The sequence below is a fragment of the Streptomyces sp. A2-16 genome (assembly GCF_018128905.1).
Classification (GTDB): domain Bacteria; phylum Actinomycetota; class Actinomycetes; order Streptomycetales; family Streptomycetaceae; genus Streptomyces.
In genome coordinates this window covers 9565183-9676545 of the sequence record NZ_CP063808.1, presented here as the reverse complement: position 1 = coordinate 9676545, position 111363 = coordinate 9565183, and the positions used below count along the sequence as shown (strand labels likewise).

The 111363-nt window shown below is 70.1% G+C and carries 113 protein-coding genes, 4 tRNA genes, 2 pseudogenes and 1 riboswitch (1 of these 120 only partly in view); of the genes and pseudogenes, 73 read left to right on the top strand and 46 right to left on the bottom strand.

The window, feature by feature from the left end:
* Both IOD14_RS43515 and IOD14_RS43510 read left to right on the top strand, forming a co-directional pair.
* Positions 1-872, top strand: partial view of an intradiol ring-cleavage dioxygenase gene (locus IOD14_RS43515; RefSeq protein WP_212673130.1) — the 3' portion only. The gene continues 148 nt to the left of window position 1, outside the view; the window shows 872 of its 1020 coding nt (coding positions 149-1020); the start codon falls outside the window, past its left edge; the stop codon is at positions 870-872.
* Positions 873-880: 8 nt separating this feature from the next.
* On the top strand, positions 881-1714 hold the full coding sequence (locus IOD14_RS43510) for a triphosphoribosyl-dephospho-CoA synthase (RefSeq protein WP_123990310.1): 834 nt from the start codon (positions 881-883) through the stop codon (positions 1712-1714).
* 6 nt (positions 1715-1720) lie between these two features.
* Here IOD14_RS43510 and IOD14_RS43505 read toward each other — a convergent pair whose 3' ends face one another.
* From IOD14_RS43505 to IOD14_RS43490, 4 genes are all read right to left on the bottom strand, one after another.
* Entirely contained in the window at positions 1721-3085 is a 1365-nt protein-coding gene (locus IOD14_RS43505) for an MFS transporter (RefSeq protein ID WP_249126227.1), read from the bottom strand.
* Between the two features lie 10 nt (positions 3086-3095).
* Positions 3096-4478 (bottom strand): PLP-dependent aminotransferase family protein, encoded by a 1383-nt coding sequence (locus IOD14_RS43500; RefSeq protein WP_212673129.1) that lies wholly within the window; start codon positions 4476-4478, stop codon positions 3096-3098.
* An 85-nt stretch (positions 4479-4563) separates the two neighbouring features.
* Complete coding sequence (locus IOD14_RS43495; RefSeq protein WP_212673128.1) at positions 4564-6024, bottom strand: aminopeptidase P family protein; 1461 nt, start codon at positions 6022-6024, stop codon at positions 4564-4566.
* A gap of 89 nt (positions 6025-6113) precedes the next feature.
* On the bottom strand, positions 6114-7625 hold the full coding sequence (locus IOD14_RS43490; protein WP_212673127.1) for a PP2C family protein-serine/threonine phosphatase: 1512 nt from the start codon (positions 7623-7625) through the stop codon (positions 6114-6116).
* 452 nt (positions 7626-8077) lie between these two features.
* On the opposite strand from IOD14_RS43490, the gene IOD14_RS43485 reads away from it, so the two are divergent.
* Both IOD14_RS43485 and IOD14_RS43480 read left to right on the top strand, forming a co-directional pair.
* Positions 8078-8743, top strand: a complete 666-nt coding sequence (locus tag IOD14_RS43485) for a bifunctional DNA primase/polymerase (RefSeq protein WP_123990306.1) — start codon at positions 8078-8080, stop codon at positions 8741-8743.
* A gap of 56 nt (positions 8744-8799) precedes the next feature.
* Positions 8800-9414 carry a hypothetical protein gene (locus IOD14_RS43480; RefSeq protein ID WP_123990305.1) on the top strand — a complete coding sequence of 205 codons (615 nt, stop codon included), beginning with the start codon at positions 8800-8802 and terminating at the stop codon, positions 9412-9414.
* A gap of 244 nt (positions 9415-9658) precedes the next feature.
* On the opposite strand, the gene IOD14_RS43475 is transcribed toward IOD14_RS43480, so the two are convergent.
* The 3 genes from IOD14_RS43475 to IOD14_RS43465 form a co-directional block, all read right to left on the bottom strand.
* Positions 9659-10624 carry a DUF5926 family protein gene (locus tag IOD14_RS43475; RefSeq protein ID WP_123990304.1) on the bottom strand — a complete coding sequence of 322 codons (966 nt, stop codon included), beginning with the start codon at positions 10622-10624 and terminating at the stop codon, positions 9659-9661.
* A gap of 154 nt (positions 10625-10778) precedes the next feature.
* Positions 10779-11414 carry an ATP-binding protein gene (locus IOD14_RS43470; RefSeq protein ID WP_123990303.1) on the bottom strand — a complete coding sequence of 212 codons (636 nt, stop codon included), beginning with the start codon at positions 11412-11414 and terminating at the stop codon, positions 10779-10781.
* Positions 11415-11472: 58 nt separating this feature from the next.
* Positions 11473-12300: a glycerophosphodiester phosphodiesterase gene (locus tag IOD14_RS43465; protein WP_123990302.1), complete on the bottom strand. Its 828-nt coding sequence runs from the start codon at positions 12298-12300 to the stop codon at positions 11473-11475.
* 257 nt (positions 12301-12557) lie between these two features.
* Between IOD14_RS43465 and IOD14_RS43460 the strand changes: the two genes are divergently transcribed.
* Both IOD14_RS43460 and IOD14_RS43455 read left to right on the top strand, forming a co-directional pair.
* The gene (locus tag IOD14_RS43460) at positions 12558-14069 is read left to right on the top strand and encodes a trypsin-like peptidase domain-containing protein (RefSeq protein WP_212673126.1); all 1512 of its coding nucleotides are present in this window, start codon (positions 12558-12560) and stop codon (positions 14067-14069) included.
* A gap of 58 nt (positions 14070-14127) precedes the next feature.
* Positions 14128-14212: transfer RNA gene (locus IOD14_RS43455), tRNA-Ser, on the top strand.
* 539 nt (positions 14213-14751) lie between these two features.
* On the opposite strand, the gene IOD14_RS43450 is transcribed toward IOD14_RS43455, so the two are convergent.
* The 3 genes from IOD14_RS43450 to IOD14_RS43440 all read right to left on the bottom strand — a co-directional run bounded on the left by IOD14_RS43450 (position 14752) and on the right by IOD14_RS43440 (position 16792).
* Positions 14752-15276, bottom strand: a complete 525-nt coding sequence (locus IOD14_RS43450; RefSeq protein ID WP_123990300.1) for a DinB family protein — start codon at positions 15274-15276, stop codon at positions 14752-14754.
* Positions 15277-15326: 50 nt separating this feature from the next.
* Positions 15327-15758: a hypothetical protein gene (locus tag IOD14_RS43445; protein WP_123990299.1), complete on the bottom strand. Its 432-nt coding sequence runs from the start codon at positions 15756-15758 to the stop codon at positions 15327-15329.
* Between the two features lie 161 nt (positions 15759-15919).
* The gene (locus tag IOD14_RS43440; RefSeq protein WP_123990298.1) at positions 15920-16792 is read right to left on the bottom strand and encodes a bifunctional DNA primase/polymerase; all 873 of its coding nucleotides are present in this window, start codon (positions 16790-16792) and stop codon (positions 15920-15922) included.
* A 347-nt stretch (positions 16793-17139) separates the two neighbouring features.
* Here IOD14_RS43440 and IOD14_RS43435 point away from each other — a divergent pair, with 347 nt between their 5' ends.
* From IOD14_RS43435 to IOD14_RS43410, 6 genes are all read left to right on the top strand, one after another.
* The gene (locus IOD14_RS43435; protein WP_123990297.1) at positions 17140-17454 is read left to right on the top strand and encodes a hypothetical protein; all 315 of its coding nucleotides are present in this window, start codon (positions 17140-17142) and stop codon (positions 17452-17454) included.
* A gap of 340 nt (positions 17455-17794) precedes the next feature.
* Positions 17795-18709 (top strand): bifunctional MaoC family dehydratase N-terminal/OB-fold nucleic acid binding domain-containing protein, encoded by a 915-nt coding sequence (locus IOD14_RS43430; protein ID WP_212673125.1) that lies wholly within the window; start codon positions 17795-17797, stop codon positions 18707-18709.
* The gene (locus tag IOD14_RS43425; protein ID WP_123990295.1) at positions 18706-19095 is read left to right on the top strand and encodes a MaoC family dehydratase; all 390 of its coding nucleotides are present in this window, start codon (positions 18706-18708) and stop codon (positions 19093-19095) included. Before IOD14_RS43430 ends, IOD14_RS43425 begins: the two co-directional genes overlap by 4 nt.
* A complete protein-coding gene (locus IOD14_RS43420) occupies positions 19092-20258 on the top strand; it encodes a lipid-transfer protein (protein ID WP_123990294.1) in 1167 nt (388 codons plus the stop codon). Before IOD14_RS43425 ends, IOD14_RS43420 begins: the two co-directional genes overlap by 4 nt.
* 145 nt (positions 20259-20403) lie before the next feature.
* Entirely contained in the window at positions 20404-20961 is a 558-nt protein-coding gene (locus tag IOD14_RS43415) for a SigE family RNA polymerase sigma factor (RefSeq protein WP_123990293.1), read from the top strand.
* Positions 20962-21386: 425 nt separating this feature from the next.
* Positions 21387-23066, top strand: coding sequence for a long-chain fatty acid--CoA ligase (locus tag IOD14_RS43410; protein WP_123990292.1), 1680 nt, complete (start codon positions 21387-21389; stop codon positions 23064-23066).
* Positions 23067-23193: 127 nt separating this feature from the next.
* Here IOD14_RS43410 and IOD14_RS43405 read toward each other — a convergent pair whose 3' ends face one another.
* Positions 23194-24390: an MFS transporter gene (locus IOD14_RS43405; RefSeq protein WP_212673124.1), complete on the bottom strand. Its 1197-nt coding sequence runs from the start codon at positions 24388-24390 to the stop codon at positions 23194-23196.
* A gap of 133 nt (positions 24391-24523) precedes the next feature.
* Between IOD14_RS43405 and IOD14_RS43400 the strand changes: the two genes are divergently transcribed.
* Positions 24524-25111, top strand: coding sequence for a TetR family transcriptional regulator (locus tag IOD14_RS43400; protein WP_123990290.1), 588 nt, complete (start codon positions 24524-24526; stop codon positions 25109-25111).
* A 321-nt stretch (positions 25112-25432) separates the two neighbouring features.
* Here IOD14_RS43400 and IOD14_RS43395 read toward each other — a convergent pair whose 3' ends face one another.
* Positions 25433-30010, bottom strand: coding sequence for a PAS domain-containing protein (locus IOD14_RS43395; protein ID WP_212673123.1), 4578 nt, complete (start codon positions 30008-30010; stop codon positions 25433-25435).
* 194 nt (positions 30011-30204) lie between these two features.
* A complete protein-coding gene (locus tag IOD14_RS43390; protein ID WP_123990288.1) occupies positions 30205-30633 on the bottom strand; it encodes an SSI family serine proteinase inhibitor in 429 nt (142 codons plus the stop codon).
* Between the two features lie 153 nt (positions 30634-30786).
* Here IOD14_RS43390 and IOD14_RS43385 point away from each other — a divergent pair.
* Together IOD14_RS43385 and IOD14_RS43380 are read left to right on the top strand one after the other, a co-directional pair.
* Positions 30787-30877, top strand: a tRNA-Ser gene (locus IOD14_RS43385).
* A gap of 189 nt (positions 30878-31066) precedes the next feature.
* Positions 31067-31139, top strand: a tRNA-Arg gene (locus IOD14_RS43380).
* Positions 31140-31266: 127 nt separating this feature from the next.
* Here IOD14_RS43380 and IOD14_RS43375 read toward each other — a convergent pair.
* A complete protein-coding gene (locus IOD14_RS43375) occupies positions 31267-31452 on the bottom strand; it encodes a hypothetical protein (protein WP_123990283.1) in 186 nt (61 codons plus the stop codon).
* A 167-nt stretch (positions 31453-31619) separates the two neighbouring features.
* Here IOD14_RS43375 and IOD14_RS44840 point away from each other — a divergent pair, with 167 nt between their 5' ends.
* Complete coding sequence (locus IOD14_RS44840) at positions 31620-31745, top strand: hypothetical protein (protein ID WP_280844476.1); 126 nt, start codon at positions 31620-31622, stop codon at positions 31743-31745.
* 114 nt (positions 31746-31859) lie between these two features.
* On the opposite strand, the gene IOD14_RS43370 is transcribed toward IOD14_RS44840, so the two are convergent.
* On the bottom strand, positions 31860-32360 hold the full coding sequence (locus IOD14_RS43370) for a GtrA family protein (protein ID WP_212673122.1): 501 nt from the start codon (positions 32358-32360) through the stop codon (positions 31860-31862).
* 182 nt (positions 32361-32542) lie between these two features.
* Positions 32543-33031 (bottom strand): MarR family transcriptional regulator, encoded by a 489-nt coding sequence (locus IOD14_RS43365; RefSeq protein WP_123990281.1) that lies wholly within the window; start codon positions 33029-33031, stop codon positions 32543-32545.
* An 81-nt stretch (positions 33032-33112) separates the two neighbouring features.
* Here IOD14_RS43365 and IOD14_RS43360 point away from each other — a divergent pair, with 81 nt between their 5' ends.
* The 9 genes and pseudogenes from IOD14_RS43360 (at position 33113) to IOD14_RS43320 (ending at position 44047) form a co-directional block, all read left to right on the top strand.
* Entirely contained in the window at positions 33113-33532 is a 420-nt protein-coding gene (locus IOD14_RS43360) for an HGxxPAAW family protein (RefSeq protein WP_212673121.1), read from the top strand.
* A 141-nt stretch (positions 33533-33673) separates the two neighbouring features.
* Positions 33674-34549 (top strand): DUF2797 domain-containing protein, encoded by an 876-nt coding sequence (locus tag IOD14_RS43355; protein ID WP_212673120.1) that lies wholly within the window; start codon positions 33674-33676, stop codon positions 34547-34549.
* Positions 34550-34566: 17 nt separating this feature from the next.
* Positions 34567-35053, top strand: a pseudogene (locus IOD14_RS43350) (hypothetical protein).
* Positions 35054-35435: 382 nt separating this feature from the next.
* Positions 35436-36176, top strand: coding sequence for a response regulator transcription factor (locus IOD14_RS43345; protein ID WP_037711888.1), 741 nt, complete (start codon positions 35436-35438; stop codon positions 36174-36176).
* Positions 36173-37801: a HAMP domain-containing sensor histidine kinase gene (locus tag IOD14_RS43340; RefSeq protein WP_212673119.1), complete on the top strand. Its 1629-nt coding sequence runs from the start codon at positions 36173-36175 to the stop codon at positions 37799-37801. Before IOD14_RS43345 ends, IOD14_RS43340 begins: the two co-directional genes overlap by 4 nt.
* Positions 37802-37815: 14 nt before the next feature.
* On the top strand, positions 37816-39321 hold the full coding sequence (locus IOD14_RS43335; RefSeq protein WP_212673118.1) for a bifunctional glycosyltransferase family 2/GtrA family protein: 1506 nt from the start codon (positions 37816-37818) through the stop codon (positions 39319-39321).
* Complete coding sequence (locus IOD14_RS43330; protein WP_212673117.1) at positions 39321-41534, top strand: glycosyltransferase family 39 protein; 2214 nt, start codon at positions 39321-39323, stop codon at positions 41532-41534. Before IOD14_RS43335 ends, IOD14_RS43330 begins: the two co-directional genes overlap by 1 nt.
* A 115-nt stretch (positions 41535-41649) precedes the next feature.
* Positions 41650-43131, top strand: coding sequence for an MFS transporter (locus IOD14_RS43325; protein WP_249126226.1), 1482 nt, complete (start codon positions 41650-41652; stop codon positions 43129-43131).
* 154 nt (positions 43132-43285) lie between these two features.
* Positions 43286-44047 (top strand): TetR/AcrR family transcriptional regulator, encoded by a 762-nt coding sequence (locus IOD14_RS43320; RefSeq protein WP_212673116.1) that lies wholly within the window; start codon positions 43286-43288, stop codon positions 44045-44047.
* Between the two features lie 27 nt (positions 44048-44074).
* Here IOD14_RS43320 and IOD14_RS43315 read toward each other — a convergent pair whose 3' ends face one another.
* From IOD14_RS43315 to IOD14_RS43295, 5 genes are all read right to left on the bottom strand, one after another.
* Positions 44075-44545 carry a PPOX class F420-dependent oxidoreductase gene (locus IOD14_RS43315; protein ID WP_123990272.1) on the bottom strand — a complete coding sequence of 157 codons (471 nt, stop codon included), beginning with the start codon at positions 44543-44545 and terminating at the stop codon, positions 44075-44077.
* Positions 44546-44549: 4 nt separating this feature from the next.
* On the bottom strand, positions 44550-45149 hold the full coding sequence (locus tag IOD14_RS43310; RefSeq protein ID WP_212673115.1) for a class I SAM-dependent methyltransferase: 600 nt from the start codon (positions 45147-45149) through the stop codon (positions 44550-44552).
* 35 nt (positions 45150-45184) lie between these two features.
* A complete protein-coding gene (locus IOD14_RS43305) occupies positions 45185-46006 on the bottom strand; it encodes a YceI family protein (RefSeq protein ID WP_123990271.1) in 822 nt (273 codons plus the stop codon).
* 101 nt (positions 46007-46107) lie between these two features.
* Positions 46108-48633 carry an MFS transporter gene (locus IOD14_RS43300; protein ID WP_123990270.1) on the bottom strand — a complete coding sequence of 842 codons (2526 nt, stop codon included), beginning with the start codon at positions 48631-48633 and terminating at the stop codon, positions 46108-46110.
* 13 nt (positions 48634-48646) lie between these two features.
* Entirely contained in the window at positions 48647-49210 is a 564-nt protein-coding gene (locus IOD14_RS43295; RefSeq protein ID WP_123990269.1) for a MarR family winged helix-turn-helix transcriptional regulator, read from the bottom strand.
* Between the two features lie 195 nt (positions 49211-49405).
* Here IOD14_RS43295 and IOD14_RS43290 point away from each other — a divergent pair, with 195 nt between their 5' ends.
* Entirely contained in the window at positions 49406-49612 is a 207-nt protein-coding gene (locus IOD14_RS43290) for a hypothetical protein (RefSeq protein ID WP_123990268.1), read from the top strand.
* A 606-nt stretch (positions 49613-50218) separates the two neighbouring features.
* Here the strand turns inward: IOD14_RS43290 and IOD14_RS43285 are convergent.
* From IOD14_RS43285 to IOD14_RS43250, 8 genes are all read right to left on the bottom strand, one after another.
* Entirely contained in the window at positions 50219-51112 is an 894-nt protein-coding gene (locus IOD14_RS43285) for an RNA polymerase sigma factor SigF (protein WP_123990267.1), read from the bottom strand.
* Positions 51113-51439: 327 nt separating this feature from the next.
* On the bottom strand, positions 51440-52297 hold the full coding sequence (locus IOD14_RS43280) for an RNA polymerase sigma factor SigF (RefSeq protein WP_123990266.1): 858 nt from the start codon (positions 52295-52297) through the stop codon (positions 51440-51442).
* Between the two features lie 144 nt (positions 52298-52441).
* Entirely contained in the window at positions 52442-52735 is a 294-nt protein-coding gene (locus IOD14_RS43275; protein WP_123990265.1) for a Dabb family protein, read from the bottom strand.
* Positions 52736-52747: 12 nt separating this feature from the next.
* Positions 52748-52924, bottom strand: a complete 177-nt coding sequence (locus tag IOD14_RS43270; RefSeq protein ID WP_174269173.1) for a hypothetical protein — start codon at positions 52922-52924, stop codon at positions 52748-52750.
* A gap of 106 nt (positions 52925-53030) precedes the next feature.
* Positions 53031-53115, bottom strand: a tRNA-Ser gene (locus IOD14_RS43265).
* A 45-nt stretch (positions 53116-53160) separates the two neighbouring features.
* Positions 53161-53586, bottom strand: a complete 426-nt coding sequence (gene tadA, locus IOD14_RS43260; RefSeq protein WP_249126225.1) for a tRNA adenosine(34) deaminase TadA — start codon at positions 53584-53586, stop codon at positions 53161-53163.
* Positions 53587-53645: 59 nt separating this feature from the next.
* Positions 53646-54185: a hypothetical protein gene (locus IOD14_RS43255; RefSeq protein WP_123992737.1), complete on the bottom strand. Its 540-nt coding sequence runs from the start codon at positions 54183-54185 to the stop codon at positions 53646-53648.
* Positions 54186-54528: 343 nt separating this feature from the next.
* Entirely contained in the window at positions 54529-54711 is a 183-nt protein-coding gene (locus tag IOD14_RS43250; protein ID WP_007383124.1) for a hypothetical protein, read from the bottom strand.
* A gap of 96 nt (positions 54712-54807) precedes the next feature.
* On the opposite strand from IOD14_RS43250, the gene upp reads away from it, so the two are divergent.
* Complete coding sequence (gene upp / locus IOD14_RS43245) at positions 54808-55443, top strand: uracil phosphoribosyltransferase (RefSeq protein ID WP_123990263.1); 636 nt, start codon at positions 54808-54810, stop codon at positions 55441-55443.
* Between the two features lie 362 nt (positions 55444-55805).
* On the opposite strand, the gene IOD14_RS43240 is transcribed toward upp, so the two are convergent.
* Positions 55806-56441, bottom strand: a complete 636-nt coding sequence (locus IOD14_RS43240; protein WP_249126224.1) for a LytR C-terminal domain-containing protein — start codon at positions 56439-56441, stop codon at positions 55806-55808.
* A 99-nt stretch (positions 56442-56540) separates the two neighbouring features.
* Positions 56541-56837, bottom strand: a complete 297-nt coding sequence (locus IOD14_RS43235; protein WP_003999914.1) for a type II toxin-antitoxin system VapB family antitoxin — start codon at positions 56835-56837, stop codon at positions 56541-56543.
* 170 nt (positions 56838-57007) lie between these two features.
* Between IOD14_RS43235 and IOD14_RS43230 the strand changes: the two genes are divergently transcribed.
* Positions 57008-58573 (top strand): helicase HerA-like domain-containing protein, encoded by a 1566-nt coding sequence (locus IOD14_RS43230; protein WP_212673525.1) that lies wholly within the window; start codon positions 57008-57010, stop codon positions 58571-58573.
* A gap of 189 nt (positions 58574-58762) precedes the next feature.
* On the opposite strand, the gene IOD14_RS43225 is transcribed toward IOD14_RS43230, so the two are convergent.
* From IOD14_RS43225 to IOD14_RS43210, 4 genes are all read right to left on the bottom strand, one after another.
* Positions 58763-59077, bottom strand: a complete 315-nt coding sequence (locus tag IOD14_RS43225) for a hypothetical protein (RefSeq protein ID WP_249126223.1) — start codon at positions 59075-59077, stop codon at positions 58763-58765.
* A gap of 134 nt (positions 59078-59211) precedes the next feature.
* Entirely contained in the window at positions 59212-59886 is a 675-nt protein-coding gene (locus tag IOD14_RS43220; protein ID WP_123990262.1) for an HdeD family acid-resistance protein, read from the bottom strand.
* A 208-nt stretch (positions 59887-60094) separates the two neighbouring features.
* Positions 60095-60682, bottom strand: a complete 588-nt coding sequence (locus tag IOD14_RS43215) for an HhH-GPD-type base excision DNA repair protein (RefSeq protein WP_123990261.1) — start codon at positions 60680-60682, stop codon at positions 60095-60097.
* Positions 60683-60715: 33 nt separating this feature from the next.
* Positions 60716-61453, bottom strand: coding sequence for a siderophore-interacting protein (locus IOD14_RS43210; RefSeq protein WP_212673114.1), 738 nt, complete (start codon positions 61451-61453; stop codon positions 60716-60718).
* Between the two features lie 78 nt (positions 61454-61531).
* Here IOD14_RS43210 and IOD14_RS43205 point away from each other — a divergent pair, with 78 nt between their 5' ends.
* The 5 genes from IOD14_RS43205 to IOD14_RS43185 all read left to right on the top strand — a co-directional run bounded on the left by IOD14_RS43205 (position 61532) and on the right by IOD14_RS43185 (position 67461).
* Positions 61532-63622: a penicillin acylase family protein gene (locus tag IOD14_RS43205; protein WP_212673113.1), complete on the top strand. Its 2091-nt coding sequence runs from the start codon at positions 61532-61534 to the stop codon at positions 63620-63622.
* 8 nt (positions 63623-63630) lie between these two features.
* Positions 63631-64242 (top strand): GNAT family N-acetyltransferase, encoded by a 612-nt coding sequence (locus IOD14_RS43200; protein WP_123990258.1) that lies wholly within the window; start codon positions 63631-63633, stop codon positions 64240-64242.
* Positions 64232-64699 carry a cupin domain-containing protein gene (locus IOD14_RS43195; protein WP_212673112.1) on the top strand — a complete coding sequence of 156 codons (468 nt, stop codon included), beginning with the start codon at positions 64232-64234 and terminating at the stop codon, positions 64697-64699. The genes IOD14_RS43200 and IOD14_RS43195 overlap by 11 nt, the downstream gene beginning before the upstream one ends.
* On the top strand, positions 64696-65448 hold the full coding sequence (locus IOD14_RS43190) for an SDR family NAD(P)-dependent oxidoreductase (protein WP_212673111.1): 753 nt from the start codon (positions 64696-64698) through the stop codon (positions 65446-65448). Before IOD14_RS43195 ends, IOD14_RS43190 begins: the two co-directional genes overlap by 4 nt.
* Positions 65449-65571: 123 nt before the next feature.
* Positions 65572-67461 (top strand): copper resistance protein CopC, encoded by a 1890-nt coding sequence (locus IOD14_RS43185; protein ID WP_212673110.1) that lies wholly within the window; start codon positions 65572-65574, stop codon positions 67459-67461.
* On the opposite strand, the gene IOD14_RS43180 is transcribed toward IOD14_RS43185, so the two are convergent.
* Positions 67445-68269 (bottom strand): DUF72 domain-containing protein, encoded by an 825-nt coding sequence (locus tag IOD14_RS43180; RefSeq protein WP_212673109.1) that lies wholly within the window; start codon positions 68267-68269, stop codon positions 67445-67447. The genes IOD14_RS43185 and IOD14_RS43180 overlap by 17 nt on opposite strands.
* 31 nt (positions 68270-68300) lie before the next feature.
* On the opposite strand from IOD14_RS43180, the gene IOD14_RS43175 reads away from it, so the two are divergent.
* Both IOD14_RS43175 and IOD14_RS43170 read left to right on the top strand, forming a co-directional pair.
* Positions 68301-69080 carry an SDR family oxidoreductase gene (locus IOD14_RS43175; RefSeq protein WP_123990253.1) on the top strand — a complete coding sequence of 260 codons (780 nt, stop codon included), beginning with the start codon at positions 68301-68303 and terminating at the stop codon, positions 69078-69080.
* Between the two features lie 420 nt (positions 69081-69500).
* Positions 69501-69962, top strand: coding sequence for a hypothetical protein (locus IOD14_RS43170; RefSeq protein WP_249126222.1), 462 nt, complete (start codon positions 69501-69503; stop codon positions 69960-69962).
* 111 nt (positions 69963-70073) lie between these two features.
* On the opposite strand, the gene IOD14_RS43165 is transcribed toward IOD14_RS43170, so the two are convergent.
* Positions 70074-70427, bottom strand: a complete 354-nt coding sequence (locus tag IOD14_RS43165; protein ID WP_249126221.1) for a hypothetical protein — start codon at positions 70425-70427, stop codon at positions 70074-70076.
* Positions 70428-70690: 263 nt separating this feature from the next.
* Positions 70691-70897, bottom strand: a complete 207-nt coding sequence (locus IOD14_RS43160; protein ID WP_212673108.1) for a hypothetical protein — start codon at positions 70895-70897, stop codon at positions 70691-70693.
* A 700-nt stretch (positions 70898-71597) separates the two neighbouring features.
* On the opposite strand from IOD14_RS43160, the gene IOD14_RS43155 reads away from it, so the two are divergent.
* Positions 71598-71768: a hypothetical protein gene (locus IOD14_RS43155; RefSeq protein ID WP_212673107.1), complete on the top strand. Its 171-nt coding sequence runs from the start codon at positions 71598-71600 to the stop codon at positions 71766-71768.
* Positions 71769-71940: 172 nt separating this feature from the next.
* Here IOD14_RS43155 and IOD14_RS43150 read toward each other — a convergent pair whose 3' ends face one another.
* A complete protein-coding gene (locus IOD14_RS43150) occupies positions 71941-72258 on the bottom strand; it encodes a hypothetical protein (protein WP_212673106.1) in 318 nt (105 codons plus the stop codon).
* Between the two features lie 995 nt (positions 72259-73253).
* Here IOD14_RS43150 and IOD14_RS44690 point away from each other — a divergent pair.
* The 3 genes from IOD14_RS44690 to IOD14_RS43135 all read left to right on the top strand — a co-directional run bounded on the left by IOD14_RS44690 (position 73254) and on the right by IOD14_RS43135 (position 77485).
* Complete coding sequence (locus IOD14_RS44690; protein WP_249126220.1) at positions 73254-73586, top strand: hypothetical protein; 333 nt, start codon at positions 73254-73256, stop codon at positions 73584-73586.
* 702 nt (positions 73587-74288) lie between these two features.
* On the top strand, positions 74289-75284 hold the full coding sequence (locus IOD14_RS43140) for an alpha/beta fold hydrolase (RefSeq protein WP_212673105.1): 996 nt from the start codon (positions 74289-74291) through the stop codon (positions 75282-75284).
* Positions 75281-77485 (top strand): tetratricopeptide repeat protein, encoded by a 2205-nt coding sequence (locus IOD14_RS43135; RefSeq protein ID WP_212673104.1) that lies wholly within the window; start codon positions 75281-75283, stop codon positions 77483-77485. The genes IOD14_RS43140 and IOD14_RS43135 overlap by 4 nt, the downstream gene beginning before the upstream one ends.
* Before the next feature lie 255 nt (positions 77486-77740).
* Here the strand turns inward: IOD14_RS43135 and IOD14_RS43130 are convergent.
* Positions 77741-77935: pseudogene (locus IOD14_RS43130) on the bottom strand (ATP-binding protein); the annotation flags it as partial.
* 238 nt (positions 77936-78173) lie between these two features.
* On the opposite strand from IOD14_RS43130, the gene IOD14_RS43125 reads away from it, so the two are divergent.
* The 4 genes from IOD14_RS43125 (at position 78174) to IOD14_RS43110 (ending at position 81186) form a co-directional block, all read left to right on the top strand.
* Positions 78174-78614 carry a hypothetical protein gene (locus tag IOD14_RS43125; protein ID WP_212673103.1) on the top strand — a complete coding sequence of 147 codons (441 nt, stop codon included), beginning with the start codon at positions 78174-78176 and terminating at the stop codon, positions 78612-78614.
* A 265-nt stretch (positions 78615-78879) separates the two neighbouring features.
* A complete protein-coding gene (locus tag IOD14_RS43120) occupies positions 78880-79137 on the top strand; it encodes a hypothetical protein (protein WP_212673102.1) in 258 nt (85 codons plus the stop codon).
* A 321-nt stretch (positions 79138-79458) separates the two neighbouring features.
* Positions 79459-79670: riboswitch (cyclic di-AMP (ydaO/yuaA leader) on the top strand.
* A gap of 7 nt (positions 79671-79677) precedes the next feature.
* The gene (locus tag IOD14_RS43115) at positions 79678-79917 is read left to right on the top strand and encodes a hypothetical protein (RefSeq protein WP_212673101.1); all 240 of its coding nucleotides are present in this window, start codon (positions 79678-79680) and stop codon (positions 79915-79917) included.
* A gap of 351 nt (positions 79918-80268) precedes the next feature.
* Positions 80269-81186 carry a Ku protein gene (locus tag IOD14_RS43110; RefSeq protein ID WP_212673100.1) on the top strand — a complete coding sequence of 306 codons (918 nt, stop codon included), beginning with the start codon at positions 80269-80271 and terminating at the stop codon, positions 81184-81186.
* Here IOD14_RS43110 and IOD14_RS43105 read toward each other — a convergent pair.
* On the bottom strand, positions 81183-81518 hold the full coding sequence (locus IOD14_RS43105) for a DUF6233 domain-containing protein (protein ID WP_212673099.1): 336 nt from the start codon (positions 81516-81518) through the stop codon (positions 81183-81185). The two genes, IOD14_RS43110 and IOD14_RS43105, sit on opposite strands and share 4 nt — an antisense overlap.
* Before the next feature lie 57 nt (positions 81519-81575).
* On the opposite strand from IOD14_RS43105, the gene IOD14_RS43100 reads away from it, so the two are divergent.
* The 5 genes from IOD14_RS43100 to IOD14_RS43080 all read left to right on the top strand — a co-directional run bounded on the left by IOD14_RS43100 (position 81576) and on the right by IOD14_RS43080 (position 84579).
* Positions 81576-81977 (top strand): hypothetical protein, encoded by a 402-nt coding sequence (locus tag IOD14_RS43100; protein WP_212673098.1) that lies wholly within the window; start codon positions 81576-81578, stop codon positions 81975-81977.
* Positions 81967-82170, top strand: coding sequence for a hypothetical protein (locus IOD14_RS43095; RefSeq protein WP_212673097.1), 204 nt, complete (start codon positions 81967-81969; stop codon positions 82168-82170). The genes IOD14_RS43100 and IOD14_RS43095 overlap by 11 nt, the downstream gene beginning before the upstream one ends.
* 21 nt (positions 82171-82191) lie before the next feature.
* Positions 82192-82353, top strand: a complete 162-nt coding sequence (locus IOD14_RS43090) for a hypothetical protein (protein WP_212673096.1) — start codon at positions 82192-82194, stop codon at positions 82351-82353.
* Positions 82354-82746: 393 nt separating this feature from the next.
* Positions 82747-83442 carry a hypothetical protein gene (locus tag IOD14_RS43085; RefSeq protein ID WP_212673095.1) on the top strand — a complete coding sequence of 232 codons (696 nt, stop codon included), beginning with the start codon at positions 82747-82749 and terminating at the stop codon, positions 83440-83442.
* 39 nt (positions 83443-83481) lie between these two features.
* The gene (locus IOD14_RS43080) at positions 83482-84579 is read left to right on the top strand and encodes an XRE family transcriptional regulator (protein WP_212673094.1); all 1098 of its coding nucleotides are present in this window, start codon (positions 83482-83484) and stop codon (positions 84577-84579) included.
* A gap of 116 nt (positions 84580-84695) precedes the next feature.
* Here the strand turns inward: IOD14_RS43080 and IOD14_RS43075 are convergent, their stop codons facing one another.
* Together IOD14_RS43075 and IOD14_RS43070 are read right to left on the bottom strand one after the other, a co-directional pair.
* Positions 84696-85361: a YdcF family protein gene (locus tag IOD14_RS43075; protein WP_212673093.1), complete on the bottom strand. Its 666-nt coding sequence runs from the start codon at positions 85359-85361 to the stop codon at positions 84696-84698.
* Positions 85358-86152, bottom strand: coding sequence for a GntR family transcriptional regulator (locus tag IOD14_RS43070; RefSeq protein WP_212673092.1), 795 nt, complete (start codon positions 86150-86152; stop codon positions 85358-85360). Before IOD14_RS43070 ends, IOD14_RS43075 begins: the two co-directional genes overlap by 4 nt.
* A gap of 494 nt (positions 86153-86646) precedes the next feature.
* On the opposite strand from IOD14_RS43070, the gene IOD14_RS43065 reads away from it, so the two are divergent.
* The 8 genes from IOD14_RS43065 (at position 86647) to IOD14_RS43030 (ending at position 92413) form a co-directional block, all read left to right on the top strand.
* Positions 86647-86910, top strand: a complete 264-nt coding sequence (locus tag IOD14_RS43065; RefSeq protein WP_212673091.1) for a DUF6284 family protein — start codon at positions 86647-86649, stop codon at positions 86908-86910.
* On the top strand, positions 86907-87197 hold the full coding sequence (locus IOD14_RS43060; RefSeq protein WP_249126219.1) for a DUF6303 family protein: 291 nt from the start codon (positions 86907-86909) through the stop codon (positions 87195-87197). Before IOD14_RS43065 ends, IOD14_RS43060 begins: the two co-directional genes overlap by 4 nt.
* On the top strand, positions 87194-88201 hold the full coding sequence (locus tag IOD14_RS43055) for a DUF2637 domain-containing protein (protein WP_212673090.1): 1008 nt from the start codon (positions 87194-87196) through the stop codon (positions 88199-88201). The genes IOD14_RS43060 and IOD14_RS43055 overlap by 4 nt, the downstream gene beginning before the upstream one ends.
* Entirely contained in the window at positions 88201-88584 is a 384-nt protein-coding gene (locus IOD14_RS43050; protein ID WP_212673089.1) for an RRQRL motif-containing zinc-binding protein, read from the top strand. Before IOD14_RS43055 ends, IOD14_RS43050 begins: the two co-directional genes overlap by 1 nt.
* A 31-nt stretch (positions 88585-88615) precedes the next feature.
* Positions 88616-89101 (top strand): hypothetical protein, encoded by a 486-nt coding sequence (locus tag IOD14_RS43045; RefSeq protein WP_212673088.1) that lies wholly within the window; start codon positions 88616-88618, stop codon positions 89099-89101.
* Positions 89102-89117: 16 nt separating this feature from the next.
* The gene (gene traA / locus IOD14_RS43040) at positions 89118-89726 is read left to right on the top strand and encodes a plasmid transfer protein TraA (protein WP_212673087.1); all 609 of its coding nucleotides are present in this window, start codon (positions 89118-89120) and stop codon (positions 89724-89726) included.
* A 12-nt stretch (positions 89727-89738) separates the two neighbouring features.
* On the top strand, positions 89739-91799 hold the full coding sequence (gene traB, locus IOD14_RS43035; protein ID WP_212673086.1) for a plasmid transfer protein TraB: 2061 nt from the start codon (positions 89739-89741) through the stop codon (positions 91797-91799).
* A gap of 167 nt (positions 91800-91966) precedes the next feature.
* Positions 91967-92413 (top strand): hypothetical protein, encoded by a 447-nt coding sequence (locus IOD14_RS43030; protein ID WP_212673085.1) that lies wholly within the window; start codon positions 91967-91969, stop codon positions 92411-92413.
* Between the two features lies 1 nt (position 92414).
* Here the strand turns inward: IOD14_RS43030 and IOD14_RS43025 are convergent, their stop codons facing one another.
* On the bottom strand, positions 92415-92876 hold the full coding sequence (locus tag IOD14_RS43025) for a hypothetical protein (RefSeq protein ID WP_212673084.1): 462 nt from the start codon (positions 92874-92876) through the stop codon (positions 92415-92417).
* Positions 92877-93031: 155 nt separating this feature from the next.
* Here IOD14_RS43025 and IOD14_RS43020 point away from each other — a divergent pair, with 155 nt between their 5' ends.
* The 6 genes from IOD14_RS43020 (at position 93032) to IOD14_RS42995 (ending at position 99898) form a co-directional block, all read left to right on the top strand.
* The gene (locus tag IOD14_RS43020) at positions 93032-93742 is read left to right on the top strand and encodes a DNA methylase (protein ID WP_212673083.1); all 711 of its coding nucleotides are present in this window, start codon (positions 93032-93034) and stop codon (positions 93740-93742) included.
* Positions 93739-94566: a bifunctional DNA primase/polymerase gene (locus IOD14_RS43015; protein ID WP_212673082.1), complete on the top strand. Its 828-nt coding sequence runs from the start codon at positions 93739-93741 to the stop codon at positions 94564-94566. The genes IOD14_RS43020 and IOD14_RS43015 overlap by 4 nt, the downstream gene beginning before the upstream one ends.
* A 2-nt stretch (positions 94567-94568) precedes the next feature.
* Positions 94569-96044: an ATP-binding protein gene (locus IOD14_RS43010; RefSeq protein WP_212673081.1), complete on the top strand. Its 1476-nt coding sequence runs from the start codon at positions 94569-94571 to the stop codon at positions 96042-96044.
* Positions 96045-96535: 491 nt separating this feature from the next.
* Positions 96536-96754 carry a helix-turn-helix domain-containing protein gene (locus IOD14_RS43005; protein ID WP_212673080.1) on the top strand — a complete coding sequence of 73 codons (219 nt, stop codon included), beginning with the start codon at positions 96536-96538 and terminating at the stop codon, positions 96752-96754.
* 78 nt (positions 96755-96832) lie between these two features.
* Entirely contained in the window at positions 96833-98116 is a 1284-nt protein-coding gene (locus tag IOD14_RS43000; protein WP_212673079.1) for a site-specific integrase, read from the top strand.
* 846 nt (positions 98117-98962) lie between these two features.
* Entirely contained in the window at positions 98963-99898 is a 936-nt protein-coding gene (locus tag IOD14_RS42995) for a HEPN domain-containing protein (RefSeq protein WP_212673078.1), read from the top strand.
* Positions 99899-100019: 121 nt separating this feature from the next.
* Here IOD14_RS42995 and IOD14_RS42990 read toward each other — a convergent pair whose 3' ends face one another.
* Together IOD14_RS42990 and IOD14_RS42985 are read right to left on the bottom strand one after the other, a co-directional pair.
* Positions 100020-100589 carry a GNAT family N-acetyltransferase gene (locus IOD14_RS42990; RefSeq protein WP_212673077.1) on the bottom strand — a complete coding sequence of 190 codons (570 nt, stop codon included), beginning with the start codon at positions 100587-100589 and terminating at the stop codon, positions 100020-100022.
* The gene (locus tag IOD14_RS42985) at positions 100586-101353 is read right to left on the bottom strand and encodes a GntR family transcriptional regulator (RefSeq protein ID WP_212673076.1); all 768 of its coding nucleotides are present in this window, start codon (positions 101351-101353) and stop codon (positions 100586-100588) included. Before IOD14_RS42985 ends, IOD14_RS42990 begins: the two co-directional genes overlap by 4 nt.
* A gap of 778 nt (positions 101354-102131) precedes the next feature.
* On the opposite strand from IOD14_RS42985, the gene IOD14_RS42980 reads away from it, so the two are divergent.
* The 11 genes from IOD14_RS42980 to IOD14_RS42930 all read left to right on the top strand — a co-directional run bounded on the left by IOD14_RS42980 (position 102132) and on the right by IOD14_RS42930 (position 111359).
* Positions 102132-102395 carry a DUF6284 family protein gene (locus tag IOD14_RS42980; protein ID WP_212673075.1) on the top strand — a complete coding sequence of 88 codons (264 nt, stop codon included), beginning with the start codon at positions 102132-102134 and terminating at the stop codon, positions 102393-102395.
* Positions 102392-102682: a DUF6303 family protein gene (locus IOD14_RS42975; RefSeq protein ID WP_249126218.1), complete on the top strand. Its 291-nt coding sequence runs from the start codon at positions 102392-102394 to the stop codon at positions 102680-102682. Before IOD14_RS42980 ends, IOD14_RS42975 begins: the two co-directional genes overlap by 4 nt.
* A complete protein-coding gene (locus IOD14_RS42970) occupies positions 102679-103686 on the top strand; it encodes a DUF2637 domain-containing protein (protein WP_212673520.1) in 1008 nt (335 codons plus the stop codon). Before IOD14_RS42975 ends, IOD14_RS42970 begins: the two co-directional genes overlap by 4 nt.
* A complete protein-coding gene (locus IOD14_RS42965) occupies positions 103686-104069 on the top strand; it encodes an RRQRL motif-containing zinc-binding protein (protein ID WP_212673074.1) in 384 nt (127 codons plus the stop codon). Before IOD14_RS42970 ends, IOD14_RS42965 begins: the two co-directional genes overlap by 1 nt.
* 27 nt (positions 104070-104096) lie before the next feature.
* Positions 104097-104402, top strand: coding sequence for a hypothetical protein (locus IOD14_RS42960; RefSeq protein WP_212673073.1), 306 nt, complete (start codon positions 104097-104099; stop codon positions 104400-104402).
* Between the two features lie 88 nt (positions 104403-104490).
* Positions 104491-106056, top strand: coding sequence for a hypothetical protein (locus IOD14_RS42955; protein WP_212673072.1), 1566 nt, complete (start codon positions 104491-104493; stop codon positions 106054-106056).
* A gap of 1 nt (position 106057) precedes the next feature.
* A complete protein-coding gene (locus IOD14_RS42950) occupies positions 106058-108160 on the top strand; it encodes a hypothetical protein (RefSeq protein WP_212673071.1) in 2103 nt (700 codons plus the stop codon).
* Between the two features lie 233 nt (positions 108161-108393).
* Positions 108394-108699 (top strand): hypothetical protein, encoded by a 306-nt coding sequence (locus tag IOD14_RS42945; protein WP_212673070.1) that lies wholly within the window; start codon positions 108394-108396, stop codon positions 108697-108699.
* Positions 108700-108787: 88 nt separating this feature from the next.
* Positions 108788-109696 carry a bifunctional DNA primase/polymerase gene (locus tag IOD14_RS42940; RefSeq protein ID WP_212673069.1) on the top strand — a complete coding sequence of 303 codons (909 nt, stop codon included), beginning with the start codon at positions 108788-108790 and terminating at the stop codon, positions 109694-109696.
* Positions 109693-110115, top strand: a complete 423-nt coding sequence (locus IOD14_RS42935) for a hypothetical protein (RefSeq protein ID WP_249126217.1) — start codon at positions 109693-109695, stop codon at positions 110113-110115. Before IOD14_RS42940 ends, IOD14_RS42935 begins: the two co-directional genes overlap by 4 nt.
* Entirely contained in the window at positions 110112-111359 is a 1248-nt protein-coding gene (locus IOD14_RS42930; protein WP_212673068.1) for a DUF3631 domain-containing protein, read from the top strand. The genes IOD14_RS42935 and IOD14_RS42930 overlap by 4 nt, the downstream gene beginning before the upstream one ends.
* Positions 111360-111363: the final 4 nt, after the last annotated feature.

Below are 111363 nucleotides of genomic sequence, written 5' to 3'. Positions count from 1 at the left end.
ACACCACCACGGACACCAACGGGGCGACGGCCACCGGAGCGTGCATGACGCTCATGTCGAGCGTCACCGAAGGCCCGTACTACCTCGACGGTGCCCTGGTCAGAAAGGACATCACCGAGGGCAAGAGCGGGGTCCCGCTGACGCTGCGGCTGACCGTCGTGGACGCCACCGACGGCTGCACCCCGGTCAAGGGCGCGGCCGTGGAGATCTGGCACTGCGACGCCTGGGGCTACTACTCCGGCTACACCACCGCCAACCCGGGCGGCTCCGCGCCCGCGGAGAGCGAGGACGGTTCGACCGCGAACGACGACACCTACCTGCGCGGCTACCAGATCGCGAACGCCAACGGGGTCGTGAGGTTCGAGACGATCTTCCCCGGCTGGTACACCCCGCGCACCTGCCACATCCACGTGAAGGTGCACACAGGCGGCGAGAAGGAGGACGGCACCTACGAGGGCGGCAAGGTCAACTACACCGGCCAGCTGTTCTTCGACGACACGGTCGCCGAGGAGATCTTCACGCTGGAGCCCTACTCCCGGCACTCCGGCAGCTACACCACCCTCGACGACGACATGGTCTACGACGGCGGCGGCGCGACCAGTGGCCTGCTCACTCTCAAGGCCGTGCACAAGGCAGACCCGTCCAAGGGCTACAAGGGCTCCCTGGCCCTCGCCATCGATCCGGACGCCGAGAACACGGGCGCAGGCAGCGGCGGAGGCGGCGAGGGCGGCACACCCCCGAGCGGCGCCCCGACGGGCGAGCCGCCGAGCGGCACCCCGACGGGCGAGCCCTCGAGCGGCACCCCGACGGGCGAGCCCCCGAGCGGCGCCCCGTCCGAAAGCGCCAGTCCTTCGGCCTCCGCGTCCTCGTAGGCACGGCCATGAGCAGCAGTGAGGACGAGGCGCTGGCTCTGGCCGCCGTGGACGCGCTCACCGGCCAGCTGGCCCTGGCCCCCAAGCCGGGCCTGCCCGACCCGCGCGACCTCGGCGCCCGCGCCACGCGCGCGGACCACTGTTCGCTGCGCTGGTCGGCCAAGGCTCTCGCGCCCGGCCTCGCGGCGATGGCGGCCGCGGCCCGCCGTACCGGCGAACCCACGCCGGGGCTGCGCGCGGAACTGGGCGCGATCGGCCGGTGCACCGAGCACTCGGTGCGCCTGGCCGGCGGCGGCCACCGCGGGGCCCTGTGGACCCTCGGCCTGCTGGTCGCCGCGGCCGCCCTCGACCCTGGGGCGCGGTCCAAGGACGTGGCCACCACCGCCAAGAAGATCGCCGCGCACAGCGACAAGCGGGCCCCGCGCCGGCCTTCCCGCGGCTCCTCGGTGTCGGCGAAGTACGGCGCGGCGGGCGCCCGGGGTGAGGCGCGGGCCGGATTCCCGCACGTACGGCGGGCGTTGGACGCGCTGACCGCTTCCCGCACGGCGGGCGCCGGTGAGGCGGAGGCCCGCCTGGACGCCCTGCTCACCGTGATGTCCACCCTCCAGGACACCGAACTCCTCTACACGGCGGGACCCTTGGGCCTGCGCCATGTACAGGCGGGTGCCCGCGGGGTCCTGGAGGCGGGTGGTACGACGACCGACGCGGGGCGCGAGGCCCTGCGCGCCCTCGACGCCGACCTCCACGCGCGCGCGTGGAGCCCCCGTGGCAGCGCGGGGCTGCTCGCGGGGGCTCTGTTCGTGGACTCGCTCACGGCGACGGCCGCTCCAAGGGCGCTCTGACCTCGGCTAGTTGACGAGCACGGGCGCCTCGGCATCCCTGTCCGAGGCATCCCTGTCCGAGGCGCCAGCCTCCGATGCGTCCCCCTCCGAGGCGCCCCGCTCCCGGGAACCCTTGTCCGGGGAGCCCTTTCCCACGGAGCCCTTGGAACCCTGGGAACCGTTTCCCGTCGAGCCGGGGACACGGCCGGCGGCCCGCCTGGTCGCCGGCCCCATGGCGTACGACGCCAGGAGCGTCGCCCCGCCGAGCAGCAGCCATCCCGGCGTGCCCCACTCGACCAGCAGCGTCGTCAGCACCAGCGGGCCCAGTGTCCGGGCCACCGTCACCCCGGTGCCGAAGAACCCCTGGTACTCGCCGACCCGTTCGGCCGGAGCCAGGTCGAAGGAGAGCTGCCAGGACCCCGCCGACTGCCCCATCTCGGCCACCACCTGCAGCACGGCCCCGACGACCAGCGCCCCCACGGCCACCCACGGCGAGGCCCCAGCCGACAGCGCGAACACCCCGCAGGCCGCCAGCATGACCCACCCCGACCGCCGCACCGCGCGCGTGGCCGACGCGAGCCCGGTCACTCCGCGGGCCATCCGCACCTGGAACACCATCACGGCCCCGGTGTTGAGCACGAACAGCGCGGACACCAGCCAGGTCGGAGCCGCGGTCCGCTCGGCGATCCACAGCGGGATCCCCAGGCTCAGCAGGGGCATCCGCAGCAGCAGGACGGTGTTCAGCAGCGTGATCACGGCGTACGGCCGGTCGCGCAGCACACCCGGGCCGTGACGGCTGTCCACGGGCACGCGGGGCGCCACCGACGGCAGCCGCAGCAACAGCCCCGCACACATCACGAAGCTCACCGCGTCCACCGCGAACACCCCGAGATACGCCGCCCGCGTCCCGGCGTGCAGCGCCAGTCCGCCGAGCCCCGCTCCCACGGCCAGCCCGGCGTTGAGCGTCGCCTGGAGGTGGGCCAGCAGCCCGGTCCGCTCGCCGGCGGACACCAGCCCGGCGAGCAGCGCCTGCCGGGCCGCGGCGAGCCCCGACTGCGCGGAGGCGTAGGCGCAGGCCGCCAGGACGAACGGCACGAAGTCCCGCACGACCAGGAAGGACGCCACCGCCAGCCCCGTGGCCAGCGCCAGCAGCACCGCCGTGCCGCGCGCCCCGCGCCGGTCCGCGAGCCGCCCGAGGGGCACGCCCACGACCGACCCGACCGCCCATCCGACGGTCAGCCCGAGCCCCACGCGCGCGGGGTCGAGCCCGACGACGTGCGTGAAGTAGAGCGCCGATGTCACGTAGTAGGCGCCGTCGCCGACGCTGTTGCTCAGCTGGGCGAGCGCCAGGACACGTTGCGGCCCCGCGGGCGGGACGAGTGAGTTCGTCATGAGAACGACACTAGAAGCGCGGTGGACCGCTCGGCAGACCCAATGGAGACCTCTGGGAGTGGCCCAATTCCAGCACCCGGACCAGTGCCTCCAGAGCCCCGGGATACGCCCCCTCGCGAGGCGTCCCGTACCCCACGACGAGCCCCTCACGAGGTCCCGCCGCATGCCAGTGCTCCCGCAGGGACCCCACCGCGAGACCCTCTGCCGCGGCCCGCGCCAGCACCGCCGTCTCGTCCTCGACCTCGACCAGCGCGTGCAGTCCGGCCGCGATCCCCTGGATCCGCCGGCCCGTCCCCAGCCGCTCCACGAGCCGGTCCCTGCGCCGCCGGTACCTGAGCCGGCACGCGCGCACGTGACGGTCGTACGCATGGCTGCGGATCAGTTCGGCGAGCGCCAGCTGGCCGATGGTCTCGGTGCTGTGGTCGCTGTGCAGCTTGGCGTCGGCGACGGGGGCGACGAGGTGCGGCGGCAGCACCATCCAACCGAGCCGGAGCGCGGGTCCAAGTGTCTTGGACGCCGTCCCCAGGTAGACGACCTGCCCCGGCGCCATGCCCTGGAGCGCCCCGACGGGCTGCCGGTCGTACCGGAACTCCCCGTCGTAGTCGTCCTCGACGACCAGGGCCCCACGCGCGCGTGCCCAGTCGGTCAGCGCCCGCCGCCGCGAGGGGTGCAGGGTCACACCGGTCGGGTACTGGTGGGCGGGAGTGACGACGACGGCCGCGGGCTCCCGCAGGTCGTCGACCTCGACCCCCAGTTCGTCCACCCGCACCGGCACCACCCGCCCACCCGCCCGCCGTACGACATCGCGGTGGAAGGGCAGCCCGGGGTCCTCCATGGCGACGGTCCCGCCGTCCAGGACCCGCGTGAGCAGCGCGAGCCCCTGCACGGCCCCCGAGGTGACCAGGATCCGCTCGGGCGGCGCGACCACTCCCCGGGCCCGCCCGAGGTACTCGGAGAGGGCGGTGCGCAGCTCGATCCGGCCCAGGGGATCGCCGTAGTCGTACGCGGAGACCGGCGCGGCGGCGACGGCCCGCCGTACGGCCCTGACCCAGGCGGCGGCGGGGAAGGCCCCGACGTCGGGACTGCCGGGCCGCAGGTCGAAGAGCGGCGCACGCGCGCGTGTCGCGCTTTCCGGCGACCGGGTCTCGGCCGCGGGCAGCGGAGCGACGACCGTCCCCGACCCCTGCCGAGCGGTCAGATAGCCCTCGGCGATCAGCTGGTCGTAGGCCGCCTTCACGGTCCCGCGGGACACCCCCAGCTCCTCGGCGAGCCGACGGGTGGCGGGAAGCCGGGCCCCAGGAGCCAGCCGCCCACCGCGCACGGCATCGCGCAGAGCCCTCTCGAGCCCGGCGCGACGCCCTTCGGCGGAGTCGGCGTTCAGATGCAGGTCCACCGGACCCGCCCGGGGAGCGGGGCCGTGTCACTGTGCGGCTCCGCCGCGTGGGCGCGAGGGGCCACCGCGCACCCGCAGCCGGGACTCAACTCTTGAGGCCCGCCATCCAGGCCTCGACCTCGTCGGACTGCCGGGGCAGACCGGACGACAGATTCCGGTTCCCGTCGGCCGTCACCAGGATGTCGTCCTCGATCCGCACCCCGATGCCCCGGTACTCCTCGGGCACGGTCAGATCGTCGGCCTGGAAGTACAGCCCGGGCTCGACGGTCAGCACCATCCCCGGCTCGAGGACCCCGTCCACGTACGACTCCACCCGCGCGGCAGCGCAGTCGTGGACGTCCATGCCCAGCATGTGCCCGGTGCCGTGCAGCGTCCACCGCCGCTGCAGGCCCAGCTCCAGCACCCGCTCCACGGGCCCCTCGACCAGCCCCCACTCCACGAGACGCTCCGCGAGCACCCGCTGAGCCGCGTCATGGAAGTCCCGGTACTTCGCGCCGGGCTTCACGGCCGCGATCCCGGCCTCCTGGGCGTCGTACACGGCGTCGTAGATCTGCTTCTGCAGGGCGCTGAACCGGCCGTTGACCGGCAGTGTCCGCGTCACGTCGGCCGTGTAGTAGGTGTGCGTCTCGACACCCGCGTCGAGGAGGAGCAGGTCACCGGAGCGCACGGGTCCGTCATTGCGCACCCAGTGCAGCGTGCAGGCGTGCGGCCCGGCCGCGGCGATCGTGCCGTAGCCGACGTCGTTGCCCTCCACGCGCGCGCGGAGGAAGAACGTGCCCTCGATGTAGCGCTCGGAGGTGGCCTCGGCCCGGTCGAGGACCTTCACGACGTCCTCGAAGCCGCGCACGGTCGAGTCGACGGCCTTCTGGAGCTCCCCGATCTCGAACTCGTCCTTGACGAGGCGTGCCTCGGACAGGAAGACCCGCAGCTCCTCGTCCCGCTCGGCGGTGACCTTGTCGGTCAGCGCGGCCTCGATGCCGGCGTCGTGGCCGCGCACGACCCGCACCGGACCGGTGGACTCGCGCAGCGTGTCGGCGAGCTCGCGCACGTCGGAGACGGGGACGCCGTACAGCGTCGAGGCCTCGGTCAGCGAGTGCCGCCGCCCGACCCACAGCTCGCCCTGCCCGGACAGCCAGAACTCGCCGTTCTCGCGGTCGGAGCGCGGCAGGAGGTACAGCGTGGCGGTGTGGCCGCCGGAGACGGGCTCCATGACGAGCACGCCGTCCTCGGTCTGGTTGCCCGTGAGGTAGGCGTACTCGACGGAGGCCCGGAAGGGGTACTCGGTGTCGTTGGAGCGGGTCTTCAGATTGCCCGCGGGGATCACCAGGCGCTCACCGGGGAACCGCGCCGACAGGGCGGCACGGCGGGCCGCGGTCTCGGCGGCCTGCGCGATCGGCTCCAGGTCGTGCAGCTCGGTGTCGGCCCAGCCGGACTTCATGCTCTCGGCCAGCTCGTCGGAGACGCCCGGGTACAGGCCGTTCTTCCGCTTCTTGATCGGCTCTTCGGACTCAGTCTCCGGGGTCTCCGGGGTGAGCTCTTCGGCCACGGTCATCCTCCTACGAAACGGCACTGGACCCCCACCATCGTACGGTCGTACGGAAGGGGGCCCAGGGGCCTTGGGCCTGTTACACCCTGCTACTCGAAGTGCGCGGCCAGCAACACGACGTCCTCCTCGGAGTCCGCCTCGTCAAGACCCTCCGGCAGCACCGTCCGCAGCACGTGGTCGGCGACCGCGCCGGGGTCGCCGCGCAGCGCCTTCGGCACCCCGGCGGCCGCCGCGTGCAGTCGGGCGAAGGCACGGTCGGTGGGGTCGCCGGTGCGGTGCAGCAGTCCGTCGGTGTAGAGCAGAACCGTCTCTCCGGGTTCGGCGCTCAGCTCCACGCTCGGCGCCTCCCAGCAGGCGAGCATGCCGAGCGGCGCGGACACGGAGGTCTCCACGAACTCGGTGCGCCGCTCGCCGATCAGCAGTGGCGGGCAGTGCCCGGCACCGGCCAGCGTGATCTTGCGCAGGGCGGGCTCGCAGTAGGCGAACAGGGCGGTGGCGGAGCGGGCCGGCTCGGTCAGCCGGAGCAGCAGCTCCAGGTCGGACAGGACCGCGACCGGGTCCTCGCCCTCCATCACGGCGTACGCCCGCAGCGACGCCCTGAGCCGTCCCATCGCGGCGATCGCGCTCGGGCCGCTGCCGGTCACCGAACCGACCGCGAGGCCCAGAGCCGCTTCCGGCAGGGGCAGTGCGTCGTACCAGTCGCCGCCGCCGCGCGGGCCGGTGCGGTGCCGGGCGGCGAGCCTGACGCCGGCGACGCGGGGGAGCCGGGACGGCAGCAGCTCCTCCGCCATCGTCGCCATGCACGCGCGCGTGCGCTCGACCTCGAGGAGCCGGGCCAGGTGCTCGGTGGCGTAGCGGACGTACAGGCCGACGAGGTGGCGCTGGCGTTCGGAGGGCTCGGCGGGCTCGTCGTAGAGCCATACGGCGGCGCCGAGGCGGCCGGCGTCGTCGGTGGCCAGGGGGAGCGCGTAGCAGGCCGCGTAGCCGAGGCGGGCGGCGACCTCGCGGTGACGGGGGTCGAGGCCGTCCTCGGCGAGCAGGTCGGGCTGGGCGATCTCGCCGTCGCCGCCCGGCAGTCCGTCGAGGATCCTGCCGTACGACATCGCGCTGCGCGGCACGGTCTCGATGTGCCCGAGGTCGGCGCGGGCGAGTCCGAGGCCGATGGTGGTGTCGGGGCCGAGGCGGTCGTCCGGTTCGAGGACGACCAGTCCGCGCCGGGCTCCCACCAGGGCGGCTCCGGCACGCAGGAGTTCCTGGAGGGCCTCGGACAGCGCGTCCGTGCGCGCGAGGCGTTCGGTGAGTTCGTGCAGGGTCGTCAGGTCGGAGACCCAGCCGGCGAGCCGGTCCTGGAGCAGGGCGCCGGGTGCGTTCGGCGCGGGGACCGCGGAGGTGCCCGGGGCGGCAGGCGCGGGCGCGACAGTGTGTGCGGGTGCGGGAACCGTTGAATCGATTCCAGCCACTTTCGAAGGGTGAGGGGCGTTCATGTCGTCCGGCTTTCCGACCGGTGCGTATTGCTCAAAAGCATCGCAAACCCCCATGTCATTCTGCGCCGCTAGCAGTGTCTCCACATGTACACGCACTCGTAAGGGGATGTCCAGCATTGTCCTGCTGGGATTCCTGGTGTCCGTGGGTAACCGGTGGAGGGTGGGTCGATGGGCTAAGTTGGCTCAAAACTGCCTCGGGTTACGGTGTATTGAGGTCGACTGGCCTTGCTCCACAGAGCGTCACAGCGGTCGTGATGGGTACGTACTCGGTAAGGACCAGGGGTGGTGCGCAACCACCCGGAACCTGGTGACCGACCCGGGCGTCTTAGCCACCGACGACCGAGCCCCATCCTCCCGTGGTGGAGGCGGAGAGAAATACGCGCGACGGCAAAACGCCATACTTCGCCACCCCCCGCCACGCCCTTGTTTTTGATAGACGCAGTATGGGGTTCCCCTTGTCTCGGACAAGGGTGTGATGCGCCAACAGGTACGCACAGTGAAGTGATCGACACATGGTGTGATGTGGTCCACGGTGTTGCCAGCGGTGCAACGGAAAGGAACGAGCGCTCATGCGCGAGATCCTCGGAAGGCGACGCAGGCTCCTGTCCCAGCGCAACGACGGAAGGCCTGAATTGCTCGGCGCGGCCCTGACCTTCGCGACGGAATGGCAGTGGCCCGTACTCCCGGGCGTGGCACCGGACCCGGAGGGCCGGGCCCGCTGCGGATGCCCCGACCCGGAGTGCACGGTCCCCGGCGCCCATCCGTTCGACCCGGGCCTGCTCGCGGCCACCACCGACGAGCGCATGGTGCGCTGGTGGTGGACCAACCGCCCGGCCGCACCGATCGTCCTGGCCACCGGCGGCAGCGCCCCCTGCGCGGTCAGCCTGCCGGCCCCGGCGGCCGCCCGCGCCCTGGCCACCCTCGACCGCGAGGGGATGCGCCTGGGCCCGGTGGTCGCCGCGCCGACCCGCTGGGCGATCCTCGTCAAGCCGTACTCCATGGAGCAATTGGGCGAACTGCTGTACGCCCAGGACCACGTACCCGGATCCCTCCGCTTCCACGGCGAGGGCGGCTATCTCGCCCTGCCCCCGTCCGAGACCGGTCACGGCGGCATCACCTGGGAGCGCGCTCCGCTTCCCGGCTCGGCCTCCCCGTGGGTCCCCGACGTCGAGGCCGTGGTGGACGCCGTGGTCGAGGCCCTCACTCGTACGGGTGTGAGCGCACCCGAGTTGTAGGGGTGTCCGGCGCGGGCGGAACCGGCTGCCCGCGCCGGGTCGTTATCGTCCGCTTCATGAACCTTCGTCTGCTTGCCCTGTCGGGTGTCGTGGTGTGCGCGGTCGCGCTCCCGCTGGCCGTGGCCTCCGCGGGACAGGTGGGCGACGGGGGCCGTACGGTCGTACGCGATCTCGTACGTCCGGCCACGGCGCCCTCCGCCGGGCCTTCCGCCGGGTCCGCCATGCCTCCCGCCGAGTCGTCCCCGGTACGGCCGTCCGCGGCCGATGACTACAAGGCGCCCCTCGCCGAGGCCGGGCGCTCCCCGCTGCTGCTCGGCCTGGGGCTGGCCACCGCAGCGCGCTGCGGTCCCGAACTGAGCTCCCCCGACGGCGTCGAGGCACAGACCTGTGTGCTCACTCAGGGCGAGCAGACCTGGGCGCGGACCTACTACCGCAATGCGACCGGCGCGGCGCTGGACGCCGTGCTCAGCTTCCTGGAACCCGGCGGACGCACCGTGCAGTTGCGGTGCGCGGTCGGCGCCGGGGACGAGCCGGACAGTTGTGAGACGCCCCGGGAGCGGACCCTGGGGGCGCCGGCCGACTACACGGCGGTCGCGGAGTTCGCCCGGCGGGGCAGCGGACCGCTGCTGCTGCGGGCCGGGAGCAACTCCGGTGAAATCACGGGCAGTTGACGCGCGGCCGCGTTCCGTAAAGCGTCCGGGACACAGAAAGACCCGGTTGCTGGCGACGGGGGATGCACCAGCAACCGGGCTATTGGAACCGTAACAAGAGATCCGCCGTTCGCAAATTCGACCGTGACGCTCCCTGGCTTATTCGGACACCTATTCTCCTTCTCCTGGGGGGAGTTGTGAGCGGAGCCGGTCGTTCCGTGAAGCCTCGGTGCGGCTGACCGACCGGTCAGCCGCACCGGCGTCGTCAACTCAGCGTGACCTGGCGGTTGGTGAGACCGCCGCGTGCGCGGCGCTCGTCGGCGGTCAGCGGTGCGTCCGTGGCCAGAGCGCCCGCGAGACGTTCGGCGAACTCGGCGGCCGGCTTCTCGACGTCCTCCGCGGTGACCCCGCTCGGCAGGTCCCAGACCGGCACGGTGAGGCCGTGGGCACGGAAGGAGCCGACGAGCCGGGTGCCCTCGCCGAGGCTCGACCGCCCGGCCGCGTGCAGGCGCGCGAGCGCGTCCAGAAGTTGCTCCTCGGGGTGGGGCATGACCCAGCGCAGGTGGTTCTTGTCCGGCGTCTCGCACCAGTAGGCGGCGTCGACTCCGGTCAGCCGGACCGTCGGGATCGCCGCGGCGTTGGCCCGCTCCAGGGAGGCGGTCACCTCGGGCGTGGCGTTCTCCGCGTCCGGGATCCAGAACTCGAAGCCCTCGTGCACAACTGGCTCGAACGCGCCTTCGGGATCGAGCAGATCCTGCAGGCGCGGACCGTCGGCGGGAGCGCGCCGGCCCTCGACCGGGGTGCCCGGAGCCGCCGTGAGCGCGCGCTGGAGGGTGTCGGCGAGGTCGCGGCTGATGTCGCCCGACGCGGTGTCGTTCTGCAGACCGAGCAGCACCGAGCCGTCGTCGCGGCGCAGGGCGGGCCAGGCCATGGGCAGGACCGTGGCCAGCGTGACCGACGGGACGCCCTCGGGGAGGCCGCTCTTGAGGGTCAGTTCGACCGTGGCGGCGGGGACCAGCTCGCGCAGGGCCACCCAGTCGCCCTCGCCCGCGAGGCCCTCGAAGGGGCGGTGCACCAGCTCGGTCACGGCCTGCGCGGCGGCCCGGCCGTGGCAGGCCTTGTAGCGGCGGCCGCTTCCGCACGGGCAGGGTTCGCGGGCGCCGACGACCGGGACCTCGCCATCCGTGATCTGCGGGCGCTTGGCCTTCGTCTGAGGTCGCTTCTTGGCCATCGTGGCTGTCTCCCGGTTACGGCTCGTCTCGTACGGGCGCGAGCCTAGCCGCTTGCGACTTGGCCGACGGGAGCCTGTGGACAACCACCGGCGTGTGCGTCACGAACACGCGGTCCAGGTCGCCCCGGTCCGAGCCGTCCGGGCCGAGGCCGCCTCAGTCCAGGTCGTCGTACGCGTCCGAGAAGTCCAGGTCGGGTATCGCGACCGACGGGGCCACGACTCGCTTGGCGAAGTCGTCGCGGCGGCGGCCGGCGTCCGGATCGTGCACGTCCGCGTGGACGATCACCCAGACCGTGACCTCGCCCCGGGCGTCGTCCCTGACACCCCAGTCGTCGGCCAGCGCGGTGATGATGTTCAGCCCGCGGCCGCCGTGCGCGGTGACCGAGGGCGTGGCCGGAGCCGGGCGGGTGGGCCCGCCGCCGTCCGTCACCTCGACCGTGAGTCTGCCGGCCGCGTCCACCCGCCAGGCGGCGCGGACGTCACCGTCCCCGGCCAGGGCGTCGCCCAGCGGCCGGCCGTGCTTGCACGCGTTGCTCAAGAGTTCGGAAAGAATCAGTACGGCGTCGTCGATGACCGATTCCGTCACGCCACCCCTGCGCAGTTGCACGCGCATACGGTGCCTCGCTTCCCCCACGCCCGCAGGGCCATGGGGTACGGCCATGCTCGACGACGTGGGCACCTCCTGTGCCACCACAAACGCCACCCCCGAGACCTCCTTCGCCCCACGCCACGGTGTGGATGCCCCATTGGCCTGTACCGGAAACCGGCCAATCACGTTCCGCCGACGCATTCGTAACCGTCGAACACGCACCGAACGCGCCGGGGCACACCCTGTGACGGAGGGGACGTCAGCGGCCCAGCCGGTCGAGCACCGCGCGCGGGCGGTTGGTGATGATGGCGTCGACGCCCAGCTCCACGCAGAGGTCCACGTCCTCGGGTTCGTTGACGGTCCACACGTGCACCTGGTGGCCCGCCCGCTTCAGGCGCTCGATGTAGCCGGGGTGGTTGCGCACGATCCGGATCGAGGGGCCGGCGATGCCCACTCCGGCGGGCAGCCGGCCGTCCCGCAGCCGGGGCGAGACGAACTGCAGCAAATAAACCGTCGGCAGCGTCGGCGAGGCGGCACGCACGCGATGCAGCGACCGGGCCGAGAAGCTCATGACCCTGATCGGCGACTCGGCGGCGGAGGCGGGGGCGTCCAGACCGAACCGCTTCAGCAGCACGAGGAGCCGCTCCTCGACCTGGCCGGCCCAGCGCGTCGGATGCTTGGTCTCGATGGCCATCTCCACCCGCCGCCCCGCGTCGGCGACGAGTTCGAGCAGCCGCTCCAGGGTGAGGACGGAGGTGTCCTCCCGGTCCTCGGGCCGGTACACCCAGTCCGGCTCCTCGTCGCGGGTGCGCCAGAACTCCCGGGTCCGGCGCGAACCGAAGTCCAGGGCGGCGAGATCGGCGAGCTCCAGTGCCGAGACCGCTCCGCGGCCGTTGGACGTACGGTTGACGCGTCGGTCGTGCACACACACCAGATGACCGTCGGCCGTCAGGCGTACATCACATTCGAGGGCGTCCGCACCGTCCTCGATCGCCTTCCGGTACGCGGCGAGGGTGTGCTCGGGAGCGTCTTCCGAGGCTCCGCGGTGGGCGACGACCTGAGTCAGCTGCTGTCGTGCGTGGGTCACCGCGTCATGGTGCCACCGCTCGGGGGTACGTGTGCGAACGGAGGCATATGGATTGCGCCTCATTTGTCTTGCATGGCCTATATAAAGAGCAGCCGCGGACCCACAGGCACCGCTTATGGTGCCCTGACGGCCCGTGGGAAAAGCTGACGGCATACAAAAGGACATGCACAGCTGACGCACGCCGGACACCGAGCGGCACTGGCCGAGCGTGACCGAGTGCGACCGACAACCGACAGCCGTGACCGAGGAGAGAAGCTGTGAGCACCGAGAACGAGGGCACCGCGGTACCCCCGGCGCCGTCCGCACCCCCCGTGCCGGTGGACGCTCCCGCGGCTTCGGCGCCCCAGGCCTCCGACGCGGGCGCCCCCACCACCCCGATCCCGCCGACGCCGCCGAACGCCTCCGGCGCCGCACCGGGACCTGAACTGGTGCACGCGGGACCGGCTCCGGCGTACGCCTCGGCGGAGGGCGGCGCCCAGCAGGGCGCGGGCGGCGCGCCCCAGTACCCCGGCCCGGGCCCCGAGGGCGCCTGGCCGCCCCCGCAGAACCCCGGAACCCCGTCGTACGGCGACGGGGGCGCGGGGGGTGCCGGTGGTGTCGGTGCGGGCGGTGTCTGGGGTGCGGGCTACCAGCAGCCCGCGCCGAAGCCGAAGAGCGGCCGCGGTGGTCTCGTCGCCGCGATCCTGGTGGCCGCGCTGGTCGCCGGCGGCCTCGGCGGTGGTCTCGGCTACACCCTGGCCAAGAACAACGACGACGGCTCCTCGACGACCCTCTCCGCCTCCGAGAGCGGCGGCAGCGTCAAGCGGGACGCCGGGACCGTCGCGGGCGTGGCGCAGAAGGCCCTGCCCAGCACGGTCACCATCGAGGCCGAGTCCACCAGCGGCGAGGGCGGCACCGGAACCGGGTTCGTCTTCGACACCCAGGGCCACATCGTCACCAACAACCACGTGGTGGCCGAGGCGGTCGACGGCGGCAAGCTCACCGCGACCTTCCCCAACGGCAAGAAGTACGACGCCGAGGTGGTCGGCCACGCGCAGGGCTACGACGTGGCGGTCATCAAGCTCAAGAACGCGCCGAGCGACCTCAGGCCGCTCACCCTGGGCAACTCCGACCAGGTGGCGGTCGGCGACTCCACGATCGCGATCGGCGCGCCCTTCGGCCTCTCGAACACCGTGACGACGGGCATCATCAGCGCGAAGAACCGCCCGGTCGCCTCCAGCGACGGCAGCGGCAGCAACGCCTCCTACATGAGCGCGCTGCAGACGGACGCGTCGATCAACCCCGGCAACTCGGGAGGCCCCCTCCTCGACGCGCAGGGCAATGTGATCGGCATCAACTCCGCGATCCAGTCGACCAGCGGCGGGGGCCTTGGCGGCACCAGCCAGTCCGGTTCGATCGGCCTCGGCTTCGCGATCCCGATCAACCAGGCCAAGTACGTCGCCCAGCAGCTGATCCAGACGGGCAAGCCCGTCTACGCCAAGATCGGCGCGTCCGTCTCCCTGGAGGACTCCTCGGGCGGCGCCAAGATCACCACCGAGGGCGCCGGCGGCTCCGCCCCGGTCGAGGCGGGCGGCCCCGCCGCCAAGGCCGGCCTCAAGCCCGGCGACGTCATCACCAAGCTGGACGACCACGTCATCGACTCCGGGCCCACCCTGATCGGCGAGATCTGGACCCACAAGCCCGGCGACAAGGTCAAGATCACCTACGAGCGGGACGGCCGGACCCGCACGGTCGATCTCACCCTGGGCTCCCGCACCGGCGACAGCTGACACCCGCCCGCCCCGACCCGTTACTCTGGTCCCCGCGCCACGATCACCGACGGCGCGGGGTGGGTTGCCCGAGCGGCCTAAGGGAACGGTCTTGAAAACCGTCGTGGCGCGAGTCACCGTGGGTTCAAATCCCACACCCACCGCAGGTGAACGGCCCCTGACCAGGAAAATCGGTCGGGGGTCGTTCTCATGAGCCTGTCCGTCAATCACCGTGATTCCCCGCTGATCACCGGCCGATCGGGCACGGCAGGGGCGCGACACCTCGCCGCGCTACCAGGACTCGGCCTCCAGGAACAGCATGATCACCTGTCCGAAGAACCAGATGGAGAACGCCAGACACGCAAGCCACAGCCCCCACAAGACCCAGCGGGCCTCTCGTCGTATGCGCATGAGCGAATCATCCCCCGTCGCGGTCCTGGGCCTGTCACTGGACCACCTCCTCAACCCACCACTCACCCCAGCTTCCATCCCGTCTGCCGTCGACCCACACACCGTGGAGCAGGCGTGGTTCGGGGTTCCCGAACGGGCAAGCCGGCGGTGCACTGCACCACGCATGCCCCCTGCGCGGACCGGCGGCAGCCGTCCGGCGGGGTCTTCAGCGGCTTCCCGATCGCTTTCCGAGCCGCTTCCCCGAGCCTGCGCACCGCCCCGCGTACTCCTACGCCGGCGTGACCACTCGGCGCTACGTCGACGCCCCGCGCAGCAGCCTCAGCTGGCCCGCCTCCGCCGCGTTCTTCATCAGTTCCGCGTTGGCCCAGGCCAGCATGTCCGCGACGGAGTGGGACGGGTCGTTCGGCCAGGGGAAGGGGGCGGGGGTGTCCAGGGAGTCGTCGGTGAGGTGGTCCAGCGCTGCCGTCCAGGACGTGCGCAGGGTGCGGAGCCAGGCGACGGTGGGTTCTCCGGGGCCGGGCCAGTGGACGTCGGTGCGGGCTCGGGGCGGGCGGCCCTCCACGTGGTCGAGGGTCACGCTCCACCACCAGCCGATGTGCCAGGTCAGCCAGGCGATGGTGGGCACGGGGACGGGGTCGGGTTCGGTGTCCGACCAGTCCGGGACCCAGGTGCCGTCGTCGGCCCGGTGGAGCGTCCAGCACAGGGCAGCCGGTTCCCAGAGGAAGTCCTCGGGCTCCAGACGTTCCAGGTGGTATTCGAACAGCGCCCAGGTCAGGTCGAATTGCCGGCGCAGCAGTTCGCGTCGTGGATCGGTCATCCGGCGACCCTGACACGGCCGCCCTGTCCCGGGACACGTGTTTTCCCGGTCTACAGCTCGTAGTCCCGCGCCAGTTGCTCCCAGGCGATCTCCCTCAACCCCTCCTGCGCGTCGCATCCCGACGGCACGCGCGCGTGGGGCTGGAACCAGATGATCGTGAGGTGGCTGCCGTAGAGGATGGGGTCGCGGGACGGTGTCAGGGCCGTGGAGCGGAAGACGCCGACGCAGGCCACGGCCGGAAGCATCTCGACCGGGCCGAAGGCGCCGGGGTAGTGGTCCGGGTACTCGTGCGGGGGCGGCACCAGGTGCACGGGTGCGGTCGGGTAGTCGTGTTCGGCCGATCGCAGCAGGCCTTTGATCCGCAACTCGTTGACGGGTCTGCACGGATAACCGTCCAGCATCCCGCCGTACGTCGACGTCAGGCGCAGCTCCCCGAGGTCGACCCTGCGGCCGGAGGTCAGGACGAGCCGGGACAGGGTCATGATCGGCACTCTGTGGCGCTCCCATGGTGCTGGTGTTACTGGTGATGCCGCTCTGTTCGACTCTTGTTCCAGGGCCGACGCCCCGTCTTGAGTCCTGTTCCAGGGCCGAGGCCTCGTCTCGAGTCCTGTTCCAGGGCCGACGCCTCGTCTTGAGTCCTGTTCTAGGGCCGACGCCCCGTCATCCGTGCCGCCGACGCGATCGTCGCCCGTGCCTCGCGTTCCGTGAGCCCGGTGGTGCGGGCCGCGTCCACCAGGGGTGCGACCAGCGCGGGGCCGATGCCGTTCTCGTAGGCGCGGCAGGCGGCCCAGAAGAGGCGGGTGTTGCGCTGGCCCTCGTGGGCGGCGAGGACGAACTGGACCAGGCCCTGGCCCTGGTCGCCGGCCGAGGGGTGGGTCGCGGGGTGGACGGGGCGCGGCGGCGGCAGGAGCAGGCGGAGCAGGGCCGGAGGACAGGCGGCCGGGGCGAGGTGGGCGGTGCCCGGGGCGGTCGTGTAGGTGCCGTGGTCGGTACGGGAGCCGGGGCCGACCAGATAGCCGCCGGCGCCCCTGATGTCGATGCCGGGGGCCAGGCGGCCGGCCGAGTTGGGGACGGCGGCGTCGGGCGGGCCGGTCAGCCAGAGGTGGCGGCCGCCGCTCGGGGTCAGGACGACGACCGTGTCGGGGATCGTGAAGAGGTGGCGCAGGGCCAGTTCGCGCAGGGCCGCGGAGGAGTCCGTGCCCGACTTGGTGTCCAGGTCGACGCCGATCAGATGGTGGGGCGGCAGGCCGCACGCGATGCCGTAGCCGGTGGCCCAGGGGGCCGCCGCGAAGAGCTCGCGGATGCGGACGGGGTCGGTCGAGGCGTCGTAGACCCCGTGGCCGAGCGCGCCGCACTCGCCGTGGCAGGGCGCGGCCGGGGAGCCGTTGGCGCGGTGGGGGGAGCGCAGGGCCGGGAGCTTGGTGCGGGACAGGGGTATGACGGCCAGTCCGCGTTCGGCGGCTGACAGGGCGTGTGCGAGGGCCAGCGTCGTGGCCTGCCGGTCTGTGGTGGCCATGTCTCCATGTTCGTACGCGTGTTCGAAAAAAGGAAGGGGTGGCGGGTGCGACGCGCCGAGGTCGTGGGATTGGCTGGAAAAGTGCCGGAACGCTTCCCCTGTTGTCCCCCTTGGTGATCAAGGGTCCGCCTCGCCCCGACCTGGCGCCTGAAGTCGTGAAAGGGGTTTATCGACTTGTCCTCACGCTTCAGGGGGAATAACCGCTTCCGCTCTGGTTCGCCGGGGTTTCGGTGGGCAACTCTGATCTCGCGACGTCGTGCACAGCACCCGGGCAGTCGGCCAACTGCCCACGAAAAAGCGCTACTTGACGTACTACCGGCATCAGGCCGGGTTCTGGAGGAAACACCATGGCAAGCATCCGCACCGCCCGCGTCATCGCCGCCGTCTCCGCCCTCCCGCTCGCCGCCGCACTCTTCACCGGCGTCGCGGCGGCGGACAACGGCGGCTTCGCGGACGACGGATCGAATGCGGGTGTCGCGAGCATCGTGGGCAGCGGTGTCGGGCACGACAACAACGGCAACTCGTCCACGACCCAGCAGAACGCGGTGGGCTCGGGCGCCTCGAACCAGAGCAACACCGCGCAGGTCAACGGCTCCGCGTTCACGGCCGTGAACCAGGGGAACAACAACACGTCCGTCAACTTCACACCGCTGTGGTGGTGATCCGGGAGGGCTGACCGGCCTTCGACGGGGGGCTCTTCAGGGGGGGGTGACACGTCCGCGCGGCGGTGCTTCGGCGCCGCCGCGCAGGCGTGTCTGCGGTACGGCGGCGGGCCTAGACGCCGCATCTCGGGGGTACGGCGGCGGTCTCGACGCCCCGCCTCGGCGGTACGGCGACGGCCTTGACGCCCTCACCTCGGCCGCCCGGCGACAGCCTCCGCACCCCACCTCGGCGGGACGCCGACAGCCTCCGCACCCCACCTCGGCCGCCCGGCGACAGCCTTGACACCGGACCGTATCTGACGGACAGTCAGGAAATCTTGCGGACAAGGAGGTTGCCGTCATGGCCGGCGATCCGGACGACCTGACTCCCCGTCTCAAGGCCTACGAGGGATGCCCCGCCGCCGTCTCCGCCATCGGCAGGGACCCCGTCAACCTCCCCATGATCCGGCACTGGTGCGAAGCCCTCGGTGACACCAACCCCGCCTACACCGGCCCCGACGCCATCGCGCCGCCCACCATGCTCCAGGCCTGGACGATGGGCGGTCTGGCCGGACACGCGGGCAGATCGTCGTCGTACGACGAACTCCTCGCCCTGCTCGACGAGTCGGGCTGCACCTCGGTCGTCGCCACCGACTGCGAGCAGGAGTATCTGCGGCCGCTGCGCCCCGGCGAGGAGATCACCTTCGACACCGTCGTCGAGTCGGTCTCCGGCCGCAAGACCACCAAGCTCGGCACCGGCCACTTCGTCACGACCCGTACCGACGTCCGCGTGGGCGAGGACCTCGTCGGCACCCACCGTTTCCGCATCCTCAAGTACGCGCCCGTGCAGCGGAGGAAGCCGGCTCCCGGAACCCGTCCCCGCCCCGTCGTCAACCGCGACAACGCCGGCTTCTGGGAGGGCGTCGAACAGCACAGGCTCCTCATCCAGCGCTGCACCGCCTGCGCGACCCTCCGCTTCCCCTGGCTCCCGGGCTGCGCCCGCTGCGGCGGCCCTGACTGGGACACCGTCGAGGCGAGCGGAGAGGGCACCGTCTACTCGTACGTGGTCATGCACCACCCGCCCTTCCCGGCCTTCGACCCTCCCTACGCCGTCGTGCTCGTCGAACTCGCGGAGGGCGTGCGGATGATCAGCAACGTGGTCGGGACGCCGTACGACAAGGTGCGGATCGGCATGCCGGTGCGGCTCGCCTTCGAGAGGTACGACGACGATCTCACCCTTCCGGTGTTCCGCGCCGCCGTGGAGGCCGCCGTATGAGAGCGGGCGACGAGTTGCCACCCCTGAGGATCCCGATCACCCGCACGCTGATCGTCGCGGGAGCGATCGCCTCCCGGGACTACCAGGACGTGCACCACGACCCGGAACTGGCCCGGCAGAAGGGCTCCCCGGACGTCTTCATGAACATCCTCACGACGAACGGCCTGGTGGGGCGGTACATCACCGACCACTTCGGGCCTCGGACGGTGCTGAAGAAGGTGGCCATCAGGCTGGGCGCGCCCAACTACCCGGGCGACACCATGGTGTTGACCGGGACCGTGGAGAGCGTCGAGGGCGCCACCGCGACCGTGCGGATCGTGGGGGCCAACGGCATCGGCAACCACGTGACCGGGACGGTCACCCTCTCCCTCGGGGGCGCCGAATGAGCACACGCGCGCGTGACCGGCTCGGCGGCCTGGCCGCGATCGCCGGCATCGGGGCCACGGAGTTCTCCAAGGACTCCGGCCGCAGTGAACTGCGCCTGGCCGCCGAGGCGGTCCGCGCCGCGCTCGACGACGCGGGGCTCACGCCGGCCGACGTGGACGGCATGGTCACCTTCACCATGGACACCAGCCCGGAGATCACCGTCGCCCAGGCCTGCGGGATCGGCGAACTGTCCTTCTTCTCCCGCGTCCACTACGGCGGTGGCGCGGCCTGCGCGACCGTCCAGCAGGCGGCGCTCGCGATCGCGGCGGGCGTGGCGGAGGTCGTGGTCTGCTACCGCGCCTTCAACGAACGCTCCGGCCGCCGCTTCGGCTCCGGCGTCCAGCACCGCGAACCCTCCGCCGAGGGCACCGCCCTCGGCTGGTCCCTCCCCTTCGGCCTGCTCACCCCCGCCTCCTGGGTGGCGATGGCGGCCCAGCGCTATCTGCACACCTACGGCCTCGGTCCGGAGGCCTTCGGTCATGTGGCGGTCACCGACCGCGCGTACGCGGCCACCAACCCGGCCGCCTGGTTCCACGGCCGCCCCATCACCCTCGCCGACCACGCGGCCTCCCGCTGGATCGTCGAGCCGCTCAGGCTTCTGGACTGCTGCCAGGAGACCGACGGCGGCCAGGCGATCGTCGTCACCTCGCTCGCACGCGCGCGTGCCCTCCCCCATCGGCCCGCCGTCGTCGCGGCCGCCGCCCAGGGCGCGGGCCGCGCCCAGGAGCAGATGACCAGCTTCTACCGTGACGACCTCACCGGCCTCCCCGAGATGGACGTCGTCGCCCGCCAGCTTTGGCGCACCTCCGGCCTCGGCCCCCGGGACATCGACGTGGCGATCCTGTACGACCACTTCACCCCGTTCGTCCTGATGCAGCTGGAGGAGTTCGGGTTCTGCGGGAAGGGGGAGGCGGCGGACTTCGTAAGCGAGGCCCGGCTCCCCCTCAACACCCACGGCGGCCAGCTGGGCGAGGCCTACCTCCATGGCATGAACGGCATCGCGGAAGCCGTACGACAACTGAGGGGGACGGCCGTGAACCAGGTGCCGGAGGCGGGTCGCGTCCTGGTGACAGCGGGGACGGGGGTGCCCACGTCCGGGCTGGTGCTCACCGCGGAGGGGTAGCCCCCAGGGGTGATCCCGCAGTAGACGCGCCTCTCTCGTCCACCTTCAGGAGGTGGAGCCAGCCCCACTTCTACAACCTGAGGGGGAGTTTTCTTCGGGACCTGTGGCCGATGAGCGAAGGCGGTCGCGAATCTAGCGTGGAGCCATGACCACACCCGTCTGCACCAGCGCTTCGAAGGCCGCCGTCCCGGCGACGCAGACCCTCGCGTACCCCTCGTTCGCCTCGTACGTGAAGGCCCGCCAGCCGGTGCTGCTGCGTACCGCACGGTCGCTGACCGCGAACCCGAGCGACGCGGAGGACCTGCTGCAGACCGCCCTGACCAAGACCTATGTCGCCTGGGAGCGCATCGAGGACCACCGGGCCCTCGACGGCTATGTGCGCCGCGCCCTGCTGAACACGCGCACCTCGCAGTGGCGCAAGCGCAAGGTCGACGAGTTCGCGACCGACGAGATTCCCGAGCCCGAGCCTGCGCCCGGCGACGACGACCCCGCCGAGCGGCAGGCGCTGCACGACGCGATGTGGCGGGCGATCATGAAGCTGCCGGCGCGGCAGCGGGCGATGGTCGTCCTCAGGTACTACGAGGACCTGAGCGAGGTGCAGACCGCCGAGGTGCTCGGAGTCTCCGTGGGAACCGTGAAGTCCGCGGTCTCCCGAGCCCTGGGCAAACTCCGCGAGGACCCCGAGCTGGTACTTGCCCGCTAGACCGGACCACGTGCCGGATGGACGGGGCCACCCGCCCGCCAGACCGGGCCGCGCGCCGGACAAGGCTGGCCGCTCGTCGGATGGACGAGGCCGTCGGCCGGACAACTCCGGCCGCCCACCGGGGGACCCGCTGTCCACCCGCTCGCGCGCCCCCCGGGGACCACGCGCGCCACCTCGGACACCACGTCCCCCGACAACACCGGCCAACCCTCCGCCCCACCAGGCCGGCCGCCCACAGCTCGGGCCACCCGCCCACAGCCCAGGCAACCCACCCCCAACCCCGCCGAATCCGGCCCGCCCCGTTGGAACCGATCGCGGTTGCCGTCCGTTGTGAGCACAACGTGACGTGATCGATCGCCCGGCTCTAGTGACATACCGCGCGGTATGTGCGCAGAATCGGCGCATCCCTTACTACCGCGTAGGCAATGTCGCCCCGGGAGGACGCCGTGCTGAGCACCATGCAGGACGTACCGCTGCTGATCTCAAGGATCCTGACCCATGGGTCGTCGATCCACGGCACCTCACAGGTGACCACCTGGACCGGCGAGCCGGAGCCGCACCGCCGTTCCTTCGCCGAGATCGGCGCCCGCGCCGCCCAGTTGGCGCATGCCCTGCGCGAGGACCTCCAGGTCGCCGGGGACGAGCGGGTGGCGACCCTGATGTGGAACAACGCCGAGCATGTCGAGGCGTACTTCGCGATCCCGTCCATGGGCGCGGTGCTGCACACCCTCAACCTCCGCCTTCCGGCCGACCAGCTGGCCTTCATCGTGGGCCACGCGGCCGACCGGGTCGTCATCGCCAACGGCTCGCTGCTCCCCCTGCTCGCGCCACTGCTCCCGCACCTCAAGACGGTCGAGCACGTGGTGGTCTCGGGCCCCGGAGACCGCACGCTCCTCGACGGCTCCCACGCGCGCGTGCACGAGTACGAGGACCTGATCGCCGGCAAGCCCACCACCTACGACTGGCCCGAGCTGGACGAGCGCCAGGCCGCCTCCATGTGCTACACCTCCGGCACCACGGGCGACCCCAAGGGCGTGGTCTACAGCCACCGTTCGATCTATCTGCACTCCATGCAGGTCAACATGGCCCAGTCGATGGGCCTGACCGACCAGGACACCTCGCTCGTGGTCGTCCCTCAGTTCCACGTCAACGCCTGGGGCCTGCCGCACGCCACCTTCATGACCGGCGTCAACATGCTGATGCCGGACCGCTTCCTGCAGCCCGCGCCCCTCGCCGAGATGATCGAGCGCGAGAAGCCGACCCACGCGGCCGCGGTCCCCACCATCTGGCAGGGCCTGCTCGGCGAGCTCACCGCCAAGCCCCGTGACGTCTCCTCCCTCACCCAGGTCACCATCGGCGGCTCGGCCTGTCCGCCCTCCCTGATGGAGGCCTTCGACGCGCTCGGCATGCGGGTCTGCCACGCCTGGGGCATGACGGAGACCTCGCCGCTCGGCACCATCGCGCGCCCGCCGGCCCATGTGGTCGGCACGCCCGAGGAGTTCGCCTACCGCCTCACCCAGGGCCGTTTCCCGAGCGGCGTCGAGGCCCGCCTCACCGGCCCCGGCGGCGAGCGCCTGCCCTGGGACGGCGAGTCCGCGGGCGAGCTGGAGGTCCGCGGCCCCTGGATCGCCGGCGCCTACTACAACGGCCCGGACGCCGAACCGCTGCGCCCCGCCGACAAGTTCAGCGAGGACGGCTGGCTGAAGACGGGTGACGTCGGCACCATCTCCGCCGACGGCTTCCTCACCCTCACCGACCGGGCCAAGGACGTCATCAAGTCCGGCGGCGAGTGGATCTCCTCGGTCGAGCTGGAGAACGCCCTGATGTCCCACCCGGACGTCACCGAGGCCGCCGTCGTCGCCGTCCCGGACGACAAGTGGGGCGAGCGCCCCCTCGCCACGGTCGTCCTCAAGGAGGGCTCCACCGCCGACTTCGAGTCCCTGCGCGCCTTCCTTGCGAGCGACGTCTGCAAGATCGCCAAGTGGCAGCTCCCGGAGCGCTGGTCGATCATCGAGTCGGTCCCGAAGACGAGCGTCGGCAAGTTCGACAAGAAGGTGCTCCGCAAGAAGTACGCGGAGGGGGACCTGGACGTCACCAAGCTCTGAGCACAGCTCCGAGAGACCTGACGGATACGACGGTCAGGGCGCCCCGGGCGCAACCCGGGGGCCCTGACCGCCGTACGGCAGAAACCTCGCCGTACGGCAGAAACCTCACCGTGGAGCGGCGGCAGCCTCACCGCCGTACCGAAGTGGCGATCCACCCCAGGCCCAGCCAGACCCCCGCCACCGCGCACACCCCGCCCCAGCCCCACCAGCCGAAGGCCGACCCGGCGAGCGCGGACGCGGTCGCTCCGCCCGCGAACCCGGCCACGACGTACGCCGTGTTGGCGGTGGCCGGGGTCGAGGTCGTCGTCAGAGCGACGGTCTGGTTGGCGACGTGGGAGGCGACCAGGGCCGCGTGCACGGCGATCGCCGCGACGAACAGCGCCCACAGGACGTGCCCCCCGAGCCAGAACAGCGGCACGGACAGCGCGGCCAGCAGATACGCCGACCGTACGACCCTGACGGCGCCGAAGCGGTCCACGAACCCGCCCGCCAGGGGCGCCACGACGCTCGCGGCCAGTCCGAAGAGGCCGAACAGCCCGGCGGTCGCGGTCGACAGGCCGTAGGACGAGCCGGTCAGCAGCAGGGCCAGCGAGGTCCACAGCGCGCTCCAGGCGCCGTACATCCCCGCCTGCCGCACGCATGCGCGCCACAGGTCGGGCGAGCGGCGCACGACCGACGGCAGCGTGGTGAGGCCGGCGAAGAGCGGGCCGGAGCGGTGGCGTGGCTCCCTGGGCAGGGCGTAGGCCGTGGCCAGTCCGAGGACGGCTGTCAGGACGGCCGCGCCCACGAACACCACCCGCCAGCCGAAGGCCTGTCCGATCAGCCCGCCGAGCACCCGGGCCGCGACGATGCCGGTGAACAGGCCCGCGATGACGGCCGCGACATGGCGGGCCCGTCGGTCGGCGGGCGCGCGCTGGGCGACCAGCGGCACCAGCAGCTGGGGCACGACGGTGGCCGCGGAGGCGACCAGGACGGCGGCCGCGAGGGCGGTGGTGCCGGTGGCGAGCGCGGCGGCGGTCAGGGCCGCGGTGGTGACGAGCGAGAGGGCGGCGACCAGGCGGCGCCGGTTCACGCTGTCGCCGAGCGGGGCGAAGACGAGCAGGCCGAAGGCGTAGCCGAACTGCGCGACGGAGGCGACCCAGGCCACCGCGGAGGGGGTCGAGCCGTAGTCGCGGGCGATGAGGGGGAGCAGCGGGGCCGCGAGGTAGATGTTGGCGGCCGTGACGGCGGTGCAGACGGCGATGAGGACGAGGAGCAGCGAACCCGCGCGCCGGGCGGGGGCCTCGGTGGACCGTCCTGCGGTGGTGACGGTTGCTGTCGGCATGAGCGGAGGACTCCTTCGAGTCAGCTCTAACAACTAACTGGTTGGTTGGAACAGTCCAACAGTGTGGGGAGCTCGTGGATTCCCTGTCAACCAAATAGTTGGTTACTTGTCTCGCGGGCCCTACCCTGGCCCCATGGCAGCAGCAAGGGACCCCGAGGCGACCAGGGCCCGGATCTTCGAGGCGGCGGTCGCCGAGTTCGCCCGCCACGGCATCGCCGGCGCCCGCATCGACCGCATCGCGACCGAGGCCAAGGCCAACAAGCAGTTGATCTACGCCTACTTCGGCAACAAGGCGGAGCTGTTCACCAAGGTCCTGGGCAAGGCCATGCTCGATCTCGCGGTCGCCGTCCCGGTCGACCCGGACGACATCGAGAACTGGATCGACCGTCTCATGGACTACCACGAGGCCCACCCCGAGGTGCTGCGGCTGCTCTTCTGGGAGGGCCTGGAGTACGGCGCGACCGCCGAGCTGCCGGACGAGGCCGAACGCCAGGAGCACTACCGCCACAAGGTCGCGACGCTCCGGGACGGTCAGGAGCGGGGTGTCGTCACCGACGCGATCCCGCCCCGCGACCTGCTGTTCCTGCTGATCGCGGTGGCCAACTGGGCGGCGGTGGTCCCGCAGATGAAGCGGATCCTGGTAGGCGGCGAGCCCGCGGACCGCGACCGGCTCCGGGCGTCTGTACGGGAGGCGGCGAGACGGCTGGTGGCGCCTCGGTAGCGGCGCGGGGCGCATCGATGTGCGGCTCCGCCGAGCGGGCGCGATCAGCCACTGCGGACCGGCGGGTGCGACCGGCCGTCATGACCGGCGGGCGCGATCGGTCGCTACGGGCCCGTGGGTGCGACGAGCGGTCATGGACCCGCGGACGTGACCGGTCGCTGCGGACCGGCGGGTGCGGCCAGTGGTCATGACCGGCGGGCGCGATCGGTCGCTACGGGCCCGTGGGTGCGACGAGCGGTCATGGACCCGCGGACGTGACCGGTCGCTGCGGACCGGCGGACGCGACCAGCCACCACGGACCCGTGGACGGCGCCAGCGCCTCTAGTTCGTTCCGATCCGGGCCAGCAGATCCACGATCCGTGCCTGGACCTCCGCGCTCGTCGACCGTTCGGCCAGGAACAGCACCGTCTCCCCGGACGCCAGCCGGGGCAGATCCGCCTGATCCACGGCCGCCGTGTACACCACCAACGGCGTCCGGTTGAGCTGCCCGTTCGCCCGCAGCCAGTCCACGATCCCGGCCCTGCGACGGTGCACCTGCATGAGGTCCATCACGACGAGGTTGGGCCTGAGCTGCCCCGCCAACGTCACCGCGTCCGCGTCACTCGCCGCACGAGCGACCTGCATCCCGCGCCGCTCCAGCGTCGCCGTCAGCGCCAGCGCGATCTCCGCGTGCTCCTCGATCAGCAGCACGCGCGGCGGATGCTGCTCGCTGTCCCGCGGCGCCAGCGCCTTCAGCAGTACGGCGGGATCGGCGCCGTACGCCGCCTCCCGCGAGGCCTGCCCGAGCCCGGCCGTCACCATGATCGGCACCTCGGACGCCACCGCCGCCTGCCGGAGCGACTGGAGCGCGGTCCGGGTGATCGGCCCGGTCAGCGGGTCCACGAACAGCGCGGCCGGGAACGCCGCGATCTGCGCGTCGACCTCCTCGCGCGACTGCACGATGACGGGCCGGTACCCACGGTCGCTGAGCGCCTGCTGCGTCGTCACGTCCGGCGCGGGCCACACCAGCAGCCGCCGCGGGTTGTCCAGCGGCTCCGGGGGCAACTCGTCGTCCATCGGCTGCGGTCGGGGAGTGTCCGGGATCTCGACGGCCCCACCGGGACCGTCCAGCGGCTCGGGCCCCTCGGCGGCGTTCTCGTCCGGAGCTCCTATGGCGTACGACCGCCCGGCCGCCTCGGTGGCGTGCGCGAGCCGCGACTGCCCGGCCAGCGAGGGCTGCGGTGCCGGAGGTGCTTGCGGCGCCTGCGATGCCTGGGGTGCCTGCGCCGCTGCCGTCACGGGCTGCTCGGCCGTCGGATGCGGCCGTGCCCCCTGCTCCGGGGTCGCGGCGGCAGCGGGGTCGGGCCGGGTGCCGAGCTTGCGCCGCCGCCCCGAACCACCGTTCTGCTGCGGAGGAGGCGTGGCCGTCCCCGGCTGCTGCACCTGGGCCGCCTGCCGCGTGAACGGAACCCCCTGACCGAGGGTCCGCACGCTGATCGCCCGACCCTGCGTGGAATTCGGGTCGACGGCCATGGCGGGGGCCTCGGCGGGCAGCGGCTGCGCGGGCGTGCCGGGCGGCGGAGTCGGCTGACCGGCCCCGGGCGCCTGGGCGGGCGGTGACGCGGGCGCGGGCTGGTTCGGGGGTACGGCGGTGGCGGCGCCGTTCGCCGGTACGGGGGTGCCGGTGCCGGGGGTGTCGTGCGAGCTGGGCCACGGCTGGGAAGCCGGTGCCGGTGCCTGGTTCTGCGGCTGGGGTGCCTCGGCCGGGAGGGGCAGGCCGGGGGCGAGACCGGGCTGGGCCGCCTGGAGAGGCGACGCCGGGGCGGGCGCGGTCTGCGGGATCAGGCCGGCCGGTCCGGTCGCGTTCTGCACGGCGACACCCGGGAACTGGCCCGGCGGCACCGCGCCGGGGACCTGCTGCGCAGGAGCCGCGGGAACTCCCACCGGCACCGGCTGACCGGCTGCCTGGACGGGCTGTCCCGGCTGTCCCGGCTGTCCGGGCTGTCCGGGCTGTCCGGGCTGAGCGGCCTGGGCGGGAACGCCTTGCGCGGGCGTGCCGGCCGTCGCCTCCGCGGGCTGGGCCACGGCGCGCCGACGGCGGCCCGTCGGGGCGTTGGTCGGGTGCGGCTGCGGCGGGGTGTGGTCGTCGGCCTGGTCGTGCGGCACGGCGTCGTGCCGACCGTCGTCACCGTGACCGTCGGCGGGGAGGGGCTGACCGGGGACGGGAGCCTGGACGAGGCCGTTGGCGGGAACGGGGGTGGGGGCGGGAGCGGGCGTCGGCATGGGGGCCTGGGCCTGACCGGGTACCTGTGCCTGACCCGGTGCCTGAATCTGGCCGGGCATCTGGCCCTGGCCGGGCATCTGCACCTGTGCCGGGAGCTGTCCTTGCCCGGGTACCTGCGCCTGCCCGGGCACCTGCATCTGCCCGGGGAGGGGCTGCTGACCCGGGACCTGACCCGGGATCTGCCCCGGCACCGGCGCCTGCCCTTGGGGCTGCAGCCGGGGCTGGTTCTGGGCCTGCACCGCTGCCTGTGCCGCTGCCGCAGCCGCTCCCCCTGGCACTCCCGCCGGGTCCGTGCCGTCGGCCGGTCGGTCCGCGTCCGCGGGCGGGAGGGCGAACACCGAGCGGGGAGCCGCCTCCTGTGCCGCAGCACGCTCCGACGCGGCCGCGAGGGCGCGCCGTCGCCGCCCGTCCTGCTGCGGGGAGCCGTCGCCCGAGCCCGGCCCGGCGATCTCGAGCTGCCCCTGCGGCCGGCCCGGTTCGGCGGAGCCGCCCGCAGGCAACGCCGCCGGCAGCGCGTGCTGTTCGCCGCCGTCACGCCGGGCCCGGCGCCCGGCCGGAACGGGCACGCCCTGCGGCGGTACGGTCCCGCCGAGGCCGTTGTTCACGGCCGCGGACCCGGCGCCGTGCTCGCCGGCCATCACCACGGCACCTTCGGACACACCGGCTTCGGCACCTTCGGCGGGCCGTCCACGGCGCCGCCCCGTACCGCCGGAGCCGTCCCCGTCGTCGCCGGAGGCCTGCGCCGGTACGGACACGGGCTGTTCCTGCTCGGCCGCCGCCCGCCGCCTGCGCCGTCCGGTGGGCGGCACGGACTCGTCGGTCCCGGCGGCCGGGACGTCGGCGTCCAGGAAGGAGTCGGTGGAGGACCGCCGGGCCCGCCGCCGCCCGCCGCCCTCGGCAGGGGCGGTCTCCGCGGGGACGGTCTGCGCAGGGGCGGCCTCCAGCGCGGCCGGACCGGGAGGCGCGACGGCCCCCGCCCCACCGCCGATGGGCACTTCGAGGACATAAGCGCTGCCGCTCATGCCCGGCACTTCGTGGGTCTGGAGCACACCGCCGTGGGCGCGCACGATCCCGCGCACGATCGGTTCGTGCACCGGGTCTCCCCCGGCGTACGGCCCGCGCACCTCGATCCGTACGCCCTCGCCGCGCTGCGCGGCCGCCACCACGACCGTGTTGTCCATGTAACCGCCCGCGGACACGGGGGAGTTCCCGGTCGCGTCGACCCCGGCCACGTCCGCGATGAGATGAGCCAGCGCGGTCGCGAGGCGCTGGGCGTCCACCTCGGCCTCGATGGGCGGCGCGTGCACGGCGAACTGGACGCGCCCCGGCCCGATGAGCTCCACCGCGCCGTCCACACCGGCGGCGACGACCGCGTCGAGCATGACGTTCGTACGGACGATGTCGTCGGCGCCGGCGTCGAGGCGCTGGTAGCCGAGGACGTTGTCGATGAGGTGGGTGATGCGGGAGTAGCCGGCCGAGAGGTGGTGCAGGACCTGGTTGGCCTCGGGCCACAGCTGTCCGGCGTCGTCGGCAGCGAGCGCGGACAGCTCGCGGCGCAGTTCGTCGAGGGGCCCGCGCAGGGAACGCCCGAGCAGGGTCAGGAGCTGGTCGTGCCGCCCGGCGAGAGCCTCGAAGCGGTCCTTCTCGCGCTCCCCGAGCGCGGCGTACCGCTCCTCGCCTGCGGCGATCTCCTCGTCGTGCTGCTCCTGGAGCTCCTCCAGCTCGGTGATGTGCTTCTGGCGCAGCGCGGTGAGTTCGGAGGCGTGCTCCTCCTCGAGCCGCTCCAGTTCCTCCGCGTGGGCCTTCTCGGCGGCGGACTTCTCGTCGGCGAGGGCGTCGTAGGGCCGCCGGTCGGTGAAGGTGAGCACGGCGCCGACGAGCTGGTCGCCATCGCGCACGGGCGCGGTCGTCAGGTCGACCGGGACCTTCTCGCCCTTCTTGGACCACAGCACCTGTCCGCGCACCCGGTGCTTGCGCCCGGAGCGCAGGGTGTCGGCGAGCGGGGACTCCTCGTACGGGAAGGGGGTGCCGTCGGCGCGTGAGTGCAGCATGAGGTCGTGGAGCTCGCGGCCACCGAGGTCACTGGCCCGGTAACCCAGTATCTGGGCGGCGGCCGGATTGACGAGCACGATCCGCCCGTCGGTGTCGGTGCCCACGACCCCCTCGGCCGCGGCCCGCAGGATCATCTCGGTCTGCCGCTGCGAACGGGCCAGCTCGGCCTCGGTGTCCACGGTCCCGGTCAGATCGCGTACGACGAGCATGAGCAGCTCGTCGCCGCTGTAGCCGTAACCGTCGTAGGCCTGCTGACCGTTCTCCAGGTTGGCGCTGGTGACCTCGACGGGGAACTCGCTGCCGTCGGTCCTGCGCGCCACCATCCGGGTCGGCTTGGTCCGCCCGCGCGGGTCCATGTGGTCGGGCCGCCGCATCGAGCCGGGGATGAGCCGCGAGTCGAAGTGCGGCAGCAGATCGAGCAGCCCCCGCCCCACCAGAGCCGTCCCCGGGGCCTCGAACGCCTCCAGCGCGATGGTGTTGGCGTTGACGACGGTCCCGTTGGCGTTGACCAGCACCAACGCGTCAGGAAGCGCGTCGAGTATGGCTGCGAGGCGAGCAGCGCCTCGGGATGGCCTGCTGCTCACGAGACGCTTCCTCCCTGTTACCGCACCTTGCCGACCGTTCGGGCCATCTTGCCAAGGGGCCCGCGACGTGTCACGCGAGGGAGTCTAAGCGCAGCCGTTGTGCGGGGGTGCCGGATGAGAGGGAGGTCGCACGACGAAGTGAAGTAGAACGTGTGACCGCTTCTTCGGCGCTGGACGTCCGTGCCTGTGCGGAGCTAGACGTCCATGCCTGGCAGGAGCGGCACGAACCGGTCCCAGCGCGCGGTCTCGCACCCGTTGCTCCGGTCGAACCGCGCGTCCACCGGTCGCCCGGCCCAGGTTCCCGTGACATGGGCGGTGGCGGGACCGCCGTAGAGCATCGTGCAGAGGCTGCCCTCGGGGACGGGAGCGAAGGTGTCGCGCCCCCACCGGGTGATCCGGTCCAGGCCGGCGCACGCGCCCCCGGGGTCGGGGTGGGTACCGCGCGCGGGGTGACAGTCGACCTCGAAGGTCCCGTCGGCCCCGCCGCCCGCGTCCCGGACGGTGACCGTGAGGTGGTCGCCGGTCCCGGTGTACGCCGACGCGGGGACGGGGGCCAGGGCGGCGAGGAAGAGGGGGAGGGGGCTCAACCGTGCGAGCCGGCCGAGCCGGGTGACGTATGACATGCCCTGACTAACGGCGGACGGCGCCGTACGTTGCGCGGAAGCACTTTGCTCTGCGCCCCGCCTGCCTAGTACCGTGGGAACCGATTGGTGGCACGACCTTCGACTGTGTCATCATCTGCACGCACCACTCGCGCTCGCGCGGGCGGCTGTGCTGGAGGCGTCGCCTAGTCCGGTCTATGGCGCCGCACTGCTAATGCGGTTTGGGACTTAAATCCCATCGAGGGTTCAAATCCCTCCGCCTCCGCGCAAGATCACCGAAGCCCCGGTCCAGTGGACCGGGGCTTCGTCGTTCAAGCAGTCGCCCTGAGAGGCGTTTCCGCAGCTCACAAGGGGTACGGCAAACGGATTTCACATGCGACCGGCAGTCATGTAATGTTCTTCCTGTCGCCGCGAGCGGCCCGGAAGGGCAAGGAACGGCGAGAAAACAGAACAAGCACTCGTAGCTTAACGGATAGAGCATCTGACTACGGATCAGAAGGTTGCAGGTTCGAATCCTGCCGAGTGCACAGCAGATCAAAGCCCCCTCGGGATCATCCCGGAGGGGGCTTTGGCGTGGTGTTGTTCGGAGGTGCGAGAGGCCCCGGAGTCTGGTCTCTGGGCCTCTGGTCGTGCGGGTGGTGGCGTGGCGTTCGCTCATGTGGTGCTCGTGGCCAGGCTGTGGAAGGCCTGGGTGGTGCGGGGGTGGGCGAGTTCGTCGAGGAGGTGGCGCCAGTCGGGGTCGGCCGTGGCGGGGTGGGCCAGGTCCCAGGCGGTGAGGAGCGGGGCCAGTTCGCTCTCGGGGGACGTCGTGACCGGCGGGGAGGACAGCAGCTGGCTCATCGGAGTTCCTTCCGGAGGAGGCGGTGAACTCGGGAGCCGCGCCCGGTGGTCCGGCTCCGATGGCTTCTACGATGCCGCCGATCCCGGGACCGCGACATGGAGCCGGCCGCCCGATCCGGGGTGGGGCCAGCTGTACCCACGGGGGGCTGCCAGCACCCGTCGCCGTGTTGTCGTACCCCTCTGCGGTCCCGACCGGCGCGCGCGAACTGGTCGAGCGGGTGGACGAGGAGGACCGGGCGGAGGGCCACCTGGGAGGGGTGGCTGGGTCGGGTCTCGACGACCATCTGCCGTGATCCGGACGGGCGGGCGGGTGCTGGTGCATCGGCGGCCGGAAGGGATGTTCCGGGGCCCGTGAACTTGCTCAGGAGCTGGGGGTGTTCGAGGCGCCGTGTCTCGTCTTCACCCCGTCAGCAGGCCGTGCTCACCGCGCCCAGGTGCAGTGCCGGCCGGGGTACGGCGACCACGTGTCCCGCCGGGTGCCGGTTCTTGCGGGTGCCCGCGAAGACGTACAGGCGCAGGACCAGGAAGCGGCCGATGCCGGCCAGGGCGGACGCGGTGAGGTAGACCGCCTGTTCCGTGAGCATCCCGGGCGCCGACTGGAGGGTGTGGAGGAGGAACATCGCGGCGCAGGTGACGGCGTACGCGGCGGCCGCCGAGCCGGAGGACTGCAGGTGCCGGCGCCAGCCGGGGCGGCGGCCGGTGCCGAAGGTGAACAGGGCGTGGAGCTCGGTGCACAGGAGTGTGGAGGCCACGGTGATCACCGCGTTCGCCATCGCCCACGGCATGGTCATCGCCACCAGCGGTACGGCGAAGCTGGAGAGGACGCCGATCCCGCCGCCGCAGACGACGAAGCGGATGAAGGAGGAGAGGGGGCCGGGGGTGACCGGGGCGGTGGTCTGCGGCTCCATGGTGTGTCCTCCGGCTCGGCCCGGCGCTGCTCGGCGCCGGCTGTCGATCTGTCTGATCCCGGGTGGATCAGCCGCGATCAACGATGCCGTTGCGGGCTCGCCGAAACGATGGAGTGTGCTCCCGAACCGGAGGTAGGGCTGGCTGTACCCCCGGGGTGGGGCGGCCCCGCCACCTGGCCCCGCTACTCGCCCTCCGCGTCCTTCGCCCGCAGCTCCTCGATATAGGCGAGTGCGAGGTTCGTCGAGCGGTTGAACCAGTCGTGGAGTACGGCGATCTCGTCGGCGGAGTAGCTCGCGAAGACGGCGTCGAGGCGGTCGTAGTACGGCTGGTAGAGGGCGACGACCTTGGCCACCGCGTCGGGGAGCGCGGCGACCCGGACGCGGCGGCGGTCGTTCGGGTCGGGGACGCGGGTGACGTAGCCGCCGCGTTCGAGGCGGTTGAGGATGCCGGTGACCGCGCCGGTCGTGACATGGGCGTGCTCGGCGAGGTCGCCCGCGGTGAGGAGGTCCTCGCCGGCCTTCAGGACGCAGGCGAAGCTCAGCAGGTCGGTGACGTTCAGGCCCAGCCGTTGGGCCATTTCCTGCTGGCCGAGGTGGGCCGTGGCGATGAAGAAGTCCATCGCCTCCAGTGCCTGGGCCGCGGTGGCGTCGGGGCGGGGCTCGGCGTGCATCGGATTCCTGATTCCCTTAGCGTGTGAGAGGTTTCTGCGGTAAATTTCTTAGGAGGTGAGAGAACGGCTCTAGGAGGATCTGTGAGCGCACATCAGTATGACGAGGGGCACACGATCGCGGGCTGGACCGGAGTCGCCATCGCCACCGTGGGGACCTCCGTGCTGGGGGTGGGGGTGTGCGCGGTGTCCGGAGCGCTGATCGCCGGCGGACTCGCGATCACCGTGGTGAGTGCCCTCGTCACCTGGGCGCTGCACCTGTCCGGCTGGGGCAAGCCGCCGGGACGCAGGCCGCGCGCGGAGTGGGGGATGCGGGTGCGGGACACGAGCGCCCGCGCAGGCCATCCCGGGTGCGTGGGCTGCCGGATGGCAGGGCGGGGAGGGGTGCGCGCCACGGTGGTCGAGGCGAGGGGCGCGGCAGCGACAACGGCAGTGGCAGCGACAACGGCAGCGACAGCGGCAGTGGCAGCGGCGGAATCGGTTCCTGTGGAGCCGGTGCACTGATCGAGCTCCATGAAGCCGGTGGGCTGCGCGGGATACGGCACCCCCGCGACGGCAGCCCGGCCCGCTGAACCGGCCCCGGCGAACCACCCCCGCCTCCTCAGGTGACCCCGTTGTCAGTGGTGCCCCCTACTCTCGTGAGGGATGGCACAGGCATGGAAGTGCTCGGGGCTGCGATGGTCGGCGGACGGTCCCGTGCTGAGTTGGGACGGTGGGCAGCGCACTGTGCTGACCTGGGGGAAGCGCGTGGCCTTCGGGGTCGCGGAGGGGGGTGTGCGGACATGTGTGGGAGCACGCGGGCATGCGTGTGCGGCGCGGGCCGCGGTGTCGGGGCGGAGCACGGGAGCGCGGTGCGAGGAGTGCGCGCGGCTGGACCGGGCGCACTCCGTGGCCGCCGACACCCTCGCGGACGACCCCCGTCCGTACCGGGTATATCTGGCGTGGTTCGGCCCCGGCATGGTCAAGGTCGGCATCACGGCGCATGAGCGGGGCTCCGCGCGCCTGCTGGAGCAGGGCGCTGTCAGCTTCAGCTGGCTCGGCACCGGTCCGCTCATGGCCGCGCGGCGCACCGAGGAACTGCTGCGGGCGGCGCTCTCGGTACCGGATCGCATTCCGTACGCCGACAAGCGGGCCGTCCGGTCCGCCCTCCCGGAATCGGTCGCGGAGCGGGCCGCCGAGCTCGCCGAACTGCACGCGCGGGCGGTGGCGTTGGTCGGCTGGCCGGACTCCCTGGAGCGTGCCCCGTACCAACCGGTCGACCATGTCGAGGTCTTCGGGCTCGCCGGACTGCCCAGCCCTGTCGGTGAGGTGAGCGAGCTCGTCGTGGGCGGGGCGGTGGGTGGACGGCTGCGCGCGGCCGCCGGGCCCGATCTGCACCTGGAGACGGACGGCGGGGGAGTCGTCGTACTGGACACCCGGCTGATGACGGGGTGGGGGCTGGTCCCGGTCGAAGGGGCGCAGAACACCGTGCCGATGAGAGAGTTCAAGGAGAGGGCGGGGGTCCAGGACGGATTGTTCTGACGAGGGGGAGTGCCGGGATGGACGTCACCGTGCAGTGGATACGCACGTCATGGACGAAGCGGTCCCGTGGCGGCGAGGCCGCGACGAGGAGGAACGCGGCTCCGGTTCGTGCTGCCGGCGTCCGCGGTGGGGCGGGACGGGGAGCCGTTCGTGCACGCCGTGCGGATGGACGAGCAGGACGACTTCGTACCGCACGGGCACCAGGGCGACACCCTCAAAGGTGTCGACGTGCAACTCCGTGAGGCGGACGGGCGGTTGCGGGTCCTGCCCAGGGTGGGGCCGATGTTCGGGGTGCCGCCCCGGCCGCGGCGGCGACCGGGCGTGCGGCTCGAGGCCGGGCAGTGGGTGCGGTGGCGGCTCAACTACCGGTTCAGCAGTGCCGCCGGGGTGCGGGACTGGTCGTACTGGCTGGACACCTTCAACATCGCCTACGGCCCGGTCGGCACCGAGGTGTTCCTCGGGGCGCCGACGGTCCATGTGGACGAGCAGGGACCGGTCCGATAGCGGCCGCCGCCCGGGGACTGCGGGCAGCAGGCGGCCGCCTGCTGGTGCGGGCGTGGGCGCCGGGTGGGGCACCCCCGCCCCGGTCCCTCGACCAGAGGCTCTCGGAGGGCCCGGGTACAGGTTCGGGAGGCGAGCCGCCCGCTCCTCCCCTCGCCCCTCGCCCGAAGGAGCCCCCAAGTTCCCCTCGCCCCTCGCCCGAAGGAGCCCCCTCAAGTCCCGCGAGGAAGGCCCCAACCCTCCCCCAAGTCCTGCGAGAATCACCCCCGCCCCCCCCCCCGCAAGCGCATTCCCAGGCGTTCCCTGAGAGCCGCCTGTGTGTTTCTCAGGAAAATCACAGATTGCCGAAAGGGTGTTCTCAGGGGGCCCCGACATCGTGTTCACCATGACCACGACCTCGCCCCAGGGGCGCACCGAACTGCTGAGGCCGGACGGGAGCCCCGTCCGAGTGCTTGTGGTGGACGACGAGCTGTCGATCACCGAACTGCTGTCCATGGCCCTGCGCTACGAGGGCTGGCAGATCCGCAGCGCGGGAGACGGCACGGGTGCCGTCCAGACCGCCCGGGAGTTCCGGCCCGACGCCGTCGTCCTGGACATGATGCTCCCGGACATGGACGGCCTCACCGTCCTGGGGCGGCTGCGGCGCGAACTGCCGGACGTGCCCGTGCTGTTCCTGACGGCCAAGGACGCCGTGGAGGACCGGATCGCCGGTCTCACCGCCGGTGGTGACGACTACGTCACCAAGCCGTTCAGCCTCGAAGAGGTCGTGGCCCGGCTGCGCGGTCTCATCCGCCGTTCCGGCGCGGCCGACCGCCGCTCCGACTCCGTGCTGGTCGTCGGTGACCTCACCCTCGACGAGGACAGCCACGAGGTCTCGCGGGCCGGGGAGAACATCCACCTCACCGCGACCGAGTTCGAGCTCCTGCGGTTCCTGATGCGCAATCCCCGGCGGGTGCTCAGCAAGGCGCAGATCCTCGACCGCGTGTGGTCGTACGACTTCGGCGGCCAGGCCAATGTCGTCGAGCTCTACATCTCCTATCTGCGCCGGAAGATCGACGCGGGACGGGAGCCGATGATCCACACCCGGCGCGGCGCCGGTTACCTGATCAAGCCCGCCGCCTCATGAGCGGGCGACGACGGCCGCGGGCGCAGAAGCGGGCAGGGCGAGCAGGAAAGCCGCGCACGCTGCGGACGCGGCTCGTCGTCGCGTCGGTGGTGCTGATCGCCGTGGTCTGTTCGGTGATCGGCACGGTGACCACGCTGGCGTTGCGGTCCCATCTGTACGAGCAGCTGAGCGGCAAGCTGAACGAGGCCGCGTCACGGGCGGCGCCGCGCTTCCTGCCCGGGCAGCTCGTCAACGGCGACAAGGACAAGGACAAGAACAACCCCGGCGGACAGGGCAACCGGCAGGACACCCCCGCCAAGTTCGTCACCGGCCCGGGGCCGGACGGCACCATCGCGGCCAAGGTGGAGAAGGGCGAGATCACCGACGCCCAGCGCGGGGTGAAGTCCGATCAGAACTTCGAGCTGTCCGCCAAGAAGCTCACGACCGCCCAGATCAAGGTGCTCAACGCGGTCCCCAAGGACAACAAGCAGCACAAGGTCGAACTCCCCGGCATCGGCGACTACCTCGTCCGGTACACCACCAACGACACGTCCGCCTACTACGTCGCCGTCCCCACCAAGGACGTCGACGCCACCATCGACACTCTGATCCTCGTGGAGATCAGCGTCACCGCCGCGGGCCTCGGCGCCGCCGTCATCGCCGGCTATGTCCTCGTAGGACTCGCCACCCGTCCTCTCCGCAAGGTCGCCAACACCGCGACCCGGGTCTCCGAACTGCCTCTGCACACCGGTGAGGTCAATCTGAGCGAGCGCGTGCCCGAGTCGGAGTGCGATCCGCACACCGAGGTCGGGCAGGTCGGCTCCGCGCTCAACCGCATGCTGGACCACGTCCACGGCGCCCTGCACGCACGCCAGCAGAGCGAGATGCGGGTGCGCCAGTTCGTGGCCGACGCCAGTCATGAGCTCAGGACACCGCTCGCCTCCATCCGCGGGTACGCCGAGCTGACCAGACGCGGCAGGGAAGAGGTCGGCCCCGACACCCGGCACGCTCTCGGCCGCATCGAGTCCGAGGCGGGCCGGATGACACTGCTCGTGGAGGACCTGCTGCTGCTCGCGCGCCTGGACGCCGGGCGGCCGCTGCAGTTCGAGCAGACCGACCTCATCCCGCTCGTCGTGGACACCATCAGCGACGCCCGCGCGGCCGGCATGGACCACAACTGGCGCCTCGACCTGCCCGACGAACCCGCTCCCGTCTCCGGTGACGCGGCCCGCCTCCAGCAGGTGCTCATCAACCTGCTCGGCAACGCCCGCAAACACACCCCGCCGGGTACGACGGTCACCGCGCGCGTGCAGCGCCGCGGGCCGTGGATGTGCGTGGACGTCGAGGACAATGGCCAGGGCATCCCGCCCGACCTGCTCCCGCACGTCTTCGAACGGTTCGCGCGCGGCGACTCCGCGCGTTCCCGGGCCACCGGATCCACCGGTCTCGGCCTCGCCATCGTGCAGGCCGTCGCGACCGCGCACGGCGGCGCGGTGACCGTGGACAGCGTTCCGGGGCGGACCGTGTTCACCATGCACCTGCCCGCGGTCGGTCCCGTGGCCCCTCGACCGGCGCCCGAAACGGACTGGCAATCGCACTCACAGGCACAGCACAGCGCCGCCATATGGGTGCAACAGGGGGCTTGACCAGAGTCGTTCACATGCGAACCGACTCTTCTCCCGGCACCCTGCCGGCGCGGGAGCACCTCCCGGCCGGCGACGCCGGTACGCCTGTCCTGGACGTAGTGATCCCCGTCTACAACGAGGAGAAGGACCTCCAGCCGTGTGTGCTGAGACTGCACGAGCACCTCGAGCGCACGTTCCCGTACGCGTTCCGCATCACCATCGCGGACAACGCGTCGACGGACACCACTCCCCTGGTGTCGCGGCGGCTGGAGGCGGAGATCCCGGAGGTCAGGGCCTTCCGGCTGGAGCAGAAGGGCCGCGGCCGGGCGCTGCGGACCGTCTGGTCCGCCTCGGACGCCCCGGTCCTCGCCTACATGGACGTGGACCTGTCCACCGACCTCAACGCCCTGCTGCCGCTGGTGGCCCCGCTGATCTCGGGCCACTCCGACCTGGCGATCGGCTCCCGGCTCGCCCGCAGCTCCCGGGTGGTGCGCGGCCCGAAGCGCGAGTTCATCAGCCGCGCCTACAACCTGATCCTGCGCGGCTCGCTCCAGGCCCGCTTCTCCGACGCGCAGTGCGGCTTCAAGGCCATCCGGCGTGATGTGGCGCAGGTCCTGCTGCCGCTCGTCGAGGACACCGGCTGGTTCTTCGACACCGAGATGCTGGTCATCGCCGAGCGCGCGGGACTGCGTATCCACGAAGTGCCCGTCGACTGGGTCGACGACCCGGACTCCACCGTCCACATCGTGAAGACGGCGACCGAGGACCTCAAGGGCGTGTGGCGGGTGGGCAAGGCCCTGGCGGGCGGGTCGCTGCCGCTGGACCGGATCACCCGGCCGTTCGGCGACGACCCGCGCGACCGCGAGATCCAGGACGTGCCGAAGGGGCTGGCCCGCCAGCTCGTCGGGTTCTGTGTCGTCGGCGGTCTGTCGACCCTCTTCTACCTGCTCCTCTACAGCGTCTTCCGGCAGTTCGGCGGCTCCCAGACCGCCAACGCGCTGGCCCTGCTGGTCTCGGCGGTCGCCAACACCGCCGCCAACCGGCGCCTGACCTTCGGGGTGCGCGGGCGGGGCGGCGCCGTCCGGCACCAGGCGCAGGGCCTGGTCGTCTTCGGTATCGGCCTCGCGCTGACCAGCGGCTCGCTCGCCGCGCTCAACGCGGCCAGCAGCGACCCCGCGCACTCCACCGAACTGGCGGTGCTGATCGCCGCCAACCTCGCGGCGACCGTGCTGCGCTTCCTGCTCTTCCGGGCCTGGGTCTTCCCCGACCGCGGTGACGACCAGCCCCGGTCCACCGTCGTCGCCGCCCACACCCCCGCCCAGCCCCCCGCCCACACCCTCACCGCACAGCCGCAGTCGTACGGTCCGCTGCCCCAGCGCCCGACGGCACACCCGTACGCGACGACGCCGTACACCCCGCAATCCCCGTACGACACGACCGAGTTCCGCGCCGGTGAAGTCGCGGAGCAGCGCTCCTGGAGGGACGCGACCGTGCAGTTGCAGCCGGTGCGCCCGACCGACACCGACCCGAGGAACTCCTGATGACCACGCAGACCGACCATCCGACCCAGCAGGGTTCCGGGTGGGGTCCGGCGGCGACGGCCCCCGAGGCGCCGGTCGTTCCCCCGGCCCCCGACTCCGGTGAACCCCAGCAGCCCTTCGCGCGCAGACTGTGGCGCGGCCGTCCCGAGGACCCGCGCTGGGCTCGCCCGGCCTTCCTCGCCCTGCTCGCCGCGACCCTCCTGCTCTATCTGTACAACCTGAGTTCCTCCGGCTACGCCAACTCCTTCTACTCGGCGGCGGTCCAGGCCGGCAGCCAGTCCTGGAAGGCGTTCTTCTTCGGCTCGCTGGACGCGGGCAACGCGATCACCGTCGACAAGCCCCCGGCCTCGCTGTGGCCGATGGAGCTGTCGGTGCGGATCTTCGGCCTCAACTCCTGGGCGATCCTGGCCCCCGAGGTCCTCATGGGCGTCGGCACGGTCGCCGTCGTCTACGCCTCCGTGCGTCGCCGGTTCAGCGCGGTGGCCGGTCTGGTCGCGGGCGCCGTGCTCGCGCTCACCCCGGTCGCGGCGCTGATGTTCCGGTTCAACAACCCCGACGCCATGCTGGCGCTGCTGATGGCGGTCGCCTGCTACTTCGTGGTCCGCGCCCTGGAGGACGGCCGTACGAAGTGGCTGCTGTGGGCCGGTGCCGCGATCGGTTTCGCGTTCCTCGCCAAGACCCTGCAGGCCTTCCTGATCCTGCCGCCGCTGGCGATCGTCCACGCCGTCTGCGCGCCGGTCCCCGTCAAGAAGCGGATCGGTCAACTGGCCGCGGCCACCGCCGCGTTGGTCGTCTCGGGCGGCTGGTGGGTCGCGATCGTCGAGCTGTGGCCCGCCTCCTCGCGCCCCTACATCGGCGGCTCCCAGAACAACTCCTTCCTTGAACTGACCTTCGGCTACAACGGCTTCGGCCGCCTCAACGGCGACGAGACCGGTTCGGTCGGCGGCGGTGGCGGCGGAGGCGGCACCGGGCAGTGGGGCGAGACCGGCTGGGACCGGATGTTCAACTCCGAGATCGGCGGCCAGATCTCCTGGCTGCTGCCGGCCGCGCTGATCCTCCTCGTCGCCGGTCTGGTGGCGACCCGCAGGCTCGGTCGCACCTCGGTGACGCGCGGTTCGTTCCTGGTCTGGGGCGGCTCGCTGCTGATGACCATGGTCGTCTTCAGCTACATGGCGGGCATCTTCCACCAGTACTACACGGTGGCCCTCGCCCCCTACATGGCGGCCGTGATCGGCATGGGCGCGGGCGTCCTGTGGGAGAAGCGCGCCGAACTGTGGGCGTCGATCGCCCTGGCGGCCTCGGTCGTGGCGGCGGTGGCCTGGAGCTACATCCTGCTCAACCGCACCTCCGACTACCTTCCCTGGCTGAAGTACCTGGTCCTGATCGGCGGCCTGGTCGCCGCGCTCGGCCTGATCTTCGCGGGCCGCGTCAGCCGGCAACTCGCTCTCGCCGCGGCCTCCCTGGGCCTGGTGACCGCTCTGGCCGGTCCGACGGCGTACACCGTCAGCACCCTCCAGGAGGGTCACACCGGTTCCATCGTGACCGCGGGTCCGGCGGGCGCGTCCATGATGGGCGGCGGTCCGGGCGGGGGCGGCGGCGGTGGCCGGGGCGGCTTCGGCGGCACCATGCCCGGTCAGCAGGGCCAGAACCAGCAGAACGGCAATGGCGGCACGGGCGGCTTCCCCGGCGGAGGGATGCCCGGGCAGAACCAGCAGAACGGCAACGGCAACACCCAGAACCAGCAGGGCGGCAACGGCACCACCCAGAGTCCGCAGGGCGGCCCCGGCGGTCAGACGGGCGACGGCGGCGGAATGGGCGGCATGGGCGGCGGTGGTGTCGGCGGTCTGCTGAACGGCGCGAGCGTCACCTCCGAGGCCAAGAAGCTGCTGGAGACCGACTCGTCGAAGTACACCTGGGTCGCGGCGGCCATCGGCGCCCAGAACGCGGCGAGCTACCAGCTCTCCACCGGCGACCCGGTGATGGCGATCGGCGGCTTCAACGGCACCGACCCGTCCCCGACGCCGGCCGAGTTCAAGGAGTACGTGGCCGACGGCAGGATCCACTACTTCATCGCCGGCGGTTCCGGCGGCGGCATGGGCGGCAGCAGCAGCGGTACGTCCTCGCAGATCACCTCGTGGGTCGAGGCCAACTTCAAGAAGGTCACGGTCGGTTCGGCCACCTTCTACGACCTCACCCAGAAGGCGAGCGGCTGACGCAGGGCCGGAAGAAGCGAGAGGGGCGGTGACCGTTCGGGTCGCCGCCCCTCTCGCCGTCCACGGCGGGAAACCTTCTTGTACGGTGTATGGGAACTGTTCTACGGTGTACAACATGACCGCTCCCGCCCCCGCCGCCGTCTCCCAGGGCCACCCCCAGCGCTGGCTGATACTCGGCGTCATCTGTCTCGCGCAGCTGACCGTGCTGCTCGACAACACGATCCTGAACGTGGCCATCCCCTCCCTCACCAGCGAACTGGGCGCCGCCACCTCCGACATCCAGTGGATGATCAACGCGTACTCACTGGTGCAGTCGGGTCTCCTGCTCACCGCGGGCAGCGCGGCCGACCGCTACGGCCGCAAGAAGATGCTGGCCGCGGGCCTGGTGCTGTTCGGCGTGGGCTCGCTGGTCGCGGGCCTCGCGGACTCCACCGGTCAGCTGATCGCGGCACGGGCCGGGATGGGCGTGGGCGGAGCGCTGCTCATGACCACGACGCTCGCCGTCGCGATGCAGATCTTCGCGCCCGAGGAGCAGCCGAAGGCGATCGGGATCTGGGCGGCGGTGAACTCGCTGGGCTTCGCGACCGGCCCCCTCCTCGGCGGCTTCATGCTGAACCACTTCTGGTGGGGCGCGATCTTCCTGATCAACCTGCCGGTCGCCGCGCTCGCCCTGGTCGCGGTCGTGCTCCTGGTCCCCGAGTCGAAGAACCCGCAGGGCGACCGCCCCGACCTGCTGGGCGCCCTGCTGTCCACGATCGGCATGGCCTCCCTGGTGTTCGCGATCATCTCCGGCCCCGAGCACGGCTGGACGTCCGGCCGGGTGCTGGTGCCGGCGGCCGTGGCGGTCGTGGTCCTCGCCGGATTCGCGTACTGGGAGAGCCGGATCCCCCATCCCATGCTCGACATGCACTTCTTCCGCGACCGCCGGTTCACCGGAGCGGTCGCCGGGGCGGTCCTGATCACCTTCGGCATGGGCGGCTCCCTGTTCCTGCTCACCCAGCACATGCAGTTCGTCCTCGGATACGGCCCCCTGGAGGCGGGGCTGCGGACGGCACCGCTCGCGCTGATGATCGTGGCCCTCAACTTCACGGGCCTGTCGGCGAAGTGGTCGACCAGGCTCGGGACGCCCCTCTCCATCGGCCTGGGCATGGCGGTGATGGCCCTGGGCCTCCTCTCCATCGCCACGCTCACCGACCACGGCTATCCGGGCACCCTGCTGGGCCTGGTGCTCATCGGCGCGGGGGCGGCGGTCGCCAGTCCCGCGATGGCACACGCGATCATGAGCGCGATCCCGCCGGAGAAGGCCGGGGTCGGCGCAGGGATCAACGGCACCGTGGCGGAGTTCGGGCAGGGGCTGGGCGTCGCGGTGCTGGGCGCGGTGCTGAACGCGCGGTTCGCGACCCTGGTCTCGGTGGCGGCAGCGTCACTGCCGGCGGCGCTGGCGCAGGCGGGGTCGGTGTCGGAGCGGGCGCGGATCACGGAGGCGTTCGCCTCCGGGCTGGAGAGCAGTCAGTTGGTGGGGGCGGTGGCCGTGCTGCTGGGCGGGGTGGTGGCGGGGGTGTTGTTGCGAAGGGCGGAGCGGGGGGAAGTCGCCTGAGGGGGGCGGGGCCTTGGTGCGTCGGCGGCTGCGGGCCTGTTGTGGCTGGTCGCGCCCACGCGGCGGTAGCCGCAGATCGACGCAGCCCCGCGCCCCAAGAGGTTGGCGGCCGCCTAGCATCTCTATCAGTGAACGACGTCTCGGAAGGTGCGCCATGGTGAAGGCAGGCCAAGGAGCGGCCGCACGAACCAGTGTCTGGCTGGAAGGCAAGGTGCGCCGAGGCGGCCGGAGCGGTGGACAGCCTTCCGGCCTCGACCGGGACCGGATCACCGAGGTGACAGTCCGTCTCCTGGACGCCGAGGGGCTGGCCAGGTTCTCCATGCGGCGGCTGGCCGCCGAGCTGAACGTGACCGCGATGTCCGTCTACTGGTACGTCGACACCAAGGACGACCTCCTCGAACTCGCCCTGGACGCGGCCTTCGGCGAACTGGAGCTGCCGGACCCGGACGCCGACGAGGACTGGCGGGACCAACTGCGCACGGTGGCCGGTCAGTACCGGAGCCTGCTGGTCCGGCACCCCTGGGTCTCACCGCTGGCCGGCACCTTCCTCAACATCGGCCCCCGGTCCCTGGCCCTGTCCCGGGTCGTGCACCGGGTCGTCCGCAAGACGGGCCTGCCCGCACACGGCATCACCGGCGCGATCTCCGCCGTCTTCCAGTTCGTGTACGGCTTCGGCACCATCGAGGGTCACTTCATCGCCCGCTCCGCGCAGGCCGGCATGACCCAGGAGGCCTACTTCCGCCAGGCCATGACGGCGGCGACCCGGTCCCCCGGCGCCGCGGAGATCCTCAAGGAGAACGAGGAGATCATGAAGGCACGCGGCGGCGACACGGTGGAGGAGATGCGGGACAGGGACTTCACCTTCGCCCTGGAACTCCTCGTCAAGGGGATCGAGGCGATGGCCGAACGCCCCTAGGCGCGCCGGCCCAGGGGCGTCGGGCGCTCAGTCCTTCGAGGCCAGCCGCGCGGGGAACCCGCCCGTCGCCACCGGCCCCCACCGCTCCGGCGTGACCCGAATGATCGACTTCCCCTGCTTCACCATCGCCGCCCGGTACTCGTCCCAGTCGGGGTGCTCCCCGGAGATGTTCCGGAAGTACTCCACCAGCGGCTCCACGGAGTCCGGGGAGTCGATCACCTCCGCGGTCCCGTCGACCTGGACCCACGGCCCGTCCCAGTCGTCGCTCAGCACGATCACGCTGACCCGGGAGTCCCGCTTCGCGTTCCGCGTCTTCGCCCGCTCCGGATACGTCGACACGACGATCCGCCCAGAGTCGTCCACCCCGCAGGTCAGCGGCGAGGCCTGCGGCGACCCGTCCCCCCGCCGCGTCAGCAGGATCGCCCGGTGCCGGGGGCGTACGAAGTCCAGCAGCTCCTCGAGGGAGACGGCCTTGTTGGTCGCGATGTTCGGTGCCATGGAATCAGCCTAGTTGGAGCGCCACGGAGTTCCACCGCACCTCCTCCCGGCCGAGCCGGTCCGACCCCTCGTCCACGATCCGCAGCAGCCTCAGCCCCGCCTCCGCCGCCTGCCCGGCGACCTCCTCGGGCGGGATGTCGTACATCCGCCGATCCACCGGCGGCGCACCGCGCCGCAGTGTGATCAGCAGGATGCCGCCCGGCGCGAGCAGCCCGGCCAGCCGCCGCATGGCGACAGGCCGCTCCCGCGGGGACAGGTGCATCCACACCGCGGACAACAGGACGAGGTCGTACGGCCCCTGGACGCCGGGTATCTCCGGCAGCGCCCCCGCCCGCCAGACCACCCCGCCGCCGGGATGCAGCCGCGCGGCCTCGCGCCGGAGCTCCGCCACCGGCTCCACCGCGTCGACCGCGTACCCGCGCGCGGCCAGCGCCGCCGCGTCCCGCCCGGTCCCCGCACCGACGTCCAGCGCCCGCGCGGGCGCCTTCGGCAGCAGATCCAGCAGCGCCCCGTGCACGTCCTCGAACGCGACGCTCTCGTACACCCTCCCCAGCCGCTCCGCCGACTCGGCGTAGTAGCTCTGCACCCCGGCCGTCCGCTCCATACCCCGAACCGTACGACCCGCCACTGACAACGGCTTCAGGCCTGCGGCAGCGACTCCCCCTGCACCGCCTGGACGTCGAGCTCGACCTTCAGCGTCGTACCGATCGCCGCGATCCCCGCCTGCACGACCTGGTTGTAGTTCATGGCGAAGTCCTCCCGCCGCAGCTGGGTCGTCGCCCGGAAGGCCGCGCGGGTCCCGCCCCAGGGGTCGGCGCCCGTGCCCAGGTAGGCGAGGTCCAGGTCGACGGGCCGTACGACACCGCGCATCGCCAGCTCACCCCGTACGGTCCAGCGGTCCGTACCGGCCACGACCAGCCCCGTCGACCGGTAGGTGATCTCCGGGTACCGCTCGACGTCCAGGAAGTCCGCCGACCTCAGGTGCTCGTCCCGCATCGCGTTGCCGGTGTCGATGGAGGCCGCCCGGATCACCGCCTCCACCCGGGACTTGGTCACGTCGTCCGGGGCCACCTCGATCGCCGCCGTGAAGTCGGTGAAGCGGCCGTGCACGCTGGAGATGCCCAGGTGCTGGGCGACCGCGCCCACACTGGAGTGGGCCGGGTCGACGGTCCAGGGCCCCGGCGGCGGGAGTTCCGCCCCGCCGACGCGGGCCAGCGTGACCGTGCCGACCTCGGCCCTGCCGCTCGCGGTGACGATCGCGCTCGAGGCGGCGGGCGCGTAGCCGACGGCCGTGACGATGACGGTGTACGGCCCCGGCTCCAGCGGAGTCGCGTCCCGTACGGCGCCCTCCGGGTCCGCCTCCGCGCGCAGCACCTGCGTGCCGGTCATGTCGGTCACCGTGACGACCGCGTGCGACACGGCCCATCCGTCCCGGGTGCGGATCCTCGCGGTCAGTGCCATCTCACCCAACTCCTCGAAGCCTGCGGAACTGCGACCGGCCCGTGGCGGGCACGCGCCTCCGCTCAGAGCGCGCGCTCCCCACCACGGGCCGGGGTCCTGAACTACTCGCCCGGGTGGGCGAGTTCGATGTCGTGGTCGTCGACGCCGGGGCCGTTCACCGTCAGCGCCGTCGCCTGCGGCGGGTAGCCCGTCGCGATGACCGTGTACTCGCCGCCGTCCAGGTCGGTGAAGGCGTACGCCCCGTCCGTCCCGGTGGTGGCGGTCCCGACCACGTTGCCGGCCGCGTCGACCAGCGTCACGCGGGCGTCGGCCAGCGGACCGTGCGGCGCCCGTACGACACCCTGCAGACGGGCGCCCGAGTCCAGGTCGACCTCGATCCGGGTGACGCCGGTGCCGCCGACCTCGACGGGCAGGGCGCGCGGCCGGAACCCGGCGGCGTTCACCGCGACGGTCACCGCACCCGGCACCAGCTCACCGAAGGCGAACTCGCCCTGCTCACCGGTGGTCCCGGTGGCCAGCAGGTCGCCCCGCACATCGGTGACGATCACCATCGCGTCCTTGACCGGCTCCCCGTTCTGCGCGGCCCGCACGAGCCCGTTCAGCCCACTGGTGCCGCTGAGGAGGATGTCGTACGCCACCGGCTCGCCGCCCACCAGGACGGTCGACGCCTGCGGCTGGAAGCCGTCCGCGGAGGCGATCAGGACGTACGAGCCCACGCTCGGCGCCTCGACCGCGTAGGAACCGTCGGCCCGCGTGACCGACCGGCCCAGCTGCCGTCCCGTGAGCGAGATCAGCGTGACCGCGGCCTGGGGGACCGGCGCGCTCTCGGCGCCGCGCACGAAACCGCGCACCGGGATGCCGCCGGAGCCCTCGACGGACGCCTCCGGACGGGCGAGCGTGGCCACGGCGGCCAGCCGCTGGGTGCCGTCGGGGGCGGTCTCGGTGTCGGAGGTGGTCGTGGCCCAGCTGGGGGTGTGCCCGGCAGCGGGAGCCTCGGCCGCTTCCGCGGGCACCTCGGCCGGCGACTCGTCCGCCGCGGCCTGTGCCAGCGCGCCCTTGGTCCGCAGCGGGACCTCCTTGATGAACAGGGTGATCAGGAACGCGACGGCCGCGAGGACGCCGGCGATCAGGAACACGTCGGCGATGCCGTGGCCGTAGGCGCTCTCCATGAGCGTGCGCACCGGGGCCGGGAGCTTGGCCAGGTCCGGGATGCTGTCGGTGGAGGAGCTCGAACCGGCAAGGGCGGCCTGGTACTTGGGGTCGAGGGCGGCGATCCCGTCCGACACGTAGTGCGTGATCCGGTGGGACATGACCGCGCCGAGCGCGGAGACGCCGACCGCACCACCGAGGGAACGGAAGAAGGTGACCGTGGAGCTGGCGGAGCCGAGGTCGCTCGGGTCGACCTGGTTCTGGGTGCACAGCACCAGGTTCTGCATCATCATGCCGATGCCGAGACCCAGCAGGGCCATGAAGATCGACATCTTCCAGTAGGCCGTGTCGTACCGGATGGTGCCCAGCAGGCCCAGTCCGGCCGTCACCAGCACACCACCGCTGACCAGCCACGCCTTCCAGCGTCCGGTGCGGGTGATGAACTGCCCGGAGACGGTGGAGGAGATGAAGAGCCCGCCGATCATCGGGATCGTCATGACGCCCGACATCGTGGGGGACTTGTCGCGGGCCAGCTGGAAGTACTGGCTGAAGAAGACCGTGCCGGTGAACATCGCGACACCGACGAACAGCGAGGCCAGCGAGGCGAGGGTGATCGTGCGGTTCTTGAACAGCCGCAGCGGGATGATCGGCTCGCGCACCTTGGACTCGACCAGCACGAAGATCAGACCGAGGACGATCGAACCGCCGACCATCGCGTACGTCTGCCAGGAGATCCAGTCGTACTTGTCACCGGCGAAGGTGACCCAGACCAGCAGCAGCGAGACAGCGGCGGCGATGAAGAACGCGCCGCCCCAGTCGACCTTCACGTCCCGCTTCACGACGGGCAGGTGCAGCGTCTTCTGCAGCACGATCAGCGCGATGACGGCGAAGGGGACGCCGACGTAGAAGCACCAGCGCCAGCCCAGCCACGAGGTGTCGGTGATGACACCGCCGAGCAGCGGGCCGCCGACGGTGGCGACGGCGAAGGTCGCGCCGAGGTAGCCGGAGTAACGGCCGCGCTCACGCGGGGAGATCATCGCGGCCATGACGATCTGCGCGAGGGCGGACAGACCGCCGACGCCGATGCCCTGGACGACACGGCAGGCGATCAGCATGCCGGCGTTCTGCGAGAGACCGGCGGCCGCGGAGCCCAGCACGTAGATGACGAGGGCTATCTGGACGAGCGCCTTCTTGCTGTACAGGTCGGCGAGCTTGCCCCACAGGGGGGTGGCCGCGGTCATCGACAGGAGGGCGGCGGTGACGACCCAGGTGTAGGCGGACTGGCCGCCGCCGAGATCGCTGATGATGTGCGGGAGGGCGTTGGTGACGATCGTGGACGACAGGATCGCCACGAACATGCCGAGCAGCAGGCCGGAGATGGCCTCCATGATCTGCCGGTGCGTCATCGGGGCGTACTCCTGGGAGCCTCCCCCGTGCTTGGCGTGAGCCCGCACACCGGCTGGTGTGGTCGTTGCCATGGGCTTCCTTCTCTTACTTGGTGATCGCGGGTGTACGGGTGGTCTGTTCGAATACGGGGGGTGCGTGGGGTCCGGAGTCCCGTGCCGGAGGTCCGCCGGGCGCGTCGGGTACGGGGAGTACCGGGGGCCGGGGGTCGGGGCCGTGGGCGCGGGTGTCGTCGAAGCTCGCCCGCAGGCGGGCCATCAGCGCGGTCAGCTGGGCCACCTCGTCGTCGCTCCAGTCGCCGAGTCGCTCGGCGAGCATGTGGCAGGTACGGCGGGACAGCTGGTCGAGGAGCGACTGGCCGGCCGGTGTCAGGCGCAGGATGCGGGAGCGCTTGTCCGCCGGGTCGGGGGAGCGCTCGATCCAGCCGCGCTCGGCGACGTGTGCCACGTGGCGGCTGGTGACCGACATGTCCACGGCGAGCAGCTCGGAGAGTCTGCTCATGCGCATGTCTCCGTAGCGCCCGAGGAGGGTCAGTACGGCGGCGGAGCCGGAGGGGCACTCGGACGGCATCATCCGCCCGATCTCCCTCTTCACCGCTCCGAAGGCACTGAACTGGCGGATCAGCTCTTCGTATCGCGCCTGCTCGGCCATCACACCTCCCGTATTCGTTGCTTGGGGCAACCATAGGTGTGCTTGGTTGCTACAGGCAAATAAAACGGGGTAGGAGCGGTATAAAAACTTGGCAAAGGCAAGTATTGCGAACGTAAATCTGCATGTGGGGCCTGGGGATGGCCCTGTCAGCCCCGCACTTGGGCCCGACTCCCTGATTCGCTAGGGTCTCTGGGCATGGCTGACAACCAGGGCCCCCAGGGCAACTACGACCCCGCCGGCAGCACTCAGATGTTCCGCGCGTTCGTCGACGAGGGCCCGCAGGGCCGCACCCAGCAGACCGCACCGGCCGCTTCGTCCGGCGGTCCGCGCGTCGGGATCATCATCGGAGTGATCGTCGCGGTGGCGGTTGTGGCGGCGGTGGCTTGGCTGGCGCTGAAGTAGGCCGGATGCCTGCGGCGCAGCTGCGGACCCGGTGGGGGCGTGCGTAGCGCGTGCGGTTCGGTGGGTGGGTCGGGGCCGGGGTGGGGGGTGTCCGTCCTCGGTCCGGCGGCTCGGTCACTTGAGCAGTGCTCGGTAACGGACGCCGGCCGCTGCGGGCGGACACCCCCCACCCCGTCCCCTTGCCGCCGTACGCGGCTTGCGGCCCGTCGTGGGCGCGCGTCCCGGCCGCCGGCCCGTGGTGCCGCGCGGTCCGGCGAGCGGCTCGTGGAGGCGAGCGGCTCGTGGAGGCGCGCGAGGTGGCTTCCTCGGGTCCGTTGCGGCGCGCGGGCTGGCGAACGGCCCGTCCCGGCGCAGGATCACTGCAACCCCCCAGGGGCGCGGGGAACTGCGCGACCAGCCACGACTGACCCGCAGCCGCCCGACCACCTGACCCGGCACCCCCATAGGCGCCCGGCTCCAGCCCAGCGCAGCTGACCGCGGGGAACTGCGTGACCAGCCACGACGGCCTCGCAGTCGCCCGACTACCGAACTCGGCACCCCAAAAGGCGCCCGGCTCCAGCCCAGCGCAGCTGATCGCGCGACCAGCTACGCCCGGCTCGGAGCTGGTCAGTCCGAGATGAGGCCTTCCCGCAATTGGGCCAGGGTGCGGGTCAGGAGGCGGGAGACGTGCATCTGGGAGATGCCGACCTCCTCGCCGATCTGGGACTGGGTCATGTTGGCGAAGAAGCGCAGCATGATGATCTGGCGCTCACGGGGCGGGAGTTTGGCCAGGAGCGGCTTCAGGGACTCCCGGTACTCGACGCCCTCCAGGGCCGTGTCCTCGTAGCCGAGGCGGTCCGCGAGGGAACCCTCGCCGCCGTCGTCCTCCGGGGCCGGGGAGTCCAGCGATGACGCGGTGTACGCGTTGCCGACCGCGAGGCCGTCGACGACGTCCTCCTCGGACACGCCCAGCACGGAGGCGAGTTCGGCGACCGTCGGAGAGCGGTCCAGCTTCTGGGAGAGCTCGTCGCTGGCCTTGGTGAGTGCGAGGCGCAGCTCCTGGAGGCGGCGCGGGACGCGGACCGACCAGGAGGTGTCGCGGAAGAACCGCTTGATCTCGCCCACGACCGTCGGCATCGCGAACGTCGGGAACTCGACGCCCCGTTCGCAGTCGAAGCGGTCGATCGCCTTGATCAGCCCGATGGTGCCGACCTGGACGATGTCCTCCATCGGCTCGTTGCGCGAGCGGAAACGAGCCGCCGCGTAGCGCACCAACGGGAGGTTGAGCTCGATGAGGGTGTCCCGGACGTACGCGCGCTCGGGGCTGTTCTCGTCGAGTGCGGCGAGCCGCAGGAAGAGGGAGCGGGACAGGGTGCGGGTGTCGATGGCTCCGGATACGGCCGGAAGGGCCGGGAGGGCCGGGGCCTGCGCGGCCTCGACGGCCGTGACGTCGTCGAGTGCGGGCTCAGCCTCGTTCTTGGTGAGCGTGAGCACCTTCGAGCTGCCCTGATCTGCGGACATGCCACCCCCTTTGGGTCGCGGGACGGTCGCGGCGAACGCCCCGTGGTGGAACGTCAGCCTTCACCTGAATACCGGAGCCGAAGCCTCGGCAAACGCGCTTCCGGCAGAATGTCACATGTCGGCAACACGCTGTAGTGACATGTCGACATGTGAGACTCTAATCCGCCCTGGATAAAGGGGGTCTGACGGTTTTTCGGCACAGAAGTGTCGGGAACGGCGCCGGTGAGCGATTCGCTCTTGCCGGTTACCTCTCGATCCTGCTTGCGAACTGCGGTGTTACGGATCGTGCGACCGTGCGCCCCTTATGCATCGGCTATCCGCGGAAGACTATGCGTCGATCCGATTGGCGGACCGCAGTCGCTGGAAGCTACGCGCCAGTAGCCTCGAAACGTGCATCTGCGAGACGCCGAGTTCCGCGCTGATTTGCGACTGGGTGAGATTGCTGTAGTAGCGCAGCAGCAGGATTCGCTGTTCCCGTTCCGGGAGTTGGACCAGGAGATGGCGGACCAGGTCGCGGTGTTCCACGCCGTCGAGCGCCGGGTCCTCGTAACCGAGCCGGTCGAGCAGGCCCGGCAGTCCGTCGCCCTCCTGGGCGGCCTCGAGCGAGGTGGCGTGGTACGACCGGCCGGCCTCGATGCAGGACAGCACCTCGTCCTCGGTGATGCGCAGCCGCTCGGCGATCTCGGCCGTGGTGGGGGTGCGGCCGAACGCGGTCGTCAGGTCCTCGGTGGCGCCGTTGACCTGGACCCACAACTCGTGGAGACGGCGGGGTACGTGGACCGTGCGGACGTTGTCGCGGAAGTACCGCTTGATCTCGCCCACGACGGTCGGCATCGCGAAGGTCGGGAACTGCACGCCCCGGTCCGGGTCGAAGCGGTCGATCGCGTTGATGAGCCCGATGGTGCCGACCTGGATCACGTCCTCCATCGGCTCGTTCCGGGAGCGGAAGCGGGCGGCCGCGTAGCGCACGAGCGGGAGGTTGGCCTCGATGAGTGCCGTCCGCACCCGGTTGTGCTCCGGCGTGCCGGGCTGAAGCCCTTTCAACTGGCCGAAGAGCACCTGGGTGAGCGCCCGGGTGTCGGCGCCGCGACTGCGTGGAGCGGCCTCCTGGGGGGCCTCCTGGGGAGGCGCGGTACTGGCCGACACGGTCAACGCCACCTCTTCGTTGGTCAACTCATCCGTCAAAAGCGGTCATAGCATCACAAGACATGTGCACTGTGTGCAAGCACCGCATAACGTTGGGTTACGCCGTGTTGAGGGGCAAGTTGGAGCGGAAGACGCACAAAAGCCTCCCGCCGTTGCCGGCAGGAGGCTTCGGAGCACTCGGGCTCAGTACGCGTAGTCCGCGATCACCCAGGTGGCGAACTCCTTCCACAGCGCCACGCCCGCCTGGTGCTCCGGGTGCTCGACGTACGTCCGCAGCGCGGTCGCGTCCTCGAACCCGGAGTTGATGGCGAAGTCGTAGGCGATGGGGCGGTCGCTGAGGTTCCAGCCCAGCTCCCAGAAGCGGATCTCGGGGATCTTGCCCTCCAGGGCACGGAAGGCTGCCACGCCCTCCACGACGCGCGGGTCGTCGCGCTCGACACCCTCGTTGAGCTTGAAGAGGACCAGGTGGCGGATCATCTGCGCTCCCAGCTAGTGCGCGCCGTCGGCCAGCCATGTGAAGAAGTCGCCCACGGCCTTGGCGGCGTCCGATATGCCCTCGAACCCTATCTGCACGTAGTCGGCGGCCTTGGCCGGGTCCGTGATGATCACGTACAGGATGAAGACCACGAGCACATAGACGGCGATCTTCTTACCGTTCACCGCCATCGCGGCCTCCCCCGCTTGTTGTGTTCTGTTGCTTCTGGGGCGCGAGTGTAACCGGGGTGATCAGTACGCACGAAGGGCCCCGTCTCTCGACGGGGCCCTTCTCAAGCGGTAGCGGAGGGATTTGAACCCTCGGTGACTTGCGCCACACTCGCTTTCGAGGCGAGCTCCTTCGGCCGCTCGGACACGCTACCGAGGGAGACCTTACAGCAAGGTGGGGCGTGCTTTGAAATCGGTATTCAGCGGTCCCGGAAGAACTCCGTGAGCAGCCTCGCGCACTCGTCCGCGAGGACGCCCTCGACCACCTCGGGGCGGTGGTTGAGGCGCCGATCGCGGACGACGTCCCACAGGGAGCCGGCCGCGCCCGCCTTCTCGTCCCGGGCGCCGTAGACGACCCGGTCCACCCGGGACTGCACGATCGCGCCCGCGCACATCGTGCAGGGCTCCAGCGTGACGACCAGGGTGCAGCCGGTCAGCCGCCACTCGCCGAGCTGCGCCGCGGCCCTTCTGATCGCGAGGATCTCCGCGTGCGCGGTCGGATCGCCGCCGGCCTCGCGTTCGTTGTGGCCGGCGGCGAGCACGGTCGTACCGTCCGGGGACAGTACGACGGCGCCCACCGGCACGTCCGGGCCCGCCCGGCCGGCCTCGTCCAGGGCGAGCCGCATCGCGGTCCGCCAAGGATCCCGCACCGGGTCGGGGGCGCCGTCTTCCGCGGTCGGTGCGGTCAGCGGACGGTCTCCAGGACCTCCGAGGCGCCCAGGGCCTCGGCGATCTCGGTGACGGCGTCCTCCGACAGGGCCTTCAGCTCCTTCTCGCTGACACCCAGGTCGTCGAGGACCTGCGCGTCACCGACCGGGCCGTGCGGTACGGCCTCTCCGGAGCCGCCCGCCTCGACGGTGTCGTCGTCGTCCTCCTCGTCCTCCCCGTCCTCGGTCCCGTCGAGATCGAGGGCGTCGAGGTCGGGGCCGTCGTCGCCGGGCTCCCTTCCGAGCAGTTCGTCGGTGAGCAGGATCTCGCCGTACGAGCTGCGGGCGGCAGCGGCGGCGTCCGAGACGTAGATACGAGGGTCCTCCTCGCCGTCGATGCGGACGACGCCGAACCAGGCGTCCTCCTGCTCGATCAGCACGAGCACCGTGTCGTCCTCGGCCGCGGCTTCCCGGGCGAGGTCGGCCAGATCCGACAGCGTCTCCACATTGTCGAGGAGCTCCGTGTCGCTCGCTTCCCACCCGTCTTCGGTGCGCGCGAGCAGTGCGGCGAAGTACACCGTGACTCTCCCACTGGTCATAGGCGTGCCGGTTGGGGGTCCCCCCGGCGGAGGTTGGGCGGGGAGAGCTCGGCTCCGAGCCCCACCCACTCGGAATCGTGGCAGAAACAAGGCGTTCAGGGGACGTCTTCGGCACCCTGTGTCCGGTGGTTTTGATCGCACGCGCGTCGGCACGTCGGTGAAGGACTCACCAGCGCACTCGTCGCCGCCACGAGCGGGATCGTACGCGGCTTTTCCAAGGGGCCACGCACGGCCACCTGTTCAGCGCACCTTCAGTGCCCCGTGAATGCTCCACGCGGGCTCTGTGAGCGCTCCCTCGGGCGTGCCGGACACGTGATCTTCCTTACCAGCGGAAGGTCCGCATGCGCATCGCGTGCCGCAGCCGGGCCACCTTGGCGCGGCGCGGCTGTACCCGGTCGCGCAGTTCCCGGGCCTCCGCGAGGTCCCGCAGGAACTGTGCGCGTCGGCGCCGGCGCTCGGCGTCGGTCTCCTGTGACGACGGTTCGTGCTCAGGCAGGTCAGGCATCGGTTCACCACCCCAGTCCGTCCCTCCCACTTTCCCCCGGTCGGGCGGTTTGACGCCAGCGCGAGCGGTTCGGTGGACCCGGCTACTGTTGTGGACATGCGTCTCCACGTCGTCGACCACCCTCTGGTCGCCCACAAGCTCACCACGCTGCGCGACCAGCGCACCGACTCCGCGACTTTCCGTCGGCTCGCCGACGAGTTGGTCACCCTGCTCGCCTACGAGGCCACGCGCGACGTGCGCACCGAGGCGGTCGACATCCGGACCCCGGTCGCCGGGACGACCGGGGTGAAGCTGTCCTACCCGCGGCCGCTGGTGGTGCCGATCCTGCGGGCCGGGCTCGGCATGCTGGACGGCATGGTCCGGCTGCTGCCGACCGCCGAGGTGGGGTTCCTCGGCATGATCCGCAACGAGGAGACGCTGCAGGCCACGACGTACGCCGCGCGTATGCCGGAGGATCTGTCCGGGCGGCAGGTGTACGTCCTCGACCCCATGCTCGCGACCGGCGGGACGCTGGTGGCGGCGATCCGCGAGCTGATCAAGCGGGGTGCGGACGATGTGACGGCCGTGGTTCTGCTGGCCGCGCCGGAGGGCGTGGAGATCATGGAGCGGGAGCTGGCGGGTACGCCGGTGACGGTGGTGACGGCCGCGGTCGACGATCACCTCAACGAGCACGGCTACATCGTGCCGGGGCTTGGGGACGCGGGGGATCGGCTGTACGGGGCGGCGGAGTAGGGCGGCGGGTGTTTTTGCGCCCCTGATGCCTGCGGCGCAGCTGCGGGTTCGGTGGGGGCGTGTGCAGCGCGTGCGGTTCGGTGGGTGGGTCGGGGCCGGGGTGGGGGGTATCCGTCCTCGGTCCGGCGGCTCGGCCGATTCAAAAGGGCCCGGTAACGGACGCCGGCCGCTGCGGGCGGACACCCCCCACCCCGTCCCCTTCCCGCCGTACGCGGCAAACCGCCGGTGGTGGCAACGGCCCATCCCGGCGCAGGTGACTGCAACTCCCTAGGGGCGCGGGGAACTGCGCGACCAGCCCCCACCGGCCGGCAGCCGCCCGACAACCGAACCTGGCACCCCAATAGGCGCCCCCCTACGACCCCTCAGCACCCCTTCTTCGACGCAGTCGCCGTCGGCACAGGGGCGTTCAGCGCGGACAGCGCCTTGGCGGCGGACGCCTTGGCGGTCAGGCTCTTGAAGGCCGTGCCGATGATCAGGTCGACCTCGGTGCCCTTGCGCGTGTCGGTGCGGGTCTCCGCGGTGGTCAGCTGGGTCGCGAGGACCGGGAGGGAGGTTTTGAGGGCGGAGGACGGGCCGAGCAGTATCCCGGTGCCCTTGACCTTCTTGTCGTAGGTCGGCGTCGCGTTGCCCACGTCGCCGATCTTGAAGCCCCGCTTCTTCAGTTCGTCCGCCGTCTTCTTGGCGAGTCCGCCGCGCGCCGTGGCGTTCAGGACGTTGACGGTGATCTGGCCCGGCTTGGGGAGCGGTGCCGCGGAGGGGGACGGGCCGACCTTGGTCGCGCAGTCCGCCTTGGGGCCCGCCGCGGAGGCCTTGTCGCCGCCGCCCGTGAAGACGTCGATGAGCTGAAGCGTGCCCCAGCCGACCAGGCTCAGCGCGGTGACGGAGGCCACCACGCCGAACACGAGCCTGCCGCGCCGCCGGGGCCGACGCATCCGGGGGTACTTGTCTCCCGTGATCCGGTACTTACCGCCCATGCCGGGGGGCGTCAGCATGCTCATGGGCGCAGCGTAGTGCGCCGGGGCGGCGATGCCTACTAGATGATCATTGACCGCGGCGCAGGAGAACCCGAAAGGGCCAAACCTTTACAGCGTGGTCACTCAGTCCAGCTCGAGCACGCGCGCGTGCAGCACCTGTCGCTGCTGGAGCGCCGCCCGCACCGCGCGGTGCAGGCCGTCCTCCAGGTACAGGTCGCCCTGCCACTTCACGACATGCGCGAACAGGTCGCCGTAGAACGTCGAGTCCTCGGCGAGCAGGGTTTCCAGGTCGAGTTGGCCCTTGGTCGTCACCAGCTGATCGAGGCGGACCGGGCGCGGTGCGACGTCCGCCCACTGCCGGGTGCTTTCCCGGCCGTGGTCGGGGTACGGCCGGCCGTTTCCGATGCGCTTGAAGATCACACGGAAAGCCTACCGGTCAAGACCTTCCGGGCGCAGCCATGGCGACCGAGTGCGACGCTGGAAAAAAGCTGCCAAACGGGGCATAACGGGAGCAGGGGTTTGGTATGAGCGAGCGAAAGACCCCACCGGAGGGCGTGACGGGGGCCGCCGCGGGAACTGCCGACCGGGCCATGCCGGAGGCACAGTCGGGCTCCGCCGCTCTGCCCCGGGAGGCCCTGGAGATCGCCGCCGGCTACGCCTTCACGGGCCCCGCCCTCGATCTGGGCGCGCTGCTGTGGGACGGCGTCTGTCTTCCGGACGCGCAGGTCAGGATCCCTCTGCCGATGCTCAACCGGCACGGGCTCGTCGCCGGTGCCACCGGCACCGGCAAGACCAAGACGCTCCAGCTCATCGCCGAGCAGCTGTCGGCGCAGGGGGTCCCGGTCTTCCTCGCCGACATCAAGGGCGATGTGTCGGGCATCTCCCAGCCGGGTGTGCGGAACGAGAAGGTGCAGTCCAGGGCCGCGGAAGTGCATCAGACATGGGTCGCCGGCGGGTTTCCCGCCGAGTTCTACGCCCTCGGTGGCATCGGGCACGGCATCCCCGTGCGGGCCACGGTCACCAGCTTCGGACCGGTGCTGCTGTCCAAGGTGCTCCAGCTCAACCGGACCCAGGAGCAGTCCCTCGGCCTGATCTTCCACTACGCCGACCAGAAGGGGCTGGAACTGGTCGACCTGAAGGACCTGCGGGCCGTCGTCGCCTTCCTGACCTCCGAGGAGGGCAAGCCCGAGCTGAGGAACATCGGGGGGCTGTCCACCGCCACGGCCGGGGTGATCCTCAGGTCGCTGACCGCCCTGGAGGCGCAGGGCATGGCCGACTTCTTCGGGGAGCCGGAGTTCGACACCGCCGAGCTGCTGCGGACGGCGGACGACGGGCGCGGGCTGGTGTCCGTGCTGGAGCTGGCCGCCGTACAGGACCGGCCGCAGCTCTTCTCGACCTTCCTGATGTGGCTGCTCGCCGATCTGTTCCACGATCTGCCGGAGGTCGGCGACGCCGACAGGCCGAAGCTCGTCTTCTTCTTCGACGAGGCGCATCTGCTCTTCAACGGGGCCTCGAAGGCCTTCCTCGACTCCATCACGCAGACCGTCCGGCTGATTCGCTCGAAAGGGGTCGGCGTCTTCTTCGTCACGCAGACCCCGAAGGACGTACCGGCCGACGTCCTCGCCCAGCTCGGCAACCGTGTCCAGCACGCCCTGAGGGCCTTCACCCCCGACGACCAGAAGGCGCTGAAGGCGACCGTGAAGACCTTCCCCGACTCCGCGTACGACCTGGAGGAGCTGCTCACCGGGCTCGGGACCGGGGAGGCCGTCGTCACGGTGCTGAGCGAGAAGGGCGCTCCCACGCCCGTGGCGGCGACGCGGCTGCGGGCCCCGGAGTCCCTGATGGGGCCCGTGGACGCCGGTGCCCTGGACGCGGCGGTCGCGGCCTCGCCGCTGCACGGACGTTACGCACAGGCTGTGGACAGGGAATCGGCGTACGAGAAGCTCGGCTCGCGCGGGGCCAAGGGCCCGGACGAGATGAAGGCCCCGGACGAGATGAAGGCCCCGCCCCCGGCCGCCCCGCGCAAGGAGGAGCCCTCCGTCGTCGAGCAGGTCGTCGGCAGCGGCATGTTCAAGTCCCTCGCGCGGTCGCTGGGCACGCAGATCGGGCGTGAGATCACCCGCTCGGTCTTCGGTACGGCCCGGAGGAGGCGGTAGCCCGCCTCCTCCGGAGGATCAGCCGCGCTTCTCCTCCCGCACCGGTGGCTTCTGCTTCGTGCTCTGCGGTTTCGGCGCACTGCGCGCGGCCTCCGCGCGCAGCAGGGCGCGCAGGACCGCGTACGGGTCGACGGGCATGACGGTGTTCCTTGCGTGAGTGCTGAACAGGCATGGCGGAAGCGGGCTCTGTCAGCAGCGCAGGACCACGGAACGCAGGACGGGCAGCGCGTACGGCGGTCGTGGCGGCGCCGGGCGGGGACGGTCGGCCGGCACCCCGGGGACCGGCTCCGGTCGCGGTGCGGGGCGCAGCGGTACGGCCGCGCGCTGGGCGGCCCGGGCCGGCGGCCGCAGGGCGGTGTCGAGGACGTCGTGCTCGGCGATCTCACCGGCCACGACGTGGGCCGCGTGGGTCTGGGCGGGGGCGCCCGGGACCAGGAGGGCGAGGAGCAGCACGAGCGCGCGCAGCCAGGCATGGCGATGCGGGGGGCGTCGTACGGTGCTCACGCAGGTCGTCTCCCCCTCCGACGCGCCTGCTTCATCACTTCGGCCGTGGAATTCACCCGGTCGCAGCAGTGCCCGCGTGAGGGCGGCGCCCGGACGGGGACGGTGCCCGCAAGGGGCCGTGAACGCGGTCGGGTTCAGACCGTCCGCGGCACCTGCCGGGCCCGGCCGCGGATGCTGAGCGCGGTGACGATCTCGACGACTCCGACGACGACCAGCCAGATCCCGCCGACCAGGGTCAGCACGGCGACCGACTCGAAGGGGGCGTCGATCAGCACGATCCCGGCGACGAAGGTGAGCGCTCCGAGGAAGATCTGCCAGCCACGGGCCGGCATCGAACGGTCGGAGGCGGCGGCCAGGGTCTGGGTGATGCCGCGGATCAGCCAGCCGATGCCGATCCACAGGGCGAGCAGCAGGATCGACCGCATCGGGCCGCGCAGACAGAACAGGCCCAGCAGGATCGACAGGGTGCCGCTGATGAAGGCCAGGACGCGCAGGGCGGTCGTCCTGTGGGTGCCGAAGGCGGCGACCAGCTGGAAGATGCCGCTGATCAGGAGGTAGACGCCGAACAGGACACCGGCCGCGAGCAGGGAGGCGCCGGGCCAGACCAGGACCAGCACCCCCAGGATCAGGGAGGCGATCCCGGTGAGCAGGACGACCTGCCAGGCGGCGCGGGCGAGGGTGTGCAGGGGGCCCTCGAAGGGCGGCTCCGGTTCGTGCGGCGCGCTGCCCGGCGCGCTGCCGGTCGGGTGGCCCGGAGGGTGGCCCGCGTGGACCCTGCGGTCGTCGAAGCGGTCGTCGAACTCGGTCATGATCCATGGTGGGACCGCCGCCCACGGCACTGCCACCGGGGCGGGCCACCCAGCTGACCAGGGCTACCCGTGCCGGTCACGACGGCTCCGGCCGGTCGCGACGGCTCCGGCCGGTCGCGACGGCTCCGGCCGGTCACGACGACCTCGGCCGGTCACGACGACCTCGGCCGGTCACGACGCCCCCGGCCGCTCGCGACCACCCCGGCCGCTACGACTTCTTGGCCGCCTTCGCCGCCGCCTTCATCTCCTGCTTGTGCGCGCGGACCTTGGTCAGTGACTCGGGGCCGGTGATGTCGGCGACGGACCGGAAGGACTTCGGTTCGCCGTAGGCGCCCGCGGCCTCCCGCCAGCCGTTGGGCCGGACACCGAGCTGCTTGCCCAGCAACGCCAGGAAGATCTGGGCCTTCTGCTTCCCGAACCCGGGCAGCTCCTCCAGGCGGCGCAGCAGTTCGCGTCCGTCCTCGACGCCCTTCCAGACCAGCTCGGCCTCCCCGTCGTAGTGCTCGACGAGGTACTGGCACAGCTGCTGGATCCGTTTGGCCATCGACCCGGGGTAGCGGTGCACGGCCGGCTTCTCGGAGAGCAGCGCGGCGAAGGCGTCCGGGTCCTGCGCGGCGATGTCGTGCGCGTCGAGGTCGTTCGCACCGAGGCGGTCCGCGATGGTGCGGGGCCCCTTGAACGCCCACTCCATCGGGACCTGCTGGTCCAGCAGCATCCCGACCAGCGCGGCGAGCGGGGAGCGGCCGAGGAGTTCGTCGGCCTCGGGGTCCTGGGCGAGGTGCAGGGTGACGTCCATGACCCCGATCATGCCCCCGCCGGCGGCGCGCCTCTACCGGGAGCCGGCGGGCTGGTCCCTCCAGTAGCCGAGCGCGTTCACCCGCTCCTTGGCGACGCCGAGGTCCTTGCGGACGTACGACGACAGGGCCCGGGTCGTCGCCGTGTCGCAGGCGATCCACACGTACGCGTCGGGGTGGCTCTTCAGCAGGTCGGGCAGTTCCGCCTTCGCCTGGGCGACCAGGTGCGCCCCGGAGTCGAGGCGCAGGATCCGGCGGACCTCGTGGCGGGTCGGGTCGGTGCGGAAGGGCAGGTCCTCGTCGCCGCCCTCGAACCAGACGGTCGCGGGGGAGGAGTCCAGGGCGTCGAGGAGGGAGTTGAGGGCGGGCAGGGAGGCGGGGTCGCCGAAGGCGAAGACGTGGGAGGGCTCGGGATCCGGGTGGTCGAAGCCGGTGCCGTGGACCGTGGCCTCGATGGTGTCGCCGGGCTTCGCCGTGCGGGCCCAGTCGCTGGCCACGCCGTCGTGCAGGGCGAACTCCAGGCTGAAGGTGCCGGCCTCGGGGTCCGGGTCGACCAGGGTGTACGCGCGCTGATGCGGCTTGCCCGCGGCGGAGAACCACAGGCGCACCCACATCGTGGGGTGGACGCCGGTGGCGGCCAGCATGCCGCCGTCGGTGAGACGCACCCGCCGGTAGTCGCCGGTGACGTCCTCGGCGCCGGTCACGGTGAACACGAAGTCCTTCGCGCGCAGCAGTCTGAGGACCGCTCCCTCCCAGCCGTGCCCCTGCCCCATGACCTTTTCACCCCTCGCGTACGATTCCCACACCAAGTTAACTTAGGTAAGCCTAACTTAAAGTGAGCGGGTGTGAGGGTGAGCATGGAGATCTACCGCGACGCCTGGGGGATTCCCCATCTCCGCGCGGGCAGCGCGCGTGAACTCGCCCGCGCCCAGGGCCGGGTCACCGCCCGCGACCGTGCCTGGCAGCTGGAGGTCGAACGGCATCGCGCACAGGGCACCTCGGCCGCCTTCCTCGGTGCCGGGGCCCTGTCCTGGGACACCCTCGCGAGACGGGCCCGCCTGGCCGACACGGCGAGACGCTGTTTCGCCGCGCTGGAGAGACGGGACCCGGAGACCGCCGAGTGGGTGCGGGCCTACGTCGACGGCGTGAACGAGGAGCTGCCGTCCACCTCGGCCCCCGAGTTCGCCCGTGTCGGGCTCGCCCCGGGGCGCTGGGAGCCCTGGACCCCGCTCGGCGTCTGGCTCGCCACGCACATCCTGTTCGCCGGCTTCCCGGCCAAGCTGTGGCGGGACGAGGCGATACGGCACCTGGGGCCGGACGCGGTCCGCCTCTTCGCCACCGACGGCCCGGGCACCGCCGGCAGCAACGGCTGGCTGGTCTCGGGCGCCCGCACCACCACCGGGCACGCCGTCCTCGCGGGCGACCCCCACCGCTACATCGAGGACCCGGGCGTCTACCAGCAGATCCGCCTGGCCTGCCCCGAGTTCGACGTCATCGGCCTCGCTGTGCCCGGCGTCCCCGGCATCGCCCACTTCGGCCACACCGGCACGGTCGCCTGGTCCATCACCAACGCCATGGCCGACTACCAGGACCTCTACCGCGAACGGCTGCGCCGCACGGGCGCCGGGGTCGAGTCCCTCGGCCCGGGCGGTCACTGGCAGCGCGCCACCCGCCACACCGAGACCATCGAGGTCGCGGGCGAACCCCCGGTCGAGATCGAACTGATCGAGACCGAAAGGGGCCCGGTGATCGCCGGAGGCCCCGAGGGCCTGGACGGAGGAGTCCTGGAGGAACCGGACGACCTCCGGTCCGCCCCCCTCGCCCTCGCCCTCCGCTACCCGCCCCGGGTCACCGAGGACCTCGGCTTCAGTGCGCTGCTCCCCCTGCTCCGTGCCCGTCGTACCGCCGACGTGGACCGGGCGTTCGACGTGTGGGTCGAGCCCGTGAACGTCGTGCAGGCCGCCGACACCGAGGGCGGACTGCTGCACCGGGTCGCCGGAAGGGTCCCCGTGCGCGCGGAGGCGAACCGGCTGCGTCCCGTGCCCGCCTGGGAGCCCGGGCACGACTGGCAGGGCTGGCACGACACCCCCCGCGCCGGTCTCACCGACGGCATCGCCGTGATGGCCAACCAGCGTGGCCCCGCCACCCCGCTCGGCGTCGAGTTCGCCCCGCCCCACCGGGCGCACCGCATCACCGCCCTGCTGAAGGAGAAGACGCACTGGTCGGCCGCCGACATGGCGCGGATCCACACGGACACCCGACTCGCGTCGGCCCAGCCCCTGCTGGATCACATCGAGGCCCTGCACGACCTGAGCCCCGCGGCCACCACCATGAGGGTGACGCTGCTGCGCTGGGATCGCCGCATGGACGCGAGCAGCGGCGAGGCCGCCCTGTACGCCGCCGTACGCAGCGCGGTCGTACGACGGCTCGCCGCCCACCCCGCGTTCGAGGCCCTGACCAGCCCGCCCGCCTACCCCGATGTCCTCCTCCCCTGGCTCGGCCTCGTCCCCCGAGTCGCCTTCGCGCTCGAACATCTGCTGCGCGCCGAGGAGTTGTACGGCATCGACCGGCCCGGGACCGTGCGGGCCGCCCTGGAGGAAGTGGCCGCCGAACCGCCGCGGGGCACCTGGGGCGACACCCACCGCCTCGTCCCCTGGCAGGCGCTTCCCGAGCGCGAGTGGGACGCCCCCGCCCTCTCCGGCGACCACGACTGCGTCCTGTGCACCTCCGCCGTGCCCGGGCTCACCGATCTCGCCGCGCGCGGCCCGGCCGCCCGCTACGTCTGGGACCTGGCCCGCCGCGAGGACAGCCGCTGGGTGGTCCCGCTGGGCGCCTGCGGCACACCCGGCTCACCCCATCACCGCGACCAACTCCCCTTGTGGCTCAGGGGAGAACTCGTCCCGGTCGGCACCGACTGGCAGCAGCTGAAGAAGGAAGACTGAGGAGACCGATGTCCCACACCCCCACCCGCGAAGCGGTCCACACCCGGACGGTGGACGGCTTCGGCACCGTCCGCATCCTGCGTCTCGACCCGCACGCCGACGCGGCCACCGTCCACACCTGGGTGCGCGACGAACGCGCCCGCTTCTGGGGCATGAACGGCCTCACCCGGCAGCAGGTCGCCGAGATCTACGCCCACTTGGACACCCTCGACACCCACCACGCCTATCTGCTGGAGAAGGACGGCGAACCGGCCGGGCTGCTCCAGACCTACGAACCGGAAGCCGACCGCGTCAGCGAGTGCTACTCCGTCGAACCCGGTGACATCGGCATCCACCTGCTGCTCCCGCCCCCCGGCCCGCACGGCACGCGTCCCGGCTGGTCCAAGGCGCTGCTGTCCGCCGTGGCCTCGTACGTGCTGCTGGCCCTGGACAGGCGACGGGTCGTGGTCGACCCCGACGTGCGCAACGAGAAGGCCATCGCCCGCTTCCTGAAGCAGGGTTTCGTGGCCGGAGACACGGTCGTGCTGCCGGAGATCGACCTCCCGGACGTGCACCTGCCCGAGAAGCACGCCCAACTGGCCTTCCTGGCAAGGGAGGTAGCCTTTCCGGGTGACGCCTGACGACCTCGTCGCCCACTACGGCCTGATACCGATCCCGCGTGAGGGCGGGCTGTTCCGGCAGACCTGGGCCGGAGCGGAGCGCGCCGACGGCAGACCGCACGGCACGGCGATCGTCGCCCTGCTGACCGCGGACGACTACTCCGCCCTGCACCGCCTGCCCAGCGACGAGGTCTGGCACCACTACCTCGGCGACCCCCTGGACCTCCTGCTCCTCGCCCCGGACGGCACGGCGGCCACTGCCGTCCTGGGCCCGGACATACGCGAGGGACAGCACCCCCAGCTGACCGTCCCCTCGGGCACCTGGATGGGGGCCCGCACCCGCGGCGCATGGACCTTCTTCGGCTGCACCATGGCACCCGGCTTCACCTACGAGGACTACGAGCACGGGGACGCGGCCGAACTGACGGCGCGTTATCCCTCGGAGGCCGCCCGGATCGCGGCACTGTGCCGCCCATGAGACTCCTGGAAGGACAGGTCGCCCTGGTCACGGGCGCCGGCGGCGGCATCGGGCGGGGGATCGCGCTGCGGTTCGCCGAGGAGGGCGCCGCGGTCGCCGTCCACTGCCGTACGGCTGCGGCGGCCGCGCGTGACGTGGCGTCCCGGATCGAGGACTCGGGCGCCCGGGCCGTCGTACTGGAAGCGGATCTGCGGGACGAGGACCAGTGCCGGCGGCTGGTCCGGGAGGCCGCCGCGTGGGGCGGTGGACTGACCGCCCTGGTCAACAACGCCGGCGTGCAGCCCGTCCAGCCCCTGCCCGGGATGACGGCCGCGCAGTGGCGGGCCGTCGTCGACACCAACCTCACCGGCGTCTTCGCCTGCACGCAGGCGGCCGCGGAGCTCATGCGACAGGGCGGGTCCGTCACCCACATCGCGTCCATCGAGGCGGGCCGGTCCGCACCCGGGCACGCCCACTACTCCGCCTCCAAGGCCGCGGTCGTGGCGCACGCGCGGGCGGCGGCCCTGGAGTACGGCCCGCACCGCATCCGCGTGAACACCGTCTCGCCCGGGCTGATCGACCGGGAGGGGCTGGCGGAGGACTGGCCGGAGGGGCTCGAGCGGTGGGTCCGTAAGGCGCCCCTGGGGCGGCTCGGGCGCCCCGAGGACGTGGCCGACGCGTGCGTGTTCCTCGCCTCGCCGCTCGCGTCCTGGATCACCGGGCACGACCTGGCCGTGGACGGCGGAATGTCCGCCCGGCCGACCTGGTGAGCGCTCGGGGGCTCGCGTCCGTACCTATCGGGAAGACCTCGAGCCCAGGTACGGAGTAGTGACGTGAGGTGTGAGCGTGCAGGCAGCAGCGCAGGCCGGCGAGGGCGAGGGCTTCAAGGGCTGGTGCTGCTGGGCACCGTGCTGGTCCTGCTCCTCTTCGGCGGCGCGGGAGCCGCGTCGGCCCACGCGGCCCTCCGGTCCACCGACCCCGAGGACGGAACCGTCCTCAAGTCCGCCCCGCGTGACATCACCCTGACCTTCACCGAGTCCGTCGGCCTGCTCGACGACTCCTTCCGGGTGCTCGACCCCGACGGCAAGCGCCTGAAGGTCGGTGACGCCGGACACGGGCCGGGCGGTTCGGACACGGCCCGTGTCTCCCTGCCCGCCAAGCTCGCCCAGGGCACCTACACGGTGGCCTGGCGGGTCGTCTCGGCCGACAGCCACCCCGTCTCCGGCGCCTTCACCTTCTCGGTCGGCAAACCCTCCCCGGCCACCGTGGTCCTGGACACCGGCCCGACCGAGGACCCGGCCACCGAGAGCCTCTTCAACATGGGCCGCTACCTGGCCTACCTCGCCGCGGCCCTGCTCATCGGCACCGCCGTCTTCCTCACCGCCTGCCGCCCGTCGGAGCCGTCCCGCCTGCGTCCGCTCCTGTGGGCGGGCTGGGGCACCCTGCTCGGCTCGACGCTGTTCCTGCTGGTGCTGCGGGCCCCGTACGAGTCCGGGGCCGGCCCTGCCTCCGCCTTCTCGCTGAGGGCCTTCCAACGCACCCTGAGCACCCGCCCGGGAGAAGCACTCCTGGTCCGCCTGGCACTGCTGCTGGTCGCGTGCTTCTTCGTCGTACGACTGCTGCGGCTCGGCGAGTCCAGGCTGCCGCGCGCGTGGCAGGCGGCGGGCGGAGTGCTCGCCGTGGGTCTCGCGCTGACCTGGGCCGCCGCCGAGCACGCGTCCGCCGGGATCCAGGTGCCGGTGGCGATGACGTCAGCGGTCCTGCACGTCCTGGCGATGGCGGTGTGGCTGGGCGGCCTCGCGGCCCTGCTCACCCTGCTGCACCGGGCGTCGGCGCAGGTCCCGGCCGCCGTCGTCGCCCGCTTCTCCCGCCTGGCCTTCGTCTCCGTGACCGTCCTGGTCGCCACCGGCGTCTACCAGTCCTGGCGCGGCCTCGGCTCCTGGGACGCGATCACCGGCACGACGTACGGGCATCTGCTCGTCCTCAAGCTGTTCGCGGTGACGCTGCTGCTCGCGGCGGCGAGGCTGTCGCGGCAGTGGACGGGGCGTCTGGTGACGGCGGCGGCCGAGGTCGAGGCGGAGCCGGTCGTACGGGAACGGGTCCCGGAGCGGGTGGGCGCGCCGGAGGCGGCGACGGAGACGCAGGCCGGTTCGGGCGCGGGTGCGGAGGCGTGCTCGGGTGCGGAGGCGGGTGTGAGTGCGGACGCGGGTGTCGGCACTGGCTCGGGTGCAGGCGCTGGGTCGGGCGTGGGCGGGGGCTCGGGGCCGAAGTCCCCCGCTCCCCGGGGCGACTCCCCGGCGCACCGGCGTGCGCTGCGCCGTTCCGTGCTCACCGAAGTGGCCGTCGGAGTCGTGGTCCTGGTGCTCAGCACCGTGCTGAGCGGCACGCTGCCCGGCCGGGCGCAGGCCGAGGCGGCCGAGGCGGGCCCGGCCACGGGCGGACTGCCCGCCGCCTCCCTCACCGAGCTCCCCTTCGCCGTGGGCGGTGCCTCCGGCAAGGTGCAGGTCACCCTCGACCCGGGCCGCACCGGCGACAACTCGGTCCAGGCCATCGTCTACGCCGCCGACGGAGGCCTCGCCACCGTCCCCGAACTCCGGCTGTCCTTCACTCTCCCGGCCAAGGAGATCGGCCCGATCGACGCCCAGCTGAAGAACAAGGGCGGCTACTGGGGCACGAACGACCTCACCCTTCCCCTCGCGGGCGACTGGCGGATGAAGGCGACCATCAGGGTCTCCGACGTCGACCAGATCAGCGTGACGAAGACGGTCAGGATCGTGGGCTGAGCAGCTCCGCCATCGTCTCGGCGGCGTGCACGGCGGCGGCTCCGCAGCAGTTGTTGAACAGCACGTGGAGCTCGTCGGCCGACCCGGCCAGTGCGTGCAACCGCGGTACCCATTCGGTGAGTTCGGCGCGCGAGTAGTCGTACCGGAAACGCTCCTCCTTGCTGCCGCGCCCCCAGGAGGCACTGCGTCCGTGGAAGCGCACGACGGACATCCGGGACGCGGTGACGGGCACGACCGGCGGCAGCGAGGTGGGCAGCCCCTGCGCCATGTCCACCCCGACGGCCGCGAAGCCGTGCTTGCCGAGCAGCGCGCGGGTGAGGTCCTGCTGCCCCTCCTCCCACCAGGCCGGATGCCGGAACTCCACGTGGACGGGCCAGCCGGCCGTGCGGTGCGCGGTCTCCTCCAGGAACCGCTCCGCCCGCGTCCCCGGCCGCAGCCACGGCGGGAACTGGAACAGCACCCCGCCGAGCCGCCCCGCCTCCCGCAACGGCTCGATCCCGGCGGCGAACCGGGCCCACACCTCGTCCAGCGGCACGTCCGCGAGGGCCGGTTGCCTTACCGGATGCCCGGTCAGCGGCGCGTACGCCTTCACGTCGAACACGAACCCGGCGGGCGTGCGCTCCACCCACAGACGGCTGTTGCGCTCGCCGGGCAGGGCGTAGAACGAGGCGTCCACCTCGACCACCGGGAACCGTTCGGCGTAGTACCGCAACCGCCCCTCGGCGTCCCGCCGCCCCGGTGGGTACCAGCCGCTGCGCACGAGCGCGGGATCGGTCCAGGAGCAGGTGCCGACGAGGATGCGCGTCATGGGGGCCCGGGTACCGAATTACAGTGCGGCCATGACCTCCGAGGCGTATCTCTCCCAACTGTTCTCGCTGGACGGCCGTGTCGCCCTGGTGACCGGCGGGAGTTCGGGCATCGGCAGGGCGATCGCGGGGGCCTTGGCGAGGGCCGGGGCGAGCGTGGTGATCGTGGCCCGCGGGGAGAAGCAACTGATCTCCACTGTCTCCGAGTTGACGTCGGAAGGCTGCCGGGCGGCCTGGGAGGTCGGCGACTTGAGCACGAGGGAAGGTGTGCGTACGGCGGCGGAGGCGGCCGCCGGTGTGTTCGGTGAGCCGGACATCCTGGTCAACTCCGCCGGGATCAACCTGCGTCCACCGATGACCGAGCTCACCGACGACGTGTGGGACACCACCATGGCGGTCAACCTGGAGGCCCCCTACCTCCTGGGACAGCGCTTCGGACCCGGCATGGCCGAGCGCGGCTTCGGCCGGATCATCCACATCACCTCCCAGCAGGCCCACCGCGCCTTCGTCCACAGCGGCGCCTACGGCGTCTCCAAGGGCGGCCTGGAGTCCCTGGCCCGCTCCCAGGCCGAGGCCTGGTCCCCGCACGGCGTCACCTGCAACACCCTCGTCCCCGGCTTCGTCCTGACCCCCCTCAACGCCCGCCTCGCCGACGACCCGCAACAGGTCGCCTCCCTGGCCGCCCGCACGATGACCGGCCGAAACGGCGTCCCGGAGGACTTCGCGGGCGCGGCGGTGTTCCTGGCGAGCGGGGCGGCGGGCTATGTCACGGGGCAGTCGGTGTTCGTGGACGGGGGGTTGTCGGTGCACTGAGGGCAGGGGATCGGTGGCCGGTGGTGTCGGTGTCGGCGTCTGCCGGTCTGGTCGCCGGCAGTGTCGGCGTCCGACCGTCGCGGTCGCCCCCACGGCGTTGTAGCCGGCCCGTACGGCGAGGGAGGCTACCGACCGACCTGCGGGTGCTCGCCCCGACCGCGGTCACCAGCCGGCACGCCTGAGCCGTTCTGTACCGCCGGGCCAGGGCCGACCCGCTGCGCACGCGTGCGTGTACGACGTCGTTGCCGCCCAGCCGCCGGCCGTCGAGGCGGGAGTCGGCACCCAGCCGCCGCGCTGTGGCCCGTGGCCCGTGGCCGGGGCCCTGACCGGGTCCCAAGGCGGGTTGCGGTCGCGGTGCCGGAGGATCGCGGTGATCCTGACAGTGGAGCGCGGTCGGAGTCGCGCGGACGTGGTGCGCCGGTGATCGTGCTGTACAGGAAGGTGGCGGCCATGGCAACGATGCCGAGCGAGACACGGCGAGGGCACGGAAGGCCGGGCAACATCGAAGGACTCAGCGGTGCGTCCCTGTTCGCCGGGGCCGTGATGATGCTCAGCGGACCGCTCAGCATTCTCATGGGGGCGTCCGGCATCGCAAGCGACAGCTTGTTCGCCGCGTCCCAGTACGCCTATCGGTTCGACCTGACCGCCTGGGGCTGGATCCACATCGTGGTCGGACTGGCGCTCACCGTTGCCGGCCTGGGCGTCGTGATGAACAAGAGCTGGGGCCGCGGGGCCGGTGCGGCGGCGGCAGGGGTCAGCCTGATCACCCAGTTCATGTTCGTTCCGTACTACCCGCTCTGGGCCATCCCCGTGATGACACTCGACCTCTTCATCATCTTTGCCCTGACGAGATTCCAGCACGGAACCGACGGCACCCGGTGAAACGGCTCGCGCACAGGTCCGACACGTGGGCGACGCGATCATGGGCTGGGAGCCCGGGGGAGCGGCCCGTATGCGACGCTCTCCGGGAGCCGCTCCGGGCCCATCGAAGCTCTATGCCGAGAGGTCAGAGCGCGGGGGCTCCTCTGACCGCTCCGCGAGGAACTCGTCGAGCAGCGCGAAGAGAACCGTGATGACACGTTCTTCCTGCTCCGGTGAGAGCTCCCAGTGATCCCAGCTCTCATCGGGGAGGGCGATGTGACGGACCTGACCCATCCAAGCGTGTTGGCATTCCCGGCCACGCCTGGCCACCAGCCAGTCACGCCAGCCGTCGAGCCCGGGGCCGCCGTGCCGCCGAGCGTGGGCGTCGTAGCCGATCAAGAAGCTTTCCACGCGGGCGAGTGTGGCCTGACCCACGAACACCTCGGGGCCCTCGGACACGAAGGCCCAGTACTCACGCTCACTCATGTCTATGAGACTCACCCGCTCATACTTCCGCATCGAAGCCGGTTGTCCCCCACCCCGACAAGCAGCGCGCGGCCGGCTGAGACGGAAAAAGAGACGGACAACGACGAAGGGCCCCACCGCGAACGGTGGGGCCCTTCGACATCGTGCCCGGTGAGGCACTGGCGGAGGATACGAGATTCGAACTCGTGAGGGGTTGCCCCCAACACGCTTTCCAACTGTCCGCGCGGCCGTCCGGCAGTGTCCGTGGGGGTTCACTGAGCACGTCAGATGGGGTGCGCGTAGGACGGCGAACAGTGGCGGCCGTCGGCGTACTGGACAAAGACCAGGACAACGGAGCGGGCCGTGAGCTGGGCTTTAGCGCAGAGCGATGCGCCGGCGCTGCCAGCGAACAGGCCGACTCCAGGAAGCCGCACGATTTTCCAGGTCAGCTCCACTTCGATCGCCGAGTGCGGTGGCACCGGTGTCGACACGGCGGTCTTCCGGGAAAGCGCGAGGTTGGACCATCACGGGCCTGACCTGCGAACTCCGTGCCTAGGGCACACTCTGGTAGAACTCACCCCTGCGGACCCCAGTTGCCCGTGAGTCCCCGTCCGTTCTGGCACGGGAATGGCACGGCCGGCGGGCAGTGCCACTCCCCTCGATGCGAACTACGGGCGGGGAGGTCGCTGAGGTCTGGTCAGACAGACCGTGGGGGGCAGGTGGTCAGCACCGATCGGTGGGATTGCTGTACTTCAATGCTGTACGCATGCGGGCTCTCTTCTCCGGCGTCCGGCTGCCGTTCTCCCTAGGCGACGAGCAGAGCGGCGAGGAGCAAAGCCGCCATCGCAGCGAGGACCCGACACTTCCTCCAACCGGGACCTGAAGCTTGGCGGTTGAGCTCCCATGCGCCCACAAGACCGCCACCTAGGCCAAGCGCGCTCCTCAGCAGCAAGACGGCAGTGTGCACAGGGAGCCTCCCGGAGCGTTCCAAACGGACCGGAAGGCTATCCCTGGCGAAGGTTCCGCGAGCGACCGGCCCCAGTTTGGAGGATCGCGTATGCGGAAGGATGCTGAGCTGGCGAGATGTTGACCTGAGACTTACGGCAAGACTCGCCGAGGTTCCCCGCCGCTCACTGGCCGATCCGGCACGCAGAGGGCACGCAAGGTTCTCTGCGGTGTACGTTTCATCGGGTGATCGGCTTGACCATATTCTTCGTTGGCATGATTGGCGTGGCCATCGGCAGCAAGGGACAACGGGGTTGGGACCTGTGGAGCCGTCGACAGAAGATCATCTGCACGGTGTCATTCGTCCTCGTGATCGCGGGGCTGGCTCTGGCCGACGCGAGCAAGGGCCAGGCTTGAACCTGTGGTCTCATCCTTGCCAGGTCGACCATAGGGGTCCGCCAACGTCGACCAACCGCCTCTGTGCCTCGACCGATCGTTCACTGAGATCCGGCCTCGACCGCTGCCGTTCGCGCTTGTTGGTGTCAGCCACTGGTGTCAGCCGCCGCACGCGGCCTTGACAAGGGCCGTCTCATCCCTTCGCTGTTTGGCTGGGATCGGAGGTCGGACTGCGTTGGCCGACGTACTGCAGCACCCCACCGCCGATCAGCATGAGCACGCTGCAGGCGAAGACGACGTCGGAGGTAGTGAGGTCGCGCACCGTGCCGCCGTAACGGGCCAGCGCCATCCCCGCGCCGAACGCCAGGGCTCCGGAGCCCCACAGCCGTGGCCGCAGGACGTAGCCCCGCTTCCATGGCAGGGCGCGGCCGGTCGCGATGGCCAGGACACCCGTCGCGGTGTAGAGCACCACGACAGTCGTCCCGGCGACCAGTGAGATGACGTGCAGCATCGAACCCCCTTGCCCAGGTTCCCGATCGTGGCACCGCGTGCTACGGATGACAAGCGATCTTCCTTCACCCACCACTTCCCCAGCTCCCATCCCGTCCGCCATGGGCCGCGTCTGCTCGGCTCTGCCTGGGTCGGCGGTGGTCGGGATGGGAGCACCCCGCACGCCACTACGGACCCGCAGCCGGGAACGGCGCCCCCTCCATCCCGGTGCCGGCCGATCCCCCGCCGGAGGCATCGTTCTGACCGTGGCCTGCCCGTCTAGAGCTCTACCGTCCGGGCCGTAACATGCTTGCGGCCCCAGGGGCCAGGCCCGGCGCCGAAGGCGCAGAGGGCCAGGCCCAAGGAGCCAGCCCGCGCTTTGCGCGGGCCCTTGAAAGGAGTGGGGAAACCTCTACGGCGCTTGCCTAGCGACGGCTTTCAAGAGCGTTGCGGAATCAGGAACGAAACCCCTGCTCACCTGCACGGAAGCGCTACTTCGGCTCCTTCTGCGTGACGTTGGCCCACACATGGCCCACAGGCCCGGAACACTGCGACGGTCCAGCGCCACACGGAGCACTGGCGGCGGATACGGGATTCGAACTCGGGTGGGAGTGGCCCTCAACACGCTTGCCAACTGTGGTGGTGGAGTAGTGGGTTGCGTGCAGGGGCGTTCACCTGCGTTCACGTACGGATGGTCGCCGATGCCGGGAGGGTTGCGGGTCTCGCCTGAACGGCCATGAACGGGGCTGAATGGGACGGAAACTGAGACGGTCGAGTCGTGGCCCTGGGCGGACGCTGCCAGCTGTGGCTGCCGCGTCATGGCCGAAGACCAGAGCGCAGACTGCCCGGGGTCTTCTGGACGACGTTGGCGGCGCCTGCCATCTTGCCCTCATGATGCCGCGGGGAACTGATCACGAGACCTTGGCCCTAGCTCTTGACCACGCCTGGCGCTGGTCTGAGAACCGCAGAGGCCGGGCTTACCAGGTACTCAACGCGCTGCTGGTCTGCCTTGCAGTCATGGCTACCGCCTACGCGGCAGCCTTGAACGCCGAAATGCCTGGCGCAGCGGGAGTGATCAGCCTGCTGGCCGGCGTCATCCTCGTCGCAGCGCATTCAGAGAGCATGCGGCTTCGGAGCTCGGCGCTCTTGGCTGAAGAAGCGATCAAGAAGATTCAAGACCACTTGGCCATGACTCTCGACATCGATGCGCTGCGCCTGATCGAACGCGAACAAGCTCTCCACGAGCCGCCGAGACTCCGTTGGATGCATCCGGTTTCCAGGGTGCTGGTGTGCCTGGGTGTGCTCGTTTCCCTCGGCGGCGCCGTCTATACCTGGATAGCGACCCCTTGATGGAGCTTGGAGACCACCTTGGGTAAGGCGCTGGAGAGGAGCGACCGAACCTGCGCTCTCAGCTTGGGAAGCTGCGGGCTTTTGTGGCAGGTCCGGTCGCTGACCTGTGCGAACGGTTGCAGTGAGGCTCCATCAAGCACCTCAAGTGGTGGGTCGTCGAGCAACCGGCCGCTCCGGGAAGGGAGTCCGCCGATCGTCGGCGGAACCCCGTCAAGGTCGACTTCATCGGGCACGCGGGGCGTTTCGCCGATGCCGAGGAAGTCCAGGCCGTCGACGCGGCTTCACCGTGTCCTGCCCCGGCCGTGACGTCTACGGCAGCGTGAGCACCTGGTTCGGCGATATAGGTGCATCCCTGGCCTGTGGCGTGAACCCTCACACGAAGGAGCCCTGGGCCCAGGAGGCCTACCGGCTGACGTGCGGTCCGCTCAGAGCCTGAAACGCAGACCCGCGGGCGGTTTAAAGTGGGACCGCCAGATCTGACGACGAACTACCGGTGCAGGACGCTAGTCGTTGACGTTCCAACCTGCTGATGCCCCTGGTCCACCGCGCGATCTGCACGGCCCTGGGTCCGTTCCGCTGGACACCGCTGGGCTGTTCGTAGAGGAGACACCTGTGATCGCCCCGTGAGGGGTAGGCTCGTACCGCCGCGTTCGGTGGGCGGCCCAAGCCACAACAGGCGCGCTCCTCACGAAGGCGACTGGAATGCATTTCGCCAGCGGCAACGAGTTCACCCCCGTCGGCAAGGATGGCCTGGCGGCGTTGAGCCCGTTGATCGTGCACTCACGAGATCCTGAGAAATGCCCGAATCTTTTGATCTTTGCCCACGGCCTAAACGGCCATCGATACAAGACGTGGGGAGATTTCCCTAAGTTCCTCTTCGAGGACCGTACTGACATCGATGTAGGTCTGTACTCATACGCCAGCGGTTGGCAGCGCTGGTCGAAGATGGACTCCACCACACTCGTTGTGCATGCACGTGAGCTTGCAGACACGATCCGCGACTCACATTATCGGTCGGTGGTACTGGTTGGCCACAGCATGGGGGGCCTTCTATGCAAGGCGACGATCAAGGACCTTATCGAATCGCAAACGCACTGTAGTGACGGTAGCCTGGCCGTTGATCGCGTTTCAGGTCTCGTGCTGATGGGAACACCCCAAGCCGGCTCGATGCGCGTACCTCAGATATTGACGCCATTCTTCACAGATGCGCGTGCACTCAAAGCGCATTCACCCCTAATCGAAAGCCTAAATTCAGTATTTCTCGATCGCGTATGCGTCGACCCGTCTCAGTTTGATGCACGAAAATACCTAATTCCCACTTACGCCGTTCTTGGCACCTCCGATAAATGGGTAGATGCATTCAGTGGCGGAATGAACATTGGACGGGACTACAAAAAGACGGTGCGGGGATCTCATTCCGAGATCGTCAAACCGGGAAATCGAGAAGATAAGGCATACAAGTGGTTCAGGGAGGCTGTTTCTTGGTGCTTCTCGAATCATTTCCCTCCGGAGAGGGGAGCCGCGTCAGGCAACGTAAACTCTGGTACGGAGACGTCAGACACTTCTGAAGCATTTAGAGTCGGCGGCCTCGACATCCGGTTGGGAAAACAGGTTCTATCTAGACCGTTTTCTATCGAGATCTCCCAAAATAAGGACATCAAGATCAATGTAGATCTCCCGGAAGGAGGGTCGCAGTGACTGATACTCAGTGGGCTGAAATCCAGCGCAAGAAGGGGGCTGAACTCCTGGCCGAGGGCAACCCTTCGGATGCCATCCCTTATTTCGAGAGTGCACTGCGGCATCTTGTTGACAGGAATGACCTTTACAGTGCCGCCAGGTTGGCCCCCGTGTTGGCGGACGCGTGTCTGCGTAGTAACGATGATCGGCTTTTGCGGCGAGCTACGGCACGGTCTCTGGATCTCTCAGTGCGCCTGATGTCACTGCCACGACCTAGCCATGAAGCGATTAGCAACGATCAGCTTAAAACTGCCATCTCAAGTATCTCTAAGTCGCTCAAGAGTCTTGGGGCTCTGGATGTATTTCCTGCTATTCAAGAGATTGCATCTCTAGAACAGCTGAAGGGGGTCGATGAATCTGGGTCATTGAGGGAGCGTGCAGCAGCCCTAAATAATTTGAGTATTAGAGCGGCTCGGACTGGATACGCTCCCGAGGCGCTGAAAGCAGCCCAAGAAGCGGTGCATCTATTTCTGCAATCCGAGGATGCTGAAGATCCCGCCACCCTAGTTGCCGTCATGGGGAATCTGGCAAATCGCCTCGCTGAGGCTGGTGATTTGGATTCAGCCCAGATTGCAGCTCGTGAAGTACTCATGCATTGCCGTCGAGTGGCCGACCAGGATGAATCTCAACTTCCAACCCTAGCGATGGCTCTAAGTAACGCAGGTGTCCATATGGCACGAGCGGGGGATATTCCCTCAGCACTGGATTCTGCAAGCGAGGCTGTTGCCATTTATCAGCATCTGGCGAGGGATAATGCCGCCGCGCATCTTCCGAACCTGGCCGGCTCCCTGAATAATCTCGGTGTGCGCCTAGCAGATATGGGGCAACATGCGGAGGCCGCCACTGCGATCGAGGAATCCGTTGCCATCTATCGCCAATTGGCGAGGGATAATCCTGGCGCGTACCTCCCAAACCTGGGCGGATCTTTGGACAATCTCGGGGTCCGACTCGGAGATCTAGGACGGTATGCGGATGGATTGCCGGTAACAGAAGAAGCTGTTGCCATTTATCGGCAGCTGGCGAACGAGAATCCTGGCGCCTATCTTTCCAACCTTGCGAGTGCTCTGAATAATCTGGGTGTTCGTCTTGGTGATTTGGGTCGGTATGAAGATTCCCTGTCTGTAGCTGAGGAAGCTCTCCTCATCTTTCGTAGGTTGGCAGGCGAAAACCCGCGCGCTCACTCCTCTCGCCTTGCGAGTGCTCTGAATAATCTGGGTGTTCGTCTTGGTGATTTGGGTCGGCATGAGGATTCTCTGTCTGCAACTGAGGAATCCGTTGCCATCTATCGACAGCTGGCAAACGAGAACCCCGGCGCCTATCTTTCAGATCTTTCTGGTGCTCTGAATAATCTGGGTGTTCGTCTTGGTGATTTGGGTCGGCATGAGGATTCTCTGTCTGCAACTGAGGAATCCGTTGCCATCTATCGACAGCTGGCAAACGAGAACCCCGGCGCTTACCTTTCTCGTCTTGCGAGTGCTCTGAATAATCTGGGTGTTCGTCTTGGTGATTTGGGTCGGCATGAGGATTCCCTGCCTGCAACTGAGGAATCCGTTGCCATCTATCGACACCTAGCAGAGGCTAACCCGGAAGCCTACCTCTTGGGCCTTGCCGGCTCACTTAGCAACCTTGGAATCCGGTATAGCGGTTCGGGGGAATATCAAACCTCTCTCGAAGCGTTGCGGGAGTCGATTGATATCTATCGGGCTCTCGGGGAAACCAGAATGCCTACCTATGCGACGCAAATGATCACTGCATTGCAGGTAATGGGAAATGGTTTGGCCAACTTGGGCAGAGCGGATGAAGCGCTCGGATGTCTCACTGAGGCGCTCGACTTGGCCCGGCATCAGTCGAATAGTTCCCAAGTCCTAGCGACTCAGCTTGAGATCGCTGCGATTTACACGAGGCAACGAAACTTTAAGCAAGCTGGGGAATCTTACGAGTCGGCTTCTCGTGAAGCTGAAGCACTAGGCTCCGCTGCGATTTTGGGGGCTTGCATTTTCGCTTCCGCCAACTGCAGAAAGAGCTATGGAGACTTCTCTGGAGCGCTGACTCGCGCGACCAAAGCCTATGAAATTTTTGAGCAGGTTGGAAATCTCGAAGCCATGGATCGAGCAGTCGAACTGGTCAACAGCCTGAAAGCTCTTACTGAGCCTTGGTCCTAAGTGTTGATCATTTCAGCTTCGAGGTCTCTGCCGGCACGGGCGAAGGTCGGCGGAGCGGGTTTGGCCGGTGGCCTGCCCGGTCTGGGGTCGGGCATGATCAGGGGGCCGTACGCTGGCTGGCAACTCGGGCAGGCTTTGGGCCTGACGGCCTGCGGTGCCGAGTATGCATCGAAGGAAGCCCGCAGGACCGGCCGCGTCACCTCGGTGAGGTCTTCGTCCAGCACTCGCACCAGTAGCCCCGCTGCGCCTTGTCCATCAGCGCAGGTGACCTCCTGCGGGAGGGTCCGTGAACAGTTCCGCGGTGACCGTGTACCCGCCGTCGCTCTCGTGGACGAACCGGTGAGCGATCACGCTGACCATGCCCAGGCCTCGGCCGTGCTCGGCGTCCTGGTCCTGGCGCTCGACCTCTGGGGCGGTGCCGAAGCCTCCGCCGTCCGTGACCGACAGCGCAGGAGCCCGGGAGAGCGGCCCGTATGCGCGCACGGTACATGCACGTCACTGGGACGCCTCTGCGGAAGGTCGCTCAGCAAGTCGGCGACGCTCTCTGGGAGCCGCTCCGGGCCGACTGAAGCTCTATGCGGAGGGTCAGAGCGGCAGGGCTCCTCTGCGGCTGACAGGGGGCTGTGCGAGTCCTACGCTCGTGTCAGAGTTGCGGAGCCGGCATCGGGGGGCGGGCGTGAGTGTCAGGATGACTGGGGAGTTCGCCTCGGCGATGGTCACTGTCATTCCGGTGGTCTTGCTGGTGGCGACGGTCGAATTCAACGAAATCGAGAAGCGGGCTGACGAGACTGAGCAGCGGGCGATCGAGGCGGCGCGTGGTGAGGGGTTGTCTGACCGTCAGGCTATGCAGTCGGTGAGTGCTTCTCCGTTGCTTCGTGGGCTCCGTAACCTGCAGACGGTCTGGTACGCCGCGCTGACGCTGCACATCTTCGCTGAGGCGTATCTGATCTTCTGGCTTGCGGATGACGCCCGGCCTGCCGATGTTTTCTTCGCCTGGTTCGTCAGTGTGACGGGCTGCTCGGGTTTCGTGATGCTACTGGCTGCTGTGGTCGCCGCCAAGAAGATCAAGAATCGAAAGGTGAGGGGCCCGTCAGGGCGGAACCGATCGGACAGCACTCCTGCTGGTTAGGGGTTGCTGACCGCGCGAGTGACGTTCGCCTAGTCGATGTATCCGAGCGCCGCGTCTGGCCCACGCCCTGGAAGGCCTTCAGGATCGTCTGAGCCAACATCTACGGTCGCTGTACACGGAACAAACGACGTAAGACTCACAACCACGCGCGCCGCGTACTCAGTGACAGCGGCCTGGAAGCCCTCGGCCGTGCTGCCCCATTTCCGCGCAGGGGTCGAGTTCGCGACGGTGGCGGCGCGCTCCTCATCCGTGGAAGTGTGACGCGATGACGACGAGCGACTACGACCGCATCCGACTCGGCATCGAGGCGATGACCGCCTATGTGTCCGGCAATGACCTGATGATCAAGTACATGGCGGACCGCCGTACCACAGACGGGAATCTGGACCAGGTTGCCGACGGTTCGACGGCTCTGTGCGCGCTGCTGCTTAAACAGTTGGCCCACATGACTGGTAAGTCCGAGCCGCAGATTCTCCAGGAGCTCGCCCGCGGCCTCAACCGCACGGAGCAGCGCGGCCAATGACTGTACTTCCTGTACGTTTTTTACAACCCGTGGCCCGCATGCCGAATGGAAATTCGCATCAAGGCGCACCACCTCCATGCCCGTGTCGCTAGGCCGGTTAGACCACCTTGACCTCGATGCGCCCGCGGACGCGCCTCTTTCACGCCTCCACGCCTGATGGAACGTCAACCCCCGTTTGACCAGGGAGGATTGATCATTTTCCACAATCGAACGGGTTAGTGGTGACCATCCCCACAAACGTCCAATTCCGTTGGGACTTTTGAGGTGGCGTGCGTCACGATCTCTTCCACGACAAGCCCCCGTCAACAGACGGCGGGGCCATCTGAGCGGACGCCGAGTCCTGCCGCTGCCCGGATGCTCTGTCGACAGGAGTGGATCGGCAGGAGTGGAGGACCCAGGCACGACGGGTCGCCGGGACGGTCACGCCATGACCGGGCCGAGCAGCCCTTGGGGTGAAGCCGCGTCAGCGGCCGGGCAACTTCGCCAGCCCGAATCCGACAGGTCATCCTTCACAGGCGGCTGACGAAGGCTGAGCGAGCCATGACGGCAACGCAGAACAACCCGCAAACCTCGGGGCCCGGGGACGAGTCCCCGAGGAACAGGAAGACCGAAGCCGTGATCACGATACTGGTCGCGATCATCGGCGGATGCTTCGCGGGGATCCTCCGTCGAGCGATGGAGGGGGTCTCGTACTACGAGGCCATCAGCACAGGGGCTCTAGCTGCAATCGGGCTGGGCGGCTTCATCTTCGTGGCCCTGACCTACGTCAACAGGTCTTGACCAAGAGCACGTCGGCGGTCGGCTAACCTCCACCACCCATCGGAGGCGTGCCAACGGGAAGGTCTGAGCTTCACGGTGACCCCGTAGAAGACACGGACAAGGCGGGAGAGGTCCTGGCATCCAGACCAGGGCCTCTCTTTTTATGATTCGAAGGCGGGTGCGCTCCGTGTGCCGCCCGCACGATCTAGCCTTCCCGGATGGTAGGCCGGCTGGCCTCCTCGGCAAGCGGGTAGATCACGACGGGTTGCCGGGGTCATGTCACCTGCGTGCGACTCGGGGTGCCCGCGCGCATGCGGGGCCGTGGTGGTGCTCGTAGGCTGATCCTGCTCGGGGCTCACGCGGAGGTCAGCTATGCCCCGAACCATCTGGAGCGGAGCCGTCTCGTTTGGCCTGGTCACGGTGCCTATCCACGTCCAGAGTGCGACCGAGAACCACAGCATCCAGTTCCACCAGTACCACTTGGAGGACATGGGTCGGGTGCGGGTGAAGAAGGTGTGCGAGCTGGAGGACCGTGAGATCGCTCAGTCGGAGATCGGCAAGGGCTATGAGTACGCCAAGGACCAGGTCGTCGCCATCTCGGATGCGGACCTGAGGGAGTTGCCGCTGCCGACGGCGAAGGCCATCGAGATTCAGGCTTTCGTGCCGCTGGACTCCGTCGACCCGATTCAGATCGGTGAGGGCTATTACCTTGCCCCGGACGGGGCGGTGGCGGCGAAGCCGTACAAGCTGCTGGTGCAGGCGCTTGGCCGGTCGTCGAAGGTGGCGGTCGCGAAGTACGCGTGGAGCGGGCGGGAACGCCTTGGACTGCTGCGAATTCGCGACAACGTGATCGTGCTGCACGCGATGCGCTGGCCCGACGAGATCCGGGCCCCGGGCGCCGTCGACCCGCCGGACGAGAAGGTGTCGACGGAGGAGATCGAGGGGGCCCTCGCCTTGATGGAGTCGATGGCACGCGACGACCTCGACGGCCCCGAGTTCGAGGACACCTACACCGACGCCCTAGCGAAAATCATCGAGGCCAAGCGGGAAGACCGCGAGCTCCCCGAGGCGCCCGAGCCCGACAAGCCGGCCCAGGTCCTGGACCTCATGGCCGCGCTGAACGAGTCGGTGGAGAAGGCAAAGGCCTCCCGCGGCGAAGACGCCGACGTACACGAACTGCCGAAGAAGACCGCGGCCAGGAAGACGGCGAAGAAGCAGTCGGCCAAAAAGACCGCCGCGAAGAAGAGCGCGGGGAAGAAGGCGAGCGGACGCAGGCCGCGCAGCGCCTAGTCGAGGATGCCCAGCGCGGTGTCCGGCCGGCACTGGGGGCATGCCGTCACGCCGTCGGCGAGCGCGCGCAGCGCCTGGTCCCGCTCGACGCCCTTGGACCGCGAGCCCGCGTTCCAGCAGTCGCCGACGTGCACGTACACGGCGTGTTGGCGGGACAGGCCGCGCTCGATCAGCCAGTCCGGCGCTGGCGGCCGCGCCGCGATGCCCCGCTGCCGCTCGGCCTCGCGCTTCTCCTCGTCCGCGATCCACCGGCGGGTCCGCTCCAGGTCCCGTACCTGCACGCGTTCCAGGAAGCGGAGCAGCGCGAGCCGAGACAGGCCGGAGTCGTTCATGTGTTCGATTCTAGGAGGTAGCGTGGCCCGCGCATCCCGAGGGGCACAGGAGACAGCGTGGACCGCATGGACGTCGAGGAGCTGCTCAGGCGGCACGCCGTAGACGGCGGCGGCTTGGACCCGGCGCCGCTCGAGACGGGCGACCGGCTCACCAACGACCCTCCGGTGAGAGCCCGGTACCGCGCGGACGCATGGCGGCCGTGCTGCGTGTGCGGCATCGACTACCGCACCTCCCGCGTGATCGACTTCCCCGGCTGCGGGCCTCGCTGGGTGGACCTGTGCCGGGACCACTCGCTCGCCGTCAGCAAGCCGGCTCTGCCGACGATGCCGACCACCGTGGAGGGGGCTTTCCAGGACATCAGGGAGGTCGCGGCCAAGCTCGGGCTCACGATGCGGCCCATCAGCCATGAGGAGTGGCTGGAGATGGGACGCCGAGCGAGGCAGCGCCGTGACCAGTGAACAGGGGCGCTTCCGCGTCACCGTGTCCTCCGCCGGCCGTCCGGTCATGAGCGGCTGGTGGGCCGACGAAGTGGTGGCGCGCGACAAGTTCCGCGACTGGATCGGCAGCCATCGGGACCTCGTCCAGCCGCACTTCACCCTCAGCGACGAGAACGATGGCAGCCTGTTGACGAGCTGGCCGGAAGAGCTGTAGCCGCCTGCCATGCTGGCGGCCATGACCAACGATCACCGCGAGATCAATACGACCGTCAAGCCGGGTGAGCAGGCCACCGAAGAGCAGGCTCCCGCTGATGAGCTCAGCCCCCCAATCCTCTCGGACTGGGATCCCGCGGTCGACGAGTATCAGCTCGCCTGTACGCCTCCCGGAGATCTGTAGCCTTCGGCCCGTCTAGGCGTTCACGGACGTCCGCCCCAGTTCGGAAAGACCAGCTCAGTCCAGGCGCGCGTACTTCTACGAACGGCAGCGTCCGTCAGCGCACTGGCCAAAGCCCAGGACAACGAAGGGCAGCGCCGCCATCAGGCTTGCGATGTCCGCTAAGCGCAGGTTGGCCCACCGATGTTCGGCTTAGAGAGGGGACCAACCCTCCGACTCGGATCGAGTGGACCGCCCGAGGGCTCCTCTCGCGGATGCGACAGAAGGATCAGTGCTGGCGGCTACGGAACGTCAACTCCTCGCGGATGAACCACCTATGAGTCACCATCACGCGGTACTCTTTAAAAAATTCTCCCTCACTTGAGGGGAAATGAGTATAAGAGTGCGGGAGGTTCCATGATCGACAACCTCGTTCCCCTTCCGAGCGGGCAGCCCGGGGGGTACGAGAGTCAGCTCGCCGCCCTTGGCCTCAGCTGGAAGTACCTTGAGCCGGGTCTAAGGATGAGCGAGCAGGCGCGCCGGGCCGGCAAGACGAAGGATGACGCCAAGAACGCCCCTGGCTCACAGGACTACTTCACGCGGGTTCGCGAGCTCCGATACACCCTGCGCACCGAACTGGGCTGGGAGCCTTACGACCCGCTCCAGGCACCACTCATCGTCAACCCCGACAAGACGGTTGGAATCGGCGTTCTGCTCGGAGATGCCCGAACTGGCTCGCCCGGCTCCCCTCACCCGCGGAGCAAGCGTCCTGCGGGCGCAACCAAGGAGCAGGCCGTCGCCCGCAACCAGGAGCTCCAACTCTCGTTCGCATTTGAGGAACCCGAGTTTTCTGAGCCAGACGAGGGACAGTCCGGAGTCGATGCGTACGCGCAGATGGTGACCTGGTACCTGTTGACCTACCGCTACGAGGCCCGGAAGACGGGGGTCGTGACCGTCCGAAGCGAGTTGTCACTTCCGAACCGGGTAGGTCCTGGGGGGAAGATTGACAGCTACCAGAGTCGGATCCTCCTCCCCGCGATCGAGTTCGAAAGCGTGAACGACTACGCTGTCGAAACTACCGGTGAGTTCGACGTTCCTGTCGAAGAGCGGTAGCAGGACAAGATCCAACAGCCTCAACGATGACGAGGAGAAATGATCACATCCTCGCGCATCACCACTGCCCGGAAGCGGCGCGGCCTCACGCTCGCGGAGCTTTCAACGCGCGTCGGGGTGAGCGTGCAGAGCCTCTCGAACTACGAACGAGGCCGCACAGAGCCCACCCCTGACACCCTGGCTCGGCTCGCAAAGGCGCTGCGTTTCCCCGAGTCGTTCTTCTCTCAGCCCGACCTTGAGCCCATCCCGCTGGAGGCAGTCTCCTTTCGGGCCCGCAGCAAGCTGGCGGCGGGCCCTCGAGATGCCGCGCTCTGGGCAAGCCGGCTTGCTCTGGAGTTGCACGGGTGGATCGAAGAACGCTTCCGTCTACCTGCTAACGACATCCCCACACTCGGCAGGCCAGACCCCGAAACTGCCGCGGAGATGGTCCGCGCCCGCTGGGGACTGGGGGCGGCGCCGATCAGCAACATGGTGCACCTCTTGGAGGTGCACGGCGTACGCGTCTTCTCCCTGCCCCCTGAGTACGCGGACGTCGACGCATTCGCCATGTGGCGGGACGGCACTCCGTTCATCTTCCTCAACACCCTGAAGACTCCCGAGCGGGGTCGGTTCGACGCTGCTCACGAGCTTGGACATCTCGTTCTCCATGGGGAAGACCGCTCCCTTGCCGGCCCCCATGCGGAGCAGGAAGCGAACGCCTTCGCAAGTGCCTTCCTCATGCCACGCCAGAGCGTGATGGAGCACATGCCGAAGACGCCTTTGGTCCAAGAGATCTTGCGCGGCAAGCGGATCTGGAAGGTTGCCGCTCTCGCTCTTACGTACCGGCTGCACGACGTGGACATGCTGTCTGATTGGCACTACCGCCGCACCTGCATTGAGCTAGGCAAACTCGGCTACCGGCGGGGCGAGCCGTCCGGCATGCCACGGCGCGAGAGCTCCCAGTTGCTGGAAAAGGTCTTCGCTACCACGAAGGCGAAAGGCGTCACGCTTCACGCCATTGCTCGTGATCTGCACGTTGATCCCGAAGAGCTCAGTAGCTGGGTCTTCGGGCTCATTGTCACCGCACGTGGCGGAGGCAGCCTACCGAGCGCAGAGGAAGCGCCGCCCGCAGGGCCTCGACTTTCTCTCGTCCAGTAGCTGGTCACTGCGGCCAGCTACCCCGCGTGCCTTGACGAAGGCAGGAACATCGACAGCCCGCACCGTTCGGTGCGGGCTGTCGACGTATGCGGGGATTATCTGATGGACATGCCCCATTAGGTACGTTGCGCCGCGTCCGGGATGAGTCGACTCGTGAACCCCTGGTCGCGGAGACGCTCGTACGCAGCCACGACGGTGTCCGGCACGGCCTGCTCGATGGCCAGACCCAACCCGGGGAAGACGAGCACTCGTTGCAGGGCCCCTACGATCATGTCGATCACCATGCGCACGTCCCCGATGGAATCGGCGTATTCCTCCAAGCCCATCGGAGTGGACGCGGATACGACCTCAACCTCCGGCCAGAGCTTCCGCATCATCGCGTACGAGCGCCGTTCTTCATACGGCTTGCTCACGAGCAGGACAGACGAGACGGGGACGCCGGCCTCTACCAGCACCGCTTTGCTGAACTCGATGTTCTCGCCGGTGTTCGTGGCGCGCGGTTCCAGAAGTACGGCAGAATCCGGCACCCCGAGTTGCAAGGCCCGCTCCCGGTAGTGGACAGCCTCACCGCGCGGCATGCGTGCTCGGGTCGTTGGGCTGGTAGCCCCGGTGAACACGATCACGGGCGCCATGCCCTGGTGATACAGCTCCGCTGTCACGTCAGCCACGCCGAGGTCGTGACTGCCCAATCCGACAGCCACGGAGCAGGGCCGTGGGGTGTGGTGCATGCGGTGGTAGTCCCACAGAAGTCGGGCATCCGCCCATGCCTGTGCAGCGATCACTTGCTCTCACCCTCCGTCTTCGCTGAATCGGGCACTTTGAAGTCGTAGGACCATGCGAACCGCGTCGCCGCATGCACCCCAATGGCGAACTCAACTACGGTCCCATCAGCCGTGGACGTGGTGCGGTGCAGTTCCACCACCCACTCACCTGGCGAGAGCTGGAGTAGCTGAGCCTCTTCCGCCGTGGGCACCCGCGCGAAGAGTTCCTCCGTCATGTGGTCGATCTCGTATCCGGCGTCGTACAGGACACGGAACCCGCCGCCTCGCCCCGCAGGGCCCGGGGTCGGGTCGACGATGCGGGTTCCTTCGACGTGTTCGGGTCGGTAGTAGCTGGTCAGGGTGTGAGTCGGCTGCGTGCCCTCTTTTACCACGCGCGCCCTTGCGTAGACGTCGGCCCCCTCGGGCAAGCCGTGAGCTGAGGCCACGGCTGCCGATGCTTTGACTCGACTGACCGTCTGCGTCTGCTCATTTCGGCGGTACGAGCGCCCGGACGCCACGCGGTCCGCGATGAACGCGACCTCATCACCGTCCCGCCACTTCGCCTTGTCGTACCGCGCGATGCCGAGCCGTTTGAGCGGCTGTTGATGGCGCACCACGGTGCCGTGGCCGCGCGAGGAAGTCACCAGCCCCTGGGCTTCCAGCTCCTTGTACGCCTTGTGGACAGTGTCCTTCGATCCCTCGCCGGCCGCGACCAGGTCTCTGATCTGGGGCAACTGGGCGCCCGGCTTGATCTCGCCGCTCCTGATCTGCTCCGCGAACCTGTCCGCCAGTTCGCGCCACTTCGGTGCCACGCAGACCTCCTTTCGATGCGTCCCAGTGAAGCACAGTCCTAGGACTGTTGACAGTCCCAGGACTGCGGTGCATTCTCTTCTCAGGCCGCCGCAGTCCTAGGACAGCGAGCGGAAGGGCCCTTCTTTGGGCTGCTTCAAACTGCACAACCGCAGAGCGCCCGGCGGGTCTTGTAAGGACGAGAACCCCTCTGACCAGGGGTTACCGCGCTTGCTGGGGAGGATCTGTTCTTTGAGAACTCAACAGAGCGTTTGAGGGCGACCCGCCCCACCTCCGCGAGCAAGCGGGCGGGCGCGCACGGGTTCTGTCCCGTGCGCGGTACAGCGCAATCCGACCTTTCCGCAGTTCAAGGCTGCGGCCGGTTGCCTCCGCCGCTCGTCTCGTACGAGCGGCGCTGAGGGGAGCCGGAACTACCGACTTCAACGGCGCGCGGCCCCGGGTGGCTAGACCCGGGGCCGCTGTTCGGGCCGTTCACCTGTGAGAGGACCACGACCCAATGGAACACATCGTCACTGTTCAGGAGGCTGTTACCGCGTTCGCCGACTACATGGAGCCGACGGATGCGGAGCTGGACGCGATCGACCGCGAAATGCCGGTCATCCTCGCGGACATCGACCTGCTCGATGCGCACATCGCCACCCTCGACCGCACCCCGAGCGAAATGGACGAGCGACGCATCCGCCGGGCCCGCCGCCGGGCGCTGGCCGCGCGGGTGGACCTGATCAACCACACGGTCACGGCGTCGGGGGTCGGGGCGTGACGGCACAGACGTTCACGGCACAGATGTCCGTGTTCAAGGGCCAGTGGCGCCTGTACGTGGTCCTGCTGAACACCCCCGACCCGTGGCCGGAGTTCGGCTTCGACCGGGCCCTTCCGGTACCGACGTTCACAGAGCGTACGGAGGCGCTCAGCGTCCTCGGATTCGAGCCGATTCCGGGCGCCACATGGGCGTGGGCCGAGGACAGCGAGGCCCACGGTGAGCCCGCCTCGCCGGTCGTCCTGATCGCCGGCACGCAGGTGCGTTCACGGACGGGGGTGATCGCGTGAACGCCGTTCAGATCCGTTCAGCCGAGCGCGCCCTGTCCATCGGCACCTGGCTGATCGTGGCCGGCGCGATGCTGTACTCGATCCTCACCGTCACCCCGCTCGCCGCCGCCCACACCCCCGACAAATGGAAGTGGACCGCGCCGATCCTGCCCCTCGTGGTGGATGCCGCGGTGGTCATCGTGGTCCGCCTGGATGCGGTGCTGGCCCGGCTCGGGGGCCACAGCGGGCGGTGGCCGATCGTGCTGCGCTGGATGACCGGCTGCATGACCCTCGCCCTCAACGTCGCCGACTCCGCCCTGCACAACGACCTGGTCGGGGTGGCCGTCCACGCGGTCGCACCGCTCCTGCTGATCGTTACCGCGGAAACCGGGCTCGCCTACCGGCGCGCGATCGCTGCCGCCGTGACTGAGTTGGAGGCGCGGCAGCAGGCGCAGCGCGAAGCCCGCGAGCAGGCCATTGCCGAGCGGCGCGAGACGGCCGCCCGGTTGGCTCGTGAGGAGCGCGAGCACGCGGCCATGCTGGCGCGTGAACAGCGTGAACACGAAGCCCGCCTGATCCGCGAGCAGGCCGAACGCGAGGAGGCCGTCCGCCGCGAGGAGCGCGAGCAGGTTGCGGCCCGTGAGCGGGCTGAGCGGGAGGCGCGTGAACGCGCTGAGCGCGAGCGTGAACAGCAGGCGCGGGAGCGTGAACGTGCTGAGCGGGAGGCTGCCGTACGGGTCGCTCAGGAGCGGGCCGCGCGGGCGGAGCGTGAACGCCGTGAACAGGCTGAGCGCAAGGCCCGTGCCGAGCGTGAACGCGCCGCGCTGCTGGCCGCCGGGCCCGCTTCCGAGAAGCTTCCCGAGGAGCAGGCGCGGGCGACTGTGCAGGCCGCGTTCGAGGCGGGGCTGTCGGTGCGGTCGGCTGCCGAGCTGTGCGGCTGGTCGGTGGGATGGGTGTCCACCCGCTACCAGGAGTTCCGCGACGCCGGCCACCCCACCTTCGAGGCTGACGGAGCGATGCTCTGATGCCGACCGCCTACGCGAAGTGCTTCGACCCCAACGGGGCCCGCTTCGGCATACCGACCTACCCGTGGCGCATGGCCCCTGCTGGCTACGCCACCCGCCGCCAACTCCGGTCGAAGGGGTTACGGCCCGGCGGACAGCCGATCGCGGCTCAGCTCATGCTGATCAACCGCCGCCAGGGCACGCCCCGGGTTGCCTTCCTCTATCGCGAGGACCTGGCCCTGCCGGTCCGCCCGATGACCTCCCGCAAGTGGGGTGCTCTCGCGTTGGCGATGCTCGCGCGGCGTACCTGTCCCCGCTGCCGGCTGGACGTCGGTTACTGCATCCCCACCTCGCACGGCATCTGCGGCCTGTGCCTGGTCGCCGAAGAACAGCGCGCCGCCTGAACACCCCCACCAACTTCCTGGGAGTTTCGCTGTGTCCAGCCGTACCCGCACCCGCGCCGCGGGTGTCCACACCGTTCGTATCCCGCACCAGCGCGGGCGCCGCTCGCAGCCGTTCCTGATCGTCGTCCCCGACCGCCCCTCGCTGACCCGGGAGGTGTTCGGATTCCTCGGGCGGGCACTGTGGCGCTTCCGCCGCGCGCTCGCCCCCACCGGCTTTGCCCTGCTCACCCTGGTCATCACCGCGCTCCTGCACGTGCTGGGCTGGTGGTCCGGCCTGGTCCTCGCCCCGCTCGCCGTGGCCCCGCTGGTCTGGCTCGCCGTCATGCAGCGGCGCCGCCCCGCCCGCCGTTCCACCCTCGCCTGGCGCATTGGCCTGACCGCGCTCGCCACGCTCACCGGCACGTGGGCGGCGCTGGCCGCTGCCTTCGGCCCGCTGGCCGGCCCGCTTGGACTGCTGTGGCTGATCGCCCTGATCGTCGCGCAGTCCGCCTGGCTCATCGTCCGCCGCACCCACTAGCTGAGGAGACTGCCTGATGGCCGCTAATCGCAACGCCTCCGCCCGCCAGGTCGACGACTTCGCCCGGCGCCAGGCAAGCCGCCCCTTCACCAACGCCCGCCGCAACAGCGGCGCGAACCCGCAGAACAAGGGCGCCAAGTTCGCCAACGCGGGCGCCGCTGCCGGCGGGTTCGTCGGCGCGTTGGGCGGCTCGTTCGTCCCCCCGATCAACGTCACCGTCAACAACACCAAGCACGCCGGCCGCGCCGGGGGCGGGGGGCGCTCGCACTCCGAGTCCCTGCTGCCCTCCCCGGAGTTCGGCTCCCCGGCTCAGGTGCGGAACTACTGCAACAGCCTGCGGGCGGCCGGCGTGATGTTGTCCATCGAGGTGGCCATGGCTGCCGAGATCATCCAGGGCGTGCTGTCCGCGGTGCCGGACCCGGAGGGACGCGCGTTCGGCTCCCGGGTCCGGGCCCGGAAGGTCTCCCGCAAGATGCGCAAGTCCGCCGACGCCCTGCGGGACGCGGCGAAGAATGCCGCCTCCTGCTACGCGGTCTTCCAGCAGGAGTTCGAGGAAGAGATCAACCGCGTCCGTCACCGCGCCCGCAAGCCGGCACAGCCGGTCATGAACTGGGCCCAGCAGTAAGGAGGTTGCACCATGGCTCACCAGTGGACCGACCAGGACGGACGCAGCTACCCGCTCACCGTCCCCGCCGGCACGAACGACGGGACGGGCGGCACCGTCCGCGCCTACCTCCTCAACCGGGCCAAGCCACACCTGCCGCCCTGGCTGGGCTGGGCCGGGACCGGCCTGGCCGGGACGTTGGGGCACTGGCAGTGGGGCGAGAGCGCCGCCGCCGGCGTCGGACTGACCCTTGCCTCCGTCGCGCTGACCGGCGCCACCTGGTGGGCGGGCAAGTCGACCAGCAACCAGCGCCGCCTGCACGCGGCCATCACCACGGCCGCCGGCTCCGCGTGGGTCACCGCCGCCTGCCTCGCCGGGCCGACGGCCGGGCCGATCGACGACCTGTTCCTCATGGGCGGCCCGGCGGTCGCGCTGTCGTGGAACGTGCGCATGGTCATGCGCCACAACCCCGACGGCACCACCGCCAGTTCGGACGGTGGTCTGCTGGAGAAGGTCGGACTCGCGCGGGCGCAGATCGGTGCGGCGAAGGTGGAGCCCAACCGGGTCACCGCGCCGATCGCGTTGCAGCCCGGCGAGCAGACCAACGACGACGTCACCAAGGCCCTGATGAAGATCGCGTCCGCGCTGGATCTTCCGACGTCCGCTGTGCGCTACACCCCGGACCCGGATTCCGTGCGCCGCGGTGAGCTGGTCATCGTCCCCGAGGACATGCTGTCCGAGGTCGTCGAATGGGAGGGCCCCTCCAACCTCGGAGGATCGATCGCCGAACCACTGGTCATCGGCCGCTACGACGACGGCTCCCCGCTGGTCATGTGGCTGCCCGGTGACCCGGACGCGGGCCGCAACTCCACCCACGGCCTGATCGCGGGCCAGTCTGGATCCGGCAAGGGCGACGCGGCGCTCAACCTGCTCACGGAGGTGCTCTCCCGCCGGGACGTCATCGTCTGGTTCTCCGACCCGAAGGCGTTTCAGGACTTCGCGCCCCTACGCCCGGGGTTGGACTGGGCTGCCGAGGGCGGCAGCCAGACCGAGGTGTTGGTTGCGGCTGTCGAGGCTGTCATCCCGGCCCGCACGCGCTGGCTCGGAGCCCACGGCTACCGCCAGTGGGTGCCCGCGGCAGCCGAGCAGCAGAACGACCCGGAGCACTCCTGCCGCCCCGACCGCCGCGCCTGCGGGTGCGCGGGGATGCCGTTCCTGGTCGCCTGGTTCGAGGAAGCCGCCAACACCCTGCGCAACCTCGGAGACGACGCCTTCACCGGCATCGCCCAAGAAGCTCGCTCCGCGGGCGTCTCCCTGATCGTGTCGCTTCAGCGGCCGTCCTACGACCAGATGTCCACCTCCACCCGCGCCTCCCTCCCCTCCGTGATCGCCCTCGGCTGCGACGCACGGGATGAGGGGTTCGCGCTGCCGGAGACGGTCATCGACGCGGGCGCCCACCCCGGCGCGTGGGGCAACCGCAGGCCCGGCTACTGCTATCTCGTCTCCCCCGGGATCGACGAAGCCCGCTACCCCTCCCCAGGCCGCACCCGCCGCTTCACCACCCGCGCCGTGCCCGTCATGGAACAGCTCGCGGCATGGGTGCAGCACAACGGCGCCACCGCCGACCCGATCACCGCTGGCGCCGCATCCTCGGTGGCTGGCCGTGCCTATACGGGCCGCACCACCGACGACACCGGCGCCGGCCCGCGGCCGGTTGCGCTGCACGCTGTCCGCGAGGAGGACGACATGGAGCACGGCGGTCTGCTGGTCGATCCGGAAGATGCGGACATCGACCCCGAGGCGGAGCTCCCGGAGGCGGAGGACGGCGACGACTCCCCGATCTTCGGGCAGGAAGCCGGCCGCAAGCCTTCCCCGGAGGAGGCGCGGCGGCTGTTCGCTCAGGCGCTGGCCGAGTTCGAGGACGCCGGACAGATGGTCGTCGGTCCGAAGGACTTCACCGACTGGTGCGACCGGCACGGCCTGTCCCGCTCCTGGGTCTCCCTGCGCCTCAAGGAGGCCGCACAGGACGGGCGGCTGGACGCCACGAACACCACCGGTCGGTGGCGGATCGTTCCCGCCCTCACGGCCGCCTGACACCCGTAACGCGTTACGTCTGCCTAACACCCAAACCCCTAGGCAGGCGCACGTGTTACCCGCCCTAACAGCGGCCGACCACACCCCTCACACCGTCACGTAACACCCGCCCGCGGGCCCGCCTCACACCCTGGCGCGGGCCCGCGGCTGTCCCGGAAGGAATCCCCATGGGGCACCTCGAACGGCCCGCGGCCGTCGAAGTCCATCAACCGACCCCGCTCCAGCCCGCCGTGATGACGCCGGCACCGATGGTCGCCGTCCAGCCGGGCGCCGTGCCGTCGGTCGCGAGCATCGTCCTGCCCGACGGCCGCGTCGTCACCGGCTACGCCATCAGCCCCGCACAGCCCGAACCCCTCACACCGAAGCCGCGCGTGTCCCGCGCGGCCGTCAACGTGGCCCTCGGGGGCGTGGGCTTCCTCGCCGTGTGCGGCGGACTGCTCCTGCTCACCACCTTCATCACCGCCCTGACCGCGCTCATCACCCAACTCATCACCCTCGCCGCCGTGATCTTCGGCGGCTGGATCGCCGTGCAGGTCCTCAAGCCGCACGGACGCCAGGGCGGGACCACGGTCAACATCCGCAAAGCGATCTTCAAGCGCAACCACTTCGGCTGACTCAGTCACCCGCGATCGGGTTGGCCGCCCAATGCCCAGAAAGTGCTGCCCACCAGTTCGGATGTTCGTTCACCACGTAGACGAAGGCCGGAGACGACGCACGCAGCAGGAGTGCGTAGTCCTGCCACCCGTCGGAGCTGCGGATCTCAGGGTTGAGGTCGTTGACCATGAGCCCGTAGTCCACGGTGTCGGCGAGCATGCGCAGGAGATTGAGAACGCGCCATCGCTCGTTGCCCTCCGCCGGCAGTTCGAGGCCGCCGTAGAAGTAGCCGTGCAGCTCAGGCTCTGCAGCGATGAAGCTCTCGACGTAGTGCAACCGTTCAAGTCCGTTGTACCGCGCCGTAGCGCCGGCGATTCCGTTGTTGATCGCTGTCTGGCGCGTGAGCTCTCGCGTCTGCCAGGCAGAAACGAGCAACGAGGCCACGACACCGATGGACGCAATCACCCCAAATATGTCGGCCACTCGATCCCCCAGGTCGAAAGTACCCGGGCACTACCCAAAGCCACTGATCGAATAACGAACCACCCAGCTACGCCAAGGGCGACCCCTCCGTCTCGGCAAAGTCGCGGGGCCGCCCTTGTCAGCCAGTCACCATCAAGGAACTGGAGACATTCAGCATGACCCAACCCACCGACATCCGGCGAGCACCCGCCGCCTTCCGGCGCTTCCGGGTCCTGGACACCTACTGCTGCATCGGCGGCGCCACCGCTGGCTACAGGCTCGCGCTGCCCGGCTGCCACGTCACCGGCGTCGACATCCAGGCGCAGCCGGACTACTGCGGTGACGTCTTCCACCAGGGCGACGCGATCGAGTACATCCGCGCCCACGGCCACGAGTACGACTTCATCCACGCCTCCCCGCCCTGCCAGGGCGAGGGCGCTCCGACCAAGGGCACCAACCGGGCCAGGAACGCGGCGATCGGCCGCACCTACCCCAGGCTCATCGCCCCGACCCGGGCCGCCCTGCGCGCGACGGGTCGGCCGTTCGTGATGGAGAACGTGGCCGGCTCCGAAGTCCGCAAAGACCTCCGCCTGTGCGGCGAGATGTTCGGCCTGGCGGTGCTCATGCACCGCTACTTCGAACTCGGAGGCTGGACCACCGCACAGCCCGCCCACCCCAAGCACCGTGGCTACGTGCGCGGTTGGCGCCACGGCATCTACCGCGAAGGCCCCTACGTCGGCAAAGCCACCGCGGACGAGATCCGCGCCGCCAAGCGCATCGACTGGTCCACCGATCACCTCCATCTGCGCGAGGCCCTGCCACCCGCCTACACCGAGCACATCGGCCGGGCCTTCCTCGCTTCCCAGACGCTGGGGGTGGCAGCGTGAGCAACCACCTGCGCACCGCCCTCCGACTCGCGGCCGAAGGGCTGCCCGTCCTGCCGCTGCGCAAGGGCAAGGTGCCCTTCGCCAACTGCCCCGCGTGCCTGTACACCTCGTGCGGCGGGCGCCCGAATATGAAGACCCCCGGCCCCTGCACCTGCCCCGCCCCCTGCCACGGCTGGGCCGCCGCCACCACCGACTCCACCGTCATCAACTCGCCGGCATGGGCGACTGCATGGCAGGGCGCCGCGGCGGTCGCCTACCACCCCGGCGGCGCCGGCCTGACGGTCGTGGACTGCGACAACGCCGACGCTATCGCGTGGGCCCGCGAGAGCCTGCCCGCCACCCGGATCGTGCCCACGACCCGCGGTGAGCACTGGCTCTACCTCGGGACGATGCCGTCGGCCAACGGCGTGCGGCCTGGCGTGGACATCAAGTCGACCATGGCCTACGCCCGCTGGCTCGGGTCCGGTACCGGCACCCTGGTCGCGCTGCCCGACGTCGTGCGCGCGCTCACCGCAGCCAAGCCCGCGGGCCCCGTACCCATGAAGGTTTCCGCGCCGGCCGGGGGCGGGGAATGCCGCCACCGCACCCCCGCCTACCTCGAACGCGGCATCGCCATGGCGGAGCAGCGCATCACCGAGACGTCCAGCGGCGTGCACACGGCCGTGTACCGGACGTTCCTGGCCGTGCTCGCCACGCACGGCCGGTGCGGCTGCCTCACCGAGGACCACATCGCCCGCCTGTTCACCGCCGCTCAGGCCAAGGGCGAAACCGCCCGGCACTGCACCGACGCGTGGACCAACGCCCGCACCCGGTTGGGGCTTTGAGCATGGACGACGACGACAAGAACCCGGCCCGGAAGGTCATCGCGGACTACGCGCAAGAGCGCTTTCGCTACTTCCGCACCGCGGACGGCACCGTCTACGCCCAGCGCAAGGGCCACCCCGTGGCCCGCCCGATCCGCTCCCAGGGCACCACCGGCAGCCACCGACAGGAACTCATGGTCGGCCTGTTCAAGGACGGACTCGGCACGTTCAACGGCACCGCGATGAAGGAGGCACTCGACTTGATCGAAGCACTCGCCCTCACCGAGCAGGTCCAGCCCGTCCACATCCGCGTCGCCCCCGGCCTGGACGGGGCCACCTGGCTGGACCTGGGCCGCAACGACGGCCAATCCGTGCGCATCCACCCCACCGGCTGGGACATCGCCGTCCCCAACCCGAGCGAAGTGTGCTGGCGGCGCACCCAGCTCACCGGCGAACTGCCGCTGCCTGCCAAGGACACCAACGGCAAGGGCATCGACCAGCTTTTCAGGCTGTGCAACTTCGCAGGCGCCGAGACCGAGTGCCTGGCCATGGCCTGGCTGATCGGTTGCCTGGAACCCTCCGTGCCCGTCCCCGCCCCCTTCCTCACCGGCCCCCAGGGCGCGGGCAAGTCCACCGGCGGGCGGATGCTGATCCGGCTCATCGAAGGCATGACGGGAGACCTGCGTCGCGCCCCGAAGGACGAGGACAACCTGATCGCGGCCGTGGCCGCGGGATGGGTCACCGCACTGGACAACCTCTCCCACATGACCCCGGACCTGTCCGACGCCATGTGCTGCATCGTCACCGGAGCCGAGTCCGTGAAGCGGGCGCTGTTCACCGACGGAGACGTCTTCCGCGCCCGCTACCGCCGCCCCCTGCTCCTGACCGGCATCGACGTCGGCGTCATCCGCCCCGACCTCGCCGAACGCCTCCTCCCGCTCCGCCTGGAACGCCCGAAGGTACGCCGCACCGAAGCCGAACTGTGGACGGAATATGCGGAAGCGCTGCCCGTCATGCTCGGCTCGCTGCTGGATTTGACCGTCAAGGTCCGCGCCGCCACCGCCGTAACGCCGACGGACCTGCGGATGGCGGACTTCGCCCACCTGTGCGCACAGCTCGACCAGGCCATGGGTCTCGGGGCTCTGGCGGCCTACCGGGCCGGGCTGGACGACCTCAACGACGACGTCATCGAAGGCGACCTGCTCGCGCAGACCGTGCTCCAGTACGCGGCCGGCATGCACCCCGGGGCGCAGGAGCGGATGACGTCCGCGGAGTGGCTGCACCTCCTCACCCGGCTCTACAGCGGCGAGGACTGCCGCCCGCTGCCCAAGGGGTGGCCGACCACCGGCAAGGTCCTCTCCGACCGCCTCAAGCGCCTTCAGCCCACCCTCGCCGCCCGCGGCCTCATCGTCGACTGGGGACGCACCAAAACGGCCCGCTACATCGAACTCACCGAACCCGCGCCGGCACCCGGACCGCAACAGGAGCCCGCGTTCTGAACGCGAGGTCACCGCGCAACAGCAAGAAGAGCACCCGGCACGACGCGGCGATGGGTGCTCCTCTTGCTGTTCGGTGCGCAGCACCGCCCCAAGGACGTGCCGCGCAGCGGCCCCTTCTTCGCGCTCTGAGCCGCGCACAACAACAGACACCACCCCCTCTCTTTCCTAAGTAGGGGAAGGCTGCGTCACCTGCGTCACCAGCGACGGAAAACACCCCCTGACCAGCAGAGAAGACGGTGACGCAGAGCCCACCCGTCTGCGTCATCGTGCGTCACCTGCGTCACCACCCGGTGACGCAGGTGACGCGGCGGTGACGCAGCCCCACCGTGCTCCGTCACCAATAACCGCAGGTCAGCGACCTGAATGACGCAGGTGACGCGGTGACGCAGAAATCCGAACCTCGGACAGGTGCCAGCCCCGCCATGACCAGAGCCTCGAATTCCCAGAGGGGCTTGAACCCCACGGTCGAACGACGAAGGAGAGTCCTCCGCATGGACACGGCCCAGCTCGCCGACGCCATCGACACCACCCTCGTTCTGCTGACTGTCGAGGAAGCCGCCCGGCGCCTCCAGATCGGCCGTACCACGTGCTACGGGCTCATTCGCTCTGGAGAGCTGGAGTCCATCGACATCGGTCGTCTGCGTCGCGTGCCCGCCGATGCGCCAGCCGCGTACCTCGCTCGCCGACGCGCGGCACAACGAGCTGCTTGACCCCACCCACCTGAATCGGCGGGCAGTTCTTCGGGACTGCCCGCCCTGTCCTGACAGCGAGAAAGCAGGAGTCTGCCCGTGGCAGAGAAGAAGAAGGGCACCCGCCGTGCCAACGGTGAATCCGCGATCTACTTCGGGGCGGATGGCCGTTGGCACGCTCGCGTGCCGATGGGTTTCAAGGACAACGGGGAGCCCTACCGCCGGCATCTGACGCGCAAGACGCGCGAAGACCTGGTCGAGGAAGTCAAAAAGCTGGAGAAGCAGCGCGACGCGGGTTCGGCGCAACAGCCCGGCAAGGCGTGGACGGTAGAGAAGTGGCTTCAGCACTGGGTCGAGAACATCGCCAAGCCGACCGTCAGCGAGAACACCTACGACGGCTATGAGGTCGCCGTTCGCGTGCACCTCGTGCCCGGTATCGGCAAGCACCGCCTTGACCGCTTGCAGCCCGAGCACCTGGAGAGCCTGTACCGGCGTATGCAGGCGAACGGGGAGCGCAAGGCCGGTACGGCTCACCAGGCCCACCGCACCGCCCGAACCGCGCTGGGGGAGGCGGTACGGCGCGGCTACGCGGCGAAGAATGCCGCCGCACTGGCGAAACCGCCCCGGGTGGAGGAGGACGAATCCGAGGTGGAGCCCTACTCCGTCGAAGAGGTCCAGTGCTTGTTGCTCGAAGCCAACAAACGACGGAACAGCGCCCGCTGGATGCTGGCCCTGGCACTCGGACTACGGCAGGGCGAGACGCTCGGACTGCGCTGGTCTGACGTCGACTTGGACAATGAGTACCTGAAACTGCGCCGGAACCGACTGCGCCCCCGGTACGAGCACGGGTGCCCCGAAGCCTCGCCGTGTGGCCGGAAACCGGGGTACTGCCCCGCCAAGGTGCAGGTGCGGCGTGAGACCAAGAACACCAAGTCGCGCGCCGGCCGCCGCGCCGTGCCCCTGCCTGGCCCGCTGGTCGCCATGCTCCGTGCCCACCGCGAGACGCAAGCGCATGAGCGTAAGGCGGCCGGCGACCTGTGGACCGAGTCGGATTACGTGTTCACCAAGCCGCTCGGTGGCCCGCTGAGCCCGAACACGGACTACCACGACTGGAAGCGTCTGCTCGAAGACGCGGGGGTTCGGGACGGCCGGCTGCACGATGCCCGGCACACGGCCGCCACCGTGCTCATGCTGCTCGGTGTCCCGGCCCGGGTCATCGATCAGATCATGGGGTGGGAGCCGGGCACCTCCGCGAGCATGCGGGCGAGGTACCTGCATGTGCCGGACGCCATGCTGAAGGACGTGGCCCGGAAGATCGCCGAAGCCATCTGGGGAACTCCCGAGACACCCGCTGTGGACAAAAACCAGGACAACGGGGTCTGAGGACAACGACGAAGGGCCCCACCGCGAACGGTGGGGCCCTTCGACATCGTGCCCGGTGAGGCACTGGCGGAGGATACGAGATTCGAACTCGTGAGGGGTTGCCCCCAACACGCTTTCCAACTCTGCTGGTCGCTGTTCCTGGTAGTTCAGGCCCGTTCAGATCCTGTGTGTCGCCTTCTGCTGGCTAGGTCTTGAACGAGCGTGAACTGCCACGGATGAGACTGCCGTTGAGACTGGACGACAGGTCCGCACGTCGCCTACCCGTAGTTCTCCAACAGATCGGCGAAGTGCCCCAGGCCGTGCTCCCTGAGGTACGGCAGAAGAACATGCCGAGGCGGCTGCACACTGCGATAGGGATTGGTGCACGGTCCGGTGAAGAGGCCTCCCCCTGGACCAGTAGACAACCCGCCTCCCGGACCTGTGGAAAGTCCCCCTCCTGGGCCAGTTGAAAGCCCACCTCCCGGACCCGTGGAGAGCCCGCCTCCGGGGCCGGTGGAGAGCCCGCCTCCGGGCCCTGTTGACATCCCGCCTCCCGGGCCGGTGGACATGCCGCCTCCGGGGCCGGTGGACATCCCGCCGCCGGGACCGGTGGACATGCCGCCTCCGGGCCCTGTTGACATCCCGCCCCCGGGTCCGGTGTTCCTATCCCGCGGCCAACCTTTTCGAGTAGTCATACATCGAAGTTTGGCACCAGCCACTGACACAACCTTGGAGACCGTGTTGTCCCGTGGGGCTGCGCGGCATTGACGGCCCGCCATGTTCGTACGTCTGGACAAACGAAATCGGGCGGACGTGGGCCTTTGGCCTGACGCATAATTAGACGCAGGCGATAGGGAAGGATCGCGCATGGGTACGTACTACGCGCCGCTCGCAGGTCTTATTCCGGAAGGGTTCTCTGAGCCTACTCAAGCAGGAGCATATGGGTTGGTCCCGCGAAAGTGGGAGGTCAGCCTATTCGATTGGGCGGAGTTGGGCAGCAAGCATAATCTCCATATCCCGTACACGGTGGGCGACACGCGACTTAAGGGCTGCAATCTGGAGCTGGCCATAACGGGGGAGTCCATCGAGGATGCGCAAGAGAAAATTGCCCCGTTCCATGTGATGATGTACGCTCGCGAATTTCACCCCTTTTCGGTCCAGTTCATTTCCAGCCACTCCATAAATGAATATGCAGGGATATGCTCGCGAAAGTCGAGCTATGGAATCGACCTCCTCCCGGAGGGGCTGCGGGAAGGGATCACCAGCGACACGGCGTCTGTAGAGATTTGGGGGGCGCCATACAGCTCAGGCTCTTCAACCCGCAGGGAGGCCCTCAATCGATCCGTCACGCCGAACCTGTTCGCCCAGGTGGCTGAGGATGTTGAGAAGTGGATAGGCCTCCGCGATAGGTACCCAGTCTGCTTGTTCCTTGAGCGCGTTCTGACTTCCAGCCCAGTAGTTCCTGACGTCGGGCAATCGCTTCTTCATGTCTGGACTGGCCTGGAATCGATATTTCCTAAGGTTCAATCCGAAGTCAGCTTTCGGCTTGCCCTTTATCTGGCTCAACTCCAGTCCCCTTTGGGGGATCGGCAAGATTTCTTCCAGCGGGCAAAGAGATCCTATGGAGATCGGTCGAAGGTGGCCCATGGTGGCGTCATTAAGACCAAAGGTGGAGTGGATCCTTGGATGGAGGCTTGGAGTATTTTGACGCACACAGTACGTGCGATTCTTGAACGGCGCAGCATTCCAACGGAAGAGGATCTGATCCAAGAGCTTTTGGCGGCGGCTGATGCCGGTGGTTGAATCGGTGATTCCCGCTCAACCCACCACTCGCTCCCACGCTCCCCACGATGTGCCCGCGGCCAGGAGCGGCGCCCCCTCCGTTTGGCCGGAGGATGGCCGCAGAGGTTGCTGAGGCCTGGACTCAGGCTGCAAAAGGAAGGCGGGCGGGCTCTGGCGTCCGATCCGTGAATCCGTGATCGGCCAACCGTGCTGGCCGCTGTGCGAGCCAACCGGAAACCCGTGGACCACCGTTCACCGCTCCGCCCTCCCGGACCGTACGAACGTGCTTGAAGCCCTGTTCGAGGTAGTACCGCTGGAGCGCGTCATTCGTGGTCCATGCGTCCAACCGAATCCACCGGGCCCCTGCACGCCGCGCCCGGTCGCCCGCCCAGTCGAGCAGTCGACCGCCGAGGTGCTGCCCGGCGTACTCGCGGGCCACAGTGAGCTTGTTGATGAACATCGACGGTTCGGTCAGTTCGTCGTCAGTCCAGAGGCCGTCTTCGGCGTCAGGGGTGAGCGTGATGGTGCCGGCCGTTGTGTGTCCGTCGCGGAGCATGAACACTGTGCCCGCTTCGATCGTGGCGAGGAGCTTGTCAGCCGGATACGGGCGGCTCCACTGATCAGAGCCGAGCCCACGTAGCCAAGCAGCGGCCTCCTCGCGGAAGGCCAACAGCTTGGCTACATCGTGCGGCTCTGCAAGCGTGATGATCACGTGTTCTCGCTCCGGGCGGCCAGATCGCCAATCTCGTAGTTCATCCGGTTCAAGTCGCCCCGGAAGGTGGTGATGGTGCACCGGATCGGGCGGTCAGCCGAGTAGCCGGTTCGCGTCCAGAGCAGGACCGGTACGCCTGCTCCGACCTCCAACAGCCGCGCCTCTTCCGGGGTCGGCATCCGCGCGGCGATTTCGTCGAAGTACCCGATCTGCTCGATGCCTTGAGCAGCCAGGTATCGGGTTGTGCCCTCTTCGATGTCTCCAGGCTCAGCCAGTCGCGGTGATGCGTCGACCAGCCACGATGGATAGTAGGTGGCCTGAGTGGACCAAGGGACGTCGTCCACGTAGCGATGACAAAACCGCAATACTGCCGTCGTACCGGGCTCGACCTTCAAGCGCTCAGCGACCTCTTGCGGCGTCGGCAGCATCTCGACTCGGAAGGTCTGGTGCGGCCGGCGCCCCGCGTTGGTCACGTCCGTGCTGTAGGCGTCACCGTTCTGCGGGAAGGTCAGGTTCTCGAAGCGGGAGGCGTTGAGTTCGAACACTTCTTGCGACTTCACCTCGTAGCCAAGCCCCTGGCTGGACGAGATGAGACCCTCTCCGACCAGCAGGCTTAGGCCGTTCCTGATGGTGTTCCGCGACGCGTCGAACCGCTGCTGTAGGTCGTTCTCGGAGGGCAGCCGAGCGCCGGGCGCGTAGGTGCCGTTGGCGATCTCGCGACGTAGGACGTCCGCGACTTGTCGGTACTTCGGCTGCTTGCTCATGCCCTCATCATGACGCACTCGCGCAACTTGTTGGTACATGCAGGCCCAACCCCCTTGACGACTCACTGTCCGTGGTGCAGCATCACTGCATCAGCTTGTACCAACAAGTTGAGCAGGTGGTCCAACACCATTGAGTGTGTCCGCCTGCGCTGACAGCGCCCGGAGGAAAGCCCGCAGGGGCGAGTACGAAGGAAGCGGCCGTTGGTTGAAAACTGAACAGAGCGTCAGTCGACGGGGTCTTATCCCCTGTCCCCGCAACGGCCCGGGTGATGGCCGCTGGCGGCCACTTGAAGGCGGGTGTACCTGTCCCGCCGCTGCGTTCCAGCTCTGGATGAACACTCGTGCGGATCATCCCTTCCTTTCGGGAGGTCAACCGCTCGTGGTGCCACCTGGTGCGCGCCGCCCTGCTGGCGTCAGAGCAGTGACGATGACGCGCCCGACGTTCCCGGCTCGGGGCCGGTCCGCTGTGGCAACGGCGTACCGGTGAAGCCGTGTCCCTGCGATCTGTGGGAGGTCGGCATGGGCCGACGACATACCGAGGCGCCGCCGCGATGGACCGGCCGGCGGCGCTGCTGCTCTTTCCGGTCCGTCCTGGTTTCGCAGCGCTGGACGCTGCGGCCGGCTGCCTCTCCCGCCCGTACCTCGTTCCGCCTTGCGGCCGGGGGACGGGCGGGAGCGCGGGGAGCCGGATTGACCGACTTCAACGGCGCGCGGCTCCCGGGGTGCCACCCGGGAGCCGCTGTTCGGGCCGTTCACCTTCTGAGAGGACCACGACCCAATGAACCCCATCGTGACTGTTCAGGATGCTGTTACCGCGTTCGCCGACTACATGGAGCCGACGGATGCGGAGCTGGACGCGATTGACCGCGAGATGCCGGTCATCCTCGCGGACATTGACCTGCTGGACGCGCACATCGCCACCCTCGACCGCACCCCGAGCGAGCTGGATCAGCGGCGCATCCGCCGGGCCCGCCGCCGAGCGCTGGCCGCGCGGGTGGAACTGATCAACCACACGGTCACCGCCTCGGGGGTCGGGGCGTGACGGCACAGACGTTCACGGCGCAGATGTCCGTGTTCAAGGGCCAGTGGCGCCTGTACGTGGTGCTGCTGAACACCACCGACCCGTGGCCGGAGTTCACCTTCGCCGGCTCGCTCGCGGTGCCGACGTTCACGCAGCGCTCCGATGCGCTCAGCGTGCTCGGCTTCGAGTCGGTACCGGCCGCTGAGTGGCAGTGGACCGAGGACAGCGACACCCCGGAGGACCCCGCTTCGCCGGTCGTTCTGATCGCCGCGACGCGGGTGCGTTCACGGGAGGGGTGGGGAGCGTGAACGCTGTTCAGATCCGTTCAGCCGAGCGCGCCCTGTCGGTCGGTACGTGGCTGATCGTGGCGGGCGCGATGCTGTATTCGATCCTGACCGTCACCCCGCTCGCCGCCGCCCACACCCCCGACAAGTGGAAGTGGACCGCCCCGATCCTGCCCCTGGTTGTGGATGCCGCGGTGGTCATCGTGGTCCGCCTCGATGCAGTGCTGGCCCGGCTCGGAGGGCACGGCGGGAAGTGGCCGATCGTGCTGCGCTGGATGACCGGCTGCATGACCCTCGCCCTCAACGTCGCCGACTCCGCCCTGCACAACGACCTGGTCGGGGTGGCCGTGCACGCGGTCGCACCGCTGCTGTTGATCGTCACCGCGGAAACCGGGCTCGCCTACCGGCGCGCGATCGCCGCGGCCGTAATCGAGCTGGAGGCGAGGGAGCAGGCGCAGCGCGAGGCCCGTGAGCGGGTGATTGCCGAGCGGCGCGAGACGGCCGCCCGGCTGGCCCGCGAGGAGCGCGAGCACGCCGCAGTGTTGGCGCGTGAACAGCGTGAACACGAAGCCCGCCTGATCCGCGAGCAGGCCGAGCGCGAGGAAGCCGCCCGCCGCGAGGAACGCGAGCAGGCCGCGGCCCGTGAGCGGGTTGAGCGGGAGGCGCGTGAACGCGCTGAGCGCGAGCGTGAACAGCAGGCTCGGGAGCGTGAACGCCGTGAACGGGAGGCCGCTGAGCGTGCCGAGCGGGAGCGGGCCGCGCGGGTGGAGCGTGAACGCCGTGAACAGGCTGAGCGCAAGGCACAGGCTGAGCGTGAACGCGCCGCGCTGCTGGCCGCCGGGCCCGCCTCGGAGAAGCTTCCCGAGGAGCAGGCGCGGGCGACGGTGCAGGCCGCGTTCGAGGCGGGGCTGTCGGTGCGGTCCGCTGCCGAGTTGTGCGGTTGGTCGGTGGGGTGGGTGTCCACCCGCTACCAGGAGTTCCGCGATGCCGGCCACCCCGTATTCGAGGCTGACGGGGCGATGCTCTGATGCCCACCGCATACGCGAAGTGCTTCGACCCGAACGGGGCCCGCTTCGGCATACCGACCTACCCCTGGCGCATGGCCCCCGACGGCTACGCCACGCGCCGCCAGCTCCGCACGAGGGGCTTACGGCCCGGCGGGCAGCCGATCGCAGCTCAAGTCATGCGCATCAACCGCCGCCGCGGCACGCCCCGGGTGGCCTTCCTGTACCGCGAGGACCTGGCCAAGCCGGTCCGTCCGATGACGTCGCGCAAGTGGGGCGCTCTCGCGCTGGCGATGCTCGCCCGGCGCACCTGCCCCCGCTGCCAACTGGACGTCGGTTACTGCATCCCCACCTCGCACGGCATCTGCGGCCTGTGCCTGGTCGCCGAAGAACAGCGCGCCGCCTGAACACCCCACCCCTGCAAGGGAGTTTGAGTGAAAACCACGCGTCACCGCGCCCTCACCACGGGCGCCGCCGCTGTCAGTGCGGCCCTGTCTATCGCCATCGGCGTGCGGCTGTCCGCCTACGGCGTGCCCGTCGCACTGCTGCTGGCCTGCTGCCTGTCCTGCCTGGCCACCTTCACCAGCCTGCTCTTCCGCGTGATCGACGCCTGGTCGACAACGACCCATCGCTGCACGCGGCCCGGCTGCGACTTCCGCGTCAGCCTCACCCACGCGGACAGCGCGGAAAGCCGCAGGTGGCAGGAGATCGCCGCCCGGCACCCCCACCGCACCCACTGAACTGCGCATTCAGCCCTGATTCGGCAGGCCCGGCCACCGCCTCCTACAGCACGGCCGGGCCCTACTCCCCTGAAGGAGTGCTCACAGCATGACGGAACTCAGCACCGAGCCGGTAGTAGCCCCGGCTCCCCCCACCGCACCGCCCCCACCGCCCGACGCCCCGCCCACCGCCGCGAAGGATGCGGCGGAGGTGGAGCACTCGCCCGGTGGCTGGCCGATCGTGCCGCTCGCTCTGTCCGGGGCGAACAGCACGGTGGGAGCGGTCGCCGCCGCCTCGCTGGCCGGCGGGCCGATCGCCGCGGCGGTCGCCGCCACCGGCATGGTGGTGCTCGGCACGGTCGCCGCCACCCGCTCCCGTAAGCCCAACTCCCGCCGGGAGGCGCGCCGTTCCGCGGCCCGTGCTGCCGGCCGTTCCGCCGCCCGTAGTGCTGGTCTGCGCAGTGGCGGAGCAGGCACCCGCCGCAGCTCCGGAAGTCGTTCGGCAGGTTCGCGTACCGGTCGCTCGGGTGGCGGGTTGTCCAAGCTGCCCGGCCAGCACCGCCGCACCACAAGCGCCGCGACCAGCGGAAAGACGCTGGGCAAGAGCGGTCACGGCGCGTCCAAGCACCCGGCAACCCGCACCGCGGCTGGGGCTGCAGGCCGGGTCGGGCAGGTCAAGGCGCTGCGCGCTTCGCAGAAGGCCGCAGCGGGTTCACGGGCCGGGCAGCGGGCGCAGACCACCAGCGCGCGCCGCGCGGTCGCCGACGCGCGCCGCAACGCCAAAGCCGCCGCCGGCAACACCCGGCTCGGCAAGCGGGCCGGTCTGGCGGGCCGCCTGATGGGCGGCGCCGTCCGCAAGGCGCGCGCTACACGGGACGCGGCGATCGCCAAGCAGCGCACCAAGCGCGACGCGAAGACCGGCGCCGCGGTCGCCGGGCAGCGCGCCACCATCCGCAAAGCCCAGGCCCGCGCGGCGGCGCGCAAGGCGCTGCGCAAGTCCGCAGCCCGCTTCCACGGGCGGCGACTGCTCGCCGCGCTGCTCGCACTGCCGGTCGGTCTACTGGGCTGCCTGTCCACCTGGATCGGCCGCAAGCTCAACATCCCCGCCCTCATCCACCCGGGCCGACGCCTGTACCGGCGGATGGTGCAGAGCGCGGGCGAGCAGCGCGCGGAGCGGGACGAGGAAGCCCGCAAGACCCTGCGCGAGCAGGAGGCCGCCGCCGATGCGGAGGCCGCCAAGGACGGCACGGAAGGCATCGCGGACAGCGTCGAACGCCCCGCGGCCACCGTCCCCACCAGCACGGTCCCCGAGGTGAGTGAAGGAGAGCACGTGTCCGGTTTCCAGTTCGAAGAGGCCGCTGCCGAGATGGAGCAGGCCGCCAACCAGTACGACCCCGAAAACGCCATGGAGATCCTCGCCATGGTCGAGGGACTCCCGGCCGCGCTCACGTCGGTGGCGAACGTGATGAAGATCCTCGCGGAGCGCTCCGACTCGGAGTTTCCGCTGGAGAAGGAGGTCGCGGACGGCTTCAACGACATCTTCGGCGCCGTGATGAGCGCCGTGGCGGTCGCGGAGGACATGGGCCCGCTGTTCCGGCAGGCGCACGAACAGGACATCGCCCGCCACGAGGACCCCCGCAACGGCACCGAGGCTGAGAAGGGCTGGAACGTCTGAGATGAGCAGCACCGCCACCGCCAAGAAGCAGCAGAGCAGTGGCCCGGTGCTGGACTGGGCGGCCGGTCACGGACCCGTGACCGGCGCCCTGTCCGCCACCACCGGAGCCTTCGCCGTCGCCACCACCGGCGCCGCAACCGCCATGCCCCCCGGCTGGGCCCTCGCCGTCGGCGCCGCCGGCGCCCTCGGACACACCGTCGTCGGGCTGCGGGTGCGCAACGCCGGCCGCACCCTCGCCACCCGCGCCGCCTCCTGGCTCGTGGGTGCCGGATGGACCACGTGGGCCATGACCCACGGACCGCTCACCTGGGCCGCACTCGGCTCCCTCGCTACGATCGGTGTCGGGATCGGTGCGGCGGCCCGCTCTTCCGCGCTGTTCGAGGAGGCGCGCGAGGAGGAAGCCCTTGCGGCCGAACAGCGGCAGGTCGCCGCGGAGTTGTCCGCGGAACGGCGCGCGATCGCCTCTGAGTGGGTGGAGCGCATCCAGCGGGTGTGCTCGATCACTGTGCGCGTGGTGGGGGTGGAGATGTGGGAGACCGGCGCCGGGTTCTCCCTCGACGCCGAACTCCCGGCCGGCGGGGCGACCTGGAACAAGATTGCTGCCGAGTCGCCGCGGCTGTCCGCTGACGCGCGCCTGCCGCACGGCTGCACCGCCACCGCCTCCCCCGGCGTCCACCAGGGCCGCGTGATCATCGACGTCACCACCGTCAACGTTCTGGAGCAGGAGCGGACGTACCCCACCGACTACAGCGTTCTGTCCCTGCACACCGGCATCCCGTGGGGCTATCGGACGAACGCGGAGCACATCCTGGCCTACCTGCGCGAACAGTGCGCGCTGGTGGTCGGCCCGACCGGATCAGGCAAGACGAACATGGTGCACGCGATCCTCGCCGGATTCGCACGCGCCGAAGACGTGCTGACCTGGGTGATCGACCTCAATGCCGGTTCGGCTGGTCTGCCCTGGGTGCTGCCCGCCCTCAACGGGGACATCGTGCGGGAGGACGGCAAGCCGGTCCGGCCCGGCATCGACTGGCTCGCCGGCACCTTCGACGAAGCCGTGACCATGCTGGACACGGCTGTACGCGTGGCCAAGCAGCGCAAGATGGGCTATCAGGACCTGCTGTCCAAGGCCAACACGGACCTGCTGCCGATCAGCCCGCGGATTCCTCAGATCATGCTGGTCATCGACGAGGGCGCGGAGATCCTCGCCAGCTCCGACCGGCAGATGCGCAAGCTCGCGGAGAAGATCCTGGAGGTCATCCGGATCGCCCGCGCCATGGGCGTGCGCACCGTCCTCACCGCCCTCGGAGCGACCGGCAGCGTGCTCGGCAACCTGATGATCCGCCGCGAGGCCAAGGTGCGCGTCGCGCTGACCGGCGGGGAGACCGAGGGCATGGACCTGGGCAAGATGTTCCCCGGCTCCCGCGGCCTGCGCGTGGACCAAGCCCCCTACAAGGGCGCCGGGTTCATGGGCACCCCCGAATCCCCGGCCGCGCTGTTCAAGGCGTGGCGGATCCTCCCCAACCAGATCCGGGACATCATCGCCGCCACCTCCGACCGGCACCCGCTCCTGGATGACGTGTCGGTCAAGGCCGCGGGCCCCGCGTACGCGCGGCGCTGGGACAGTGAGCGCATCGCTTGGATGCGCGATCAGGTCGTCACGGACGATGCCAACGACGTGCCGACTGGCGGGGCGGGAACGGGACTGCGGCTGTCGGCCCTGAATCCGCGGCCGGAGTCGCCGGAGGAAGAGCTGGCGCGCCGGTTCCGCGAGGAGATCGACGCCCAGTTCGCCACCGCACCCGACCCGAACGCTCCGGGCGGCGACACCCCGCCGCCCGCCGCAGGCGGGTTGAACCTGTCGGCGCTGCGGGGCGAGCAGGACAACCCCGCGCAGCAGGCCGCGCTCGCCGCGCTGCTCGCCGCCGGACCCGAGGGCACCGGAGCATCCGCGATCGCCCGGGCGCTCGTGGACGCCTACGGCACGACCCGCCAGACGGTCGTGGGCTGGCTGAAAACGTGGATGGAGGACGGCACTGCCGTCCGCGTCGGTGAGGGCACCAAAGCCCGCTACGTCCACCGCTCCCACGCCCCCGGCAACTGATCACTTGTCGCTTGTCGCCCCTGCTCTCAAACATGCCGCCTGCCGGGTCCCGGAAGCCCGGAAACGGCTTGTGAGCTGGGAGGCGACAAGCGACAAGACAAGACAAGCGACAAGCCAGACGACAAGCCGCACGACAAGACAAGCGACAAGCACAACGCCATCACGCAACCCCGCCGCACGGGCCCGCGCCACCTCTTGGCGCGGGCCCGCGGCACACCCCGAGGGAGCCGTAAATGAGCCAGCACACCCCGCCCGACCAGATGGCCCCGCACATCCCCGCCGACGCCTACCAGCGCGCGCAGGCGACCGGACAGCCGGTCGTGTTCGTCATCCAGGACAACACCACCGCGGCCTTCCCCTGGCAACGCCTGCTCATCCCGTTCGCCATCGCCGGCGCCGCCGCGCTCGGCACCTGGGGCGTGGTCGCCGCCCTGTGCTGGCTCATGGACGTCGCCGCGCACACCGCCACCGTCATCGCCAGCGCGGCCGGGCCGATCGGCGCCGGCGGCATCACCTTCAAGGTCTTTTCGAAGAAGTAGCTACGCCAAGGGCGGCCCCCACGTCTCGCCAAAGAACCGGGGCCGCCCTTGTCAGCCAGTCACCATCAAGGAACTGGAGACAACCAGCATGACCCATGACACCCGGGCCGCGCTGCTGCGCGCGGCGCTGGAAGCGGCAGAACGCGGCTGGCCCGTCATCCCGCTGCACCCCCGCGACAAGCGGCCCGCCGGCCACGCGGAGAAGTACTGCCCCCACACCGGCCGCTGCGTCGACGGACACAAGACCCCCGAGCAGCGCGCCACCACCGAGACCGAACTCCTCACCGCTGCTTGGGCACACCAGCCCTACAACGTCGGCATCGCCACCGGCCCCGCCGGGCTGCTGGTCGTCGATCTGGACACGCTCAAGCCGGAAGAGCCGAAAGGAGCGCCTGACGGCGCGACTTCCTTCGCGGCGCTCTGCGAGCGCGCCGGACAGGACATCCCCGCCACCTACCGGACGCGGACTGCACGCGATGGAGAGCACCTGTACTTCGCCCAACCCTCCGGCGCCCGGCTGCACAACACCGCCGGACGCCTCGCGAAGAAGATCGACACACGCGGGTGGGGCGGGTACGTCGTCGCCGCCGGCAGCACCACCCCGGACGGCACGTACGAGGTTCTCGACGACCGGCCCCCGGCCGTGCTGCCCGACTGGCTGCACACGCTGCTCAAGCCCCGCCCACGGCCCGCGCACGGCGGCACCATCGCCGTGACGACCCAAGCGAGCGGGTACGCCGCGGCGGCGCTGCGGGGCGAGGTGGACAACGTGGCCACGGCTGCGGACGGCACCCGCAACGCCACGCTGCTGCGGGCCGCGCGGGCACTGGGGCGGCTGATCGCGTCCGGCGACCTCGATCGCGGGGAGGTTGAGGAGGCTCTTAGTAGGGCGGCATCGGGCAACGCGACACAGTCCCAGCGCTACTACGACGACGTCATCACACGTGGTCTGGACTGGTCCATCGCCCACAACGCTCCCGGTGGGAGGGCGGCATGAGCAGCCCCCCACCTACTAAGAGCCTCACCGGCCACGACGGGGCGCCGGCCGCTGCACAGCCTGTGGACACGACGGCTGTAGGCGTGCCGAAGGTCGCCGCCCGTCAGGGCGTCCCTTCTGCTGGTCGCTCTGAGAAGTTCCGCAGCAACCAGGCCCGCCACAGCACCCCCGACCCGACGCCGGAGCAGCCCGGTATCCGCATCTACGCCCCACCGGTCTACCGGCATCACTGGGACGGCGCCCGCTGGTCCACCCGCCCCGGCGACACCCCCAACGCCGCCTACGCCTGTTCGTGCGGGCAGACCGGCACCGCCGCCGGGGCACCGAAGGTGGCCGCCCTGGCTGCGGAGTACGCCGCCCACAAATCCGCCTGCACCGGGACGCCCGCAACTTTGCTCGAAAGGAGGGCCGCCGCATGACCGAGATCATCGACGGGGCCGCGCTGCTGGACGAGGTGGAAGCCTTCCACCGCCGCTTCAACGTGTTCCCCACCGAACACGCCTACGTCGCTGTCGCGTTGTGGGACGCGCACGCGCACCTGATCGACGCGCTCGACGGCACCGCCCGCATCGCGTTCCTCAGCCCCGAGCCGGGCTCCGGGAAGTCGCGGGCACTGGAGATCATCGAGACCCTCACTCCGCGTTCCGCGACCACCGTCAATGCCTCCGCCAACGCCCTGTTCCGGCTGGTAGCGGCCGATGCGGGAACGCCGACGCTGCTGTTCGACGAGATCGACACCGTCTTCGGGCCCAAGGCCGGCGGCAACGAAGAGGTTCGTGGGTTCCTCAACTCCGGTTACCGGCGCGGCGCCAAGTCGCTGCGCTGCGTCGGGGAGGGGTCTGAGCAGAAGGCAGGGTTCTTCCCGTCGTTCTGCGCGGTGGCCATGGCCGGGCTCGGCTCGCTGCCGGACACGATCCTGACCCGGTCCGTCATCATCCGCATGCGGAAGAAGGCACCCAACGAGAAGTGCGAGCCCTACCGGCGCCGCATTCACGAGAAGCAGGGACACGTCCTGCGTGACCGGCTCGCGGAGTGGACCGCCACCATTCACGACGAGATCGCGGCCGCGTGGCCGGAGATGCCCGAGGGTGTCACCGACCGGCCGGCCGACGTGTGGGAGCCGCTGCTCGCGGTCGCGGACGCGGCCGGCGGGCACTGGCCCGAGCGGGCCCGCGCCGCCTGCATCGCGCTCATCAAAGCCGCATCCGAGGGCGACCAGGCATCCCTGGGAGTCAAGCTGCTCACGGACCTGCGCGACCGGGTGTTCTGTGGCGTGGACCGGATGCCCACCGCCGCCATTCTGGAGGTTCTCCTCCAGCTCGATGAGGCTCCCTGGTCCGACATGAGCGACGACGGGCAGAGCAGCAAGCCCCTGACCGCGCGCGCCCTGTCCAAGCTTCTGAGCCAGTACGTGCGCCCCGACAACAGCCCGATCAAGCCGCGCGGAATCCGGGTCGGTGCGACGACCCCCAAGGGCTACTACGCGGAGGACCTTAGCGACGCCTGGGCCCGCTACTGCCCCCCTGACCCCGGAGGATCCGCAACATCCGCCACAGCCGCAACACCGCAGGTCAACGGGGGTGAATCTGTGGCGGATACCCCTTCCGAGACCCGCCACATGCTCGCGGAAACCGACACACGCCAACTCCGCATCGCCGGCTGACCAG

Coding starts and splice junctions, on each gene's coding strand:
- IOD14_RS43425 (WP_123990295.1), top strand. CDS start 18,706: ATGAGAGCGGGCGACGAGTTGCCACCCCTGAGGATCCCGATCACCCGC.
- IOD14_RS43330 (WP_212673117.1), top strand. CDS start 39,321: ATGACCACGCAGACCGACCATCCGACCCAGCAGGGTTCCGGGTGGGGT.
- IOD14_RS43335 (WP_212673118.1), top strand. CDS start 37,816: ATGCGAACCGACTCTTCTCCCGGCACCCTGCCGGCGCGGGAGCACCTC.
- IOD14_RS43485 (WP_123990306.1), top strand. CDS start 8,078: ATGCGCGAGATCCTCGGAAGGCGACGCAGGCTCCTGTCCCAGCGCAAC.
- IOD14_RS43450 (WP_123990300.1), bottom strand. CDS start 15,276: ATGACCGATCCACGACGCGAACTGCTGCGCCGGCAATTCGACCTGACC.
- IOD14_RS43050 (WP_212673089.1), top strand. CDS start 88,201: ATGCCGACCGCCTACGCGAAGTGCTTCGACCCCAACGGGGCCCGCTTC.
- IOD14_RS43020 (WP_212673083.1), top strand. CDS start 93,032: ATGACCCAACCCACCGACATCCGGCGAGCACCCGCCGCCTTCCGGCGC.
- IOD14_RS43300 (WP_123990270.1), bottom strand. CDS start 48,633: ATGGCAACGACCACACCAGCCGGTGTGCGGGCTCACGCCAAGCACGGG.
- IOD14_RS43440 (WP_123990298.1), bottom strand. CDS start 16,792: ATGGCCACCACAGACCGGCAGGCCACGACGCTGGCCCTCGCACACGCC.
- IOD14_RS43490 (WP_212673127.1), bottom strand. CDS start 7,625: ATGCTGGACATCCCCTTACGAGTGCGTGTACATGTGGAGACACTGCTA.
- IOD14_RS43140 (WP_212673105.1), top strand. CDS start 74,289: ATGCATTTCGCCAGCGGCAACGAGTTCACCCCCGTCGGCAAGGATGGC.
- IOD14_RS43505 (WP_249126227.1), bottom strand. CDS start 3,085: ATGACGAACTCACTCGTCCCGCCCGCGGGGCCGCAACGTGTCCTGGCG.
- IOD14_RS43470 (WP_123990303.1), bottom strand. CDS start 11,414: ATGCGTCGGCGGAACGTGATTGGCCGGTTTCCGGTACAGGCCAATGGG.
- IOD14_RS43310 (WP_212673115.1), bottom strand. CDS start 45,149: ATGGAGCGGACGGCCGGGGTGCAGAGCTACTACGCCGAGTCGGCGGAG.
- IOD14_RS43005 (WP_212673080.1), top strand. CDS start 96,536: ATGGACACGGCCCAGCTCGCCGACGCCATCGACACCACCCTCGTTCTG.
- IOD14_RS43150 (WP_212673106.1), bottom strand. CDS start 72,258: ATGCTGCACGTCATCTCACTGGTCGCCGGGACGACTGTCGTGGTGCTC.
- IOD14_RS43480 (WP_123990305.1), top strand. CDS start 8,800: ATGAACCTTCGTCTGCTTGCCCTGTCGGGTGTCGTGGTGTGCGCGGTC.
- IOD14_RS42945 (WP_212673070.1), top strand. CDS start 108,394: ATGAGCCAGCACACCCCGCCCGACCAGATGGCCCCGCACATCCCCGCC.
- IOD14_RS43120 (WP_212673102.1), top strand. CDS start 78,880: ATGACGACGAGCGACTACGACCGCATCCGACTCGGCATCGAGGCGATG.
- IOD14_RS43345 (WP_037711888.1), top strand. CDS start 35,436: ATGACCACGACCTCGCCCCAGGGGCGCACCGAACTGCTGAGGCCGGAC.
- IOD14_RS42935 (WP_249126217.1), top strand. CDS start 109,693: ATGAGCAGCCCCCCACCTACTAAGAGCCTCACCGGCCACGACGGGGCG.
- IOD14_RS43420 (WP_123990294.1), top strand. CDS start 19,092: ATGAGCACACGCGCGCGTGACCGGCTCGGCGGCCTGGCCGCGATCGCC.
- IOD14_RS42930 (WP_212673068.1), top strand. CDS start 110,112: ATGACCGAGATCATCGACGGGGCCGCGCTGCTGGACGAGGTGGAAGCC.
- IOD14_RS43240 (WP_249126224.1), bottom strand. CDS start 56,441: ATGAGCATGCTGACGCCCCCCGGCATGGGCGGTAAGTACCGGATCACG.
- IOD14_RS42965 (WP_212673074.1), top strand. CDS start 103,686: ATGCCCACCGCATACGCGAAGTGCTTCGACCCGAACGGGGCCCGCTTC.
- IOD14_RS43430 (WP_212673125.1), top strand. CDS start 17,795: ATGGCCGGCGATCCGGACGACCTGACTCCCCGTCTCAAGGCCTACGAG.
- IOD14_RS43340 (WP_212673119.1), top strand. CDS start 36,173: ATGAGCGGGCGACGACGGCCGCGGGCGCAGAAGCGGGCAGGGCGAGCA.
- IOD14_RS43405 (WP_212673124.1), bottom strand. CDS start 24,390: ATGCCGACAGCAACCGTCACCACCGCAGGACGGTCCACCGAGGCCCCC.
- traA (WP_212673087.1), top strand. CDS start 89,118: ATGGCCGCTAATCGCAACGCCTCCGCCCGCCAGGTCGACGACTTCGCC.
- IOD14_RS43445 (WP_123990299.1), bottom strand. CDS start 15,758: ATGACCCTGTCCCGGCTCGTCCTGACCTCCGGCCGCAGGGTCGACCTC.
- IOD14_RS43315 (WP_123990272.1), bottom strand. CDS start 44,545: ATGGCACCGAACATCGCGACCAACAAGGCCGTCTCCCTCGAGGAGCTG.
- IOD14_RS43010 (WP_212673081.1), top strand. CDS start 94,569: ATGGACGACGACGACAAGAACCCGGCCCGGAAGGTCATCGCGGACTAC.
- IOD14_RS43080 (WP_212673094.1), top strand. CDS start 83,482: ATGATCACATCCTCGCGCATCACCACTGCCCGGAAGCGGCGCGGCCTC.
- IOD14_RS43270 (WP_174269173.1), bottom strand. CDS start 52,924: ATGGCGGTGAACGGTAAGAAGATCGCCGTCTATGTGCTCGTGGTCTTC.
- traB (WP_212673086.1), top strand. CDS start 89,739: ATGGCTCACCAGTGGACCGACCAGGACGGACGCAGCTACCCGCTCACC.
- IOD14_RS43215 (WP_123990261.1), bottom strand. CDS start 60,682: ATGGACGTCACCCTGCACCTCGCCCAGGACCCCGAGGCCGACGAACTC.
- IOD14_RS43275 (WP_123990265.1), bottom strand. CDS start 52,735: ATGATCCGCCACCTGGTCCTCTTCAAGCTCAACGAGGGTGTCGAGCGC.
- IOD14_RS43190 (WP_212673111.1), top strand. CDS start 64,696: ATGAGACTCCTGGAAGGACAGGTCGCCCTGGTCACGGGCGCCGGCGGC.
- IOD14_RS42940 (WP_212673069.1), top strand. CDS start 108,788: ATGACCCATGACACCCGGGCCGCGCTGCTGCGCGCGGCGCTGGAAGCG.
- IOD14_RS42980 (WP_212673075.1), top strand. CDS start 102,132: ATGAACCCCATCGTGACTGTTCAGGATGCTGTTACCGCGTTCGCCGAC.
- IOD14_RS42995 (WP_212673078.1), top strand. CDS start 98,963: ATGGGTACGTACTACGCGCCGCTCGCAGGTCTTATTCCGGAAGGGTTC.
- IOD14_RS43370 (WP_212673122.1), bottom strand. CDS start 32,360: ATGGAGCCGCAGACCACCGCCCCGGTCACCCCCGGCCCCCTCTCCTCC.
- IOD14_RS43295 (WP_123990269.1), bottom strand. CDS start 49,210: ATGGCCGAGCAGGCGCGATACGAAGAGCTGATCCGCCAGTTCAGTGCC.
- IOD14_RS43435 (WP_123990297.1), top strand. CDS start 17,140: ATGGCAAGCATCCGCACCGCCCGCGTCATCGCCGCCGTCTCCGCCCTC.
- IOD14_RS43115 (WP_212673101.1), top strand. CDS start 79,678: ATGACGGCAACGCAGAACAACCCGCAAACCTCGGGGCCCGGGGACGAG.
- IOD14_RS43085 (WP_212673095.1), top strand. CDS start 82,747: ATGATCGACAACCTCGTTCCCCTTCCGAGCGGGCAGCCCGGGGGGTAC.
- IOD14_RS43410 (WP_123990292.1), top strand. CDS start 21,387: ATGTCGCCCCGGGAGGACGCCGTGCTGAGCACCATGCAGGACGTACCG.
- IOD14_RS43250 (WP_007383124.1), bottom strand. CDS start 54,711: ATGCCTGACCTGCCTGAGCACGAACCGTCGTCACAGGAGACCGACGCC.
- IOD14_RS43305 (WP_123990271.1), bottom strand. CDS start 46,006: ATGGCACTGACCGCGAGGATCCGCACCCGGGACGGATGGGCCGTGTCG.
- IOD14_RS43125 (WP_212673103.1), top strand. CDS start 78,174: ATGACTGGGGAGTTCGCCTCGGCGATGGTCACTGTCATTCCGGTGGTC.
- IOD14_RS43415 (WP_123990293.1), top strand. CDS start 20,404: ATGACCACACCCGTCTGCACCAGCGCTTCGAAGGCCGCCGTCCCGGCG.
- IOD14_RS43325 (WP_249126226.1), top strand. CDS start 41,650: ATGACCGCTCCCGCCCCCGCCGCCGTCTCCCAGGGCCACCCCCAGCGC.
- IOD14_RS43110 (WP_212673100.1), top strand. CDS start 80,269: ATGCCCCGAACCATCTGGAGCGGAGCCGTCTCGTTTGGCCTGGTCACG.
- IOD14_RS42955 (WP_212673072.1), top strand. CDS start 104,491: ATGACGGAACTCAGCACCGAGCCGGTAGTAGCCCCGGCTCCCCCCACC.
- IOD14_RS43390 (WP_123990288.1), bottom strand. CDS start 30,633: ATGTCATACGTCACCCGGCTCGGCCGGCTCGCACGGTTGAGCCCCCTC.
- IOD14_RS43220 (WP_123990262.1), bottom strand. CDS start 59,886: ATGACCGAGTTCGACGACCGCTTCGACGACCGCAGGGTCCACGCGGGC.
- IOD14_RS42950 (WP_212673071.1), top strand. CDS start 106,058: ATGAGCAGCACCGCCACCGCCAAGAAGCAGCAGAGCAGTGGCCCGGTG.
- IOD14_RS43090 (WP_212673096.1), top strand. CDS start 82,192: ATGACCAACGATCACCGCGAGATCAATACGACCGTCAAGCCGGGTGAG.
- IOD14_RS43355 (WP_212673120.1), top strand. CDS start 33,674: ATGGCACAGGCATGGAAGTGCTCGGGGCTGCGATGGTCGGCGGACGGT.
- IOD14_RS43180 (WP_212673109.1), bottom strand. CDS start 68,269: ATGACGCGCATCCTCGTCGGCACCTGCTCCTGGACCGATCCCGCGCTC.
- IOD14_RS43065 (WP_212673091.1), top strand. CDS start 86,647: ATGGAACACATCGTCACTGTTCAGGAGGCTGTTACCGCGTTCGCCGAC.
- IOD14_RS43365 (WP_123990281.1), bottom strand. CDS start 33,031: ATGCACGCCGAGCCCCGCCCCGACGCCACCGCGGCCCAGGCACTGGAG.
- IOD14_RS43030 (WP_212673085.1), top strand. CDS start 91,967: ATGGGGCACCTCGAACGGCCCGCGGCCGTCGAAGTCCATCAACCGACC.
- IOD14_RS43175 (WP_123990253.1), top strand. CDS start 68,301: ATGACCTCCGAGGCGTATCTCTCCCAACTGTTCTCGCTGGACGGCCGT.
- IOD14_RS44690 (WP_249126220.1), top strand. CDS start 73,254: ATGGCTACCGCCTACGCGGCAGCCTTGAACGCCGAAATGCCTGGCGCA.
- IOD14_RS42985 (WP_212673076.1), bottom strand. CDS start 101,353: ATGAGCAAGCAGCCGAAGTACCGACAAGTCGCGGACGTCCTACGTCGC.
- IOD14_RS43475 (WP_123990304.1), bottom strand. CDS start 10,624: ATGGCCAAGAAGCGACCTCAGACGAAGGCCAAGCGCCCGCAGATCACG.
- IOD14_RS43200 (WP_123990258.1), top strand. CDS start 63,631: ATGTCCCACACCCCCACCCGCGAAGCGGTCCACACCCGGACGGTGGAC.
- IOD14_RS43400 (WP_123990290.1), top strand. CDS start 24,524: ATGGCAGCAGCAAGGGACCCCGAGGCGACCAGGGCCCGGATCTTCGAG.
- IOD14_RS43105 (WP_212673099.1), bottom strand. CDS start 81,518: ATGAACGACTCCGGCCTGTCTCGGCTCGCGCTGCTCCGCTTCCTGGAA.
- IOD14_RS43165 (WP_249126221.1), bottom strand. CDS start 70,427: ATGAGTGAGCGTGAGTACTGGGCCTTCGTGTCCGAGGGCCCCGAGGTG.
- upp (WP_123990263.1), top strand. CDS start 54,808: ATGCGTCTCCACGTCGTCGACCACCCTCTGGTCGCCCACAAGCTCACC.
- IOD14_RS43290 (WP_123990268.1), top strand. CDS start 49,406: ATGGCTGACAACCAGGGCCCCCAGGGCAACTACGACCCCGCCGGCAGC.
- IOD14_RS43510 (WP_123990310.1), top strand. CDS start 881: ATGAGCAGCAGTGAGGACGAGGCGCTGGCTCTGGCCGCCGTGGACGCG.
- IOD14_RS43230 (WP_212673525.1), top strand. CDS start 57,008: ATGCCGGAGGCACAGTCGGGCTCCGCCGCTCTGCCCCGGGAGGCCCTG.
- IOD14_RS43320 (WP_212673116.1), top strand. CDS start 43,286: ATGGTGAAGGCAGGCCAAGGAGCGGCCGCACGAACCAGTGTCTGGCTG.
- IOD14_RS43375 (WP_123990283.1), bottom strand. CDS start 31,452: ATGAGCCAGCTGCTGTCCTCCCCGCCGGTCACGACGTCCCCCGAGAGC.
- IOD14_RS43285 (WP_123990267.1), bottom strand. CDS start 51,112: ATGTCCGCAGATCAGGGCAGCTCGAAGGTGCTCACGCTCACCAAGAAC.
- IOD14_RS43210 (WP_212673114.1), bottom strand. CDS start 61,453: ATGGGGCAGGGGCACGGCTGGGAGGGAGCGGTCCTCAGACTGCTGCGC.
- tadA (WP_249126225.1), bottom strand. CDS start 53,586: ATGCGGCTCGCCCTGGACGAGGCCGGCCGGGCGGGCCCGGACGTGCCG.